This is a genomic window from Paenibacillus sp. FSL E2-0201 (assembly GCF_037963325.1).
GTDB lineage: Bacteria > Bacillota > Bacilli > Paenibacillales > Paenibacillaceae > Paenibacillus_AQ.
Window position 1 is genome coordinate 346,028 of sequence record NZ_CP150154.1, and the last position, 115,343, is coordinate 461,370.

Annotated in this window: 107 protein-coding genes and 2 riboswitches (2 of these 109 running past the window's edge); of the genes, 67 read left to right on the forward strand and 40 right to left on the reverse strand. The window is 44.1% G+C overall.

Annotated elements, in window-relative coordinates; genetic code table 11:
* Both NSU15_RS01565 and yfcE read left to right on the forward strand, forming a co-directional pair.
* Positions 1-191, forward strand: partial view of a glutamate synthase subunit beta gene (locus tag NSU15_RS01565; RefSeq protein ID WP_339291206.1) — the end only. 1,294 nt of this gene lie to the left of the window's left edge; only the last 191 of its 1,485 coding nucleotides appear in the window; the start codon falls outside the window, past its left edge; its stop codon occupies positions 189-191.
* Between the two features lie 131 nt (positions 192-322).
* Positions 323-871, forward strand: coding sequence for a phosphodiesterase (yfcE, locus tag NSU15_RS01570; protein ID WP_042123522.1), 549 nt, complete (start codon positions 323-325; stop codon positions 869-871).
* Between the two features lie 13 nt (positions 872-884).
* Here yfcE and NSU15_RS01575 read toward each other — a convergent pair whose 3' ends face one another.
* Positions 885-1,523: a LysE family translocator gene (locus NSU15_RS01575; protein WP_042123523.1), complete on the reverse strand. Its 639-nt coding sequence runs from the start codon at positions 1,521-1,523 to the stop codon at positions 885-887.
* A gap of 19 nt (positions 1,524-1,542) precedes the next feature.
* Positions 1,543-1,974 (reverse strand): Lrp/AsnC family transcriptional regulator, encoded by a 432-nt coding sequence (locus NSU15_RS01580; RefSeq protein WP_076116494.1) that lies wholly within the window; start codon positions 1,972-1,974, stop codon positions 1,543-1,545.
* Between the two features lie 298 nt (positions 1,975-2,272).
* On the opposite strand from NSU15_RS01580, the gene NSU15_RS01585 reads away from it, so the two are divergent.
* The 21 genes from NSU15_RS01585 to NSU15_RS01685 all read left to right on the forward strand — a co-directional run bounded on the left by NSU15_RS01585 (position 2,273) and on the right by NSU15_RS01685 (position 24,998).
* On the forward strand, positions 2,273-3,301 hold the full coding sequence (locus NSU15_RS01585; protein ID WP_339288880.1) for an agmatine deiminase family protein: 1,029 nt from the start codon (positions 2,273-2,275) through the stop codon (positions 3,299-3,301).
* A 53-nt stretch (positions 3,302-3,354) separates the two neighbouring features.
* Complete coding sequence (aguB, locus tag NSU15_RS01590; RefSeq protein ID WP_076116496.1) at positions 3,355-4,230, forward strand: N-carbamoylputrescine amidase; 876 nt, start codon at positions 3,355-3,357, stop codon at positions 4,228-4,230.
* Between the two features lie 247 nt (positions 4,231-4,477).
* Entirely contained in the window at positions 4,478-5,287 is an 810-nt protein-coding gene (locus NSU15_RS01595) for a basic amino acid ABC transporter substrate-binding protein (protein WP_042123530.1), read from the forward strand.
* Positions 5,288-5,389: 102 nt separating this feature from the next.
* On the forward strand, positions 5,390-6,037 hold the full coding sequence (locus NSU15_RS01600) for an amino acid ABC transporter permease (RefSeq protein WP_042131777.1): 648 nt from the start codon (positions 5,390-5,392) through the stop codon (positions 6,035-6,037).
* 13 nt (positions 6,038-6,050) lie between these two features.
* Positions 6,051-6,773, forward strand: coding sequence for an amino acid ABC transporter ATP-binding protein (locus NSU15_RS01605; protein WP_042131778.1), 723 nt, complete (start codon positions 6,051-6,053; stop codon positions 6,771-6,773).
* Between the two features lie 157 nt (positions 6,774-6,930).
* Positions 6,931-7,377, forward strand: a complete 447-nt coding sequence (locus NSU15_RS01610; protein WP_042123532.1) for a tellurite resistance TerB family protein — start codon at positions 6,931-6,933, stop codon at positions 7,375-7,377.
* Between the two features lie 126 nt (positions 7,378-7,503).
* Positions 7,504-8,100: a TerD family protein gene (locus tag NSU15_RS01615; protein WP_042123533.1), complete on the forward strand. Its 597-nt coding sequence runs from the start codon at positions 7,504-7,506 to the stop codon at positions 8,098-8,100.
* Between the two features lie 29 nt (positions 8,101-8,129).
* On the forward strand, positions 8,130-8,705 hold the full coding sequence (locus tag NSU15_RS01620) for a TerD family protein (RefSeq protein ID WP_042123535.1): 576 nt from the start codon (positions 8,130-8,132) through the stop codon (positions 8,703-8,705).
* 80 nt (positions 8,706-8,785) lie between these two features.
* Entirely contained in the window at positions 8,786-9,367 is a 582-nt protein-coding gene (locus NSU15_RS01625) for a TerD family protein (RefSeq protein ID WP_042123537.1), read from the forward strand.
* A 252-nt stretch (positions 9,368-9,619) separates the two neighbouring features.
* Entirely contained in the window at positions 9,620-10,930 is a 1,311-nt protein-coding gene (locus NSU15_RS01630; protein WP_042123538.1) for a TerD family protein, read from the forward strand.
* Positions 10,931-10,956: 26 nt separating this feature from the next.
* Positions 10,957-11,697 carry a DUF475 domain-containing protein gene (locus NSU15_RS01635; protein ID WP_042123539.1) on the forward strand — a complete coding sequence of 247 codons (741 nt, stop codon included), beginning with the start codon at positions 10,957-10,959 and terminating at the stop codon, positions 11,695-11,697.
* 171 nt (positions 11,698-11,868) lie between these two features.
* On the forward strand, positions 11,869-13,080 hold the full coding sequence (locus NSU15_RS01640; RefSeq protein WP_231574007.1) for an HpcH/HpaI aldolase/citrate lyase family protein: 1,212 nt from the start codon (positions 11,869-11,871) through the stop codon (positions 13,078-13,080).
* Between the two features lie 76 nt (positions 13,081-13,156).
* Positions 13,157-14,467 (forward strand): phosphoribosyltransferase family protein, encoded by a 1,311-nt coding sequence (locus NSU15_RS01645; RefSeq protein ID WP_042131780.1) that lies wholly within the window; start codon positions 13,157-13,159, stop codon positions 14,465-14,467.
* On the forward strand, positions 14,451-15,602 hold the full coding sequence (locus NSU15_RS01650; protein WP_042123541.1) for a cysteine protease StiP family protein: 1,152 nt from the start codon (positions 14,451-14,453) through the stop codon (positions 15,600-15,602). The genes NSU15_RS01645 and NSU15_RS01650 overlap by 17 nt, the downstream gene beginning before the upstream one ends.
* Positions 15,599-16,432, forward strand: a complete 834-nt coding sequence (locus NSU15_RS01655) for an HAD family hydrolase (RefSeq protein ID WP_042123542.1) — start codon at positions 15,599-15,601, stop codon at positions 16,430-16,432. Before NSU15_RS01650 ends, NSU15_RS01655 begins: the two co-directional genes overlap by 4 nt.
* Positions 16,429-17,484, forward strand: coding sequence for an ATP-grasp domain-containing protein (locus tag NSU15_RS01660; protein ID WP_339288881.1), 1,056 nt, complete (start codon positions 16,429-16,431; stop codon positions 17,482-17,484). Before NSU15_RS01655 ends, NSU15_RS01660 begins: the two co-directional genes overlap by 4 nt.
* A 34-nt stretch (positions 17,485-17,518) precedes the next feature.
* Positions 17,519-18,223 (forward strand): hypothetical protein, encoded by a 705-nt coding sequence (locus tag NSU15_RS01665; RefSeq protein WP_042131781.1) that lies wholly within the window; start codon positions 17,519-17,521, stop codon positions 18,221-18,223.
* 11 nt (positions 18,224-18,234) lie between these two features.
* Positions 18,235-19,335, forward strand: coding sequence for a toxic anion resistance protein (locus NSU15_RS01670; protein WP_042123546.1), 1,101 nt, complete (start codon positions 18,235-18,237; stop codon positions 19,333-19,335).
* Between the two features lie 251 nt (positions 19,336-19,586).
* Positions 19,587-22,091 carry an S-layer homology domain-containing protein gene (locus NSU15_RS01675; protein ID WP_339288882.1) on the forward strand — a complete coding sequence of 835 codons (2,505 nt, stop codon included), beginning with the start codon at positions 19,587-19,589 and terminating at the stop codon, positions 22,089-22,091.
* A 338-nt stretch (positions 22,092-22,429) separates the two neighbouring features.
* Positions 22,430-23,218, forward strand: a complete 789-nt coding sequence (locus tag NSU15_RS01680; protein ID WP_042123548.1) for a formate/nitrite transporter family protein — start codon at positions 22,430-22,432, stop codon at positions 23,216-23,218.
* 148 nt (positions 23,219-23,366) lie between these two features.
* On the forward strand, positions 23,367-24,998 hold the full coding sequence (locus NSU15_RS01685) for an ATP-binding protein (RefSeq protein WP_339288883.1): 1,632 nt from the start codon (positions 23,367-23,369) through the stop codon (positions 24,996-24,998).
* 101 nt (positions 24,999-25,099) lie between these two features.
* On the opposite strand, the gene NSU15_RS01690 is transcribed toward NSU15_RS01685, so the two are convergent.
* Together NSU15_RS01690 and NSU15_RS01695 are read right to left on the reverse strand one after the other, a co-directional pair.
* Positions 25,100-27,430 (reverse strand): septation ring formation regulator EzrA, encoded by a 2,331-nt coding sequence (locus NSU15_RS01690; RefSeq protein ID WP_339288884.1) that lies wholly within the window; start codon positions 27,428-27,430, stop codon positions 25,100-25,102.
* Between the two features lie 171 nt (positions 27,431-27,601).
* Positions 27,602-27,745: a hypothetical protein gene (locus NSU15_RS01695; RefSeq protein WP_167348483.1), complete on the reverse strand. Its 144-nt coding sequence runs from the start codon at positions 27,743-27,745 to the stop codon at positions 27,602-27,604.
* Positions 27,746-28,035: 290 nt separating this feature from the next.
* Here NSU15_RS01695 and NSU15_RS01700 point away from each other — a divergent pair, with 290 nt between their 5' ends.
* Positions 28,036-31,164: an EAL domain-containing protein gene (locus NSU15_RS01700; RefSeq protein ID WP_339288886.1), complete on the forward strand. Its 3,129-nt coding sequence runs from the start codon at positions 28,036-28,038 to the stop codon at positions 31,162-31,164.
* 142 nt (positions 31,165-31,306) lie between these two features.
* Here the strand turns inward: NSU15_RS01700 and NSU15_RS01705 are convergent, their stop codons facing one another.
* On the reverse strand, positions 31,307-32,404 hold the full coding sequence (locus tag NSU15_RS01705; RefSeq protein ID WP_339288887.1) for a GGDEF domain-containing protein: 1,098 nt from the start codon (positions 32,402-32,404) through the stop codon (positions 31,307-31,309).
* Positions 32,405-32,594: 190 nt separating this feature from the next.
* On the opposite strand from NSU15_RS01705, the gene NSU15_RS01710 reads away from it, so the two are divergent.
* Positions 32,595-34,112 (forward strand): methyl-accepting chemotaxis protein, encoded by a 1,518-nt coding sequence (locus tag NSU15_RS01710; RefSeq protein WP_339288889.1) that lies wholly within the window; start codon positions 32,595-32,597, stop codon positions 34,110-34,112.
* Between the two features lie 129 nt (positions 34,113-34,241).
* Here the strand turns inward: NSU15_RS01710 and NSU15_RS01715 are convergent, their stop codons facing one another.
* The 3 genes from NSU15_RS01715 to NSU15_RS01725 all read right to left on the reverse strand — a co-directional run bounded on the left by NSU15_RS01715 (position 34,242) and on the right by NSU15_RS01725 (position 36,442).
* Positions 34,242-35,096 (reverse strand): IS3 family transposase, encoded by an 855-nt coding sequence (locus tag NSU15_RS01715; RefSeq protein WP_081390105.1) that lies wholly within the window; start codon positions 35,094-35,096, stop codon positions 34,242-34,244.
* Between the two features lie 20 nt (positions 35,097-35,116).
* Positions 35,117-35,803, reverse strand: coding sequence for a helix-turn-helix domain-containing protein (locus NSU15_RS01720; RefSeq protein ID WP_076121956.1), 687 nt, complete (start codon positions 35,801-35,803; stop codon positions 35,117-35,119).
* Between the two features lie 123 nt (positions 35,804-35,926).
* Positions 35,927-36,442 (reverse strand): nucleotidyltransferase family protein, encoded by a 516-nt coding sequence (locus NSU15_RS01725; RefSeq protein WP_042131787.1) that lies wholly within the window; start codon positions 36,440-36,442, stop codon positions 35,927-35,929.
* Between the two features lie 262 nt (positions 36,443-36,704).
* On the opposite strand from NSU15_RS01725, the gene NSU15_RS01730 reads away from it, so the two are divergent.
* From NSU15_RS01730 to NSU15_RS01750, 5 genes are all read left to right on the forward strand, one after another.
* A complete protein-coding gene (locus NSU15_RS01730; protein ID WP_269321988.1) occupies positions 36,705-38,309 on the forward strand; it encodes a sensor histidine kinase in 1,605 nt (534 codons plus the stop codon).
* Positions 38,306-39,034 carry a LytTR family DNA-binding domain-containing protein gene (locus tag NSU15_RS01735; RefSeq protein WP_042123554.1) on the forward strand — a complete coding sequence of 243 codons (729 nt, stop codon included), beginning with the start codon at positions 38,306-38,308 and terminating at the stop codon, positions 39,032-39,034. Before NSU15_RS01730 ends, NSU15_RS01735 begins: the two co-directional genes overlap by 4 nt.
* Before the next feature lie 138 nt (positions 39,035-39,172).
* Positions 39,173-40,417 carry an OFA family MFS transporter gene (locus NSU15_RS01740; RefSeq protein ID WP_339288891.1) on the forward strand — a complete coding sequence of 415 codons (1,245 nt, stop codon included), beginning with the start codon at positions 39,173-39,175 and terminating at the stop codon, positions 40,415-40,417.
* A 296-nt stretch (positions 40,418-40,713) separates the two neighbouring features.
* Positions 40,714-41,364 (forward strand): RNA polymerase sigma factor, encoded by a 651-nt coding sequence (locus tag NSU15_RS01745; protein ID WP_339288893.1) that lies wholly within the window; start codon positions 40,714-40,716, stop codon positions 41,362-41,364.
* Entirely contained in the window at positions 41,325-42,293 is a 969-nt protein-coding gene (locus NSU15_RS01750; protein WP_339288894.1) for a hypothetical protein, read from the forward strand. The genes NSU15_RS01745 and NSU15_RS01750 overlap by 40 nt, the downstream gene beginning before the upstream one ends.
* 351 nt (positions 42,294-42,644) lie before the next feature.
* Here the strand turns inward: NSU15_RS01750 and NSU15_RS01755 are convergent.
* The 3 genes from NSU15_RS01755 to NSU15_RS01765 all read right to left on the reverse strand — a co-directional run bounded on the left by NSU15_RS01755 (position 42,645) and on the right by NSU15_RS01765 (position 48,526).
* Positions 42,645-44,203 (reverse strand): IS3 family transposase gene (locus NSU15_RS01755; RefSeq protein WP_139328618.1). Its coding sequence is split into 2 segments (ribosomal slippage): positions 42,645-43,570 and positions 43,570-44,203, totalling 1,560 coding nucleotides; the frame shifts between segments, so codons are not numbered across the junction.
* 119 nt (positions 44,204-44,322) lie between these two features.
* A complete protein-coding gene (gene odhB, locus NSU15_RS01760; RefSeq protein ID WP_339288895.1) occupies positions 44,323-45,606 on the reverse strand; it encodes a 2-oxoglutarate dehydrogenase complex dihydrolipoyllysine-residue succinyltransferase in 1,284 nt (427 codons plus the stop codon).
* A gap of 52 nt (positions 45,607-45,658) precedes the next feature.
* Positions 45,659-48,526 (reverse strand): 2-oxoglutarate dehydrogenase E1 component, encoded by a 2,868-nt coding sequence (locus NSU15_RS01765; RefSeq protein ID WP_076116529.1) that lies wholly within the window; start codon positions 48,524-48,526, stop codon positions 45,659-45,661.
* A 472-nt stretch (positions 48,527-48,998) separates the two neighbouring features.
* Positions 48,999-49,083, forward strand: a riboswitch (cyclic di-GMP riboswitch).
* Positions 49,084-49,110: 27 nt separating this feature from the next.
* Between NSU15_RS01765 and NSU15_RS01770 the strand changes: the two genes are divergently transcribed.
* Positions 49,111-49,266, forward strand: a complete 156-nt coding sequence (locus NSU15_RS01770; RefSeq protein ID WP_231573373.1) for an anti-repressor SinI family protein — start codon at positions 49,111-49,113, stop codon at positions 49,264-49,266.
* A 208-nt stretch (positions 49,267-49,474) separates the two neighbouring features.
* On the opposite strand, the gene NSU15_RS01775 is transcribed toward NSU15_RS01770, so the two are convergent.
* The 7 genes from NSU15_RS01775 to NSU15_RS01805 all read right to left on the reverse strand — a co-directional run bounded on the left by NSU15_RS01775 (position 49,475) and on the right by NSU15_RS01805 (position 56,011).
* Positions 49,475-49,804 (reverse strand): helix-turn-helix domain-containing protein, encoded by a 330-nt coding sequence (locus NSU15_RS01775; protein ID WP_042131791.1) that lies wholly within the window; start codon positions 49,802-49,804, stop codon positions 49,475-49,477.
* 159 nt (positions 49,805-49,963) lie between these two features.
* Positions 49,964-50,584, reverse strand: coding sequence for a TasA family protein (locus tag NSU15_RS01780; protein ID WP_042123563.1), 621 nt, complete (start codon positions 50,582-50,584; stop codon positions 49,964-49,966).
* A gap of 91 nt (positions 50,585-50,675) precedes the next feature.
* Entirely contained in the window at positions 50,676-51,263 is a 588-nt protein-coding gene (locus tag NSU15_RS01785; RefSeq protein WP_042123565.1) for a signal peptidase I, read from the reverse strand.
* 1 nt (position 51,264) lies between these two features.
* Positions 51,265-52,446: a hypothetical protein gene (locus tag NSU15_RS01790; RefSeq protein WP_339288897.1), complete on the reverse strand. Its 1,182-nt coding sequence runs from the start codon at positions 52,444-52,446 to the stop codon at positions 51,265-51,267.
* A 380-nt stretch (positions 52,447-52,826) separates the two neighbouring features.
* Positions 52,827-53,804 carry an aldo/keto reductase gene (locus tag NSU15_RS01795; RefSeq protein ID WP_339288898.1) on the reverse strand — a complete coding sequence of 326 codons (978 nt, stop codon included), beginning with the start codon at positions 53,802-53,804 and terminating at the stop codon, positions 52,827-52,829.
* A gap of 117 nt (positions 53,805-53,921) precedes the next feature.
* The gene (locus NSU15_RS01800) at positions 53,922-54,485 is read right to left on the reverse strand and encodes a PadR family transcriptional regulator (protein ID WP_339288899.1); all 564 of its coding nucleotides are present in this window, start codon (positions 54,483-54,485) and stop codon (positions 53,922-53,924) included.
* Between the two features lie 5 nt (positions 54,486-54,490).
* The gene (locus NSU15_RS01805; RefSeq protein ID WP_339288900.1) at positions 54,491-56,011 is read right to left on the reverse strand and encodes an MDR family MFS transporter; all 1,521 of its coding nucleotides are present in this window, start codon (positions 56,009-56,011) and stop codon (positions 54,491-54,493) included.
* Positions 56,012-56,392: 381 nt separating this feature from the next.
* Here NSU15_RS01805 and NSU15_RS01810 point away from each other — a divergent pair, with 381 nt between their 5' ends.
* The 10 genes from NSU15_RS01810 to NSU15_RS01855 all read left to right on the forward strand — a co-directional run bounded on the left by NSU15_RS01810 (position 56,393) and on the right by NSU15_RS01855 (position 64,597).
* The gene (locus NSU15_RS01810) at positions 56,393-56,665 is read left to right on the forward strand and encodes a metal-sensitive transcriptional regulator (protein WP_339291211.1); all 273 of its coding nucleotides are present in this window, start codon (positions 56,393-56,395) and stop codon (positions 56,663-56,665) included.
* A gap of 53 nt (positions 56,666-56,718) precedes the next feature.
* Positions 56,719-56,919: a copper chaperone CopZ gene (gene copZ / locus NSU15_RS01815; RefSeq protein WP_036682768.1), complete on the forward strand. Its 201-nt coding sequence runs from the start codon at positions 56,719-56,721 to the stop codon at positions 56,917-56,919.
* Positions 56,920-57,032: 113 nt separating this feature from the next.
* Entirely contained in the window at positions 57,033-59,495 is a 2,463-nt protein-coding gene (locus tag NSU15_RS01820) for a heavy metal translocating P-type ATPase (RefSeq protein WP_339288902.1), read from the forward strand.
* Between the two features lie 31 nt (positions 59,496-59,526).
* The gene (gene nfsA / locus NSU15_RS01825; protein ID WP_076116543.1) at positions 59,527-60,279 is read left to right on the forward strand and encodes an oxygen-insensitive NADPH nitroreductase; all 753 of its coding nucleotides are present in this window, start codon (positions 59,527-59,529) and stop codon (positions 60,277-60,279) included.
* A gap of 195 nt (positions 60,280-60,474) precedes the next feature.
* Positions 60,475-61,383: an ABC transporter ATP-binding protein gene (locus NSU15_RS01830; RefSeq protein ID WP_339288903.1), complete on the forward strand. Its 909-nt coding sequence runs from the start codon at positions 60,475-60,477 to the stop codon at positions 61,381-61,383.
* Positions 61,384-61,385: 2 nt separating this feature from the next.
* Positions 61,386-62,120, forward strand: coding sequence for an ABC transporter permease (locus tag NSU15_RS01835; protein WP_339288904.1), 735 nt, complete (start codon positions 61,386-61,388; stop codon positions 62,118-62,120).
* A 4-nt stretch (positions 62,121-62,124) separates the two neighbouring features.
* Entirely contained in the window at positions 62,125-63,279 is a 1,155-nt protein-coding gene (locus NSU15_RS01840; protein WP_339288905.1) for a sensor histidine kinase, read from the forward strand.
* Entirely contained in the window at positions 63,276-63,878 is a 603-nt protein-coding gene (locus tag NSU15_RS01845) for a response regulator transcription factor (RefSeq protein WP_060625209.1), read from the forward strand. The genes NSU15_RS01840 and NSU15_RS01845 overlap by 4 nt, the downstream gene beginning before the upstream one ends.
* Positions 63,879-63,896: 18 nt before the next feature.
* Complete coding sequence (locus NSU15_RS01850; RefSeq protein WP_249923448.1) at positions 63,897-64,085, forward strand: hypothetical protein; 189 nt, start codon at positions 63,897-63,899, stop codon at positions 64,083-64,085.
* Positions 64,061-64,597: a histidine phosphatase family protein gene (locus tag NSU15_RS01855; RefSeq protein ID WP_249923449.1), complete on the forward strand. Its 537-nt coding sequence runs from the start codon at positions 64,061-64,063 to the stop codon at positions 64,595-64,597. Before NSU15_RS01850 ends, NSU15_RS01855 begins: the two co-directional genes overlap by 25 nt.
* A 108-nt stretch (positions 64,598-64,705) precedes the next feature.
* On the opposite strand, the gene infC is transcribed toward NSU15_RS01855, so the two are convergent.
* Both infC and NSU15_RS01865 read right to left on the reverse strand, forming a co-directional pair.
* Positions 64,706-65,224: a translation initiation factor IF-3 gene (gene infC / locus NSU15_RS01860; RefSeq protein ID WP_076101229.1), complete on the reverse strand. Its 519-nt coding sequence runs from the start codon at positions 65,222-65,224 to the stop codon at positions 64,706-64,708.
* Between the two features lie 60 nt (positions 65,225-65,284).
* The gene (locus NSU15_RS01865; protein WP_339288907.1) at positions 65,285-66,190 is read right to left on the reverse strand and encodes a LysR family transcriptional regulator; all 906 of its coding nucleotides are present in this window, start codon (positions 66,188-66,190) and stop codon (positions 65,285-65,287) included.
* Positions 66,191-66,375: 185 nt separating this feature from the next.
* Here NSU15_RS01865 and NSU15_RS01870 point away from each other — a divergent pair, with 185 nt between their 5' ends.
* From NSU15_RS01870 to NSU15_RS01885, 4 genes are all read left to right on the forward strand, one after another.
* Positions 66,376-66,705: a tautomerase family protein gene (locus NSU15_RS01870; RefSeq protein WP_339288908.1), complete on the forward strand. Its 330-nt coding sequence runs from the start codon at positions 66,376-66,378 to the stop codon at positions 66,703-66,705.
* 1 nt (position 66,706) lies between these two features.
* Positions 66,707-67,036, forward strand: coding sequence for a carboxymuconolactone decarboxylase family protein (locus tag NSU15_RS01875; RefSeq protein WP_339288909.1), 330 nt, complete (start codon positions 66,707-66,709; stop codon positions 67,034-67,036).
* 85 nt (positions 67,037-67,121) lie between these two features.
* Positions 67,122-68,678: a sigma-70 family RNA polymerase sigma factor gene (locus NSU15_RS01880; protein WP_339288910.1), complete on the forward strand. Its 1,557-nt coding sequence runs from the start codon at positions 67,122-67,124 to the stop codon at positions 68,676-68,678.
* A gap of 143 nt (positions 68,679-68,821) precedes the next feature.
* Positions 68,822-69,805 (forward strand): phosphotransferase, encoded by a 984-nt coding sequence (locus NSU15_RS01885; RefSeq protein WP_339288911.1) that lies wholly within the window; start codon positions 68,822-68,824, stop codon positions 69,803-69,805.
* A 48-nt stretch (positions 69,806-69,853) separates the two neighbouring features.
* Here the strand turns inward: NSU15_RS01885 and NSU15_RS01890 are convergent, their stop codons facing one another.
* Positions 69,854-70,747 (reverse strand): helix-turn-helix transcriptional regulator, encoded by an 894-nt coding sequence (locus tag NSU15_RS01890; RefSeq protein ID WP_339288913.1) that lies wholly within the window; start codon positions 70,745-70,747, stop codon positions 69,854-69,856.
* Positions 70,748-70,892: 145 nt separating this feature from the next.
* Here NSU15_RS01890 and NSU15_RS01895 point away from each other — a divergent pair, with 145 nt between their 5' ends.
* The 3 genes from NSU15_RS01895 (at position 70,893) to NSU15_RS01905 (ending at position 75,689) form a co-directional block, all read left to right on the forward strand.
* On the forward strand, positions 70,893-73,145 hold the full coding sequence (locus tag NSU15_RS01895) for a beta-L-arabinofuranosidase domain-containing protein (RefSeq protein ID WP_339288915.1): 2,253 nt from the start codon (positions 70,893-70,895) through the stop codon (positions 73,143-73,145).
* 312 nt (positions 73,146-73,457) lie between these two features.
* Positions 73,458-75,173, forward strand: a complete 1,716-nt coding sequence (locus NSU15_RS01900) for an ABC transporter ATP-binding protein (RefSeq protein ID WP_339288916.1) — start codon at positions 73,458-73,460, stop codon at positions 75,171-75,173.
* A gap of 33 nt (positions 75,174-75,206) precedes the next feature.
* Positions 75,207-75,689 (forward strand): NUDIX hydrolase, encoded by a 483-nt coding sequence (locus tag NSU15_RS01905; RefSeq protein WP_339288917.1) that lies wholly within the window; start codon positions 75,207-75,209, stop codon positions 75,687-75,689.
* 86 nt (positions 75,690-75,775) lie between these two features.
* Here NSU15_RS01905 and NSU15_RS01910 read toward each other — a convergent pair whose 3' ends face one another.
* The gene (locus NSU15_RS01910) at positions 75,776-76,351 is read right to left on the reverse strand and encodes a TetR/AcrR family transcriptional regulator (protein WP_339288919.1); all 576 of its coding nucleotides are present in this window, start codon (positions 76,349-76,351) and stop codon (positions 75,776-75,778) included.
* Between the two features lie 186 nt (positions 76,352-76,537).
* On the opposite strand from NSU15_RS01910, the gene NSU15_RS01915 reads away from it, so the two are divergent.
* The gene (locus tag NSU15_RS01915) at positions 76,538-77,770 is read left to right on the forward strand and encodes an MFS transporter (protein ID WP_339288920.1); all 1,233 of its coding nucleotides are present in this window, start codon (positions 76,538-76,540) and stop codon (positions 77,768-77,770) included.
* 434 nt (positions 77,771-78,204) lie between these two features.
* Here the strand turns inward: NSU15_RS01915 and NSU15_RS01920 are convergent, their stop codons facing one another.
* Complete coding sequence (locus NSU15_RS01920) at positions 78,205-79,101, reverse strand: LysR family transcriptional regulator (protein ID WP_339288922.1); 897 nt, start codon at positions 79,099-79,101, stop codon at positions 78,205-78,207.
* Positions 79,102-79,455: 354 nt separating this feature from the next.
* Here NSU15_RS01920 and NSU15_RS01925 point away from each other — a divergent pair, with 354 nt between their 5' ends.
* Positions 79,456-80,127 (forward strand): O-methyltransferase, encoded by a 672-nt coding sequence (locus NSU15_RS01925; RefSeq protein ID WP_076116566.1) that lies wholly within the window; start codon positions 79,456-79,458, stop codon positions 80,125-80,127.
* A 69-nt stretch (positions 80,128-80,196) separates the two neighbouring features.
* Positions 80,197-80,745, forward strand: coding sequence for a GNAT family N-acetyltransferase (locus NSU15_RS01930; RefSeq protein ID WP_076116568.1), 549 nt, complete (start codon positions 80,197-80,199; stop codon positions 80,743-80,745).
* Positions 80,746-80,777: 32 nt separating this feature from the next.
* Here the strand turns inward: NSU15_RS01930 and NSU15_RS01935 are convergent, their stop codons facing one another.
* From NSU15_RS01935 to NSU15_RS01955, 5 genes are all read right to left on the reverse strand, one after another.
* The gene (locus tag NSU15_RS01935) at positions 80,778-82,724 is read right to left on the reverse strand and encodes an ABC transporter permease (protein ID WP_339288924.1); all 1,947 of its coding nucleotides are present in this window, start codon (positions 82,722-82,724) and stop codon (positions 80,778-80,780) included.
* The gene (locus NSU15_RS01940; RefSeq protein WP_042123619.1) at positions 82,714-83,475 is read right to left on the reverse strand and encodes an ABC transporter ATP-binding protein; all 762 of its coding nucleotides are present in this window, start codon (positions 83,473-83,475) and stop codon (positions 82,714-82,716) included. Before NSU15_RS01940 ends, NSU15_RS01935 begins: the two co-directional genes overlap by 11 nt.
* A 100-nt stretch (positions 83,476-83,575) precedes the next feature.
* Positions 83,576-84,580 carry a sensor histidine kinase gene (locus NSU15_RS01945; RefSeq protein ID WP_042123621.1) on the reverse strand — a complete coding sequence of 335 codons (1,005 nt, stop codon included), beginning with the start codon at positions 84,578-84,580 and terminating at the stop codon, positions 83,576-83,578.
* A complete protein-coding gene (locus tag NSU15_RS01950; RefSeq protein WP_042123624.1) occupies positions 84,577-85,266 on the reverse strand; it encodes a response regulator transcription factor in 690 nt (229 codons plus the stop codon). The genes NSU15_RS01945 and NSU15_RS01950 overlap by 4 nt, the downstream gene beginning before the upstream one ends.
* A 31-nt stretch (positions 85,267-85,297) precedes the next feature.
* Positions 85,298-86,188, reverse strand: a complete 891-nt coding sequence (locus tag NSU15_RS01955; protein WP_339288925.1) for a TetR/AcrR family transcriptional regulator — start codon at positions 86,186-86,188, stop codon at positions 85,298-85,300.
* Positions 86,189-86,380: 192 nt separating this feature from the next.
* On the opposite strand from NSU15_RS01955, the gene NSU15_RS01960 reads away from it, so the two are divergent.
* Positions 86,381-87,904 carry a DHA2 family efflux MFS transporter permease subunit gene (locus NSU15_RS01960; RefSeq protein ID WP_042123626.1) on the forward strand — a complete coding sequence of 508 codons (1,524 nt, stop codon included), beginning with the start codon at positions 86,381-86,383 and terminating at the stop codon, positions 87,902-87,904.
* A gap of 68 nt (positions 87,905-87,972) precedes the next feature.
* Here NSU15_RS01960 and NSU15_RS01965 read toward each other — a convergent pair whose 3' ends face one another.
* Positions 87,973-89,016 carry a YncE family protein gene (locus tag NSU15_RS01965; protein ID WP_052414431.1) on the reverse strand — a complete coding sequence of 348 codons (1,044 nt, stop codon included), beginning with the start codon at positions 89,014-89,016 and terminating at the stop codon, positions 87,973-87,975.
* Between the two features lie 151 nt (positions 89,017-89,167).
* Here NSU15_RS01965 and NSU15_RS01970 point away from each other — a divergent pair, with 151 nt between their 5' ends.
* The 6 genes from NSU15_RS01970 (at position 89,168) to NSU15_RS01995 (ending at position 95,899) form a co-directional block, all read left to right on the forward strand.
* On the forward strand, positions 89,168-89,917 hold the full coding sequence (locus NSU15_RS01970) for a WecB/TagA/CpsF family glycosyltransferase (protein WP_042123628.1): 750 nt from the start codon (positions 89,168-89,170) through the stop codon (positions 89,915-89,917).
* Between the two features lie 238 nt (positions 89,918-90,155).
* A complete protein-coding gene (locus NSU15_RS01975) occupies positions 90,156-90,836 on the forward strand; it encodes a PAS domain-containing protein (protein WP_076116579.1) in 681 nt (226 codons plus the stop codon).
* Between the two features lie 36 nt (positions 90,837-90,872).
* Positions 90,873-92,048 (forward strand): MalY/PatB family protein, encoded by a 1,176-nt coding sequence (locus NSU15_RS01980; RefSeq protein ID WP_076116581.1) that lies wholly within the window; start codon positions 90,873-90,875, stop codon positions 92,046-92,048.
* A 78-nt stretch (positions 92,049-92,126) separates the two neighbouring features.
* The gene (nhaC, locus tag NSU15_RS01985; protein ID WP_076116582.1) at positions 92,127-93,614 is read left to right on the forward strand and encodes a Na+/H+ antiporter NhaC; all 1,488 of its coding nucleotides are present in this window, start codon (positions 92,127-92,129) and stop codon (positions 93,612-93,614) included.
* 23 nt (positions 93,615-93,637) lie between these two features.
* The gene (locus NSU15_RS01990; protein ID WP_042131796.1) at positions 93,638-94,018 is read left to right on the forward strand and encodes a RidA family protein; all 381 of its coding nucleotides are present in this window, start codon (positions 93,638-93,640) and stop codon (positions 94,016-94,018) included.
* 330 nt (positions 94,019-94,348) lie between these two features.
* Positions 94,349-95,899, forward strand: coding sequence for a flavocytochrome c (locus tag NSU15_RS01995; protein WP_339288927.1), 1,551 nt, complete (start codon positions 94,349-94,351; stop codon positions 95,897-95,899).
* A 101-nt stretch (positions 95,900-96,000) separates the two neighbouring features.
* Here NSU15_RS01995 and NSU15_RS02000 read toward each other — a convergent pair whose 3' ends face one another.
* From NSU15_RS02000 to NSU15_RS02025, 6 genes are all read right to left on the reverse strand, one after another.
* Positions 96,001-96,855 (reverse strand): ABC transporter ATP-binding protein, encoded by an 855-nt coding sequence (locus NSU15_RS02000; RefSeq protein ID WP_081953973.1) that lies wholly within the window; start codon positions 96,853-96,855, stop codon positions 96,001-96,003.
* Positions 96,856-96,871: 16 nt separating this feature from the next.
* On the reverse strand, positions 96,872-97,633 hold the full coding sequence (locus NSU15_RS02005; protein ID WP_042123637.1) for an ABC transporter permease: 762 nt from the start codon (positions 97,631-97,633) through the stop codon (positions 96,872-96,874).
* On the reverse strand, positions 97,630-97,923 hold the full coding sequence (locus tag NSU15_RS02010) for an MTH1187 family thiamine-binding protein (protein WP_036682688.1): 294 nt from the start codon (positions 97,921-97,923) through the stop codon (positions 97,630-97,632). Before NSU15_RS02010 ends, NSU15_RS02005 begins: the two co-directional genes overlap by 4 nt.
* 262 nt (positions 97,924-98,185) lie before the next feature.
* On the reverse strand, positions 98,186-99,235 hold the full coding sequence (locus NSU15_RS02015) for an ABC transporter substrate-binding protein (RefSeq protein WP_042123640.1): 1,050 nt from the start codon (positions 99,233-99,235) through the stop codon (positions 98,186-98,188).
* Positions 99,236-99,395: 160 nt separating this feature from the next.
* Positions 99,396-99,506, reverse strand: a riboswitch (TPP riboswitch).
* Between the two features lie 149 nt (positions 99,507-99,655).
* Positions 99,656-101,107 (reverse strand): hypothetical protein, encoded by a 1,452-nt coding sequence (locus NSU15_RS02020; protein ID WP_339288929.1) that lies wholly within the window; start codon positions 101,105-101,107, stop codon positions 99,656-99,658.
* Positions 101,108-101,187: 80 nt separating this feature from the next.
* Positions 101,188-102,402 carry an MFS transporter gene (locus NSU15_RS02025; RefSeq protein ID WP_339288931.1) on the reverse strand — a complete coding sequence of 405 codons (1,215 nt, stop codon included), beginning with the start codon at positions 102,400-102,402 and terminating at the stop codon, positions 101,188-101,190.
* A 161-nt stretch (positions 102,403-102,563) separates the two neighbouring features.
* On the opposite strand from NSU15_RS02025, the gene NSU15_RS02030 reads away from it, so the two are divergent.
* The 7 genes from NSU15_RS02030 to NSU15_RS02060 all read left to right on the forward strand — a co-directional run bounded on the left by NSU15_RS02030 (position 102,564) and on the right by NSU15_RS02060 (position 108,137).
* Complete coding sequence (locus tag NSU15_RS02030; RefSeq protein ID WP_042123646.1) at positions 102,564-102,983, forward strand: pyridoxamine 5'-phosphate oxidase family protein; 420 nt, start codon at positions 102,564-102,566, stop codon at positions 102,981-102,983.
* Between the two features lie 148 nt (positions 102,984-103,131).
* Positions 103,132-103,806 carry a response regulator transcription factor gene (locus NSU15_RS02035; RefSeq protein ID WP_339288932.1) on the forward strand — a complete coding sequence of 225 codons (675 nt, stop codon included), beginning with the start codon at positions 103,132-103,134 and terminating at the stop codon, positions 103,804-103,806.
* Positions 103,803-105,227 carry a HAMP domain-containing sensor histidine kinase gene (locus NSU15_RS02040; RefSeq protein ID WP_339288934.1) on the forward strand — a complete coding sequence of 475 codons (1,425 nt, stop codon included), beginning with the start codon at positions 103,803-103,805 and terminating at the stop codon, positions 105,225-105,227. Before NSU15_RS02035 ends, NSU15_RS02040 begins: the two co-directional genes overlap by 4 nt.
* 70 nt (positions 105,228-105,297) lie before the next feature.
* Entirely contained in the window at positions 105,298-106,209 is a 912-nt protein-coding gene (locus tag NSU15_RS02045) for an ABC transporter ATP-binding protein (RefSeq protein ID WP_076116595.1), read from the forward strand.
* Complete coding sequence (locus NSU15_RS02050; RefSeq protein ID WP_042123654.1) at positions 106,206-106,922, forward strand: ABC transporter permease; 717 nt, start codon at positions 106,206-106,208, stop codon at positions 106,920-106,922. Before NSU15_RS02045 ends, NSU15_RS02050 begins: the two co-directional genes overlap by 4 nt.
* 2 nt (positions 106,923-106,924) lie before the next feature.
* On the forward strand, positions 106,925-107,659 hold the full coding sequence (locus NSU15_RS02055) for an ABC transporter permease (protein WP_042123656.1): 735 nt from the start codon (positions 106,925-106,927) through the stop codon (positions 107,657-107,659).
* 112 nt (positions 107,660-107,771) lie between these two features.
* On the forward strand, positions 107,772-108,137 hold the full coding sequence (locus NSU15_RS02060; RefSeq protein ID WP_042123658.1) for a metalloregulator ArsR/SmtB family transcription factor: 366 nt from the start codon (positions 107,772-107,774) through the stop codon (positions 108,135-108,137).
* Positions 108,138-108,256: 119 nt separating this feature from the next.
* Here NSU15_RS02060 and NSU15_RS02065 read toward each other — a convergent pair whose 3' ends face one another.
* The gene (locus NSU15_RS02065) at positions 108,257-109,018 is read right to left on the reverse strand and encodes a CPBP family intramembrane glutamic endopeptidase (RefSeq protein WP_339288936.1); all 762 of its coding nucleotides are present in this window, start codon (positions 109,016-109,018) and stop codon (positions 108,257-108,259) included.
* A gap of 229 nt (positions 109,019-109,247) precedes the next feature.
* Here NSU15_RS02065 and NSU15_RS02070 point away from each other — a divergent pair, with 229 nt between their 5' ends.
* Positions 109,248-111,488: a heavy metal translocating P-type ATPase gene (locus NSU15_RS02070; protein WP_042123662.1), complete on the forward strand. Its 2,241-nt coding sequence runs from the start codon at positions 109,248-109,250 to the stop codon at positions 111,486-111,488.
* 60 nt (positions 111,489-111,548) lie between these two features.
* Here NSU15_RS02070 and NSU15_RS02075 read toward each other — a convergent pair whose 3' ends face one another.
* The 3 genes from NSU15_RS02075 to NSU15_RS02085 all read right to left on the reverse strand — a co-directional run bounded on the left by NSU15_RS02075 (position 111,549) and on the right by NSU15_RS02085 (position 113,696).
* Entirely contained in the window at positions 111,549-112,514 is a 966-nt protein-coding gene (locus NSU15_RS02075) for an L-lactate dehydrogenase (protein WP_042123664.1), read from the reverse strand.
* A 174-nt stretch (positions 112,515-112,688) separates the two neighbouring features.
* Positions 112,689-113,189 (reverse strand): cytochrome c biogenesis protein CcdC, encoded by a 501-nt coding sequence (locus tag NSU15_RS02080; RefSeq protein WP_339288938.1) that lies wholly within the window; start codon positions 113,187-113,189, stop codon positions 112,689-112,691.
* Positions 113,190-113,435: 246 nt separating this feature from the next.
* Positions 113,436-113,696 carry a GlsB/YeaQ/YmgE family stress response membrane protein gene (locus NSU15_RS02085; RefSeq protein ID WP_042123669.1) on the reverse strand — a complete coding sequence of 87 codons (261 nt, stop codon included), beginning with the start codon at positions 113,694-113,696 and terminating at the stop codon, positions 113,436-113,438.
* A 249-nt stretch (positions 113,697-113,945) separates the two neighbouring features.
* Here NSU15_RS02085 and NSU15_RS02090 point away from each other — a divergent pair, with 249 nt between their 5' ends.
* Positions 113,946-114,995, forward strand: coding sequence for a lactonase family protein (locus NSU15_RS02090; RefSeq protein ID WP_339288940.1), 1,050 nt, complete (start codon positions 113,946-113,948; stop codon positions 114,993-114,995).
* A gap of 128 nt (positions 114,996-115,123) precedes the next feature.
* On the opposite strand, the gene NSU15_RS02095 is transcribed toward NSU15_RS02090, so the two are convergent.
* A protein-coding gene (locus NSU15_RS02095; RefSeq protein WP_339288942.1) for an alpha/beta hydrolase crosses the window boundary here: on the reverse strand, positions 115,124-115,343 show its 3' portion. It continues 2,048 nt past the right edge of the window; only the last 220 of its 2,268 coding nucleotides appear in the window; its start codon lies off the right edge, out of view — the gene reads right to left on this strand; its stop codon occupies positions 115,124-115,126.

Below are 115,343 nucleotides of genomic sequence, written 5' to 3' on the forward strand. Positions count from 1 at the left end.
TTGGGGTAGAACGCGATGAGCGCGGAAATGCCAAGGCGGAGTTCGGTGCACAAACGACCAATGTAGAAGGTGTATTCACAGCAGGCGATATGCGCCGCGGACAAAGCCTTGTTGTCTGGGCCATTGATGAGGGTCGTCAAACGGCCCGCGAAGTGGATCGATTCTTGATGGGATCATCGAATTTACCGTAAGGGTAGAAGCATATAGAGCAGGGCGTTCCTTTTAGGGAACGTCCGCTTTTGCGTTGTGGGTATATTCAAGGTTAAAATTATGATCTGAGCACAAGATTTATTTAAGTTAAGTCGAAAAGGAGAATACATTGATGAAGCTAATGTTTATTTCCGATATTCACGGATCTTTATTCTGGTTAGAACGGGCATTGGAAAAGGTAGAGGAAGAACAGCCGGACAGTCTTGTTATCGTAGGAGACTTTTTATATCACGGTCCCAGAAATCCACTGCCGAAGGGTTACGACCCACAGGGAGTTGCTAATAAATTGAATGAATATAACCAAAAGAAGCCCATAACGGCAGTACGCGGTAACTGTGATGCTGAGGTGGACCAGATGCTGTTGCAATTCCCGATGATGGGCGATTATGTCATGCTCCTGCATGAAGGCAGACGAATCTATGTTACACATGGTCATGGCTTTAGTATTGAGAATTTACCGGCACTATCCGAGAAGGATATCTTTATTCAGGGGCATACCCATATTCCGGTTGCGGACGTAAAAGAGGGCGTATTCGTGCTGAATCCCGGCTCCATTTCACTGCCTAAAGAGAATAATCCGAATTCTTATGGTGTCCTTGAGGCTGGAGAATTCATCGTTAAGGATTTTGAAGGCAATGTGGTAAAAAGAATTACCGTTTAGTTTGATATTCTGTCTAAAAGAATCTCCGGAGATCGAGAGATTGAATAAGGGCGATAACGCCGAAAGATAACATTACTAGTCCAGACAGTTTGTTGAAGAAGTGCTGTTTCGAGCTTCCGAATGTCATGTTGTTCCTGAACAAGGCGGTACTCCCTGTCAAAAAAATCCACCATAACGTGGAACCTAGAAATACACCGCCAACTAAAAACGGCATATTGGAGCTGCTATGAGACAGAAGAACACCTGAGGCACTGAAGACACCAAGGAAAAAAATAATCGTCATGGGATTGGATAACGTCAGCAGCAGCGTTACTGCGTATGATTTCACTGAGTTTGTTTTTGTATCGGATTCAATGTTTCTCTTCCTCGGAGGAACTAATAGCGAATTTATACCCAGATAACAAATAAATAGTCCGCCTAAGGCTTGTAGCACCGTTTTGTGATCAACCAGATGAGCGGTTAGGGAGGATAAGCCGAATCCGGCGATACTGCCATAAACTGCGTCAGCTGTGGCTGCTCCCAAGCCGCAGCATAGACCGGTTTTGAATCCTGAGTTTAACGTTTTCTTGATGCATAATATGCTGATAGGACCTAACGGAGCCGCAATAGAAAGCCCCAACAGAATTCCTTTGGCGATCCACTCCCATGCCATAAGGAATCACTCCTTTTATTTATTCTTCTTTTAGCGTGGACAAAGTAAATACAGTATTGGATCTTACAATGTCATGATTGGCTTTGAGCGTATGCGTTATAAATTCCTCCAATTGGGATAAATCCATCAGCCCCACCTTTAAGAGATAGTCGTATTCCCCCGAGATATGATGACATTCAAGTACTAGTGGGGATTGAATAATAGTTTTGCGGAAGTGCTCTGTTTCAACCGAGCCGTGCAGCTGTACAAAAATATAAACTACTAGATTTTGCCCTATTGCTTTGCGGTTCACCTTGACCGTGAATTGATCAATCACTCCGCTATTCTCCAGCTTACGGATTCTTTCAGTGATGGAAGGCACGGACAAATGAACGATTTTACTGATTTCGGAACTAGTCATGCGTCCGTTGCTCTTCAACAGCTCCAAGATTTGCAGATCGATGTCGTCCATTACATTTCACTCCTTTAAGTTAATTATACAAAAGGCAATAAAAATGAAAATAGAATCACTATAATAAGTAAAAATATTAAATGATATTCTCTTTTGAACTAAAATAATTAAATAAAGACTCGTTGAAACGGATTAAACCTAAAAAGTTTAACTGTAAAAGGTTGTGGCGAACAAAAAGATTTCTTCCAACATTATTAGTGTCTCAGGGAATTGAGCGCTAGAACATATTATTGTATGATGGGGAAGGAGTTTTAAGGGTAGGGCTAGCTCCAAATATAATAGTAGAGGTAGTTAACACATGAATCCTAAAGAATTGAACTATACAATGCCACCGGAATGGGGCAAACATGAACGTACTTTTATCTCCTGGCCGGTGCAGGAATCCATGTGTTTCCCGGATAACCATGAGTCTGTATGTCAAGGTTATACGGAGATTATCACAGCCATTGCTGAGTTTGAACCGATCACGGTCATCGTTAACCCGGAGGACGTGGAAAGAGTAGAACGTCTGGTTAGTGGACCGAATGTAACGCTGCTGCCTATAGCGCATAGCGATGCTTGGCTGCGTGATAACGGACCTACCTTTGTTGTTAATAAAGACGGTGTTCTAGCAGGTGTGAACTGGAAGTTCAATGCCTGGGGCGGTAAATATTCACCTTGGGATCTGGATGATGAAGTGGCGCCACAGATTCTCGAACACTCACAAGTTACACGCTTTGATGCACCGCTGGTGATGGAAGGCGGCTCGATCCATACGGATGGAGAAGGCACTTTGATTACTACAGAAGAATGTCTGCTCAATACGAACCGTAACCCGGATTTGAAGCGCGAGGATATTGAAGAGTACGTGCGGAATTATACGGGTACAGATACTATTATCTGGCTTAAACGTGGTTTAAGTGGTGATGAAACCGATGGCCATGTGGATAATATCGCCTGCTTTGCTGCTCCGGGAAAAGTCATTATTCAGGTCTGTGAGGATCCGCAGGATGAGAATTTTGAGATTACACAGGAGAATCTTCGTATTCTGGAGAATGCGACAGACGCGAAAGGGCGTAAGCTGGAGATTATCAAGATTCAGCAGCCACCACGGGTGGATCATGACGGCAGCCGTCTGACGCTCAGTTATTTAAACTTCTATTTCGTAAACGGTGGAATTATATTGCCTGTGTTTGGCGGTACAGCGGTGGAGACAGATAAACTTGCCGAGGAAGTGCTGGCTGGTTTATTCCCCGAACGTAAGATTCGTACAGTTAACGGTATGGCAGTCATCACTGAAGGCGGGAATGTTCACTGCACTACGCAGCAAATGCCTGCTCAGCAATAATTGAAGGAAACTAAACGTCCAAAGGGACATTTATATACAAGGAGGACAGATTCTTGAGAAATGTAAAAGTAGCTGCGACACAAATGAGCTGTTCCAGTAATATTGATGAGAATATCCGCAAAGCCGAAACCCTGGTTAGAGAAGCAGCGGCACAGGGAGCGCAAATTATTTTGCTGCAGGAGCTGTTTGAGACTCCATATTTCTGCCAGAAAGAGAAAGCTGATTATTACGCATATGCAACAGAGCTAGAGCATAACAAAGCGATTAATCATTTCACAGCAGTAGCCAAGGAGCTGCAAGTGGTGCTGCCGATCAGTTTTTATGAGAAAAAGAATTACGCACGTTACAACTCACTGGCTGTAATAGATGCCGATGGAACGATATTAGGTAAATACCGCAAGAGCCATATTCCAGATGGTCCAGGGTATGAAGAGAAATTCTATTTCAATCCGGGAGATACCGGCTTTAAAGTATGGAACACTCGCTATGCCAAAATTGGCGTAGGGATTTGCTGGGATCAATGGTACCCAGAAGCGGCTAGAGTAATGAGTTTGATGGGAGCAGAGATTCTGTTCTATCCAACCGCTATCGGATCGGAACCGCAGGATGGATCGATCGATTCTAAAGATCATTGGCAGACCTGTATGCTTGGGCATGCAGCAGCTAACCTTATTCCAGTCGTTGCCTCTAACCGTATCGGTGAAGAAATTGATGAAGATTCTAGCATTAATTTCTACGGCTCTTCCTTCATTGCCGGACCGCAAGGTAATAAAATTGTTGAAGCAGGCCGAGATGAGCAAACCGTGCTGGTGAGCGAATTTGATCTGGATGCTTTGGAAGTCGGACGGATCGAGTGGGGAGTTTTCCGTGATCGCCGGCCAGATCTTTACAAAATGATTGGTTCTTATGATGGGGATATCATACTTTAATAGAATGCACAGTTAAATGTGCTAAAGGCATTGCTAGAGAGGATAGAATCTCTGGCAGTGCCTTTTTTGATATTTCAGAGAGAAATACGAAGGTTCTTCAAGTAGCACTACGCATAAAAGTCACAATAAAACATATTTATGTTATTTAACATTACATTTAATAGAAAAGTTAATTGTCACCAATTCTTAATTCTGTTAAAATCTCTTTAAGTTATTTACAAAAAATAGGTTAAATGGAGATGGTGCTATGGGAAAAGGTTGGATTATGTCAGCTTTTGTTGCATTGATGATCGTGGGATTAGTGGGATGTGGGTCGAATAATGCAAATAGCAATAAAAGTGCGGGAGTAGAGAAGATCAAATTTGCCAGTGATGCTAGTTATGCGCCAATGGAATATATGGACACGGATACGATCAAAGGATTTGATATTGATTTCATTAAGGCAGTTATGGAAGAAGCCGGACTTAGCTATGAGGTCACCAATACAGGCTGGGACACGATGCTTACGAGTGTAAAGCAAGGGACGGAGTATCAAGCGGGACTATCTTCAGTATCCATCACGGACGAACGTAAAGAAACGTATGACTATTCCATTCCTTATTTTGAATCTACCAACATGATTATGGTCAAAGAAGGCAGTGATATCAAAAATGCCCTCGATCTTAAAGATAAAAAGGTTGCTGTGCAGGCTGCTACTACCGCCGATGAGCTAATGAGTGGAATTATGGGGATTGATAACGCAAATCTGAAGCGTTTTGACAGCAATGCGGTAGCGTTGATGGAACTGAATGGTGGTGGAGCCGACGCGGTTGTGGCAGACATTGCCATAGTGCGTGAGTACATGAAGAACAATCCGAAGCAGAATTTGGTGGGAATCGTGGACACAGAGAATTTCGGAGCTGAATATTACGGTATTCTATACCCGAAAGGCAGTGATTTAAGAGCGAAACTGGATCCTGCCATCCAAAAGGTATTGGAGAATGGAAAGTATGCGGAGATCTACAAAACATGGTTCGGCGAAGAGCCTAACTTAGATAATCTGTTGAAGGCAAAATAAGAGGAGAAGCTAATAGGCGTGCGTAATGATTGCTATTGCGCATGCTTCTTTTTTAATCATTTGTGACCTAAAGAAGAGAAGAGAAGGGAAGAGAAGAGTCCTATGGATTTTAGATTGGACATCATCATTCAGTATTTGCCTGTCTTATTAAAAGGGACCCTGCTGACGATCGGTATTTCTGTGGTCTCTATTTTATTTGGCTCTATTTTGGGTCTGGGGATTGGATTCGGAAAAATGGCACCAAAATGGTATTTGCGCTGGCCTTTTCATTCTTATATCAATTTCTTTCGAGGGACACCGCTGTATGTGCAGATCCTGATTGTTCACTTTGGAGTGATTCCCCCAATTTACGGTAAAACCAATGCGCTGATCACTGCGTTTGTTGCATTGTCGCTTAATTCGGCAGCTTATTCCGCTGAGATTTTTCGGGCAGGTATTCAATCTATCGACCGCGGACAGCGGGAGGCAGCTATTTCACTTGGGATGACAAATTGGCAGGCGATGCGATTTATTATTTTACCGCAGGCGATCAAACGGATGGTTCCGGCTTTTGGCAACGAATTTATTGTATTAGTAAAGGACTCTTCACTTCTTGCGCTCGTAGCCGCACCGGAAATTATGTATTGGAGCAATACAATGAAAGGGCAATATTTGCGGATCTGGGAGCCTTATTTGACGGCGGCACTTATTTATTTCATTCTCACCTATACTCTTAGCAAGCTGCTAAACTACGTCGAACGGAGGCTGTAATATGAGTGAGCTTATGATTTCAGTGCGAAATTTACATAAATCATTCGGAACAAATGCAGTGTTGACCGACATATGCATTGATATTTTCAGTCAGGAGGTTGTGGTGGTGATCGGCCCGTCTGGATCAGGTAAATCTACCTTTTTGCGATGCCTGAATTTACTGGAGCAGCCGCAGAGTGGTGAAATTGTGATCGAGGGCACCTCATTGATGGACGCGAGTACTAATATTAATGCTATCCGCACAGAGCTAGGAATGGTATTTCAGCAGTTTAATCTATTTCCACATATGAAGGTGATTGAGAACATTATGCTTGCGCCGATTCGGGTGCGGAAATGGTCTCCAGATAAAGCTCGGCAAAAAGCGTTGGAACTGCTGCAAAAGGTAGGATTAAGTGAAAAAGCAGAGATGTATCCAGCTTCATTGTCCGGAGGTCAGGCTCAGCGGGTTGCGATTGCTAGGGCGCTGGCGATGGAGCCCAAAATAATGCTTTTTGACGAACCCACCTCTGCGCTGGATCCGGAAATGGTCGGTGAAGTGCTGGCAGTGATGAAGGATTTGGCCCGTGAGGGGATGACGATGATTGTGGTAACCCATGAAATGGGCTTTGCACGTGAGGTTGGGGATCGTGTGCTGTTCATGGAACAGGGCGAAATCGTAGAAGAAGGCAGTCCGGAGCAATTGTTCGGAAATCCTATGCAAGAACGGACACAATCTTTTCTATCAAAAGTACTGTAAGAGTTTGGAAAAGTAGAATATTGCTATTTTATCAGGTATATTAGAAGAGTAAACCGTGATTCAGAGATCTACTATGAAAATTCTGTCGGATACGTGGAGAGGAGGCTCTGGGATATCTTTTGTTATCATAATCTTGCGGTGATAGAAGGAGAATACGATGAGCACATTTAAAAGCTGGTTGAATACCACCAAAAACGGACTAACAGATCAAGTGAAGAAATTTAAAAATAAAGATTTCATGAATGCGGTAGTTGCGGGCTGCGCCTTAGTTGCTGCTGCCGACGGTAAAATAGAAGAAGCTGAAAAGAATAAAATGGCCGGCTATATGAATATGAGCAATGAGCTAAAGGTATTTGACATGAGAGACGTCATTACCCAGTTCAACTTTTATGTAAGTAACTTTGAATTTTCCCCGGAAATCGGTAAGCAGGAAGCACTCAAAGCCATCGGTAAGTTTACCGGCAAACCGGATGTGGGGCGCGTAATTGTGGGTGTATGCTCAGCTATCGGCTCTGCTGATGGTGATTTTGATGACCATGAAAAAGCGGTTGTACGGCATATCTGCGGTGTCTTGGGATTAAACCCTAGTGAATTTAGTTTATAAACGATGTAATACCATATACATGAGTTCGGATGAAACGTATTTAGTTCTTTAGCGTATCACTGATAGAACATACAAAAGCTAGACTAACAAATGGTGATTCTTTTTAGGGAATGGAGGTACGTAAAGTTGGCTGGAATTAATCTGGTAAAAGGTCAGAAGATTGACCTCACAAAAGGTAATGCAGGCTTATCTAACGTAATTGTAGGTTTGGGCTGGGATCCAGCTGAGCCGTCTCGCGGATTCTTCGGGATGAAGAAACAGGCCAACGTGGACTGTGATGCTTCAGCACTGATGCTTAATGAGAACGGTAAGCTAGTTAAGAAGGGGAACCTGATTTGCTTCCACAATAAGCAAAGCCCTTGTAACTCTGTCATTCATTCCGGAGACAATCTCACGGGTGATGGAGACGGAGACGATGAGCAAATCATGGTCAACTTGAATGCCATTCCTTCCGATGTACACAAGGTTCTTGTAGTCGTGAATATTTATGATGCTACGAACCGTAAACAGGATTTCGGACTGATCAAATCAGCTTATATCCGTGTGATAAATGCTGTAGGCAACAATGAGCTGATCCGCTTCAACCTATCTGATAATTACAATGGTTATACAGCGCTTATTTGTGGGGAGCTTTACCGGCAAGGTGGCGAATGGAAGTTCGCCGCAATTGGTGAGGGCAGTCACGCGGCGCATATTAATCAACTGGCGGAACGTTACGTATAATCCAAATAAAAGAAAAGAGGAATGTTATCATGGCAATTAATCTATCCAAGGGTCAAAAGATCGATTTAACAAAAACAAATCCAGGTCTGTCCAAAATCACAGTAGGTCTTGGTTGGGACACTAATAAATATGACGGCGGTAAAGATTTCGATTTGGACGTTTCCGTATTCTTGACTAATGCGAACAGCAAAGTTGAAAAAGAAACGAACTTTATTTACTTCAATAATAAGCAAAACGAAAATGGTTCTGTTATTCATACAGGCGATAACCGTACTGGAGACGGCGATGGCGATGATGAGCAGGTTCAAGTAGACCTTCTGAGTATCCCAGCGGATGTAGAAAAGATAGCATTCACTATTACTATTTATGAAGCTGAAGCTAGAAGCCAAAACTTCGGACAAGTTTCTCGTTCTTATGTACGTATCGTAAATGATTTGAACAATGAAGAACTAATTCGTTTCGATTTGGGTGAAGACTTTTCTATTGAAACTGGCGTTGTTGTCGGTGAGCTATACCGTCACGGTGCAGAGTGGAAGTTCAATGCAATCGGTAGCGGCTACAAAGACGGCTTGAGCGGTTTGACTCGCGATTACGGCTTGCAATAAATCTTGTGGTATAAATCTTGTAGTATTGATCTTGTGGTTACACAATGAACTGAATCTACTCATGAAAGAAGGTTATGTCAGTGACGATCAGTCTTTCCAAAGGACAGCGGATTGATCTTACCAAGACTAATCCAGGTCTAACAAAGGTAGTTGTTGGATTGGGCTGGGACACTAATAAGTATAGTGGAGGTCAAGATTTTGACCTCGATGCTTCAGCGTTTCTGCTTCATGAAGACGGCAAAGCTAAAGGTACAGATGATTTTGTATTCTATAACAACCCTAATGGTGGTGCAGGTTCCGTAGTCTATACGGGGGATAACCGTACAGGTGAAGGCGACGGAGATGACGAGCAAATTATCGTTGATTTCAGCAAAGTGCCTGCACATATTCAGCGGATTGGTATAACTGTAACGATTTATGATTACGAAGCTCGTGCACAGAACTTTGGACAAGTCTCCAATGCTTTCGTACGTGTGGTGGATGCTTCGACGGATCGTGAAGTGCTCCGTTACGACCTGGGTGAGGATTTCTCAACAGAGACGGCAGTTGTATTCTGTGAATTCTACCGCAATGGTGCGGATTGGAAGTTCCAGGCAGTAGGTAGTGGTTTTGGCGGCGGCCTTAGCGCATTGTGTAAAAATTATGGGCTGGACGCGCAATAGCATCTTCCGGGCGGGGTCATCACCGATCCTGCCCTTTTTTTGGAATTTAAGAAAGTATAAGTTTCACCCTCACAAAGGACCTGGATTAGGTCGCGGAGTATAAACTCCATTTTGTGGGGTTATTTAAAAATGTAAGAAAGTATAAGGTTCACACGATACTTTGAGTCTTATATTTCTCGCTTAAACGCTTGCCCTCTTTATGAGGACGCCGAAGGCGTTTATGCTTGCTCCATTTATAAAGGTGGTGTAAGAATGGGTATTACAGTTGTCAAAGGACAAAAGGTTGACCTAACGAAAGGAAATCCTGGACTTGATTCTCTTATTGTAGAGATTGGATGGCAATCGCCATCTGCATTAGAGATCGATACTTCTGCTTTTCTGCTTGGTGCACAAGGTAAAGTAAGCAAAGATGAGGATTTGATATTTTATAATAATCCGTCTACGCCTTATATCAGATATAAGGAAATGCCTACATCCAACAGTCTCAAGCAATTTGACGTGGAACTAAATAAAGTTCCTTCTGATGTGATGAAACTCGCGTTTACACTCACCATTTATGATGGCGAGAAGCGAGGTCAAAGTTTTAGGCAGGTAAATCAGGCCTATTTTCGGATTCTGAATCAAGTAACAGGTGCGGAGCTTCTCCGATGTGATCTTGAAAATCATTTCTCCGTGGAAACGGCTGTTGTGGTAGGAGAATTATATAGATATAACGGTGAATGGAAATTCAGCGCCATTGCTGCAGGATTTGCTGGCGGTTTAAAGGAGCTGTGTCTGAACTTTGGGATAGAGGCGAACGATGAACCTACACCAACACCGACACCGACACCGACACCAGTACCTAAGCCTGCAGCTCCGCAACCAGAGCTTAAACGTCAATCAGCGCCGATCGCGGAGCCTAAGATTCAAATTCCGCCACCTCCTGCAGCTGCACCTTCACCTGTAGGACCTCCACCGATCAATCTCAACCTGAAGAAGATCGAACTGAAGAAAAAAGGTGATTCGATCAACCTGAAGAAATCAGCTGGTGGTTTAGGTGAATTGCTGATTAACCTCAACTGGAATCAGAAGCAGGGCGGAGGGCTTTTTAATCGTAAAAACGGTGTGGATTTAGATCTTGCTTGTCTATATGAGCTGAAGAATGGCAGTAAGGGAGTTGTTCAGGCGCTGGGCAATGCGTTTGGTTCGTTAAACCAGCCTCCATATGTCATGCTTGACGGAGATGATCGGACAGGCTCTGTGACAACTGGTGAGAATCTGCGGATTAATGGTAGCAAAATTTCCGAGATTGAACGAATTCTAATTTTTTCTTTTATTTATAAAGGTGTTACCAATTGGTCAGAAGCTGACGGTGTTGTCACGATTACTCAGAGCGGTGGACCCGATATTGTTGTCAATTTGGACGAGCACAACAACCGTAAAGGTATGTGTGCAATCGCGTTATTTCGGAATGTGAATAACGAGACATTCAGTGTTGAACGGCTGGTCCAATATTACAGTGGTCATCGGGAGATTGATGAGGCTTATGGTTGGGGACTGCGCTGGGTTGCTGGCAGTAAATAGACGATTTTTTCGGAGGCGCAAGTGTAATGGATTGGTTCGCTGATTTTTTCAGGAATATTAGTGAGAACTACGGGCATTTTTTCTCATGGAGCGATGTCGTAGGTACGCTCTCTGACCCGGTTAGCTGGGGGATTATAGGGAGCTTAGTGCTATTGGAAGGGCTGCTCTCTGCAGATAATGCGCTCGTGCTTGCTGTTATGGTGAAGCATTTACCTAAAGAACAACAGAAAAAGGCGCTCTTCTACGGAATCATAGGTGCTTATGTATTCAGATTTTTGGCTATCGGTCTCGGGACCTTTCTTATCAAATTCATGTTGGTTAAGGTTCTCGGTGCAGCCTATCTCTTTTATATCGCTTATGGCGGATTGTTTAAGGGCGGCGGCGACGAGAAGATCGAGAATAAGGGGTTCTCTTTTTGGAAGACGGTTCTCCTTGTTGAATTAATGGATATTGCTTTTAGTATTGATAGTGTCATTGCTGCATTTGGTGTTAGTAACCAGGTTTGGGTGCTCTTTATGGGCGGAATCATAGGTGTTCTGATGATGCGGGGAGTAGCGCAATTATTCTTGAAGCTTATTGATAAAATCCCGGAACTTGAGCGTGCTGCTTTTGCGCTTATTGCCATTATTGCCGGTAAAATGCTCGCGGGCGCTTTTGGATACGAAATGCCACATGTATTATTCTTTTCAATCATTATTCTTGTATTCGGTGGTACGATTCTTTACAGCGTACTGCGTAAGAAAAAAGAAGCCCATAGAAATGCTTGATTTCAAAGGTAGTTGAACACTGCTGCTTTCAGGTAATCGTATATGTTTATAGCGTAGGCCTTCACTTATATATGAGAGAACCGGATAAGGTATAGCTGGTTCTGCCACTCTCTATAGGAGAGGCCTACGCTTGTTTTGCTTGGCTTCGCAAAACTATAAGGGGGAACCATCTTGAGATACTTCGATTACCTGACGATTGAACAAGAAACAGCCTTATTTTATAATCGGCCGATTTCATTTAACCATAATACTACGAGCAAGGATTTGTTGGCATATGCTGTTGGTGCTGCTCTTTATATGCCAGCAACTCGTGCTAGTGTTCCAGAAGATATTTTGAAGCTTAAAAGTGCAGGACTTGTAACCGTTATTATTGATCTGGAGGATGCGATCGGAGATAACGAGGTTGACCATGCAGAGGAGTCTCTCATTCAGCATCTTATTTTTCTCGCCGCATATGAGGAGAATGAGCCAAGCGGGAGTGATAGTCTTCCGCTTCTTTTCATCCGAGTTCGTAATCCAGAGCAGCTGCGGCAGCTGATTTTTCGATTAGGATCTTTGGTTACGATGTTAACGGGTTTTGTTTTTCCTAAGTTTTCGGTCGACAATGGAATCCAATATTTTGAGGCGATTGCCGATTACAATAGAACGCGCAGCTATTCAGATCCAGTGCTATACGGCATGCCAATCCTGGAAAGTGCGCCTATTATTTACCGCGAGAGCCGGGTAGACAGTCTTTTATCTATTCGTAATTTGCTAGGGAACTATCGTGAGTATGTGTTGAACGTTAGAATTGGAGCAACAGATTTTTCTAGTTTATTCGGACTGCGTCGAAGTCCTGATATTAGTATCTATGATCTTACCCCTATTCGAGACTGCATATCAGATATTATTAATATCTTTGGTAGAGTGGAAGAGGGATATGTAATTTCCGGACCGGTCTGGGAGTATTTTGCGAATAAAGGACATCGGGTGCTTCGGCCACAGCTAAGACAGACTCCGTTTGAAGACACCTATGGTAAAAACGGCCGCGACATGCGAAACAGTTACATTTCTAGCAGCGTGGATGGGCTTATTCGTGAAGTGATTTTAGATAAAGAAAATGGGATCTTGGGCAAGACAATTATACATCCCTCACACCTCAGACCTGTTCAGGCCATGTACACGGTAATGCACGAGGAATATGTTGATGCCTGCAGTATCGTAGAGAGTAACGATGGTAGCCTAGGAGTCTTCAAGAGTCAATATTCTAATAAGATGAACGAGATTAAGCCGCATTTGAACTGGGCAAAACGGATTTTACTACGATCACAAATATACGGGGTGTTACATGAACAACAGCATTTTGTCAGATTATTACCCGAGAACGAATTTACACACGTATAACATAGTCGAGAACCTACAGGTCACGGTTACTGAAACATCTAATCCCTTTCATTTGCCTGCGGATACTTTATTCTCCATGGCAGCCCGGATTAATAAGAAGCGCTCCTTTTTGTTCGTCAGCAAGGTGCTTGGCAAACATATCCCTGTTAATCCATACACTCCTCTACTAAGTGGTGCTGCATTAGCGCTGCTGTTATATCAGGAGATGAACGATGATTCTACAGATAAGGGTAGGATGGATGACTTATTGAATAAAGCTGTGCATGGACTGATTCACCCTGAGTCTGCCAAGGAAGCCTATCAACATTTGCTAGGAGCACGGTTAGTTCTTCCTAAGCCTGTTGTTTTTATTGGCTTTGCTGAGACTGCAACTGCACTCGGTCACAGTGTGTACAACATGTTTGCCGATGCAGCATCATATATTCATACTACGCGTGAACATATCCTCGATTTGGAGTCGATTGTTAGCTTTGAAGAGGAGCATTCACATGCGGTCGACCATTCATGTTACGCCTTGAATGCTGAACTATTATCAGGGACTGAGCCGATTATACTGGTGGATGATGAGATTACAACGGGGAATACAGCAATTAATACGATCCGTGATATTCAGTCCAAATTCCCTCGGGAGGAATACGTAGTCGTTTCTATTTTGGATTGGAGGAGCGGTAATAATCTTCACACCTATAGCGAATTAGAACAGGAACTAGGGATTCGGATTAAGTCCTTATGTTTACTGCAAGGTAGTATTGAAGTGAAAGGCACGCCTTTGCTTCATGCTGGGAATGACAAAGATTTATGTCCGTCTTCAGAAGAAGCCGAAGTGGTGACTACTTATGTGGTGGACGGTTTAGAACGTCTGCAGGTGACATCTATAGATTCATATGGCGACACTAACGCATCTCCTTATGTGAAATACAGCGGCCGATTCGGTCTGGATTCGCTGAATAATGATGGGATGGATGAAGGCGTCACCCGGATTGCGGCACAGCTTAGAGAACTACGAGAGGTGGATTCTAGGACTCTTGTGATGGGTGTAGGGGAATTTATGTACCTTCCTATGCGGATAGCGGCTGAGATGGGGGAAGGTGTTTCCTATCAGTCTTCCACACGCAGTCCAATACATCCTGAGCATCGGGCAGATTACGGGGTACATAGTGCTTTCGCATACCCTTCAGCTGGTGATCCGGAAATTACAAACTTTATTTATAATGTAGCCCCTGGTCAGTATGATGAAATATTCGTGCTGATTGAGCGTGATGTACCGCATGAACGAATGAAACCGATGCTTGATATACTGAAGGCACTGGCCCGCCATAAAGTGCATCTTATTGTACTGACTCCTGAAGGAAGAAGTGGAGGTCCCCAGGATGAAGGGAACAAGTAAACATAAAGTCATGGATAAACAAATAGCAGAACCGGTTCCGCTAGGGAGCTATCCACCGTCAGATGTTACGTTTTTGCTCAAGGATCTTAGTGATGTATCGCTGGAGCTGGCGACGGAAGTAAGGGAGGAAGCTATTCAATCGGGTGTCCATTATTCTGAGATGCTGCCTGTTGAATATCAGCCTACCGAGCAGTATATTGACTTGTTTCATGAGACGCTGCAGCAATCGGCTAAGAGGGTAGCTTTGGCTGTTGCCATTGTCTCTGAGATGATTGTCGCAAGAAGAGGGCTAGGTTGTGTGCTGGTCTCTTTGGCTAGAGCAGGAACACCCATTGGTATATTGATTAAGCGTTATATCGCAGAGAGATACGAAGTAGATCTACCGCATTATAGTATTTCTATTATTCGGGGCAAAGGGATAGATGAGAATGCGATTCTCTATATTCTGCAGAAGCATGGACTTGATTCTGATTTGCAGTTTGTCGATGGATGGACAGGAAAAGGGGCTATCCGTGGGGTGCTGATTGATTCTTGCAACAGCCTCTATGAGAAGTATGGTATTCGCTTAAATGATGATCTTGCCGTATTGGCTGACCCTGGAAACTGCGCAGGCATGTTTGGGACTAGAGAGGACTATCTCATTCCTAGCGCCTGCTTAAACTCTACTGTTTCAGGATTGATGAGCCGAACGGTGTTACACGCTGATCTCATTGGTCCTGAGGATTTTCACGGCTCAAAGTTTTATAAGGAGTGGCTGAATGCGGACGAGTCCAATGTATTTATTGATACAATCTGTCCGTATTTCTCTTCCGTAGTAGCAGAAGCGAAGAGCGCCTGCGAACAGATGCTGGAGCATCCGCCCGAAATCACTTGGCAGGGTCTTCGTGATATTCAGAGTATTCAGGAAACTTTCGGCATAGATAACATCAATCTGATAAAGCCGGGAGTCGGAGAAACAACACGCGTATTACTGCGCAGAGTACCTTGGAAAATTCTTGTCGATACTATGGATAATCCGAATCTAAAGCATATTCTTCTCTTAGCGAAGGACCGGGGCGTTCCTGTTGAGATCTTTCCTGGAATGACGTACTCCTGTTGCGGAATAATTAAACCGCTGAAAGGGGAGACGGAATGATATATGCCAGTGATCTAGATCGTACTTTGATCTATTCTTTAGGTGCAATTGGTGTTCCTGAGAATACTCCGGGTCTAATTCCGGCGGAAATTATCGAGGGGAAGACGAGATCTTACATTTCGCAGCAAGCATTAAATCAGCTACTCGATCTTACCACACGGGTTATTTTTGTCCCGGTTACTACGCGTACGGTACAACAATACAAGCGTATTAATCTGTTTCAAGAAACGGTCATACCTGACTATGCCGTTACAAGCAATGGGGGGAATATTCTAATCGGTGGAGTTGTCGATAAGGAATGGAGAGAATCAATCGGTAGGTTGGTAGCTCGTCACTCTGCTGGGGCTGAAGAGGTTAGATCATATATCAAGGCAGTTGTACGTGAGGATTGGATCATTAGTGAGAATTATTGTGATGATCTATTCTACTCCTTCATGGTTTATCGGGATCAGTTACCTTTAGATGAAATCACTAATCTATCAGATCGGCTCTATAATCTCGGCTGGAGAGTTTCTTTACAAGGCCGCAAGCTGTACGCTGTGCCGGCAGCCGTGAACAAAAGCGACGCTATACTTCATCTGCGGCGCACCGTTCGCTCTGAGCCTATGGTAGCTTCTGGAGATTCCTTGCTAGATAAGAGTCTCCTTGAGAGTGCTGACTATGCTATTGCCCCCTGCCATGGTGAAATATTTGCAGAGCAACAGAGTGGTCTTGTAAAATCAAGATATCCATTCACGAAAGAATCAGGTGTATTTGCTGGAGATGAGATTTTGCAGTATGTAAATATGATCTATAATAATCTAACTGCATTGGGAGTGGGGCCACTATGAAAAAGGTAAATATTTATTTCAATCGTTGGTTTTCCGTGGCTTACCATTATATGAATCTCCTCCGCAATAACGAGGATGGTATACCGGTTCAAATCTTTGCGACACACCCGGATATCCGCCATATGTCGCTACAAGGTGCTGACTTTGCTGAAACCGAGCCGGCGCTGAAGGGAATAGAATATGTTCAGTTTTGCGTTGATTTCTGTCGGCGTAATGAGATCGATGTTTTTATTCCACGCTTGCATATGCTTGATATTGCTCTCCATGCGGCAATGTTTGATGCGATTGGTACAAAGGTTCTGGTATGTAGAGATCTTGACCTGCTGGAGTCCATTATGGACAAAGGTAAATTTTACGAGAATGTTAGTGAGCAGGGCATCATGAGTATCCCGGATTATCATGTAGTTAGTACAGCGGAGCAGTTTAAAAATGCTTACGAGGACCTTGTTGCCAAGGGACATCGTGTTTGTTTTAAGCCAACTGAAACAGAAGGTGGGTTAGGCTTCCGTATGATCGACAATACCCGCGATCCTCTTCAAGAGCTTTTTGGGTATGTAACTCCATTGATTACGTTTGATGATGCCTATCGTATTCTTGCAAGCAAAGAGACCTTCCCTGATCTGATGGTGATGGAATTACTGGAGGGATACGAGTATAGTATAGATTGTCTGGCAGATGAGAATGGTAAGCTGTTAGTAGCTGTGCCACGTCGAAAAGTGGGCGGTCGTCTGCGATTGATGGAACATATTCCTGAACTAGAGGAGATTGCAGCTAGAGTTGCAGAAGTTTACAAGATCCCCTTCAATTTCAATATTCAAATGAAATACAATGGAGATACTCCAAAGCTGTTGGAAATTAACCCGCGAATGTCCGGTGGACTGCATATGTCATGTTTGTCAGGGATTAACTTTCCTTATTTAGCCGTCAAAAGTGCCCTCGGTGGCGAGGTTCAGCCTATGAATTTTGAAGGAGATGTACTGGCCAGCCATCTGGAGCAACCGATGATTATGAAAATAAACGGCCAATCCGTCATTTCGGACGCCGTGAATTGAGCGTTCATAAAGTCGCTCACAAGAGGTGAGAACAATTCAGTTTAAATCAAAAGTATTACTTTACGCCGGTATCGGTTATGTTGTCGCTGTATTAACGAGCTCTCTTCTGCCTGAGTTCATCTCTTTGCTGTTGCCTTTAGCGGGTGCAGGGATAGGTGCTCTAGTCACGAGAAGTCCAAGAACTAATCTACCGGCGGAGGTGTTGCCAGCAGGTCCCGTGACGGCACCAATTGCTCCGCCGCCCGCTGCGAGCGCTCCACAATTAAGCAACGCAGCAAATGATACTACATCAGGTATTCACGGCTATGACGGTAAAACGGAGGACGCTGTGAAGATTGGACCGGAGTTCGCTCCGGTTGTGGAGTATCTTAGCATTCTGGAAGATATGATTATCTCAGAAGGGCAGAAGGATACGCTGGACAATGAAATTGTCGAGAAATCATTGGCGCTCTTCGCGAGGCTTCAACGTGTAATTCCACTGCTGCAGGAGCTGAATAACGGCGAGATTAATCATACGGTCCGCAGATTGATTCTGAAGGATTTAAATGGTGTAATCAATCCGTTCTTACGCCTAGGCGGTGAAGCAAAGACGAAGAATCGGAGAATGCTGCTGAACGGTCTAAGAGATGTCGATTCCAAAATATCGGATATTGCGTCCACGATCGAACATAAAGACCTGATGGAACTTCAGACGAAGGCGGAACTGATTCATCAGCGGTACAGCAGTTCCGAACTATAGGAGGGAATCCCATGTCCACGCAGTTGATCCAATTAAAAAAAGAAGATGAACAAAAGGTAGTCGAGGAAGCGGCACAATTAATTGAAAAGGTATCCCAAACGGATACTGTTACACTAGATTCCTTGATGGATGATATCGGTAAGCTTGGAGTTAAGACGCAGGAAAAAGCAGGACAAACCTTGAAGCTGCTGGATCGTCCAGTGAATGACCTGATGTCAGGCAAACGTGTTGAAGTGCCTAACATGATTATGAAACTGCGGAACGAATGTGAGAATCTGCAGCAGAGTAAGAATGTGAGCTTCTTCGGCAAGATGCTGCGTAAGAGTCCGATGAAGAACTATGTGTACAAATATCAGTCGGTCCGCACGAACATTGATGCCATTGTTACAGGGCTTCGCGACGGTAGAGATACCCTCGAAGAGAGCATTGTGAATATGCGTCAGCTAAAACGTACCTCCATGGAAGAAATATATAACCTACAGACCAAAATTGCCTTCGGCAATAAGCTGAAAGAGCTGTTCGAGGTGGAGATCGCGAAGCCAGAGAATGAGTTCCGTAAAGCGTATCTTGAGCGTGGTCTGCGTAAAGTGATGGTTCGTATTCAGTCGATGACAGAGATGATTCTGCTGTACAATCAAGCGATTGCTGCTACAGATATCATCAACGACAATAATGATAAGTTGATTGATTCTGTGAATAACGCCATTGATAAGACCTCTAATTTAATTACAGTATCGGCAATGATTGCGATGTCGTTAGCGGATCAGGAGAACGTCATCAACGCTGTTGAAGCGACGAATAAGACGATTGAAGATCAATTTAAAGAAAATGCACGTCTACTGCGTACCACTACGGAGAAAACAACCGAGTTGCTATCTAAGCCTTCTATGTCCATGGAAGCTGTGAACCAAGCGATCGGCGATTTGCTTAGCGCTTTAGACACTTCAGAACAGTCTAACCGTCGTATTATTGAAAGCTGCCAGGATTATACGTCTAAAATGACGGCAATCAATACTCAACTAGGCAATCGTTTAGGATTGAATGAGGCGGACAAGCCGCAGGCGCTGAAGCAAGGAGAGGCTGAGAGTCAACTTAGCAGCTTCTTGAACTAATTGTTTCTGAAATTCGCATGAATACACAGTATAGGATGTAAAGCCTGTTGAATTTTTCAGCAGGCTTTTTTCTTTGTTCTTTTTTCAACATTAGTTATAATATATTCCAATTTACTAAAATTTTCTCATGAGATATTATGGTAAAGATCTGATGGATTTATTGATGCTCAGGTGCACCTAAGATGAAAGGATCGGCTTTATCATGCGCTGTTTCAAGAGAAACGGGCATACCTATTGGGAGGGGTAAATGGATGGGCAGAAAGTTTAGGGGAATATTAGCTGGTGCACTGGGCGTAAGTATGCTTTTTAGTTCTTTAGGGGTAGTAACAGCACAAAATAGCAAGGATTACGAAGGCCATTGGGCTCAAAAAGCTATTGATAGCTGGTTAGACAGCGGCAAGTTGAAGGGTTTTGAAGATGGCTCTGTAAAGCCAAATCAAACCATAACAAGAGCTGAGTTTATGACATTGGTCAACCGTGCGTTTAATTATACGAAGCTAGCTAAGATTAGTTACGATGATGTGCCTTCTACTAACTGGGCATATAATGAGATAGCGAGAGCAGTTGAAGCCGGATATATCCAAGGATTTAACAACGAGATGCGTCCGAATGCTCCAATTAACCGCCAGGAAGCAGCAGTCATTATTAGCAGACTGTTGAAACTGGAAGGGGGGAGTGTTGATGAGCTGAAGGTGTTTAGCGATGCTGGACAAATTGCTGCATGGAGCAAAGAAAGCGTTGCTTCAGCAGTTAAAGCCGGTGTTCTGAAAGGATACCCTAATGGGACTTTTGCGCCTGGACAGGCATTAACCCGTGCAGAGTCCTTGACACTGATTGATTCCGCTGAGGCTCTTACACATATAGTGTTGCCGACAGCTTCTCCAGTTACAACTTCTTTGCCTAGTGTTGCGCCAACGGCAACGGCAACTGCAGCATCCGCTGGCGGAGGCAGTGGTGGCGGAGGAGGTGGTGGTGCTGGTGGTGCTGGTGGTGCTGGTGGTGGTCAATCTGAGGCAACTTCTACTCCAACCGCTACACCCACACCCACTGCTTCACCAACGTCAACCCCTGAACCTACAATGCCTATAAAAGAATTGCCCGCCTTAGATATTCATATTACATCTACTCCAAATGAGTCAGTCACAAATTCCGTTTATCTGAAAGTTGACTTTAGTAAAGTTTTTGACACAATAGTGAATCAAAATGATCAGATCACTTACTATATTACATCCGAGCCGATTAATGACAGGGATCTCCGCTGGGGCCTTACTAATCTTAACTCATATATAACTATGTCCGGTTATACAGCTCGACTTATGCCCGAAATCACGGTGTCTTCTAGTTATATAGATGGAGGTGGAGATGGAGAAAAGTATGTATCGGTTGTTGTTAGAAACCATAAAGAAGAAATTACAGGATACTACACCCAAAAGATGAACTTGAAGTTCTCGCAAACGGAGCAAGCCAGTGACATGGTGAAGTTAGAAAGTGGAGTAACCATTACACAAGAAAAATTTATCTATGACGGTTGGATAAATCCAGGGGAATACTATTCTGATATTATTGATGTTACAAATGCTTTTGCACAGTTAAATGGTAATGCGGTTTCTTATACGATCTCCCCTAGGTATTATCGGGATATGGACATGAATCCTCAAGCTAGCGAGATCATTACTACTCCACATTTGCTTTATAAGGATACAAGGATTAGAGTGGTCGAAACTACTTATTCTTCCGGCGGGGCAACATCACCAGGGTATATTCCTATTGTTTACGAGTCCTATTATAACTATAAAACCTACAACGAAGCAGAATATATGATTGTGTTCTATGACACCAATTTGAAGGCTATCGCTTATTACAAAGGAAAAGTTCAATTAAGTGACGAATTGGCAGTTGAAGCTGCCGAGAAGAGGATTGACGATATTCCAATCAGTCTAGGGTTGAATGAAGAGGATACTATAAATAGGGCCACTAGAGCCTATGAGGCACTTAATGAATCACTCCGTGGGAGGATTAGTGAGCAGCGTAAAGTCAAACTTATGAATGCTCAAGAAACTCTTGAAAAACTTAAGAAATCAGGGCCGTTACAGAACCTCGCGCTTGTCTCTTCCTATATTGGTATTAGAGAATTTCAACTCAACGGTACGTTAGTTAATGCGTATACTATTGACTTCCCGGATACTTTAAGAAGAGAGATTGGAAGCTTTTCTTACTATATTACTAAAAATCCGATCACTGCGAACGATTTAGAGACTCCTAGTATTTACGGTAAATATGCTTTTTCGGAGATTAATACAATACTACTGCCTATTCGGGATAAGATAGGTGATTATAACGTAACGATAGTTTATTACGATAAGGCAGATAAGCCACTGCGCTATACGACAAAGCAGATGAACTTTTCAGTCCTTTCTCCAGCATGGGACAATTCAGTGGTTCAAGTGTTGGAGGGAGTGACTATGGAACGTCATTATGGCAACGGCGGACGTGTAGACTTTATTGATGTCCAAAACTACGTACGCGCACACCGGGAGGCTGTATATTTCACAGTCACATCAAGATCGATGCTGGAAAAAGAACAAGCTTTTACGGTCGAAAATGTGGTCAAGAATTTGAATCAGGTCTATCAAGGAATGGCCGTTTTCAATTCTTCTGATCCGGCTTTAAATGGACAGACAGAAGAATATATCGTTATTTTTTATGATAAAGATTATAAGGCAATAAGCTATTACACAGGGGTCCTGAAAGACTAATAAGGGAACAAGAACTCACAGCAATCATAAAGCCCTATCCTCATACATAAGTTGTCACAAGACTACATGTGTAGAAAGTGGGGATAGGCATATGATCTTAGGGTGTTTGATACTCGTGCTTATCATCGTAGCCAGCAGCGAAAAAGCAGAAGCGATAGCCAAATTGAATGACGACAGTTAGCGGGAATTAACATCAATTCCTCTAAGAAATTCGGGGATTTTCAACCACAACTTGGTTCAAGTAATTTCCAGCGGGTTATTGGGTATAATAACTCAAGGCTGTACGATTAGCCCTTACCTTAACTAGCTGGAAATACCAAAATCCCTAAGGAGGTCACATGGAGAACGAGGCGCTGCTTCAGGTTGAACAATTGGCACTCAAGAAACAGAAAATCTTTCGGCAAAGTATAATGCGTTATATTGCCAGAGCCATGCTGGCCAGTATGTTTATCGGGTTTGGTGTAATTGTAGCCTTCAAGACAGGTAACTATTTCTATATGGAGCATTCACCATTTGCGTATCCGATGGCTGCAATTACTTTTGGAGCAGCGATTATCCTTATCTCATACGGTGGAGGGGACTTATTTACCGGAGATACCTTTTATTACACGTATACAGCTTTGAGACGTAAAATGAAATGGTCCGAGGTTGTACGCATGTGGGTTATGAGTTATATCGGTAATATCCTTGGTGCTGCTGTATTTGCATTATTGATTTTTTTAACAGGACTGTTTTACAGTTCTGATGTAAATGGATTTTTGCTATATGTGGTTGAGCATAAAATGGGGGCTCCGGCAGGTCAGCTTTTTTTCCGTGCTATCCTCTGTAACTGGCTCGTGTGTATGGCTTTTTTCATACCGATGAATATTAAAGGCGATGGGGCTAGGATGTTCGCAATGGTCTTATTCGTATTCTGTTTTTTTATCTCCGGTTATGAGCATAGTATTGCTAATATGTGTACCTTTGCGATTGCATTGGTCCTTGACCATCCTGGAACGGTTTCGTGGGCCGGTGTGGTACATAATCTTGTGCCTGTTACAATCGGCAATCTAATTGGTGGTGGAGTTCTGATGGGGGTTATGTATTATTATGTGAACAAACCTTTTCTGGACGATACAAAGCACTAAGAAGCTCGGTTAACGCGTAACTTCGCTCTCTAAAAGGGCGGAGTTTTTTTGTGCTGCAAGAAATTTATTCGCCATTGGGATTTTTTGATTTTTTAGGGTTCAAAAGGATTAGAGGGAAAGAAGTAGAATACATATTAGTATTACAAAATTGAAGATTCATACAGAATGGGGTAAGGCTTTGGAAAAGACAACAGGGATACTGACGGATGAGACTATTATTAAGGCTTCCAATCAGCATTGCATTGATCAAGGAATAGACCCTGAGCAGCCTCCTATTTTTCCAAAATGTTATGCTGCAGATGAATTGGGGTCACAACTCCATGTATATAGTGAAGTGATTGAAGTTATCGATTTTTTTGTGAATAAGTTTCTTTCTTCAGTAAAAGGCAATCCGATCCTTGTTACGATATCGGATGATGCAGGTTATCTATTGGCGTTCAAAGGGGATCCGACGATTATTGATCTCGTAGGGCAGATTGGTATCAAAGAAGGTGTGCAGCTAAACAAAGAAGTGGGTACGAATTCGATTGCTTTGTGTCTCGAATATCAGCGGCCTTTTCAGTTGAAGGGGCAAGACCATTATCATCATATTCTTCATCGTTTAGTGTGCTGTACGGCTCCTTTTTATAAAGAGGATGGGCGTGAGATTTTGGGGACGATATCATTTATGGCGGATATAGATGTGGCTCATCCCCACCTATTACCTTTGCTCTGTACCATGGCTGACTCCATCGAACGCGAAATTTTGCTGCGTAGAGGAAATGCTGAGCTTCAGCTTTTAAACCGAATCCTATTGGATACTAATTACTTAGGCGTTATTATAACGGATGAACTCGGAACGATCGTCAATATAAATGAGAACTGCTTAAATATGCTTCATTTGGATGGTGAACATCAAGAATCTGTTATCGGTGCCAGTGTTTTTGAAATTCGGAATGTGGGCTCTTATTTTCAGCATGTCATTCTTCAGCAAGAGGCATGTGCTGGGCTGGAAGTGATTCAAGAAAGTAACGGTTTGTTTGAGCATTATATGCTGGATGTGCTTCCGGTTTACGACTCGAATGCATGCTTGGCTCGTGTGATTGGGAGTCTTCGTAATATTACAGAGATGAAAAAAACGGAAGAAGTGCTGCGCAATACAGAGAAGCTAGTGGTCGCTGGACAACTGGCCATGAGTATTGCGCATGAGATTCGAAATCCGCTGACCACAGTTAAAGGGATGCTTCAACTGGCCAATAAAGATTCGAAACTGCTCCATTATGATCTTATTATGTCAGAAGTGGAAAGAATGAACCTCATTGTGAGTGAGTTCCTTATACTGGGTAGACCGCAGGCTGCGCATTATAGGATAGAACAATGTAGTGCGATTCTGGAGGAAGTGCTTAGCATCTTTGCAATTCAAGTGGAGATGAATAATATATCGTTAAACACGCAATTCCATAATGATGCCACAATCTTGTGTGACCGCAATCAGATCAAACAAATCTTCCTAAACATCCTAAGAAACTCAATGGAAGCCTTGCCTTTTGGTGGAAGCATTACAGTAGCTCTAGATGTGGAGAATGGATACCAGACGATTACCTTCACAGACAACGGAGAGGGTATGAACCAGGAAGTGTTGGATAAATTAGGTCAGCCTTTCCACACGACCAGAGGTGACGGTAATGGACTTGGAATCATGATTGTAAAAAAAATAGTTTCTGCACATAGAGGCCGCGTGGTCATAGCTAGTGAAAAGGGTGTAGGTACAACTGTTACGATTTATCTGCCAATAAAATAAAGGGCTTATCTTGGCTATAACTCCGTCGTACAAGCCTTAATTCATAATAAAAGACTCTTCCGCCCAAGCAGGCTGGAAGAGTCTTTTATTATGGAGATGGACTACCACTTGGATCCGCCTGATGAATTTCGGCCGGACTTACCTCCGCCGCCACCCCAGGAAGAGCCGCCGGAGGATTTGCCACCACCGCCGCCTCCGCCCCAGGAAGAACCACCGGAGGAACGCCCTCCACCAAATCCGCCCGAGGAAGGAGGCCCAGAGGACATCCGTTTGCGGGCTTGTGCACGACGTTGCTGTTCTCTCATCATAGCTAATTGGGCTAACCGTTCTTCCTCTTCCTTCTGGCGAACGAGTCGGTTCGCTTCATTTACAAAGGAAGTGATCTGCGAATCATAAGAACGGCTTAGGGACTCCAGCTCCTCAAGATTGTAAGGCCGGGACGTCAGGCGATGCTCCAGTGCACTGAATTCTGGCAATAAGGATAGCTCGAAGCGAATTCTAGATGATAACCCTCTGCTATGCAGCATTCGCTGGGTGGTTTCCACCCGGCTTTGCCCTTCAGAGAACAGGCGAGTGACCTTATCCAGTCTTTCATGGAGTGCATTTAGACTCTCCGAGACGCCATCGAACTGTCTTGCAGCCTCATCCAGTAAGGATAGCAACTGCTCAAGCGCATTGTGGGCCTTGTCATATTCCCCGCGTTCATCACTGGTCCAATTCTCAATCTGCGCCACTTCACTTGCACCTTCCCGAAGGCGAGTGCTCCACTCTGTCAGAATGTTCTCCACAGTTGCTACATGTTGTTCTTCAAAATATATTCGTGCTTCTGTAATCCGGCTCTGCAGTCCGTCTCGCCGCTGCTTTAATTGGCTCCATTCGGTGCGGAATGTCTCTAAATCTCTGCGGTTATTCTGCCGAAGAAGTGCTTGTTGTTCTGTCATAGCAACAGCCTCATCCAGGAGAAGATCAAGATTGGCGCCAATCCTGCGCACCTCATCCATATCTCCTGCGCGTAGCGGTGCTTCAAGAGTCAGCGACTCTACTCGGGCCTGCTCCAGACGGTCATAAGGTTTTATCTTCATGTTATGGAGTGAATTCTGTTCGATGATGCTTGTGATTTTCGCACGGGATGCAGCTAATACCGTAGGGAAATGGTTTAGCTTATCATCATAGAGATCGACATCCTTCAGGTCTTGTTCGATTTTTTCTTGGCGCTCTTGCGCATCCTCGGTAATTTCTTGTGCAGCAATAGGGTCAAAGAGCTCTAATTGATCTGCTTTTGAGGTCTCCTCGGCAAGCTCCTTAAGCTCTTCAACAATTTCTTGAAGTGCATAACCAGTTTCTTTAACCGCATCATGCAGCTGCTCTTCAAGCTCTGGCGTATCCTCTTTAAGCTCTGTGATGCGTTGTTTAACATTGCGATCTGCTTCACTGATAACTGCAATGTTCTTCTCTTCCTCCTCAAGCGCTGTGCGGAAGGATGCCTCTGTCTGCTGCAATTGTTCCACGGCAGCTTTAAGGGCATTCAGACGATAGAAGGGTGGCTGTGTACCTTGCCCATCACTTTGCAGGGAAGAGATTTCAACGAGTTTTGCAGACAGTCGTTTTGAAATGCCTTCTACCAGCACCTCGGTTTTGCCCTGAACGATCCCCTGAAATGGCTTTAATGATTCCAATGCTCGATTCGCTTGTACAAGCAAATTGGATAACTGTTCCTGTTGCTCGCTTAGCTGTTTACGTCGACGCAGACCTGTGATCACTATAAAGAGCACAAGTAGGATTAGTACGGTTCCGATTACAATGGCAGCAATCTTGAACATGGAGCTACTGGAGCGGCTTTCGGAACTGACTGAGGTTCCTGGATTGCTGGAGGTGCCGTTCTCTAAACCGCCGTCCGTACTGCCAATCGCACTGCCACTTCCTGCGTTTTCTCCAGCATTTCCGGTGCTATCCCCGATGGAATGGACCGCTTTAATTAAGGCCTTTGTCCCTCCAGCGAAGTCGCCTTCTCTGGCATAAGGTATGAAATAAGTATCAAGTAACGCTGTAATGGCAGCACTTCCTGAGCTCCCCCCCTGATTCTGGGACCAGGCATTTATCGAGTTTTGGAAGCCTGGGTTGTTAAAATTCAGTTCAATCGACTGATCGCCAGCGGAGATTAGCAAGAGAATATCGCGTGTGGACAGTCCCCATGAGGCATAAGTTTCATCAGCGTACTTATCGGCTGGAGTGCCGTTTAAGGAATCTACGGTGAGTACATGCATAGTAACGAGATCCCCAGTGGCGGCAGCAGAAATGGATTTCGCTTCTGCGGAGCTAAACATTCCAGCGCTATCAGTAACTAATCCCTGCTGAGTAGGAATTACGGCGGCATATGCACCGGGTACCCATAACACGCTGATTAATAAGAATAAAGCTATATACTTTTTCAAGCTGACACGCTCCAATCTGAAGGACTTTGTATTCAATATATTATGCTAATAATTATACTATATCATTAACCATCAGGGACCCGGGGATCTTCCTATTCTTACATGTCCGCCAGTTATACCAGCAAAAAAAGCCGCATTCCCTAAAAGGAATGCGGCGAATATTTAGAAGGGCTATCTTGTCGGCAGACAGAGGATGTATTGCAATCTGGATTTAATTTCTTTTTGCCATTTTAAATCTCCAACTTTAACGGCAAGATTGAGCAGATCCAGATAATCGTCAACCTGTAGTGTTGTTCGGGTAGAGGTAACGTTCATGGGTGATCAGTCTCCTTTTTAACTTAAATATAGTAAAGTGAAATCAATAACTTCTTTAATAATGATAATCATTATCAACTTGTTTCATTATTGCTATTATCCACATTTTCCATCTAAAAAGCAATATAAAAATGTAGCATCCGTAATTTTATATAATTTACAAAGGGAAGGGTCATCGATAGGATTTGCGTATATTGTGTGACATGGACGTGAATAGCAGGGATATTGCCATATTTTGTCGAATATTATTTAGGTTATTACTGTAAAATCAGTAAAAAGGGGGATGAGCGATGAAGCAGGGTAAACTGTTGCTTCTGATTAGCATTCTATTTATGCTCTTACCTCCTACTGCCATTCACGCCGAAAGAAGGGAGATAGAATATCAAGTAGAGTTGGGATATCCACCTTATAAATATGAGAAAGATGGGTACATGACCGGTTTTGATATTGAATTGAGTAGTTTGATCTTTGAGAAGCAGGATTACGACGTCCACTATAGTACAGGGAAGTTGGAGAATGTGTATAGTCGGCTGGTTCAGGGAGATATCGAGACTGCGGGTCTAATGGCAATTACAGAAAAACGAAAGCAAGAGGTGCTATTTTCAGACACTGTATTCAAAAGCTATATTTCCATCTACGCAAGGCGAGGGCTTGAGGGTGAGATTAATTTAAAAACACTAGAACGATATAAGATAGGTCTAGGAAACGGGCAGTATTCGGAGACGGTACTAAACGGGAAATTAGGGATTAATGATTACGTAGAATATGCAACGGTCCCTGAGGCTTTAAAGGCTCTTGAAAAAGGAGAGATCGACCTTCTATTTGAGAATCAAGGGGTTGTCGATTATCTGCTCGATGAACAGGGGGAGACGAAGGATATTATAAAGGAATTGAGCGATCTCTACCCCAGGGATGTAGCATTTGCAGTCAGTAAATCCACACCGGAGTTGGTTTCTTATATTAACGAGAGATTGAACGAATTGCAGCATTCGGGTGCTTATGAAGAATTGTACCAGAACTATTTCTACGTTCATTCTGATTATTATAAAGGTATGATCCACAAGAGAATAGCTAACGGAATAATCGTTCTATTCTGTCTGCTTATTCTTAGTTTAATCCTGCTTAAATTGTATATAAATCGTTTACGGCGTGCTGTTTATTCGGAGCATCAATTTTTTGAGGATGTTATAGAGCATAGCGGCATGGTGGTCTGGGCGATACAGGCAGATAAAACAGTAGTCCGGTTTAACAAGTTCGCTGAGCGGATGACAGGTTTAAGAGAGAAAGAGGTACTGGGCGTAAATCTTGATGATATTGATGGTCTGAAGGGGAGTGCTGCTATTTTCCGGAAGCTGCTGGAACGGGCAATACGGCTCGAATATGTTAGCAACGTAGAAATTAAACTTCCAGATCAATCACCTGAAGCGCGCTATTTCTCATTCCGGACAACTTTATTAAAAGGGCTAGATAAGCAGGCGGGCGATATCTTTGTACTTGTTGGTGTGGATATCGATGAACGTAAACAGAATGAGCTAAATCTGCAGCTAAGTTATGAGGAACTAGAAGCTACTTATGAAGAGTTGTCAGCGACAGAGGTCGATCTGCAGGAACAGTTTAATAAGCTCCAAATCAGTGAACGACGTTTCCGGCTTACCTCAGAAGGTTCTGGTGCATATATGTGGGAGTTTGATTTGGAGGCGAGACGTTTTAATTTATCAGATCGATGGTATGAACTCATGGGCTACACGAAGGATGAAATCAACTCGTTTGAAGATGGAGCGTTAAGTATTGTTCATCCCGATGACCTTGCTTCAACCCTTAAGATTAAACGAGATCACTTGAAAGGTATTACATCTATTTTCGAAACGGAATTTCGGATGCTTACCAAAGATAATCAAATTGTGTGGTTTGAAGTCAGAGGCAAGGCTACCCTTAATCCAAGGGATAAAGTTCTGTTATTCATGGGCTCCTTGATTGATATCAGCGAGCGGAAGCAGGCTGAGCTTAAACTAAGCAACAGCTACCAAGAACTTGAGGCGACCTATGAGCAGCTTGCGACCACTCAACAGGAGCTTCAAGTGCAATATAATATGCTTCTAGACAATCAGAAATATATACATCGTCTGGCTTATGTGGATGAGCTTAGCAATTTGCCTAACCGTTTATGCCTTCTGGAGTCGATGGAGAAATACCTGCAGCGTCCGGGCGGAAAATTTGCACTATTATTTCTAGATTCAGATAATTTTAAATACATCAACGATACATTGGGTCATAAATCCGGGGATGTACTCATTCAGAAGGCTAGCAAGAGATTGCAGTCATTGATGCAGGAAGGAGATATGCTCTCACGGCTAGGTGGAGATGAATTTGTTGTTTTTATTAAGGATACAGAAGACCGTGAGGATGTATTGAACCTAGCAGAGCGTATTATGAGATCGTTCAGACAGTCCTTTGTGATAGGGGAGAGTAATCTATACGTTTCGCTAAGCGTCGGAATTTCTTTTTATCCAGAGGATGGGGAGACGGCCGAACAAATTCTGAGCAATGCAGATGTGGCGATGTATCGTGCCAAAGAGGATGGTAAGGGAACTTATGTAGTCTATGACAAATCGATGCATACAGCGTTTAATGAACGAATGAATATAGAGAAGCATTTGCGCAGTGCTATGTACAATAATGAGTTTGAAGTGTACTATCAGCCACAGCTGGATATTCAGTCCGGATTCATTTCAGGCTTTGAAGCCCTAATTCGTTGGAATAGTCCAACGCTTGGCTCTGTATCTCCACTTTCATTTATAAAAATTGCTGAGGATTCCAGACTGATCATCGATATTGGTGAATGGGTGCTTCGAGAATCTTGCGTCTTTATGAAAGGCATTCAAGATCGTACAGGTGTTCCTTATAAAATATCGGTTAACATTTCGATTATTCAGCTATTCCAGAACGATTTTATCGAGATGGTACAGGATAGTCTGGCTGTAAGTGGTTTAAAGCCAAGCTGTCTTGAGTTGGAAATTACGGAGTCTATTTTCATGAAATCATTTAATGAGAGTATCTTGGGTAATCTGCGGTTTCTAAAATCTAAGGGCATCAGTATCGCCTTGGATGATTTCGGAACGGGGTATTCGTCCCTTAGTTATTTGCAGCAATTGCCGATTTCAACACTCAAGATGGATAAAACTTTTATTGATTCGCTCTCAGAAGAAGAAGCTAACAGCAAGTCTTTTGTGCAGTTGATTATACAGCTGGGGCATAATATGGGACTACAGGTCGTAGCGGAGGGGGTAGAAGAGGTTAGCCAGATGGATTTCCTCAAGTTGATAGGCTGCGACAAAGTTCAAGGCTACCTGATTAGCAGACCTGTACCAAAGCAGGCAGTAGTAGAGCTTTTGGAAACACAGAGGCACTATGGAATATAGCTGTTAGATTCACACTTATAGATGAACACAAACAAGCCCATGAAAATATCAGTGGGCTTATTTGTTCAAATATATATATTTCTCGCATAAACGCTTACCGTCCATTAGGGACGTCGAAGGCGTTTTTGCTTATGTTCAGTCTTTAGCTGATTACGATTTTATTCTTCCCTGTGTTCTTAGCCTCGTAAAGTGCATCATCTGCCTTCTGAAACGTAGAATTCTTGGAATCAGTACCTGTAAAATCATGCATACCGATACTGACGGTTACGCTTTTTCCGTCCATTTCCGCAAAAGGGGTATCAGAGATGGTTGTTAGAATATGCTTCATAATCTCATGAGAATGATCAATGGTTTTAGCAGTCAGAATGACGACAAATTCTTCTCCACCGTAACGGGCGGCGAAATCATCGGGACCGACATGCTCGAGTAGGATCGCGGCGACCTTTTGCAATACGATATCTCCAACAGAGTGTCCATAGGTGTCATTTACTTTTTTGAAATTGTCGATATCCATAACAGCTAGCTGCATGGGAAATGGATTACTCTGCTGATGATCGATCAGCCATCCCAAGTATTCGTGAAACGTTTTATGATTATAAAGATCAGTTAGAGGATCAATCTTAGATAGTCGGTCCATGATTATATTCTGAATGCGTAAATCCTGTTCTGACTTTACCGAGTTCTCCAGGGATCGCATCAAATCACGCCCGCGACCGATGACTGCGAAGCCTGCTAGAGCAGTACCTGCAAAAATAAGTGCAATAATGATAGTTTGTGTGATCGGTATGTACCCTTGACTCGAGGTCTTGATAAATAAAACGATCGTGTACAGTAGACATATGGCAGAAGTGGCTATCATATAGCTTTTCTTCATATAGATCATGGATATATGCAGTGGCATTAGCATAATTAATGAAATCATATATAGTTCATTGCTGAGATTGATGATAATCAGAAGTGCAAATATATGGCTCGCCACTGTAATCGTTAGCTCAGACCATAGGGGTCTCCATCTATAGACACATTCCAGAATAATGATCAAAGTCACTATGATGGAGTTAGGAATCACCGACTGTATTATAAAATTGCCCATGGTTAGGGTGGTGTCCGGGTGTTTGCCCCATAAGCATAGAGAAACCAAAAAATGAATACATAGATCCACAATCAGGATGATCCAGAATGCATTGAGAAGCACGCGATTCCAATGGGTCTGACGAGGAGTTTGAGATGTGGCATGCATAATATGTTCCTCTTTTCCAGTGGCAATATGCTTATATATTCGACAATAATAACGGATTCCCTCTCGGCGAATGAATGAAGTGCTCTTGGGATAATTGTTCGAAAAGGAATACTATAGAAAGTATTTCCTTTAATTAACTCTGCTGATATAATGTTAGAATACATAACATCAATCGAGTGGAGTGGGAATAATGATGCAGATTCGTCGAAGCCAGATTTTTGTAGTCGTCCTGTTGCTCCTTGTCAGTGTTTACAGTTTGTTGATAGACATGTTCTGGATTCATAAGCTGGTAATCATTCTGCTTATGGCTTCTCTAGGCTGGGTCGTACTGAATTTGTCCCGCTATGGTTATCGTAAAGAATTGCTGCTGAAGGAATCTAAGAGTAAAGTGGAGCTCCTTGGTAATGAGATTGTAGTTACTTCGGACCGACTGCATGGTGCACTCGAAGAAATTAGCCGTCATACAGAAGAGTTGCAGCGGACAGCTGATTATTCACACGAATATGAGATGGATTTGCGAATTCGCAGTAACGAGGCTAAAGCTAATATTGAAGGCGCTTATCAGACAATGGACGGAGTAGCATCAGTTACTTCACATATCGAAGAGTTAACGGAGAGACTGGGATCAAATATGAAATACGCCCGTCAGGGCATGACAACCATGGTTGATTCCTTGAGCATTGCAGATGCTGTGATGAAGGACCTGCAGATACAGAGCGGGGACATGTTGGCTAAGTTTACTACCTTGAGTAACCATATCGCGATGGTGGAAGAGATCAATACGCTTATTAACAGTATTGTGGATGAAACCTCTTTACTTGCGCTGAATGCTTCCATTGAAGCGGCACGCGCAGGTGAACAAGGCCGCGGATTTGCAGTGGTGGCTAGCCGGATCCGGCAGCTAGCAGATCAAAGCAAGAGCTCGGTAGACCGTTCCTCTGGCATCTTGCTCGACATTAATAACGGAGTACAGCAAGTGCTGGAATCCGTTACGAAAGAGCAAGCTTCAGTGGAACGCGGGGTGAACGAGGTCGGCACTGTGAAGCTACGACTCGATGATATCGCGTCGAGAGTAGATGAAGTTGGCAGCGCCGTAACGGAAACCATCGATGCTGCCGCGAGGCAGGGCAAGCTGATTGTAGAAGTGACAACGGAGCTGAGTGGGGCGGTGGCTATCGTGAACGAGACGATTGCTAATGTGGATCTTACGCTGGAACAGGTGACACGGCAGCGGAACCAGATCGGTCAGCTGAACGAAGTCAGCGCTAATCTGTTAGCGGAGTCGCAATCGTTGCAGCAATCGGTTACTAGCATAGCAGGCCGAGAAGAAATCGAGATGAGCCAATATGCAGCCCGGCTTCAGGAAATGCAGAGTCTCTTGGAGAATATTTCAGTGAAGGAAGAGCTGTTCTCGCCGGATACTGAAGTTCATCAAGGTGTTCTAACCTCTTATATTAAGAAAATTCCGGATGTGCAAGCCATTTGGTCCAATCGGACGGATGGGACCTTTATCTACTCCGAGCCGGCGGCAGGCCTCCTGAATGCCAAGCGGCGGGATTGGTGGAATGGGGCCATAAATGAAGGTGAATATGTTTCGAAGCCTTATGTATCAGCGATAACGAAGCGTTCTTGTGTTACATTATCCAGAGCGATTAAGAATCGTCAGGGAGATGTCGTTGGTGTAGTAGGTATCGATTTAGCGGTGTAATAAAACGACAAAAGCAAGCCCTCTTTGAAGTGCTCCCTGTCAAGTAGACAGTCTAAAAAACAAAAAAATGATTAAATTATCCCCCAGGTTCAGTTTATGAGAGATTGGGGGATTTTTTTTTGTTCATCGTTAAGCAGCTTGTCTATATTCGTTTGGAGATAAGCCGTTTAACCGTTCCGTGTATCGGTAATTATTGTAATAACGGATATAATTGCTCACAACTTCAAAGAGTTCCTCATAAGTGTCGTGTTTTTTCAGATAATAACTTTCTGCCTTTAAAGTGCCCCAAAATCGTTCTATGGGTTGGTTATCTAAACAACGACTTACTCGAGACATACTTTTAGTAAATCCATACTTCACTTGAAGGCGATTATACTCTTGTGATGTGTATTGAAAGCCTCTGTCGCTGTGAAGAAGCGGATTCACTTTGGGGTTGCTTCTGTAAGCTTTCTTCACCGTATCCATGACGAGCATATTGTTGTTGGAATGGCTCATTACCCATGAAACAATGGAGTTGTCATACACATCAATAATAGCGCTCAGATAGGCTTTACGACCGTTTCCATACTTTAATTCTGTGACGTCTGTGCACCACTTCTTATTAGGAGCTTCTGCATTGAATTTACGATTCATTACATTTTCAGCGATATGAATTTCAGTGGCCTTTACGTAATTTGGTCGTTTTCTTCGGATTACAGCCTTTAATCCAAGAGCACGCATAATTCGATAATATTTTTTCTTGTTATAATTCCCCTTAAGTTTACGGTTTAGTTGAATGCGCATTTGACGATATCCAAGAATTCCACCGCGTTTTTCATAGCGAAGCTTCACTTCCTGAGCGAGCGAAAAAATCTCGAGTTCTTGGGTCGATGGCTTCCACTTTAACCATTTATAATAGGCAGATCGGGCGACTCTAGCTAGCTTACATAACGCCGTGATGGGGTAGCCTTTTTCTACGTGCAGTTCCTTGATGGCTGGATACAAATCTGCATGTCGAACTAAAGTTAGCGTGTATTTCTTCGCCGGATCTCTGCCAACTTTTTTGCGAAGGCATTCTCCATTTCTAGGAATTCATTTCGAGCTTCTAGCTCCTTAATTCGAAGTTTAAGGCGTTCATGATCGTCGAGTTCTTCTACTGACTTGATACGGCCACGGTTGTCTCTAAGGGCTTCCTCGCCGCCAGTATTATATTTACGTACCCATGCGTATACCTGTTGATATGAAACTTTATATTTCACGATAGATTTTTGATAGTCTAAGTGATTAGCGATTGTGTATTGTACGATTTCAATGCGTTCTTGAAAAGTTGTTTTCCGTCCGTTATTCATACGAGAGTGTCCATTTCCTTTACGAGTAGGTTTAGTTTCTTTCCTACAAGTATACTTGGAAATCCATCTTCTCAAAACACTACTACTCGAAATATTATACTTCTTGGTAGTTCCCCATAAAGATTCTCCAGATAGAACATCTCTGATAGCAGCAAACTTCAATTCATCAGCGTATTCTTTCCAACCCTTAGATTCTCTTAATCCCTCATAGCCTTCCGCCTTATATTTCCTTATCCAATCTGTAACTGTAGTTTTGGCAACCCCTAATTGCTTTGCTTCATGATTAGGATTTGATACATGCTGAATACATCGCTGTACTACGTGTAATTTTACGTCTAAAGAGATTGAACTCCTTTTGGACATCGCAAAAACTCCCATCATTGTTGAAGTAGAAGTTTTTGTTTTTTCTACTGTCTACTATGATGGGAGCATATCACTTATACGGGGGCTTGCTTTTATTATTCTGAATAAAATGTAGACTAGCTTTTAATTAGAGCCAATATGCAGCTGATTCCAAGTTGCTTGCCAATTCTTTTTAATAACCCGTTGTTCATAAATAGGAAGCAAGCTAGGGTTCTCTGTAAAATGCGGGGTAGGTCGTAATACTACATTAATTACGTCCGAAATTCCGTGTGGAGCGACTAGGATAACCTTACCGTTCTCATCTAAGGATAACCCGAGTGCTGTAGCAGTTTCCGGAAACTTGGAGATGGCATCTACAGCTGATGTATAAGGCGGGAGTTGATTGACGGTATGCATCCTTGCTTCATTTTTAACAGACCAGGGAACAGCAGGATTCAGGCTTCGTAGTCTCGCCTCCCATTGCTTTTCCACATCCTCTTGATGATTGCTGTCGTCATAATATATAACATCAACATCTGGCAAAGGTGTTCGTTCTTCGAAGCCATGAAGGGTGTCCCAAATTTTTGCACGCACAAAGCCAGCGCAAACCCACCAGTCAGGTAACTGCAACGATCTAGCATTTTCTAATATATCCATCATCCAGGGATCATTTTGTACAAGCTGTATGATATCTGCCTCGTGTTCTAATTTTTGCAAACCGCCCACCTCCGTATATGTATGCTTTTATTCTGTTCATATCATACAACAAGAGTTTCGATAGAGGTATTAAAGGATAGGCTGAATGGACAGAGGCATGAACTATCTTTATAATAAGTCGACATCTAGTCCTTTGGAGGCGGAGACCGTGCAATATACGTTTACGATATTACTGCAATTATTTGAAAGAGCTGCACTACTGCTGATGTGTCTGTTCGTGCTGACTCGTCTGCCGCGGTTTAAAGAGATTTTTCAAAAAGGAACCTACGCCCCGCAGGAGCTTGCCATAGCGACGACGATCTTCAGTTTATTCGCTATCTTTGGTACCTACAGTGGGATTAATGTGGAAGGCTCGCTTGTGAATGTGCGAATTATCGCCATCGTGTCTGGTGGGATTTTGTTCGGGCCATGGGTAGGACTCATAACAGGCATCATCTCAGGGGTTCACCGTTTTCTAATTGATATCGGAGGGGTAACCTCTCTTCCTTGTCTGATTACGAGTATTACCGCAGGGATTGTGTCAGGGGTAATATACCGCCGCACTTCTGGTGAACGTCGCTGGATGGCCGGCATTTTGGCCGGGATGGCCTGTGAAGCCCTGACGATGCTGCTCATTCTAGTGATGGCCGAACCGTCGTCGCTGGGTGTGGATATCGTGTCCAAAATTGCTTTTCCGATGATTATGAGCCAGATTAGTGTCGGTCTGATTGTCATGCTAGTGCAGAGTGTGGAAGGTGAAAAGGAACGGATTGCGGCGAAGCAGTCCAAGCTGGCACTGGATATTGCCAATAAGACCTTGCCCTATTTTCGCAATATTAATCCCGAGTCGCTTCGTACCATCTGCCAAATTATCAAAGAAGATATCGGTGCAGACGCTGTAGCTATTTCGGATACAAGACTCATTCTCGCTTACGTTGGTGTTGGGGAAGAGGACTATACTACGACCAATGAAATTATAAGTGAAGAAACTAAAGTGACGTTGTCCAGTGGTGAAATTACGATCCGTAACGACGATAGTGATTATGTGAATCCGGAGATTAAATCGCTGATTATTATTCCGTTGAAGGAAAAAGGCGAAGTTACGGGAGCGCTCAAAATCTATTACACCAGAGCCCACAAGATCACTTATTCTCTACAAGCTATGGCTGTAGGTTTGTCGCAAATGATCTCTACGCTAATGGAAGTATCGCGGGTTGAGGGCATTAAAGAAATGGCGAACAAAGCAGAGCTAAAGGCGCTGCAGACAAGCATTAACCCACACTTTCTGTTCAATGCGCTGAACGCGATTGCGTCCTCGATTCGGATTAACCCGGATAAGGCGCGGGAGTTAATTGTGAACCTGTCCGGTTACATGAGATACAATCTGGAGCTGACCGATGAATTCATTGATATCAAGCGCGAGTTGCAGCAGGTTCAGCAGTATGTGGAGATTGAAAAAGCGCGTTTCGGAAGCCGGCTTAATGTTGTGTATGATATTGATGAGGTTCAAGTTCGGATTCCGAGTCTGATCATCCAACCGCTTGTAGAGAATGCGATCATACATGGCATACTGAAGGTAAGAGGAACGGGAACCGTAACGATTTCTGTAAAAGATCAAGGTGATAATGTACGAGTAGGCATTCGGGATACTGGAGCTGGCATCAGCGAAGAAACGATAGAGAAGGTTTATACCGGTGATATGCCGGAGAATAAAATCGGATTGTTTAATGTACATCAACGAGTCAAGCTAATCTATGGAACTGGACTTACAATTCAGAGGCTCGAAAAAGGGACGAACATTTATTTTGATGTCAAAAAGGAGGGCCTATGAGAGCAATCATCGTGGAGGATGAAGAGCTGGCAAGACAGGAGCTAGCTTATTTAATAGAAACTCACAGCGGGATCGATATTGCGGCACAGTTTGAAGATGGACTGGACGCATTAAAATATTTGCAGAGTGATACGGTAGATGTGATTTTTCTGGATATAAATATTCCCTCAATTGATGGGGTGCTGCTGGCTCAGAATATTAGCAGGTTCTCGGTGAAACCATATATAGTGTTTATTACGGCTTATAAGGAGCATGCCGCTGAGGCCTTTGAGATTGAGGCATTTGACTATATTCTTAAACCCTACAGTGAGGTTCGAATTAAGGCTATGCTGCACAAGCTAGAGGGAGCATTTGCTGCTCGCGGAAGACATGGGGAAGAGGAACGAAATCCTGTCAGTGATAAGGTGAATCTGTGGAAAAATGAAAAGATTATCGTAGTGAATGCCGACGATATTTATTATGCTTCCGCACAGGAGAAGAGTACGAGCGTAATGACTAAAGGTGAGGAGTATAGTATGGCGCTTAGTATCAGCGATTTCTATAATCGACTGCCCGAGGATCGGTTTTTTCGCTGCCATCGTTCCTATATCGTTAACCTGTCCAAGATCAAGGAAATCATCCCTTGGTTCAACAATACATACTTGCTGCGCCTGCATGATTTGGACTTTGAGGTGCCGGTAAGTCGTAGCAAGGTCAAAGAATTCAGGCAGATCATGCGCCTATAAATGCAGTTCATTCTTCATTTTCGTCATCTCATGCCAGATTTCTCTCAGCATCAGCTGATTTAGCTACAATAAAGAGGCAATAGAAGCTCTTGTAGCAGACAACGAGAGAGAAAGAAGGAATAGACCATGACTTCGACGATGGACAACAAAAACGCCAAACGGTGGCTTATCGTATTAGGAACAGTAATTATGCAGATGGGTCTAGGTACCATTTATACATGGAGTTTGTTCAATGCACATCTGGTAACGAAATTCGGATGGGAGCTTAACTCTGTTTCTATTACGTTTTCGATCACGAGCTTTGCACTCGCTTTTGCGACTTTGTTCGCAGGGAAATTGCAGGATCGTTTCGGGCTTCGCCGGTTGACTGCCACCGCAGGGATTGTGCTTGGTCTAGGATTGATTCTTAGCTCTCAGGCGAATTCGCTTCTAATGTTCTATGTATTGGCTGGCGTGATCGTTGGTTTTGCGGACGGAACAGCTTATATCACTTCATTATCTAACTTAATTAAATGGTTTCCGAATAATAAAGGCTTAATTTCCGGTGTGTCCGTGGGTGCTTACGGAACGGGGAGCTTGATTTTTAAATATATTAATGGCAGCTTGATCGACTCAGTGGGTGTATCTAATACATTTATGTATTGGGGCATGATTGTTATGGTCATGATTGTAATCGGTTCCTTGCTCGTCAGAGAAGCTCCAGTACAAGCAGCATCATTGGGTGCAGCATCAACTTCGACTATCGCTAAACCAAAAGACTACACGGTAAAAGAAATGCTACGTACAAAAGAAGCTTATCTGTTGTTCATTATTTTCTTTACCGCTTGTATGTGTGGCCTGTATTTGATCGGTATTGTAAAAGACATCGGCGTGCAGCTGGCTGGACTTGATGTGCAGACGGCAGCTAATGCGGTAGCGATGATTGCAATCTTTAATACAGCAGGACGTTTGATCCTGGGTGCCTTGTCTGACAAAATGAGCCGGTTGAAGCTGGTAGGTGCTTCACTTGCTGTAACGGCAGCCGCTATGTTGACCCTTAGCTATGCAACGCTGAATTTCGGACTGTTCTTCACTTGTGTAGCAGCCATTGCGTTCTGCTTCGGTGGTAACATTACAGTATTTCCGGCGATTGTCAGTGACTTCTTTGGACTTAAGAACCACAGTAAGAACTATGGAATCGTGTATCAAGGTTTCGGTATCGGTGCCCTTTCCGGTTCGTTCATCGCCGTCTTCCTAGGCGGGTTTAAACCTACTTTCGTGATCTTTGGTCTCTTGTGTCTGCTGGCCTGCATCATCGCAATTTCACTGAAACCGCCGGTGGAGAAAGTGAAAGAGAATGAGAAGAAAGCCTTGCGCCTCAAAGCTACAGAGCGGACGGCTTAAAGGGAACAAAGACAACTAGATAATTCGAATAATGGCGTGCAACTGACAACAGTTGTACGTCATTTTTTTGTTGGCGGTTAGCGTTAGCGTTCGGCTAAGAAAATGAAAGTGTTAAACCAAAAGTACCTTTGGACGAGTTAACGGACTGCATAGCTCTTAGTAGCCCCTAAATGTGTATAATTGGACGTGAAAACTATCTATATTTCGAAAATAGGTTCTCCTCGGTCCAATACATATTCTATGTAGCGCGAACCACAGTCAAATTTTGTTCCTATTTTGATTTGCATAGGCACTTTTTGCCGCGCTCAAGTGTTATAGAAGTTATAAAGGTTAAGGAGGTGCTTCTCTCGCCACAGGATTCGCTAGACCCCAAGGAGCTGGAAGAGTTAATTGATAGTATCCAAAAAGGAAATACCGATCGGTATGCTCTTATCGTCAGAGCTTTTCAAACACCGATCTACCGCTATTGCTATCGTTTGTTAGAAAACAAGCAGGATGCGGAGGACGCGGTTCAGGATATTTTGGTAAAAGGCTATCAATCTATCCTTCAATACAAGTCGCAGATGCATTTCTCGGCATGGTTCTATCGTATCGCGTATCATCATTGCTTAAACCTGCTGCGCAGACGGCGTCTGCAAAAGCGGGTCATGAGTATCTTCAAGCCTGAATTTATGTCTGCAAGTCCTGAACAAGAGCTGGATGATCGGTTGTTTAATCCCTCATTGTCAGCCGCATTAGCGCAGTTGTCGCTGGAAGAGCGGAATATGCTTATTCTGCGAGTGTTTGAGGAAAAAACTTATGCGGAGATCAGCGAAATTCTTGGGGTCAGTCCGAATGCACTGACGAAGAGAATGAACCGGATCAAGCAGAAGGTACAGGAAGGTATGAATTTAGAGGAGGAAATCACATGGAACGAACCCCAATCAGCAATGAATACCAAGATATAATTTATGCTTCAGCTGGGAATGAACTTCTGGGTGAAATCGATGTAGAAGAGAAGGTTATGGGACATATCCGTGGCATATCAGATCGAAAGCGATCGTTCTCGCTCTCGCTGAAGACGATGAATAAAACAACGGCAATTGCAAGTATGTTAGCCCTGTTCCTGATGATCTCAGTGACAGCTTATGCTGCATCGGAATATATCCAGATTCGTAATAGTGAAGGCGTAGTAAAGGTTCAGCATGTTGCGCCGAATGATTCTGCAGGAGTAGCCTCCTATGATAAATATGCTGCGCAGATTGACACATTAGCTAAACCGGGTGAGCTGATCGCTTATTTGGTGAACAATAAGGCGGGTACAGAAGGCTTGGGACCCGATTTGCAATTTAAGTATAAAGAGCAGCGGATAGGTGCATATTCTGATTTTCTGAAGGAAATCAAACGGACAGATGCGCCGATGCTCCCTACATTGGTATCAGGGTATGCTTTTAAATATGGGGTTATTAATCCTAATCATCCTACAACGGATGCAGATAAGAAAAGCTCTCTTTATAAAGAGACGTTGCGCGATCTTACTGCTCAGGCAAACCAAGAGAAGGGTAGCAGTAATTTATTCATGAAAGCTATACCATGGTCGGAACCAGGCTGGATCAGTGCCATTTATTCGAAGGACAATGCCTTTATAGGTATCTCTGCCACGATCATGCATGGCGGCAAAGTGTTTGTGGAGCAAGAACCTGAGAATCAAGCAGATAAGATTGTAGTGGCAGGTACAGAGGTTATTTATAACAAAGTAGTAAAGAAAGAGGTCAGCTACGATTATTTGAATTGGTATAACGAGAAGCAGGATGCTTATTATACACTCACCAGCTACGGAGATAAGATTCTGACCAAGGAGCAATTTTTACAGTTGGCTGGTGAGCTGTTGAAGTAGATTCTTAACGTTTTTGTAGTTTTGTAGTCTTGTAGTCTTGTATTTGCATGGGCTAAGTTAGTTGTACTTTGTGCAATTAAAGATAACTAATACCTTTATATAAGCTCTGAAGCTGTATTAGATACAACTATTACTGGTTAGATTAGTGGAAATGAACGTTTTTACGGATTTTAGTTGTAGAGAATGCAATTAGGGAAGAGGGTGTGAGCAGATCAGAAATAAATAAGTGTATAAAATACAGTTGAATCGTATGCAAATAAGGTAGCAGGCTGAGTAAGATATAAAAGAAGGTATCCCTAATGCGAATGAACTGCACCCCGTCAAGTAGACAGTACAAAAAATAAAAGTAGTTTAAGCGGCCTTAGTCCTAAATTCAATGGGACTGAGGCCGTTTAATTTTGCCTGTAACCGTTCGTTATTGTAAAAGTGAATGTAGGTATCAATATCTGTTTGGAGTTCTTCAAAGGTCTGGTAGGTATGTAAGTGGTACTTCTCACATTTCATTGTTCCCCAGAAGGATTCCATCGGCCCATTGTCAATGCAACAGCCTACTCGGGACATGCTTTGCTTCAGTTGTGAATCGTCCAGCATCTTCTTAAAATGCAGAGAGGTATACTGGAAACCGCGGTCGCTATGGAGTAAGGTTCGGCTCTCCGGCGCTGCCTGTAATGCTAATTCCAGCGTGTTAAAAACTAGCGAATTATTATTGGAATGGCCCAGAACGTAAGCAACAATGGAATTGTCATACAGATCTTTTATTGCACTTAAATACGCCTTCTTACCCTTGCCGTATTTGAATTCAGTTACATCCGTTACCCATTTTTGGTTTGGAGCTTCCGCCTCAAAATTACGGTTTAGCACATTCTCCGCGACCTGCTGAGGCGTGGAGCCTACATACTTCTTTCTCTTTCTGCGGATGACAGACTGGATACCTTGGCGTCTCATGAGTCGGTATACTCGTTTTGCGTTAATAGATTTGTTCATTTGTCTGCGCAAATGCAGGGTCAATTGACGATACCCAAAGGTTCGTTCCACCTTCTCATACAAGAGAAGCATAGCCTCTGTCAGTTTCTCGTTTTCGGTCTCTCGGGAACTAGGTTTGCGATTCAACCATTTATAGTAACTTGACCGTGAAATCCCTACGATGTCACACATAAGTCGAATGGAGCAAGACTGTTCCTGTTGAACGGCTTGAATGGCCAGGTAGATGTTCTCCTGGCGAATGGTTCTTAACGTCTCCTCCTTTCGAGTTCCTCTAACTTTTTTAGAAAAGCATTCTCCGCACGCAGGCGTGCATTCTCGTACTCCAGCTTTTGCATCGCGAGTTTGTGGCGAGCTGCTTCCGTAAGTTCTTCGGGCGCTTTAGTACGTCCTCTGCCGTCACGTAACGCCTCTTCACCGCCTGCTTCGTACTTCTTTACCCAGCTATATATTTGTTGGTAAGACACGTGGAAATGGCTTGCCGCCTTCGTGTAGTCTTCTCCGTTCGAAAGGCAGTACAGCACGATATCTATCCGTTCCTGCCAAGTGGTTACGCGTCCTTTGGTCATAGCTTTAGATCCTCCTGAATGAGCTGTTAAGCTGTTGCTATGACCATTATACTTCCTAATCCAGTTGGCGAGTTGGGTTGAACTTGCAATCTTATACTTGCAGATGATTTGGTTTTGTGACAATCCTCCCTCGAGATAATCCTTAACGGCATGGAGTTTAAGTTCTGCGGAATACGTACGGTTGTGGCTTCGAACTTCCAGCCCTTCGTACCCATACAATTGATAACGTTGCCGCCACTTCACTATAGAGTTTTTGGATAATCCATACTTTCGGGCCGCAGCTTTCAAACCAATGTCGCCCCGTTCAATTTCTTGGAGAACCGTTAATTTTTCGAGTGCCGTATACTTCTTTTGTTCCATAAAAATACTCCCCATACAGCAGCAGGTTTTTATTATTTCGCCTGTCTACTATATGGGGAGCATATCAGAAGCTCTAGGGATACCTTTTTTATATTCTTAAGTTGAAAGATCGATCAGGATCAGCCTTCCAGCAGCAGTGCTTCTGGATCTTCCAGCAATTCCTTCACTTTGACGAGGAAGCTTACCGCCTCAGAGCCGTCAACGATCCGGTGATCGTAGGAGAGGGCGATATACATCATTGGACGGTTAACGGTTCTTTCTTCGTCCAGCGCGATTGGACGCAATTGAATCTTATGCATCCCTAGAATACCTACTTGAGGGGTATTCAGAATCGGAGTGGACAACAGGGAACCGAATACACCGCCGTTTGTGATGGTGAACGTTCCGCCTTGAAGCTCGGAGAGGCTTAGCGTATTCGCACGTGCCTTGGAAGCGAGTTCGCCAATCTGGCGTTCGATTTCCGGGAAGCTGAGGCGATCCGCGTCACGGACAACTGGAACCACCAGACCTTCCTTAGCTGCAACGGCAATACCGATGTCGTAGAATTTCTTAACGACCAGATCTTCACCATCGATTTCAGCATTCAGCAGTGGATACGTCTTCAGCGCACCGATCACGGCTTTGGTGAAGAAGGACATGAAGCCTAGTCCAACTTCATGCTTCTCTTTAAAGGCATCCTTGCGGCGTTTACGGATGTCGAGGATCGCTGTCATATCCACCTCGTTGAAGGTAGTCAGCATAGCTGCGGTTTGCTGCGCTTCTACCAAGCGGCTGGCAATCGTGAGCCGTCTGCGCGACATGCGCTTGCGCTCCACGTTCTTGCCATCCTCCGGCGCGGCTTTGCTCGCTGCCGGCTTCGCTGGCTCCGGCTTGCCTTGCGGCGCCGGAGCTACCGGTGCAGCGGCCTGTGGCGCTGCTGCACCATGACCCGACACATCGGCCTGACCAATCCGGCCGATAGGATCACGGGCGCTAACATCGCCGAGGTCGATGCCGCGCTCCCGTGCCAGCTTGCGTGCGCCCGGCGATGCCAGTGCAGCGGGGCTTTCGCCACCGGCTGCAGGCACTTCGGGCGCAGCTACAGCTACGGGTGCAGCGGCTGCTGGGCTACCGCTTGCCAGTGCCGCCTCAGGCGCTTTGCTCTCAGCGGCCTGCGGCTTACTGCCGCTAGCGGCTCCAATGATGCCGATGGCTTCGCCAACGGCTACGTTCTCGCCCGCCTGACGCAGGATGGAGGAGATGACCCCCTCCACCTCCGCACTAATTTCCAAATTGACTTTATCCGTCTCTAACTCAGCAAGCACATCACCTTGACCTACCGTGTCGCCTTCTTTAACCAGCCATTTGTAGATGGTTCCTTCGGATATAGATTCTCCCAGATCGGGTACTAAGATTTCTGACACAGGCCGTTACCTCCCCAAACATAATGGTTTACGCTATTGTGATACCGTCCTCTTAAGAGGACGGTACAGCTGTTTGTACTTGTGAATTTGCTTTTAGGGCCTCTGAAACAATTCTACGCTGTTCAAAGCTATGAACATCTGCATAACCACTTGCAGGACTGGAACGTTCAGGACGTCCAATATATCTCACGCTAGTGTTTTGCGGTGCGATGGCGCGTAACCGAGGTTCAGTGTAACTCCAGCCACCCATATTCTTCGGCTCTTCTTGCACCCAGACAATTTCCTGAAGGGATGGGAAGGAGCTTAGGTGGGCACTCAGTTCACGTTCTGGGAACGGATAGAGTTGCTCTAGGCGAAGTACATGTAGCCAAGACCAATCTTTGTCTGAAGCAGCTTCCAGTTCTGTTTGTATATCAATGGCTACTTTACCGCTGCAGACTACGAGACGCTTAACCTCACCTGGTTTTTGGCCTAGAAGAGGCTCTGATAACACAGGCTGGAATTGTCCTGAGGCGAGCTCAGTTCCGGCAGAAGCGCTGCGCGGATTACGAATGAGACTCTTCGGTGTCATAATGACTAGCGGTCTTGCATCTTCCTGTCCGCATAACGCCGCTTGGCGCCGCAAGAGATGGAAATACTGAGAGGCGCTCGTCAAGTTGGCAACGGTCCAGTTTTCTTCTGCAGATAATTGCAGGAAGCGTTCCAATCTACCACTGGAATGCTCAGGTCCCTGTCCTTCGTAGCCATGAGGCAGCATAATGACAAGATTGCTGCGCTGCGTCCATTTGGCACGTCCAGCGGCAATGAATTGGTCAAATATAACTTGGCCTGCATTCGCGAAATCGCCATATTGTGCCTCCCAGATCACGAAGGTTTCTGGTGCGAACACATTATAACCATACTCAAAGCCTAGTACCGATGCCTCTGACAGTGGACTGTTGTACACGCCAAAGGAAGCGCGGGAATCACTCAGCTGATGAAGCGGAGAGAACAATTCTCCGGTCTTACTGTCGTGCAGCACTAGATGGCGATGAGCGAAGGTTCCGCGCTGAGCATCCTGACCGCTCAGGCGAATTGGCGTACCATCCTTAAGAATGGTAGCGAAAGCGAGAGACTCAGCGAGTGCCCAGTCGACCTTTTCGCCCTCATTCAGTGCATCCTTGCGACGCTGCAGAATTCGTTCCAGCTTCGGATAGACTTGGAATCCTTTTGGAACAGTCAGCAGTTCACGATTGATCTCCTGCAGACTGGAGACGGATAATGCTGTAGAGCCTGGCGCAGCGTGTTCCGCATCTAGCGGAATGAAGGCTTTCGGTTCTTTTTTCTTGTGATTGCCTTCCTTCATGCTATCGTACGCACGTTGCAATACGCTCTCTGCTGCAGCATTCATCTCCTTAACATCATCGGCTGTCAGAATCTTTTCACGCTGAAGTCGCTCAGCATAGACCTTGTAGACGGTTGGATGTTTGCGCACCTTACTGTAGACAATAGGCTGTGTAGTGTCAGGATCATCCATCTCGTTGTGACCATGACGGCGGTAGCCGATGAGATCAATTACGAAATCCTTTTTAAATTGGTGGCGATATGCGCTAGCTAAGCGAACAGCTGCTACACAGGCTTCCGGATCATCGGCATTGACATGGACAATCGGGATTTCGTACCCTTTGGCGATGTCACTGGCATAATGCGTAGAACGGGAGTCTTCACTTTCTGTCGTAAAGCCGATCCGGTTATTTACAATAATATGGATCGTCCCACCATTTTGATAACCTTGAAGTTTGCCGATATTAAGTGTTTCTGCAACAATCCCTTCACCTGGAAAAGCAGCATCACCATGCATCAGCACCGCCATAGCTTTACTGGTATCAATCTTCGGCAATCCTGCAGTGCTGCGATCTTCTTGAGCGGCACGAGTAAAGCCTTCCACGACAGGATTAACGAATTCCAAGTGACTTGGGTTATTTGCTAGTGTTATTCTTGTGCGTACGGTTTCTCCTTCACGGACAGCACGGTCTGCTCCGAGATGGTATTTTACATCACCCGTCCAACCATAGTTAATGCCTGTAGAGCCTTCGGAAGGGAAGAGCTCCTTGTTCGGAGAATGATGAAACTCTGAAAATATAATATCATAAGGTTTACCCAAAATATGTGCAAGAACGTTGAGACGGCCGCGATGCGCCATGCCCATGAGAATATGCTCTGCACCGTCATGCGCAGCAGCACGTACGATTTCATCGAGCATCGGCACAAGAGCGTCATTGCCTTCCAGGCTGAAACGCTTCTGACCTACAAAGGTCTTGTGAAGGAAGGTTTCGAATTGCTCTACTTGAATTAGGCGATTCAGTAGCTCTTTGCGTTCTGTATTATTCAAGGGTGCTGGTGAGCTTGTGGATTCGGCCTGTCTATTCAGCCATTGTAATTCTTTTTCCTCGTGCACATGCCCGAATTCATAGGCGATAGTCTTGGTATATGCTTGACGCATACGCTGAACAGCATCCCATCCGGTGTGCACATCATTTGGCGCATTCTCCCAAATGAGTGTGGCAGGTAATGCAATCAGATCCTCACGAGTCAGCCCATAGGTTTCGAGTTCGAGATATTTAGCCATGGGGTTGTGGTCCCGCTCAAGCGGATCAATGTCAGCGGCCATATGGCCATATATACGAATATTAGCGATTAACTTGGAAGCTCTTACTGCCTTTCTAAGCCATTCGGTGTCTCCCGAAATGCGAGGCTGTGGAGCCGGTTCGCTATCCGGTGTTAATGGTGGGGGACCCGAATTTGTAAAAAGCTCGCGATAATTATTCTCTACGGTGGATGGGTCTTTCACAAACTGCTCATATCTTTCTTGAATGTAGCCTAAATTGGGTCCATAATACTTACTCCAAATGGATTCGTTATAGGGCTCTTTGGCTGCCATGAATACATCCTCCTCAACGGATGAACTCCATACGTGACATTTTGTGTCAATGCTTGTAGGAGCTGTGATGATTGCGGTTTCATTCCTCATCTTATTGTGCTACTTTCCACACATGTAATCAATTCATTCTTTCGTCTAATACGTTCGCAAAATGGTATGGGTTAGCTTGTTCTACTAAATAAAGAGTTGTTCTTTTTTATTACCCATTCTAAAGGCCTACTAAAATGATTCTATTATCCTTAATTTTAACTAAATAGGGATTGGGACATTATTATATTGGCTTATATAATTTTATGAATAAGACGAGTATCGCGATAATAGGACAGGAAATTCTATAAAAGAACTTCTATTTTTTGTTTTTTAATGGAAAAACTAATCAGAAATCGACACACTTTTTCACTTTAGTATAGTATAATGTTATTGCAGTTAGCGTTTTTCATATATTTCAAAGTAGATCCTTTCACGTAAAGGGTCCAGTAAAAGGTAAACTTGCCGAAAGGCAGGGGCACAAAGTCGCGGGTCTAAGGTAGAAATACTATGACAGCCGGATTGCCTGGGGACGTAAAATCTTAGGAGGAGATTTTTTGGACAAGTCCAACCAGGGAAGCAACAGAGAACAGCAGGTCATTGATCTAGACGTAGAGTGGGTCCATTTATTATTAGCAGCTAAGAAGGCTGGCATAAAGGCAGATGAAATTCGTCGCTTCTTTCATGAGAAGACTGTGCAAGCCGTGCAGTAATACATTCAGAGCATTACATATCAAATGAGCACAGCGATAACTCGCTGTGCTTTTTTTCTTTATATTAAGAAGCTATAAGTTTCAGATGACACACTGTCCTTATATTCTAGTAGAATATAAAACGCCTTCGCAGTCCATATAGGAGAACGAAGGCGCTTATGCTTGATAGTATGAGTAGAAGAGGATCTTATCAGATCAGATGGAAGGATTAATCCTTCTGATCCAGGCGCCATTTCTGGTAGTCCAGAAACTCCTTGAATTCGCGTTTGCTTATGCCTGAGGCCATAGCTTCCTGCACCAATCGGAACCATTCCGAATCTAAAGGTGATTCCTCAGCATCATTAGGTTCTCCATAGAGCAAAGCGTGGATGGATACCTGAAGCGCGTCGGCGATCTTTTCGATAAATTGGATTGAAGGATTGGATTGGATGTTTCTCTCCACATTGCTAAGATACGACTTAGCAACATCCGCTCTGTCCGCAAGCTCAGATAGGGACAATCCCTTTTCTAGGCGGAGATGCTGGATACGTTGGCCCATATTTTGTGGCACTATGCTGACGCCCCTCCGTAATTTTTGTTATTAGTATAGCAAATATCAATAAATTCGACAAAGATTATTGTAAAGAAAAAAGCAGCATCTACTTATCCGCTTTCCGGAATAAGAATCTGCTGCTCTTCAAATGGAAGACTTATTAGATTATTTAGCGGATCCAGCAGTTTGCTTACCTACGAAATCCCAAGTCAGAGTTAATGAATCTTTTTGGAAGTAGTTTTGCTCTTGGCCGTTATCAACAAATTCGAATTGAACGGTGAAGCTATCATTTGTGCCGGCCTTAATTCCAGATGCTTCGCTAGTACCCCAGATTGCATCAAGTCCAGTGTTTTTTACGAGATCCGGTGTCTGAGTCTTCAAATCGGCCAGGGTAGTTTCCCAAACTACTTTCTCTTCACTACCAGGTAAGATGCCGCTTTTATCTTTATTCACCAGGAATTTAACTTTGATGAATTTTGCCAAATCGTTAGCGCCGTTGTTACCACCTACATCATTAATAGAGGTAGCTGTTTTGAGGAGGATCGAACCGATATCAAGTGTACCGTCATTTTTTAGTTTGAAGTCTCTTTTGATCGTATCGCCTGGCTTCAGATCCTTCAAATCAACGATAACAGAAGGATCAGAGTTCAAATCCAGTGTACCTGCTGCGAATGTAGCGGTGCTTTGTGCAGTGTCGCTAAAGTAAGCGAAAGTTCCTCCACCAATCAATGATAAACCCAGTGCTGCAGATGCTACGCCAAGACCCAATGTTTTTTTGATACCCATAATTAAAATTCCTCCTCGGTTTTTGTGGTTTTTTTATAAAAGTTATATATTGTAACTTCCGGTTCGTAAGCGGAAGCGGACAATCAACGAATTACTGTATTTCAGTTGGAGGTGGAGAGGTGGGCAGTATAGCCGCATTTTTCTTTTCGAGTGCAGCTACAGCCTTCCATGATGAATACAGGGCATAGAGCAGGAGCATCAAGCCTGGTACGATCATGAGCACAACACTTCCAGCTTTGGAAACTGCGAAATTCATAGCGTAACCTACATAAGGTACGGTGACCCCTGCATACTCAGCTACAACATTCGTGGAACTGGTAGGGTTCATATCAGGCGCATCATTGTTATCGCCTTTCGTGCGATACATGGCTTCACCAGTAGCATTGTTCATTGTTGCTTCTACAACACGGTGAGTAATGAGCAGGTTTTCTTCATTTCTAAAGGTGATAACATCGCCTTTTTTGAAGCGATTCATATCTCCTCCGGGTTTTAAAGCGACAATCGATCCGGTTTGAATCCCTGGCTCCATCGAACCTGAGAGTACCGATTTGATCTGGTATCCGAAGAAGGCAGGTTCACCGCCGGAGGCCTTGGATAACACTACGGCTATCACCAGCAGAATAAAGATCACAAGCATGATGCTCGATAATGTATTGTTGATCATTTTTTTAATCCGCATATTATTCTCCACCTTTGTCTTGTTGAGGGGCCGAAGGAGCTGGTGTTGCTGCCGGCGGGGAAGAGGTTGTAGCTTCCGCCTTTGGCGTCTCCTGAGGAACCTTTTGCTGTGGTATATCTTGTGGAATCGTTGGCTCTTCACCAACTTCCGGATCGACCGGGTTAGTAGCTGGGGCTTCAGGTTGCTCTTTATTTATGTTCTCTGGAGCAGCTTCACCTGTCGGTGGAGTCGCTTCCGTTTTTGCTTTCTCTTCAGCTTCAGCTTTCGCTTTGTCCTCTGCTTCTTGCTTTTCTTTTTTCTCCAGGGCCAAACGTTCTTCTTTCTTCGCTTGTTCCAGCGCCTCTAATCGGGCTTTCTCAAGGGCTTCCAATTGTTGTTCGCGGGTTTGACTGATCAATTGGAGCTGACTCTGAAGAGTGCTGATGCCTGAAGTAGCTGATTCTTTAAGATCATTCATTTCAGTATTGAGATTTTCATAAGTGGACGTAAGTTCGCTAGAGATATTGCCGGCCGGCTGACCAAAAGCAATCAGGAAGGGTAACGGCTGCTGAAACGCCTCGTTGCGTAACTCGGGTTGTCCATATACATCACTGGTCACTACCGAAGTAAAAGGAAGACCGATGTCGTGAATGGAATTTAGGTATTGAATGACTCCATTTAAGGAAGCATTCAGGGATTCAGAGATTACACCATTTTGATTCAGACTGCTTTGCAGCTCACTGAAGAATTGCTCATCCTTGATTTCTAGACAGTTTGAATCTAGAGAGGTCATATATCCTCCAATCTGGAATAAGACGGCTGCTGCTGCATTTAGCTCACTATTGATGTCATTCCAAATCTGACTGTTGCTAGCCAACTGCTCATTAACGCCATCGATTTGGGATTGAAGTGCGGAGATTTGCGTGGAAATCTCTTGCGCTGCGACATCAAGCTCATCCAGTGACATGCCTTCTATTCCCGAAACGTCTGAGAGACTGCCTGAAGGGGTATAGCTTTGCAGTGATCCTTTTAGAGCAGTAGCTCTTTCGATATGATCTTTGAGTTCTGTTAGAAGCCCTTTGATCGAGTTTGGAAATACTTCGCAAAAGCTAATTGTGCTAGTGGTTTGCGTAGTAGCTCCAAAACCACCATAGGTACTACCCACTTGCTGCGAGGTAGTCAGAAACAAGACGGAGACAGCCATTCCTGATTGCAGAACACGTAATCCGATTTGCCTCTTTCTTTTAGGTCTTCTTTTTGCTGATCTGGGTCTCAGAGGAATACCTCCCCTCAATGTCTTGAATTTCTTTGGTTCGTTATTGTTGTTCTTTATTAAGAACGACTTCTGTAATGAATAATACATGGAATAAATTGAAAAGAAAACTGTCAATAAGTCTCGTTTGTGCTCTATAAAGAACAAAAATGTTAATTTATCTCTATTTATCTCTATTTATCGCTTGATATCTATTTTTATTCGCAATAGAGAACGATGTGTAAAGAAGTGACTGCATTAAAAATAGCCTAATCATGCGAGAGGCACGATTAGGCTATTAAGAATCCTTTGGAGTTTAAATGTGGTTTGGGTTAGGGAAGACGAGTACCACGTGAACTAACATATAGGTCATACCATTCTTTACGAGTAAGCTCCAGCTTGTCCGCATCGGCGCAGGCAGCGATACGCAGGGGATTCACAGTCCCAATCACAGGCTGAATAGCTGCCGGATGGGACATTAACCAGGATAGCACTATGGCTTCAGGTGTTGTTCCTTTTTCATCTGCAAGTTGTTGGACCATGGCAGCTGTCTGGACGATATTCTCTGGTTGATCGACAAGCGGACGTCCACTGAATAGGCCTTGTGCAAGTGGGCCCCAAGCTTGAAGCTGAATGTTCTCCATTCGACAATGCTCTAGGGTTCCCTCAGGAAAGGTAATATCCTTCCAGGGTTCACGGTTTACACTGATTCCAGCATCGACCCAGCTCAGCTTGGCTAGGCTCATATGCAGCTGGTTTACGATAAAGGGTTCCTCGCAACAGGCTTGCAGCATTTTGATTTGCGCTGTGCTCATATTGGAGACGCCGAAATGGCGAACCTTACCTGCTGTCTTCAATTGATGCAGAGCAGAAGCTACTTCCTCCGGATCCATTAGGGGATCGGGCCGATGGAGCAGCAGAATATCAATATATTCCGTTCCTAGTCGCGACAATATTCCATCTACACTGCTTAGAATATGCTGGCTTGAGAAATCGAACACATTAGAGCTGTCTCCAGGCTCCATTAGCTTAATACCGCACTTCGATTGAATAATGATTTCTTCGCGGAGCCCTGGGCGTTCTTTAAAAATCTGACCGAATACCTTCTCGGCCTTACCACGGGTATAAATATCTGCATGATCAAACATATTGATGCCAATAGAAAGTGCAGCTTCGACGGCATCATGTCCCTGCTTAACATTCTCGGCGGTAATCGGTTCATGATCCCACTCTCCGCCAAGTCCCATACAACCTAGAGCAATACGGCTGGCTGGTATACCGCGCTTGTTTAAAGGCAGCGTTCTCAACAATGTGATTCCTCCTAGGAAATTATGATTGTATATATTTACACATTGTACACGCTTAGATTCTAGTATGGTATTTATTGTATCTAGAAAAGCAAAAAAAGAGTAGGGACCTTAAGGTCTCTACTCTGTATTGAGCGGTGTTCCAATGTCATTCAACTTGCGTGCTACAACGTCATCATAGAGACGTTGCAGCCATTTTAACTCAGTAAGGGTGTGTTCATAGGTGCCGTACATAAGATGCAGGGCGGAACGAGGAACAATAGGGATATGCTCTTCATACACCTGATATGCCAGATTCACTTGATGCTCCGTTTCACGGATACGTTCCTCTAGTAATTTCTCCACCTTGCTTTGATCAACATGACGCGACATGGCTAGAGCCATATACATCGGATGATAGAAGGGCTCGTTCTTTTTAATTTGCTGTAGAATTAGCTGCTCGAATAAATTTTTACCTTGCTCAGTAATACCGTAAATGGTTTTGTCTGGGCGATCACTGCTGCTAATCACCTCTAAAGCTTCAATATAGCCATCTTGTGCAAGTTTATCGACAGCGTAATAAAGAGACCCGAGCTGCAGCTTTGTAATCCGGTCCATGGAGCGCTCTTTCATGACTAGTGTAATTTCATAGGGGTGCATATTTCGTTCAAGCAATAGTCCGAGAATAGCCAATTTCATCGACATAATCGTTACCTTTTATCCTCGGACGCCTGAGCAGTTTTACTCGGAATGGTGAGGCGGTCTTTTGGCATAAGCAGCACAAAGACTAAACCTAGGATGGCAGGAATCATAGCCCACATAAAGGTATGTGCGATAGAAGAAGACAGTGCACTAGAGATTTTCTCTAATATTTCCGGTGGAATCTTGGCTCTTGCTTCAGGTGTCAGGGCTGCTCGTGGATCACCGAAGGCCGCTGATTGCTCACTTCCGCCAAAAGCATCGCTAATACTGCTAGTGAAGTTATTACGCTGAATAATACCGAAGATCGTAATCCCAAGCGTCATCCCAAGAGAGCGCATAAAGGTACTTGTTGAAGTTGCCGAACCGCGTTGGCGCATGTCGAAATTATGGATCGCCGCCATGCTTAGTACGGAGAAGGAGAAGCCCACGCCGAACCCAGTTAAGGCCATAAATACATTCAGCATGAGACGGGAGGTATCTGGTGACAAAGTGCTTAGACTGTAGACACCTGCGACAAAGCAGACTGCGGACAGGATCATAATATTGCGGAAGCTGGTTTTGGTTGTAAGTAGACCACCGGTCTGACTGCCCACGACCGTACCGATCATCATCGGCATAAGGATCAGTCCAGAGTTCGTAGCGGATCCGCCAAATACACCCTGTACAAAGATAGGAATGTAGATGGTGGCTACGATAAAGGCAGAGCCATAGAACAAGGCTGTCACACTGCTTGTTGCAAACAACCGTTTACTGAACATCGCGAACGAGATAACAGGTTCAGCCGCCACTCTCTCAATGAGGATGAATGCCAGTAAGAGTACAGCGAAGCCGACGAATAAGCCGAGAATGACACTAGAATCCCAAGCGTATTGATTGCCTCCCAGCTCTAGCGCAAACATTAGGCAGATAATGGCGCCGACGAGAGTGAAGGCTCCCCCCCAGTCGATGCGCTGTTTAGCGTGAGAGATCGATTCTTTGTAAGAAGTTGTGATCAGAAAAAGTGCAATAATTCCGAGCGGCAGGTTAATGTAGAATACCCATTGCCAGCCTACATAGTCGGTAATATATGCACCCAATAATGGTCCGAGTACACTGGAGATTCCGAAGACGGCACCGAAAAGGCCGGTCAGCTTTCCTCTTTTTTCTGGAGGGTAAATGTCGAAAACGATGGTGAAGGCGATAGGCATTAGTGCACCGCCGCCGATCCCTTGAATAGCCCGGTAAATACTGAGTTGTGTAATACTGGTTGCAGTACCGCACAGTGCTGAGCCAACAAGAAAGACAATCAGACCGAATATGAAGAAACGTTTACGTCCATACATATCCGAGAGCTTGCCGAAGATAGGGGTCCCAGCCATTACCATGACCATATAGGCCGAAGTGACCCATACGATTTTGTCCAGACCGCCAAGGTCGGAGACTATGGTTCCCATAGCTGAAGCTACAATGGTATTGTCCATCGCGGACATCAGAATACCGAGCAGCAGGCCGATAACTACGAGTTTAAGATTACTTTCTTTAGTATGCATGCTTCGCAGGCTCCTTTTTCTAATAGTGATAAATCCGTTCAAAAAATGTTCATAGGTTAGAAGCAAAATTTATTATATTCAAATTTGAATAGGGTAGCAATAGTTTTTTCAAATATAAGAAGCATAAGTTTCACACAATACTATACTATATGTCTTATATTTCTCGCTTAAACGCTTACCGTCCTTATAAGGACACCGCAGGCGTTTATGCTTGAAAAAATGGGATTTAGGGGATAGGGAATAAAGAACGCCTCTTGACATACCCTACGGGGGTATATTATATTATTGGCAAGGAGGCTGATTCTTATGTCTACTAGTAAGCAAGAACAAACTGAGAAATCCTGTGAAGCTGACTGTCATTCTTCAGCATCTGGAGAACGAATGAGTCATCATTCGACAGATTTCAAAAATGGTTTGAATACTCGCCTCAACCGGATTGAGGGCCAGATCCGCGGGATAAAGGGTATGATAGAGCGGGATACTTATTGTGACGATGTGCTCAATCAGCTCGCAGCGGTTCAAGCGGCACTAAACGGTGTTGGTAAGATGCTGCTGGAAGGGCACATGAAGAGTTGTATTGTTGAACGAATCGAAGCCGGTGAACATGAGGTTATCGATGACCTGCTAATTACGGTTAACAAATTAATGAAATAATAAGCTAATGCTCTTTGAGCATGGCTTCATAAAATTTACTGGAGGTAATAATAATGTCGAACGCTACATTAAACGTTGAAGGAATGTCTTGTGGCCACTGTGTCAACTCTGTAGAGAAGGCTGTAGGTAATCTTGGAGCTACTGCAAAAGTTGATCTTGCTGCTAAAAAAGTTTCCGTTGAGTATGATGAGAACAAGGTGAGCCTTGGAGCTATTAAAGAAGCTATTGAAGACCAAGGGTATGATGTAGTTTAATTTGAAGCACAGTAATAAGGCTTGGAGCTGTTTGGGAATTGCCCAAGCTCCAAAGCCTTTTCTTTTTTTAGAAATTATCATACCCTATAAGGGTATGAGGAGGCTTGGAAATCATGGATAAGTTAAAAACAGCAGCTTCACTCAATGAACAGCAAGCAACTGTGCAGATTACAGGCATGACCTGTTCTGCTTGTGCAGCTCGAATTGAGAAAGGTTTGTCCCGGATGGAGGGTGTTTCTCGCGTAAATGTAAATTTAGCCTTGGAACAAGCCACTGTCGGATTCGATCCTTCTGTATCAGGGTTACCACAAATTGAAGATAAAATCCGCGCTCTTGGTTATGATACCGTCAAAGAGACCGCGGATTTTGATATATCAGGCATGACCTGCGCTGCATGCTCGGCACGGATCGAAAAAGTGTTGAGCCGTACGCCGGGTATCGCAGCAGTGAACGTGAATTTAGCGCTGGAAACAGCACATGTAGAATATACTCCCGGTAATATTAGTCCAAGAGAGATCATGGAGAAGGTAAGCAATATCGGATACAAAGCTACCCTTAAAGAAGAACGCAAGGATCATGTGGATCGTCGTGTACAGGAAATTCAGCATAAGAAGTGGAAGTGGATCATTTCTGCTATTCTTTCTTTCCCATTGTTATGGGCGATGGCAGGTCATTTCTCATTCACAAGCTGGATTCCAACACCGGAGATATTCATGAATCCTTGGTTACAGCTTGTTCTGGCGACTCCCGTACAGTTTATCATCGGCTGGCAGTTCTACGTAGGCGCGTATAAAGCACTTCGTAACGGGAGTGCCAATATGGATGTGTTAGTCGTACTGGGGACATCAGCAGCGTATTTCTACAGTCTTTATTTGACGATTGATTCATTAAGTATGAAGGGAATGAATCATACCGTAGAAATGTATTATGAGACGAGTGCTGTACTCATCACTCTCATCCTCGTAGGTAAATGGTTCGAGGCGCTAGCGAAAGGACGTTCCTCTGACGCCATTAAGAGCTTAATGGGGCTTCAGGCAAAGACGGCCCTCGTGATCCGCGATGGCAAAGAAATGAATATCTCGACCGATGAAGTGATTCCCGGCGATATTGTTTTGGTGAAGCCCGGAACAAAGGTGCCAGTGGATGGCGAGGTAGTAGAGGGTTCCTCTTCTGTGGACGAGTCTATGTTGACCGGAGAAAGTATTCCTGTAGAGAAAAAACCTGGAGATACCGTTATCGGTGCTACATTAAATAAGAATGGGATCTTAAGAATCAAAGCTAACAAAGTAGGAAGAGACACTGCACTCGCTCAAATTATTAGAGTAGTGGAGGAGGCCCAAGGTTCCAAAGCGCCGATCCAGCGGATCGCGGATGTCATCTCAGGGATTTTTGTACCCATTGTTGTAGGAATTGCGATGATCACTTTCTTGGTCTGGTACTTCTGGGCAGCATCTGGTCAGTTCGCCGATGCCCTTGAAAAGGCTATTGCGGTGCTCGTAATCGCTTGTCCATGTGCGTTAGGTCTAGCTACACCGACTTCCATTATGGCGGGATCGGGCCGCGCTGCGGAGCTTGGTATCCTATTCAAGGGCGGTGAGCATTTAGAAGGCGCACAAGGGATTAAGATCGTTGTCCTAGATAAGACAGGTACGGTTACAAATGGTAAACCCGTGCTGACTGATGTCGTGACTACAACTGGAATTGCCGCTTATGGTAAAGAAAATGCTGAGAATCGTCTATTAGCATTAACTGCGGCAGCCGAGAAATTATCAGAGCATCCGCTTGCGGAAGCTATCGTAGCAGGAGCTGCTGACAGAGGATTGATCTTACCCACCGCTGAACAGTTTGATAATGTACCTGGACGGGGGATTATGGCTGTTGTCTCCGATCAACAAGTTAGGGTGGGTACACGGCGGATGATGGAAGATCATCAATTGGATATTACAGAGTGGGCTCCAATCATGAAGAGACTGGAAGAGGCAGGAAAGACAGCTATGCTTGTATCAGTGGACGATGAAATTGCCGGGATTGTCGCTGTAGCGGATACGATTAAGCCAACCTCAAAAGCAGCTGTAGCGGCGCTTCATGAGATGGGCATAGAGGTCGTTATGATTACAGGTGACAATAAAATCACCGCAGAAGCTATTGCGAAGCAGGCAGGTATTCGAAAAGTGTTAGCAGAGGTTCTACCGGAAGGTAAAGCGGAGGAAGTTCGCAAGCTGCAGCGGAATGGGACAAAGGTAGCTATGGTTGGAGATGGCATCAATGATGCTCCTGCACTGGCTACTGCAGATACAGGCATGGCGATCGGTACAGGTACGGATGTAGCTATGGAGGCAGCAGATATTACGCTGATGCGGGGAGATTTGAAGAGCATACCCGATGCCATTATGATGAGCCGTAAAACGATGAGTAATATTAAGCAGAATTTGTTCTGGGCACTTGCATACAATACAATAGGTATACCGATTGCTGCACTCGGATTTCTAGCTCCATGGCTAGCTGGAGCTGCGATGGCATTCAGTTCTGTGTCCGTCGTCTTGAATGCACTTCGGCTACAGCGGGTAAAGCTGTAGGAGAAACATAACAATGTAAGGAGTGGCCGCTATGCAAGAAAACAACGAAACAATTTCTCTATTAATGAATCATGCATCCGTCCGCAAGTATCAGGATAAGCCAGTAAGTGAAGAGCAGCTTGCAGCTATTATTGAAGCAGGTCAAATGGCTTCGACTTCCAGCAGTGTACAAGCCTATAGTGTTATTGCAGTGACGGACTCGGCTCTAAAAGCAGAGCTTGCCGGATTAGCGGGTAATCAGGCTTATATAGAACAATGCCCAGTCTTCTTGGTCTGGTGCGCGGATCTGTATCGGCTGCGTGAGGTCACAAAACCTCATTTGCAAGGAGAGACATCGTATGAAGATTCTGCAGAGAACCTGATAGTGACAACCGTGGATGTTGCGCTTGCTGCACAGAATGCTGTTGTAGCTGCAGAATCGCTCGGACTTGGGATTGTTTATATCGGCGGAATCCGTAACCGGATCGCGGAGGTTTCTGAGCTGCTAGGACTGCCCGAACTGGTTTACCCGATATTTGGAATGTGTGTGGGCTACCCTGATGGAGCTTCAAGCCTGCGTCCGCGTCTGCCATTAGAGGCTGTTCTGCATCGCAATCGCTACAATGCCGAAACCACAGTGGAGCAGGTCAAGACTTACGATAAAGTCTCTTCAGACTATATGCGTGAGCGGACTCAGGGTGCCAAGGATACACCTTGGTCTGTAATTATGGCAGAACGGTTGGCACAGCCAGCGCGATTGCATATGAAGGAATTCCTTCTCGGAAAAGGATTCTTCAAGAGGTAATCTAGTATTTTCGCTTAAAGAGGTTGCCCTATTCGTAGTTAAAACTACGGATAGGGCAACCTCTTTTTTTGTACCCTGAGGCATGAAGGTGACAGTTGTCATCTTAAAGAAATGACAGTCCATACTAATGTCAGGCCTCCTTTTTCCATATGATTGAAATAGATCACAAGCATTTGGAATCGGAGGGGTTACGAAATGGACAGTGTTATTGAGATGAATGGAGTCAGCAAATTATATAAGGATAAGAAAGCAGTAGATAATATCAGCTTCAACATTGCCAAGGGTTCGATTACAGCTATTCTTGGACCGAACGGAGCAGGCAAAACAACGGCATTGGGTATGTTATTGGGGCTATTAGAGCCCACTGAAGGTACAGTGAAAATATTTGGACAACATCCAAAAGATAAAATCGTACGTGAAAAGACCGGTGCGATGCTGCAAGAGGTAAGTGTGATGGATCGGCTGAAGGTTCGGGAGATCATTGCTCTGATCCGTAGCTATTATCCACAGCCGATGGATATGGAGTTTCTAATTAAAGCTACAGGGCTTGCGCCAGCGGATCTGAATAGATACGCCGAGAAGCTCTCGGGCGGTCAAAAACGTAGTCTAGGCTTCGCGCTGGCCCTGGCTGGTGATCCAGAGTTGATCTTTTTTGATGAACCTACGGTTGGACTTGATATTACTTCCCGGCGGCGGTTCTGGGATACGGTTCGTGGACTTGCGGAGCAGGGCAAGACGATTGTGTTCACGACGCACTACTTGCAGGAAGCTGAAGATATTGCGGATCGTATTCTGTTGTTCAGCAAAGGTCATTTAGTTGCAGACGGAAGTCCAGATGAGATTAAATCGCGGATTGTGAAGCGTTCGCTGTCCTTTTTGCCAATAGGTGATCGATCTAAATTACGCAGGAGCCTGCTGGAGCTAACCGCTATTGAGGATTGTTATGAAAAAGAAGGCCGAATTCATGTGACGACAGACGATACGGATGAAGCGCTGCGAGCGATTTTTGTTACTGGACTTCCCGTGAAGGATGTTCGTATAGATCAGGGACGTTTGGATGACGCTTTTGAACAATTGACCATGAACCAAGAGGAGGCTATCTAAAGATGAGACTAATTACTGTACAGTGTAAAGCCGAGATGCTGCGGATCATCCGTAATCCTTATTACGTATTCTGGTCATTGCTCATGCCCATTATGTTCTACTTTATCTTCACCCGCGTGGTTAATACAGGTAACGATGACCCGACTTGGCGCGCTCACTACTTAATGTCGATGGCAACCTTTAGTGTAATGGGCTCAGCGATTATGACGCTTGGCATCCGTTTGGTGCAAGAACGAACACAGGGCTGGACCACCTTTATACGGATTACCCCGCTACCGGGTTCTGTTTATTTCTTCGGAAAAATGTTCGGGCAAACGATGATGCATCTGTTTTCGGTCATTTGTATTTTTATCGCAGGATATTTAATCAACGGTGTCTCCTTATCTGCGGGTCAATGGATGCTTAGTGGGCTATGGATTCTGATCGGTTCCCTTCCATTTTTGGCGATTGGTACGCTTGTGGGTGCTATGAAACGGGTGGATACAGCTAGTGGAGTCAGTAACGTGATTTATATGGCGCTTGCTGTAGCGGGGGGCATGTGGATGCCAATTGAGATTTTACCACGTTTAATGCAGAAGATTGGTCATTGGTTACCTTCTTATAACTATGGAAATGGGGCGTGGGAGATTGTACGTGGCTCAGCCCCGCATTGGAGTAATGTCTTGATTTTGCTCGGATATTTGGTAGTTTTTATGTTACTATCGGTTTATATTCGAAAAAAACAGGAAGCGGTGTAAAGTAATGACCGAGCGTGAAAAGTTCCAGTTATTTCCGAGAAGTCAGGGGTTTTTCCCTTATGTATGGGCTGTATATCTGATTTTGCCCATCCTGAATTTGCGCGGGGAGACTGGAGTGAAGCTCATTCTAGGTGGGATTATGATAGCGGTGTTTGCCATCAGCTATCGCCAGCTGTATTGGGTTCGGGGTGGCGTGTTTAATGTTTGGTTAACGACTCAAATGGTGATCATCGTGGTGCTTAGCTTGTTCTATACGCCCTTTAATCTGTATATGGGCTTTTTCACCGCGAATTTTATAGCTTACTATACGGAGAATAAAGGATTTAAAATTGCATTTACTTCTTTTGTAGTCATGGTGCTTTCGGTGCTGGTCTTAGTGGGTCGTGAGATGGAGTGGGGAAGCATGATATTTTTAGCTCCATTTATCATTATTATGTTGATTAGTCCATTCGGAGTGAGATCCATGAATCGGAATCAGAAGCTGGAAAAAGAGCTGGATCAAGCCAATGAGGTGATTAAAGAGCTGGTGAAACGTGAGGAACGAATGCGAATCGCTCGTGATTTACATGATACGCTCGGGCATACGTTGTCCTTGATTACATTAAAAAGTCAACTCGTAGAGAAGCTGGTGACCAAAAATACGGAGCGAGCCCAAGAGGAGGCGCGGGAAATTCAGCGTACTTCGCGGGCTGCGCTCCGTCAGGTGCGCGAGCTGGTGTCGGAAATGCGTGCGATCTCAGTAGCAGAAGAACTGGCAGAAACCGGGGAAATGCTGCGCACGGCGGAGATTGCCTTGGAAGTGGAAGGGGACATCTCGCTAGAGGGAGTATCCGATCTGACGCAAAATATTCTCAGCCTCTGTATCAAAGAAGCGGTAACTAACATTGTGAAGCATAGTAGAGCGGATAAATGCTTCATCGGGGTGGCAAAGACCGCCGGAGAAGTTCGAGTTACCGTTAAAGATAACGGAATTGGCCTCCAGAACGGTGAGAGATGTAATGGTGAGCTTAGTGATGGAAATGGTATGAAGGGGATGGCGGAACGTCTATCCCTGATTGATGGCTCTCTGTCGCTAAGCTCAGAAGAAGGTCAGGGAACTACGCTGATCGTTATGATCCCTCTAATCGTTAAGGAAGCAACAGGAGGTGAGAGTGCATGATAACCATCGTTATAGCGGAGGACCAACGTTTGCTTCGGGGAGCGATGGCTTCCCTGCTAGATCTTGAGGATGATATCGAAGTCGTCGGAGAGGCTTGTGATGGAGCTGAGGCGTTAGCTTTAATCGACAAGCTTCAACCGGATGTGTGTCTCATGGATATTGAAATGCCGTTCAAAAGCGGGCTGGAGGTTGCAGAAATATTGCGGAGTAAAGGTTGTCCGACTCGAATTATCATCTTGACTACCTTTGCCCGTCCGGGCTATTTCGAGCGTGGAGTGAAGGCTGGTATACAAGGGTATTTGTTGAAGGACGAGCCTGTAGATAAGCTGGCTGAATCTATTCGCCGTGTCATGGCTGGACATCGGGAGGTATCCCCCGAGTTAGTTTTTGGTAGCTTGCGGGAAGAAAATCCACTAACAGCACGGGAACGAGAGATTTTAAAGCTGGCTGGTGAAGGGCAAACGGCGGCGGAGATCGCTTTTTCGCTACATCTTTCTTATGGCACAGTTCGCAATTATATTTCTGAAATACTCAATAAGCTGGAAGTGAAAAGCCGAATTGAGGCGGTACGACTGGCAGAGGAAAAGGGCTGGATTTGAGGGGAGAAGGGCATTGTTATGCAAATATTTCTGATTCGTCATGGTGATCCGGACTATTCCATAGATGGTCTAACGGAATTCGGGCATCAGGAGGCAGCAGCACTGGGAAAACGCATGGCATCTATTGGTCTGGATAATTATTCACATCACCACTGGGTAGAGCACAGACAACAGCCAGTTATGTGGCCAAAGAGACGGGACTTGTAATTCAGACAGAACCTTGGACTTGTGAACTGGATTGGACAGAGATTATTTTGGATGGACAAATGGCGTCTATATGGGATAGCCCCGGAGAACATATTAGCGAACTATCTAGTGGAAAGAGAGTATGGTCTGATGAAACAGATCATTGGTTGAAGCAAGAGGAATACAGATTGCGGTTTAGCGAATTACAAGCGGCTTCAGATCAATTCTTGCTTCGACACCATTATAAAAGAGAAGATGGCCTGTATCGGATCCTTGAGCCTTCTACCAAGAAGATTGGAGTAGTATGCCATGGTGGCTTTGGTCTCGCATGGCTAGCTCATTTATTACAGATTCCTTTAGCCTTGCCTTGGTCCGTATTTTGGCTGGCACCAAGCTCGGTAACGACGATCTTGTTTGAAGAGCGCAGCGAGCACTTTGCCGTTCCCAGATGTATTGGATTAGGAGATGTCTCCCACCTTTATGCAGGTGGTATGAACTATCGGCCTCGCGGATTGATGGGCAATCATGTTTAAAGTGAATATGTATAAGGGCGAGTAAGGACATTGCCTATGAAATGAAAGGCCATCCCGTAGAGGATGGCCTTGTTCGTATGCTTATAAAAAATTGGAATAGGTCACTCTTCAACGTGGATTTAATTTCACCTGTGACCCTTTACCGCCTGTCTGGATGCCAGTTTCCTTCGTTCCGACTTCCTTCAGGTCAGTCACTAGTCGCTCCAACACGGCCTTGGAAGCCGCAGCTTCCTTTGCGCCGGATGCCTTTACAACTAATTGCACTGGCTTGCCGGAGCGAAGATGCTTGTCTGCCTGACGGAGCTTCGTGTCGTAATCATGCTCCTCAATATGAGCGGTGAAGCGCAGCTCTTTGACCTTCTCCTTGCTGCCACCTTTTGCAGCTGAGCCACCACTAGCCTTGCGTGCTGAGGCTGCCTCCTTCTGCGCGGCCGCTTTTGCTTTGCCCTTTGCAGTTAGGCTGCAGGGCGGCGGGCTGCTCATTAGCGAGGTGCATACCAGATCAGCACCTGCTGATCTGGCCATGGCCAGCGCCTCTTCTCGGGAGACGATGCCCAGCTTCTCGCCTCTAAGTCCTGTAAGGACTACTTCGGATGCTCTTATTTGTTCGTTGATTAATACTGCCACTTCTATGAATCCTCCCTGAGAACAATGATATAGCTATCATATATGGAACTAGCTTGAGGTTCAAATGTGGAAAGGAGGATTAGCGTTACTAATCTTCTCAATTTCCTCTTTTATGATTTGCATGAATAGTTTTTTTGATGATGTTGCTAGATATTCTCGGTTGCGCCGCTGCAATATACCCACTTGAATGAACGGTTCGCTTAGTTCAACATCTATTTTTACGATATCTGTCATTAAAGCTGTCGAATCAAGCACTACCCCTACCCCAGGGTTCTTTCTTACAAAATGAGGAATAGCAGAAATTTGGCTTATGGTGGATAAAGCGGGCTTTGATTCGAATCTCGAAAATTGTTTAGCTAACCGAAGGTGATATAAGCAAGTGCGTCCTCCAGCTATAATTGGATATTCAAGAATTTCTCGAAATGAAATATCGTCTCGTCCGCTTAAAGGATGATTTTCATCTACTATAAAAGCGATTTTCTCGTGATAGAGCGGTTCGAAATAAAAGAAAGACAGGTCGGACGGCTCACCGCAGATGGCGAAATCCAGTTCACTTTGTAGAACAAGTTGTGAGAGGGAATCAGTGTTACCCTGAATGAAGTTACATGCCATCTTTGGTTTTTGCTCATGAAATTTTCGCAAGGCGTTCGGTAGGACGGATTCCATCATGAATTCAATGCCTCCGATATGAAGTGTGCCAATTTCGTCATGCTGTAAAGCCTTGGTGAGTTCTGATACATAGTTCCAATGTTGAATAAGGTTATCGATTTCCGCTGCAAAAACTTGCCCAGCACTTGTCAGTTCTACTTCCCATCCTCTGTGAAAGAGTTGTATGCCCAGTTCTTTTTCAAGTCGTTGAATTTGGTTGGTAATGGTAGACTGCGCATAATTCAACTTCTCGGCAGCGCGTGAGAAAGTGCCTTCTTGAAGGATGGTCTTAAAAGCCATCAGTTCTTTTAAATCCATCGATTGTCACCTCTATCGGTATAATTGATTAAGAATATTATCTTATTCAATTATATAAATTAAAAGAGTGAGGGTACAATAAAAGAATTCCAAAGAAGGAGTGAATTATAATGCCATTTATTAGAGTCAGTTATTTAGAGCAACAATAAGACATTCATCAGCTAGAAGGAATATGCAGAGCGATAATGAGTGCATTAATTCAGCATCTCCATGTACCGGAGAATGATATGTTTCAGGTTTTCCATGCACATAAAGCGGGGGAGTTTTTTTATAGTAAAGATTATTTAAATATTGAACGAAGCGACGGACTAATATATATCCAAGTTACGCTAAAATCCGGAAGATCAACGGAGCAGAAAACAAGCTTTTACGCGATGCTAGCCGAGGAATTATCGATGACGCTAAACATCAGAAAAGAAGATATATTCATTGTACTCGTCGATACGGAATTCGAAGATTGGTCGTTTGGTAACGGTGTTGCTCAAATGCTACAACCTCCGGTTAGGAAGGTGTAATATGGCGCATCGGAAAATCGTCACAAATGTACGGGATTCGTTAGGGGAATTCGCTCCAGCATTCGTTGACTACTCAGAAAATGTGTTATTTGGAGACTTATGGAGACGGGAGCAATTATCACTTCGGGATCGTAGCATGATTACGATTTCTGCTTTGGTTATGGGGGGCATGACGGAACAACTCCCCTATCATCTGCGATTGGCTTTAGAGAACGGATTACAACTTGAAGAAATCGTGGAGGCCATTACCCACCTTGCTTATTATGTAGGTTGGCCGCGAGCCTCTTCAGCTCTAGAGGTTACAAAGGATGTAATAGGAAAAAATAAATAACGTCTGACTTTTCAATCCCATCCGTAACCTTTGGGAACTTCAGTGGCACTTGTATATAATACGGAAGAAGGGAGCGAGCAAAAGTATGCTTCAGTATATTGAAGAGGCGGGGCGAGGAGATCGTCAAGCTTTTGAACAGATTGTTCGGCATTTTACACCAATGGCGAATGCAGTTGCGTATGAAAAGCTTCACGATTATCAATTAGCGGAGGATGCTGTGCAGGAAGCCTTCACAGAAGCCTTCCTGCATTTGAATAAATTAAGAGAAGTAGAGGCCTTTCCAGGCTGGTTTAAAGCGATAGTGGCAAGGCAATGTTATCGAATTTTGCGAAGAAAGCAGCATCCTGCATTACCCTACGATGAAGCTGTGGAATCGACAGAATCTTCATGTAGTGTAGCGGACATTATTGAGAAAAAAGAAGCACGGCGAATGCTTCATGAGTCTATAGCTGCATTAACGTCCAATATGCGGATCGCCGTTCAATTATATTATTTTCAGGGATATTCCCTTCAAGAGATTGCTGACTTTCTGGGGACTTCAGTCCCGGTATTGAAGAAACGACTCTTTGATGCTCGCCGCAAGCTTAAGGGGGCGCTACCTGTAGCGGATGTCCTCTCCGTATTTAACCATTTGTACGAAGGAGGAAAAGGTGTGCTTCATATTGTAAACGGAGATGTAGTGGGAGATAAGCTGCGTCAAGGAATTGTGCAAGGTGATGTATTGGTGTGGAGAGAGGTCTATTCTCATGGACCGGTATTTTTAGAGCCTGCGGAACAGAATAACCGCTTAATACGAGCGCAATATTTGGAGCAAACGATGGGGATTCCGCAGATGGAATTCATACAGGGCAGTGAGAGTCAGGAAAGAATATTGGCTGATTTTCATAAATATGATGAAGTGGTGTTATGGTTCGAGCATGATCTATTTGACCAGACGATGCTGTGCTATTTGCTCCATTGGTTCTCGAAGCAGAAGAAAGGACCAACGAAGCTGAGTTTATTGTGTATCGGGGAGTATCCTGGAATTGAGTTGTTTCGTGGACTTGGACAACTATCTGTAGAGCAAATGGAGACTTTATCAGGAACGTGGAAGTTAATCGGTGACAAGGAGATAGCGGTAGGCCAATCTCTCTGGGAAGCCTATGTATCATCGAATCCAGAATCGCTGCAACAATGTTTAACTACGGATACTTCCGCACTGCCATTTGCACATGACGCCTTCGTGGCACATTTATCGCGTTTTCCCTCTACTAAAAATGGACTTGGTATCGTAGAACAGATCACGCTAGAGATGATCCATGAGGGAATAAAATCACCCATTGAGCTGTTCAAAAATGTGGGAGATAAGCTTCATATCTTAGGCATGGGCGATCTGCAATATTGGCATATTCTAAGAAGGATGGCTCAAGGCCCATACCCGTTGCTACAAACGCGTGGCTTGAAGGAATTTCCCGGTTATAACGAACCGTCGATGCCTTTTCAAGATTGTGAAGTTGTATTAACAGCGTTCGGAAAGAACGTAATGTCTGGTAAAGAGGACTGGGCCGAGAAGAAAGGAATCGATGAGTGGTATGGAGGGGTACATCTGCAAGGCGTGACTCCGCGCTGGAGATGGAATTCGTTGGTCGGAGCGCTTCAATAAATACTCTGCTTTAGTCAGCTTACACAATCATTATGGTTCAACGATGCGGAAAGTTTAGCTATATTTAATAAATCCCTCGCCTTTATACGGGCCAAACGTGAAAATAAATAGTGAGTAGCAATTAACGTTGAAGGGTGATTTATATGCTGAAACTACCGGTGTATCATTCCGTTATTTCTTCCAATGCCTTAGTACCCGTAATTAATGATCTTTATGAAATCGGGGATGTTTTGGAGTGTAGTTTTTATGAGAACGGACTTAATGATACCTATTTACTAAAGACCTCTATTGATAAATACATTCTTAGAATCTATAAAGCTCATTGGCGAAATAAACATGAGATTGATTTTGAAGTGGAGTTGTTGAATCACTTAAATAAGAAGAATATACCTGTATCGGCCCCAGTAATCAGCAAGGATGGTGGTTATCTGATTGAGCTGGAGGCTCCTGAAGGAACACGTTACGCAGTTCTGTTTACTTTTGCAAAAGGCAATTATTCCGATGAAAAAGTTAGCTGTGAATTATACGGTGAACAAGTGGCTAAGATGCATCTGGCTATGGATGATTTCGAATGTGGGCAGCAAAGATTTACGCTTAATCTGGATCATCTGCTTAAAGAACCGCTTCAATCGATTCGCAAGCCTTTATCCCACAGGCACAGGCAGGAGGATATCGTCTATCTAGAATCTTTGTCGGAAGTATTGGCAAATAGCATAACTGAAATCTCAACAGAGCTGGATTGGGGGGCATGTCATGGTGATCTTCATGGAGCGAACGTACATTTCTACGAGGATACCCTGACTCATTTCGACTTTGATTGCGGAGGTTTTGGATGGAGGGCCTATGATGTTTCCGTGTTTTTGTGGTCAAGGGTTAGAGGGAAAGAACGAGAGCATTTTGACAATGAACAATGGACTGTTTTCCTGGATTCATACCAAAAGCATAAAGTATTATCTGAGAACGATTTAAAGGCAATCCCTATATTTGTTGCTATCCGGGAGATATGGTTGATGGGTCTGCACACAGGGAACTCACAGGTTTGGAGTTGTGGGTGGCAAAACGATCATTACTTCAATACTAATCTGCAATTCCTACGTAATTGGTGTGAAGTTCATTCTATCCAATAGACAAATACCCAAACAAGAAGCCACTCCATATTTAGGGGTGGCTTTACTTCAGTCATTATTCATAAACGTCTTATGGTAAGCGTTACGATATTGGGTGGGCGTCATGTTTTCGTATTTTCGGAAGAGGCGCATGAAATATTTATCGTCGGTGAACCCCGTTTCTGTCGCGATTTCCCTCACGCTGAGGGCGGTTCTGGTTAGCAGCTCCTTCGCTTTAGTCACACGTACTGAATGGATATATTCCAATGGCCCCATGGAGGTATGCTGTTTAAATAGCCGAGCTAAATAATCCTTGTTGTAATTGAATTTTTCCGCGATGATTGTCACCGTAAGAGGTTCGCTTGCATGTATTCTTGTCCACTCCGCTATTTTGACGAAGGTGACATCTTGCTGCGCACGGATTAGCTTACTGGCGAACGGCTGAAGCGCATGCTCAGACAGCTCAATTAAGAGTGAGGTCAGCAAATAATTAACACTGGAATAGGTCAAATACCCTGAGTTAGCCACATGGAGGATTTGATTCGCCAAGATATGAATCCGGTCACTGTGTTCGATCTTTATGAACTGTGGCAGATATAAATCATGAACGGACCATAAGCGCTGTGTACGCGAAAAGATTTCTTCCGCCTCCGGTTTGATTTCCTCCTCACTCAGCAATACCCCCTCGCTTTTCAGCTCGAAATGAAACCAATAAAACTTAACCCCGGGCCGTGATTCTCTATAGCCGACATGCGTGCGATTAGGCATAAGCAAAAGAGCTTCGTCAGGGCCTACTTCGAAGCTTTTGTTCTCCTCACTTAAATAAACCGTTTCATTCACGCCTATGATTAGCTCATAATTGCCCATTGCACGTTCTACATGTTTCCATGGCGTTTCGGAGATGAATTCACCTGCTGCCGTAAAATGAACAGGCACATCTGCATTTATTTTCAAATAGGTCATGCGTTCCTCCTAGCAATCAATAAGTCGGATTTGTCCACTATTTGTATGGCTGATCTACCGACAAATCAACGTTCCGATGTTATCTTATGGATACAAATATACACTTGTCATATCACCCTGACAAGATTGCGAGGGAGCGATTTCATTGAAGACGCAAGCTTTTGATTTGCAGAATGTACGCATTGAGTCAGGTCCGCTTCTCCATGCGATGGAGTTAAATACGGATTATTTACTCAAGCTGGAGGCTGATCGGCTACTGTCGCGTTTTCGCGAATATGCTGGCTTAGAGCCTAAGGCTGCTCACTATGAAGGCTGGGAATCGCAAGGCATTAGCGGCCATACGCTAGGCCATTATATCTCTGGATGTGCGTTAATGTATGCCTCTACAGGGAATGAAGAGCTGCTCACCCGCGTGAATTATGTAGTAGACGAATTAGAGTATTGTCAGGATGCGCATGGTAATGGCTTCATTACCGGTATTCCTCGTGGCAAAGAGCTGTTTGAGGAAGTGAAGGTAGGCGACATTCGCTCACAGGGCTTTGACCTCAATGGTGGCTGGGTGCCGCTGTACACGATGCATAAGCTGTTTGCGGGTCTTCGTGATGCTTATCGATTGGCCGGAAATCAGAAGGCGCTCGTTATTGAAATGAAGCTTGGACTGTGGCTTGAAGATATTTTTTCAGGACTGAATAAAGATCAGATCCAAGAGGTGCTGCGTTGTGAATTCGGCGGTATGAATGAAGTCCTCACAGATTTGGCAGAGGATTCTGGCGATGACCGCTTCCTCACCTTAGCTGAAAGCTTTTACCATGGAGAAGTCCTTAATGATCTTGCCGAAGAAAAGGACACCTTAGCAGGAAGACACGCCAATACTCAGATTCCGAAGATTATTGGAGCGGCAAGACAGTATGAGGTAACGGGACAGGAGCATTACGCAGGCATCTCTCGCTTCTTCTGGGATCGGGTCGTGAATCATCATTCATACGTGATTGGCGGCAACAGTTATAATGAGCATTTTGGCGAACCGGATAAGCTGAACGATCGATTGGGAGAGGGTTCATGTGAGACGTGTAACACCTACAATATGCTGAAGCTGACCAAGCATATGTTCCAGTGGGATGGTTATGCCACATATGCGGATTACTATGAACGTGCGATGTATAACCACATCCTTGCTTCACAGGAGCCGGTAGATGGACGTGTATGTTATTTCGTATCTCTCGAAATGGGTGGGCATAAGTCGTTCAACTCCCAGTTTGAGATCTTTACGTGCTGCGTAGGATCAGGTATGGAAAGCCATTCTATGTACGGATCGGCGATCTACTTCCATAGTGAAGATGAGCTATATGTCAATCAGTATGTACCTTCTACGTTGACTTGGAAAGAGCAGGGCATCTGTGTAAAGCAGGAGACCAAGTTTCCTGAAGAGGGACAAGGCACCCTGCGTATCAGCACGGAGAATCCAAATAAATTCACATTGAAGCTAAGATACCCTTTCTGGGCTGAGCAAGGCATGAGCGTTAAAGTAAATGGTGAAGATATTCCAGTGAATGTGGGCAAATCCAGCTACCTAGCTGTGGATAGAGTATGGCAGGATGGAGACGTTGTCGAATATGATATTCCGATGTCGGTAAGAATCGAGTCCATGCCGGATAATCCGAGCCGAATTGCATTTCTCTATGGACCGCTTGTGCTTGCAGGTGATTTTGGACCTATAAATGCAGAGCTAGGTAGTGATCGCGCCCTTGCCTCCGTATTAATCGGAGATCGCGAGACGCTAACGGACAGCCTCATTCAGTCTAACGTTAGCAAAAATGTGTTCCGGATGAAAGATTTAGGATATGCAGGAGACCATGAACTTCGTCCATTCTATCCTATGCATGATCATCGTTATTCCGTGTATTGGGATTTGTTCACGTCAGAGGAGTGGAAGCTGGTAGAGGCTGAATATCGCGAGGCTGTCGAGAATAATCTGCTACTTGAACAGCTAACTGTAGATTCGGTGCAACCTGCTGAAATGCAGCCTGAACGAGACCATAATTTTGAAGGAGAGTATGTAGGCTTAGGCAAAATCTACAACCGCAAGTATCGCGATAGCTGGATCAATGGTTGGTTCTCCTTCACGATGGAAGTCTTGCCAGAGGAGCAAGTGGATCTGGTGGTAACGTATTTGAAGTCCAACGATACTTCGGTGGCTTTCGATATTACGGCAGATGGTGAACAACTTGGGCTAGGCGTCCTTGAGTCTGAAGAGATGAACAAGCTGGAGACCATTCGTTACGAGCTTCCGCAGACGATCACGAGCAGCAACTCAGCGGTTACGATCAAGTTCGCTTCGCATGAAGGACATAAGGTGGGCCAAGTGGCCGGACTACGTATCGTCAAACGTAATTCTTGAAATATATGGATTAGAGAATTATAATAGGAACAATTCTTTTAATTGGGGGAAATGGATGTCTTTCCGTATCGTTCGAAGTAACTAGTTATCGGGCTGGGTCAAACGCGTGCCAGCTATCAAGGGGGGGAGTCTACCCTTTTGATTACATTAACTAGAGCTTTGAACGGTGCCATAGGCAGCTATTTCTATAGAGCCAGGCACTTAACCTATTTAACTTAGAGAACCGTGTATTTGTGGATGGTTTTTTACAGTTGGATGGGGGAGGGTTGCCTGGCTTTTTTGCATTCAATTAAAAGATAGGGGATTAACGATATGTTGAAAAAGAGTCTAGCTCACCTGAAATGGTGGATATGCGGTTATATTTTATTGGGTTTTACTATTCAGCTGCTGAGTAGTTTAGGCATTGTAGTGTTTCAAAAAATATTAGACAAGGCCACGATGATCAACAGCTTTGGTGAAATATCCAATTTGATTATGGTGTACGGGATTTTGCTGGCTGGGGTGGTGATCCTAAATTATGTGGACGAATACCCTAGCGTGTATTTATCGAACAGTATAACGGAGAGATTGAAGATACTTGCACTATCTAAAATATCCAAAATCGACTATCAAGCCTATCAGGATATCGGCACAGGGCAGATGATCAAAGTGATCGAGAACGGGGCAGCGGCTGGAAACAGCATGATCTATTCCTTTTTCCTCAAAACATTACATGAGTTATTGCCCACTCTTCTGTTCAGTCTAATCTTTATTAGCTTCTATGATTTAAGGATCATGTTAGTCATAGCAGCTGGCTACGTGGTCGTCTTTCTAATAACGAATCTGCTGTTGAAATTTCTGTATGCAATGAAGGCTACCATTCTCCAGGAACAAGAAAAGATGTCCAGATTCTCTATCCGTGGCTTTATGGAATTGGTCGTCTTCCGAACTAATAAACGATATGAGAAAGAGATCGATAAGTTAAGCCAGACCGCACGCACTATCATTCATAAAAATGCCCAGCTGCAAATGATCCACGAAGCTTTTTTTGCGATATTCGAGCTGTTTGTCACGGTAATTAAAGTCGTCGTCTTGATTTATGGTGTGAAGAGCATTGTCGCAGGTGATAGCACTCTTGGTGTTGTGGTCGCATTGTTTATGTTCATTGATAAGATTTACTCGCCGATCGCCATCTTTAATGTTCTATTTGTAGATTACAGACTGAATAAAGTGACCTACAAGAGATTTGAGGAGTTTATTGAGGCACCAGAAGATAGAAACTTGGAGTCCGGAGAAGTCGTCACTGAGATTCACGGTAATATTGAATTTAGGAATGTATCTTTTGATTATGGACAAGTGAAGATCTTGAATAATCTGTCTTTTTCGATTGCGCGGGGGATGTCCGTTGCTATTGTCGGATTAAGTGGGGGAGGGAAATCTACTCTGATTAAACTGATCGTAGGCTTATTAAAGAAGGACAAAGGTGAACTCTTATTGGACGGTAAGGATATCGATGAGATCCATCTGGATAGCTACTATGATCATATCTCTTACTTATCACAGGACACGCCGATTTTCGATGCCACGATTAGGGACAATATTGTATTTGATGAGCATACCTTGTCCGATGAAGAGCTGTATGAGATTTTAGAGAAAGTTCATCTAATTGAAAAAGTAAGCCAATTACCGGATCGTTTAGAGACTTTAGTGGGTGAAAAAGGGGTCAAATTATCAGGCGGGGAGAGACAGCGATTAGCCTTTGCCAGAATCATTGCCCAAAAAAGAAATGTTCTTATTCTGGATGAGCCGGTGTCGGCACTTGATAATATTACGGAGCAAAGTCTCCTGGAGACGATTTTGCAGGAATTTAAGGACAAAACTATCATCATTGTTGCCCACCGACTGAATTTTATAAAAGACGTTGATAAGATACTGGTAGTGGATCAAGGCTCGGTTGTGGGTGAAGGGAAGTTTGAGGATTTAATAGAGCATTGCGAAGCCTTTAAAGCGTTATGGAATAGAAAAATATCGTTTACAAATGCTGATTAAATTGTTAACCTCTTCTAAAAAGAGGTGCAATCTATGGCTTGGCCAACACATATTGTAGCGGTAGGTGGATTCGCAGAAAATGAACAAGGAGACATCCTTTTAGTAAAGACTCATCATGGTGGATGGGTATTTCCTGGTGGACAAGTAGAGGTCGGAGAGAACCTAATGGATGCATTAATTCGAGAAATTAAAGAGGAAAGTGGAATAGATGTCACGGTTTCTCAATTGATTGGTGTGTATTCAAATACAGGCATTCATAAATGGTATGACGGCGTGACGGATGTTCCTACCAAGGTCATGTTTGATTTTATATGCAAGCCCGTGGGTGGGGAATTATGTACCTCGGAGGAAACCTCTGAAGTGATGTGGGTGGCAAAAGAGAAAGTGCTTGATTGGATTACACAACCGGCTATTCGTACCCGCTATCAAGCATACTTGGATTACGATGGGAATACGAGGTATATGGATTATGTAACTGGAGGCAAGTTTGAAGTTAATTTGGATCGAACGGTGTAAAAAAAAAGCGATAGGCCATCCTGCAAAGGATGGCTTTTTAAATATAAGAAAGTATAAGTTTCACGCGCTAAAGGCGTTTACGCTTGTTATGCTTTGATGCCCTCAAAGGCAGAGGTGATCAAATATTTCACAAAGGCTTCGTCTAGCTCATCCCCTGTGATCAGAAGCCTGTAAAATAACGGGCCATAGAGCAGATCAATTGTGATCCCAATATCCAGGTCCGCCTTTAATTCGCCCCGGGTCACCCCACGCTCTAACAGATGCCTTGCCTCTTGGCGGCGGGGAGCAAAAAACCTTGCACGATATGCCTCAGCAAGGCCAGCATCGAATTGTCCTTCGCCGATCAACTCGGTAATGATTTTTCCTTCTCGGCTGCGAAGAAAGCTGGCCAGATTTGTGGCATGGATTATAATATCGTCCATGACCGAACCTGTGTCTGGCACCGGCAGTCTTGCGGAAGCTGCAGAGAGGTAGCCGTCCATTACCACGGCTGCTTTGTTAGGCCACCATTTATAAATAGTTGCTTTGCTTACCTTAGCTCGCTCGGCAATTTTTTCTACGGTCACCGCACCAAATCCAGTCTCCAGCAGTAGATCATACGATGCTGCCAGAATAGAAGCCTCCGCTTCGTTATTGCGCGGCCGTCCTCTTTTTTTATCCATCAGAGATCCCTCCCGAATAATCTATCCTTTATTTAACTTGCGGCCTAAAAAGAAACTATACGTTCATTATACAAAAGGTTATATGAAGTAGCCAATCACCTATTTACAAAACTGAACGTTCAGTATATATTTAAAATAATTATTGAACGGTGCGTTTAGTAATTAAAATGGAAGGGTGGAGATCTTATGAATCAAGGAAGACGAATGAATCCGGTAAGTTCAGTGAATCCAGTGAAGGAACATTCGGAAGGAAAGACGATCCCTGGATGGATTACATTTCTACTAGCGGCCTCCTGCGGGCTAATTGTAGCCAATCTGTATTATGCCCAAACCCTGATTGGACAGATCGCTCAAGCTACGCATCTTTCTTCCGGTGCAGCGGGTCTGATTGTGACTTTGACCCAGGTAGGATACGTCCTTGGACTTTTGTTCGTAGTACCGCTTAGCGATATTATTGAAAATCGCCGCCTGACAGTGGCGTCGCTGGTTGTAGTGGTGGTGTCGTTGGTAGCGGCGACAATGGCTCCGAATGCAGCGATCTTTTTGGGAGCGTCCCTGTTCATTGGACTTGGTTCTGTAGCCGCCCAGATTCTTGTGCCTTATGCGTCTTTTCTGGCTGCTGAAGAGCAGCGCGGCCGGGTAGTCGGTAATGTAATGAGTGGGCTGTTGCTCGGCATTATGTTCGCCAGACCTGTAGCCAGCTTTGTCTCTGGATTGTGGGGCTGGCACGCGATTTATGCCATTTCAGCCGTAGTGATTGCCTTATTGACACTCCTATTGTCCCGTGTGCTGCCGCAGCGCCAGCCTGTGCCCACAATGAATTATGGTGGATTGATACGTTCTCTGGGAACTTTGCTGAAGAGTACGCCAGTGCTACGCCGCCGGGCGATTTACCAGGCTAGCCTGTTCGGAGCCTTCAGCCTGTTCTGGACGACGGTCTCTCTGCATCTGGCTGATACGTATCATTTAAGTCAGCAAGGCATTGCCTTGTTTGCATTGGCCGGAGTGGCTGGGGCTATCGCTTCTCCCATCGCTGGGAGACTGGCTGACCGGGGCTGGACCCGTCCGTTGACCGGACTTGCGTTTGTGCTGGCAGCTGTGGCTTTTCTTCTTGCTTACTTGTTTCAGAATGATTCAAGAGTGACGCTCGGATTGCTGGTTGCAGCAGCTATTATGCTGGATATGGGGGTATCGGGTAATCTGGTGCTTGGACAAAGGGCAATTTATTCCCTTGGCAACGAGGCGAGAGGACGTTTGAACGGATTGTTTATGGCGATATTTTTCGTAGGCGGAGCCATCGGCTCTTCACTGGGCGGCTGGGCATATGCGTACGGCGGCTGGAGTCTGACCAGCTTGATCGGTCTGGCGCTGCCGATCTTGGCCTTCTTGTACTATTTAACGGAGAAGAAGCAAGCGTAAGAGGTTCAAATAAAGCTGGTACATTATAAGGACTGCTCTCCGGGCTGGATATAGTCAGCCTAGAGAGCAGCTTTTTTACGTAAATATAGGATGGCTCAAGGACATAATCAGCACAGTGTTGCTCAAGATGTGATGATTGACTAATTAGTAACATATAACCGGTGGATAAACCTGCAAAAGTACATCTTTTTATAATACGTGGAGAGCTGAAGCACTTATTCCTGCGAATCTGCAGTTATTTTTGCTCTAGAAGAAGCTTTCAAGCCATTTGTGAGGAAATTTCCTGCACATTTGCAGTTTTTGGTCGGCATGATGAGGATAGCTGTACAAAAAGCTGCACTATTGCAGGTTTTCACTATTCCAGCGAGAGGTATGCAGAGAAAGGTATGCAGAGAAAAGTATGGATGAATAAGAGGGCTAACGAGACATTAATACTACATCGTATAAGGATTTTGGCGAATCATCTGAATAAGGTTTGACGCAGAGGCGGATAACGGTTCATTCTGTCGAGTGCAGATCGCAATGCTGTTCTTCAGATGTATGCCTTCCACATAAACACGGCATAATTCTCCACGTTCTACATATTCACGTACAACGAGTGAAGAGACGAAGTTGGCGCCATATCCGGCGATAACGGCTTGGATCGCTTCATGAAGTCCGTTGAATTGCAAGGAGATCGTGGGAGCAGGCGTATTGTATGTGCGGCATAAAGATAACAATCTCTCTCTCGTCGAGCTCCCTTCCTCACGCATGACAAAAGGCTCCTTCATCATTTCGGATAAAGAAATCTGCTGATTCGCATAGGGGTGATGGGGTGCGACCACAAACCATAACTCATCCTGAAATAACTCTTCTGTCCGGATCGTATCTGGATAGGCCTCGGCAATCCCTCCGTAAATCGCCATATCCACGTCTACATTTAACAGCTGCTTCAGAGCATCGCTTGAATTGGTGGTGGTAATCACCATTTCCACTTGCTCATATTGTTGCTTGAACTTTGCGATCCAGGTAGGGATAAGGAAGTGAGCAGGCAAATATGTCGCGGCTAGACGAATACTTCCATTCGTGCCGTTAACGTAATCCTGGGCGAATTGTTCGATCTGCTGTTCGACGGCGAACAGTCTTTTGGCGAGTAAGGCAAGCGCTTCACCCGCATCTGTTAAAGCAATTCCTCTGCCTTGAGGCTTAAATAGGGCGAAGGATAGTTCCTTTTCGAATTTCTTGATCTGAGCAGTAATCGCAGGCTGACTGATATTTAAAGTTTCTGAGGCGCGTGTCACACTTCCTGTTGATGCGATTACATGGAATAAGCGCAAGGCGTGAAGATTCATGGTTAAACTCCCTTTATTCAATTCATATATTAACTATATAGTTTAGATTTAAAGATATATTATATTTATGATTATAACTGATTTACAATACAGGTATAAAGTAAAAGTTGAAGTTGAAGTTGAACTTGTATTTTGGACTTAAATCTTTAGTTAGGGAAAGGGAGTAACGAAGAGGAGGTTTGGAACTGTAGGAGCGTTAGCGACCGCCTTTGTCCACGGATTTCAACCGCGAATAGTGGTTTAATTAATGAAATCTGGGGACAACAGCGGCCGGAAGTCCAAACACTCCTCGTAGTTATGACCGATCCCTAATTGTGGCCATTAAATTTTTATTTCAAAGGAGAAGTGATAAATATGAATCAAACGACTACATGGGATAAAGTTGATCAGTACATTACAGAACGTCTAATTCCACAGGACTCCGTGCTGGAGGAAGTGTTGTTCGCCAATCAACAGGCAGGGCTGCCGCCTTTTGATGTTTCACCTAGTCAGGGTAAGTTCCTTAGCCTATTGGTTCAAATGAAAGGTGCACGCCGAATTCTGGAGATTGGCACATTGGGTGGGTACAGTACGATTTGGATGGCAAGAGCGCTCCCGTCTGACGGACATATCGTTACCTTGGAGCTTGATCCATCGCATGCTCAGGTGGCTGGGGCTAATTTCTCGCTTGCTCAAGTAGATGATCTGATAGAACTTCGTATAGGCGATGCTTTGGGGCAGTTGTCTCAGATGGAACAAGAGGGTGTGGAACCCTTTGACTTTATATTCATTGACGCGGATAAACCGAATAACAATAACTATTTACAATGGGCACTTAAATTCTCCCGGCCTGGTACAGTGATTATAGGCGATAATGTGATTCGTGAAGGTGAGGTCATTAACAAGAATAGCAAAGATCCTCGTGTAGTAGGCGTACGGGAATTTTATGATCTGTTGGCTGAAGAGCCTAGGATTTCGGCTACGGCCATTCAGACGGTGGGAAGTAAAGGGTATGATGGATTCGTATTGGGGATTGTGAATAGCTGATTTATGTATTGCAATATCCAACAATTGTAATATAATCTATTGAAAATCCAATAGTGAGAGGTACTTTCAATGCAACCTACATTTGAAACCCAAAGGTTAATTCTAAGACCGTTTCAATCCACAGATGCAAGTAACGTTCAAGCGCTTGCTGGGGATATAGAAGTAGCTAGAACAACGCTGTCTATACCTCATCCCTATCCTGATGGAGCGGCTGAATCTTGGATTGGTTCTTGTAAGAAGAGAGCAGACGATGGTGAAGGATTCCCTTTTGCTTTAATTAGTAAAGAGAGCAATACCTTAATAGGTTGTATGAGTCTAAATATAGACAAATCGCATGTAAGAGGTGAACTTGCATATTGGGTAGGCAAGCCTTTTTGGGGAAATGGTTATGCGACGGAAGCGGCAAAGCAATTGATCGATTTCGGATTCGAAGACTTGCTATTAAATAAAATATGGGCAGCGGCAATGACTAGAAATCCTGCTTCCTCCAATGTTATGAAAAAAGCTGGAATGAGATTTGAAGGGGAATTTAAACGGCATATTTTGAAATGGGATAAGTTCGAGGATCTAGTCTTTTACGGGTTAACTAGAATAGAATATGAAGATAGGTGCTCCTAAGCCATAATGGCTTTTGGAACACCCTCTTTGTTTTAGAGCGACTCTTTGATTACCTTTTTATAATAGAAGACGGACAGCACTGCAAAGACAGAATACAAAGCCGTGTATAAGAGCATTACCAGAATCATTGGTGTCATAAGCTCTGTACCGAAGAAGAACCAGCCCGATTTAACGGCAAAGTAGCTATGAAGCAGACCTATGACTAATGGAATCCCGAAATTGAACAATTGCTTCATCTGAATCCCTCTTAGCAGATCACCTTGCGTGAAACCAAGCTTTCTTAGGATCGTGTAGTTGGGTTTTTCGTTCTCGCTCTCATCCATTTGTTTAAAGTAAAGGATACATCCAGAGGTAATCAGGAACGTTAACCCCAGAAAGGCAACGATAAACATGATGAGGCCCATATTTTGCTTTTGATTATTTTTCGTTTCCAGTTGAGAGTCGGTTATGCTGCCCTTTTTAAAATTCATATTCTGAAAAAGATCATTAGCCTGTTCAACGCTTGCCCGTTCCTTCATATCGATTCCGATATTAAGAGAGGATTTTTTTTGAAGGGCTGGATCTAGATTGTTCTGTAAGCGTTCGAAGACCGTTTCGTCTACAATAGCTACGGGTAAGCCGCCACCAGTGAAATACCCTAAAATAGGTGCGTCCTTATTTATAGTTGTATATGTCTGCGGAATAACCTCATGCGCTCCCTTAAACTCAATGGGGCCTTCGTCTTTCATCGAAATCAGATTATCGAGTGCACTGCTTGTCTTTGTAAAATAGGTCTCATCCGGTGATACATCGATGCCTTCAAGTTCATTTTCGCTAATGACTGGAAGGGTCATAATCTTAGAGACTATACCGGAGCTCTTTGGAGTCTCACCGAGGACCTTTTCCATATTCGCATCTACCTGAATGACTTCGGTTATTTTTTCTGTAAACATCAAATTTTCAGCCGTTAATGCCTCTTTAAATTGATCAGCCTCCTGGATATCCGTAAGAATAAAATCTGACGGAACATAGAGCTTCGCACTTTTCTCAGCAGAGTAGAACGAAATGTAGCTCAAGGATAATAAACCTAGCGCCAGCGCTGATACCGTTGTAATGACGGTCAGTAATACGGCATTTGATTTCATTCGGAACATAATGGAGGAGAGTGACAACACCTCTTTAATATTTAGATACCCGTTTTTCTTTTTGCGAATGAGATGAAAGATAAAGCTTACAGAGCCTTTATAAAAAAGATAAGTCCCAATGATAACTGAAGCCAGAATAGTGATCATGGCTATAGATAGCTCAGTCATTGATGTTAAGTCTCCGCTAAACAATCGAGATGAAATCGAATAGCCAAGCAGAATCAATCCAATCCCAGCGATCCCTATAATCATTTCAAAGATAGACAGCTTTTTCACATTGCCTTCTGTGGTTGAGGTCACCCGGAATAAGGATAAAATGCTCTGTCTTTTAATAAAGCTATAATTCATCAGCATGATTAAGAGATAGATTACAAAGAATACAATCAGCGTTTGAATCAGGGCTGGAGCAGAAAAACGAAGGGAGGCTATCGCATCGACCCCTATCGTTTTAAAAAGAATCATGAGAATTAACTTTGAAACAGAAAAGCCTACGGCGATCCCTAGAACTAAAGATCCGAAATATAGAATGAAGTTCTCTGCCGAAAGAATTCGAAATATTTTACCCTTGGTCATCCCGATTAATTGGAACAGGCCAATTTCTTTCCCCCGGCGTTTGATGAAGATGGTGTTAGCATATAACAGGAAAATGGATACAATTGCGACCAGTAAGACCGAGGCAGCCTTAATTGCTGCGCCACCCTTGACCGAGCCTTCTACCGCATCCATTGAAGGATCGTATTGCAACGTAACAAAGGCGAAATATAAGGCCACGCTAAAAACGAGAGCAAACACATACAGGTAGTAATTTCTGATGTTTTTTCGCAGATTTCGAAGCATCAGTACATTAATGCTCATTCTGCACACCGCCTAATACACCTTGTGTTTTTATGATATCGTTGAAGAACACTTGTCTTGATTGTTCCCCTTTATTCAACTGCGTATAGATCGTACCGTCCTTTATAAAAATAACTCTGCTGCAATAACTCGCTGCCACCGGATCATGTGTAACCATAACGATTGTTGCTTTCCGTCTTTGATTGAGTTCACTCAGCTTGTTTAACAAATCAGAAGCAGATTTAGAATCCAAAGCTCCCGTAGGCTCGTCAGCAAAAATAATGCTTGGATCATGAATGAAGGCCCGAGCCGCAGAGGTACGTTGTTTTTGCCCACCGGAAATTTCATTCGGGTACTTATTCTTTAACTCTAAAATCCCCAGTTCCCGCGCGACGTTTTCAAATTTCTCATTGGCGATTTTCTTGGGTGTTTTGGTAATGGATAGCGGTAAGAGGATGTTTTCCTTCACCGTCAGCGTGTCCAAGAGATTGTACTCTTGAAAAATAAAGCCTAAATGATTCTTCCGAAATTCAGCTAATTGCTTTTCTTTCATATTAGAAATTTCATTACCCTCGATGGTAATCGATCCGTTGCTGATCTGGTCAATTGACGAAAGAACGTTAAGCAGTGTGGTCTTTCCTGAACCGGAAGAGCCCATAATACCGACAAACTCGCCTTCCTCTATTGAAATATCTAAGCCGCTCAGCACGGATTGTTTGTTTAATTTGTTACCGTAGCTTTTATGAATTTTAGTGGCTTCTAGAATTGCCATAATGATTCACTCCCCTTTTCTATAAGCTTTATTATAAAAGGCTTTACCGTTCTTATCCTTCGATTGCCCGAACAAAATAAAAAAGCATGTGACATTGTTGTCACACGCTTGAGAGCTTCACGAATTCATTTTTGAGCGGGAAGGTTAAAGTGAATGTCGTTCCTAATCCGAGCCTCGACTCAACTCCGATAACGATCAACAAGGATTGGGCTGCTTTTTTAGCTAAATATAATCCCATGCCTGTGGCGGCATTGTCACGATGTACCGTTGTGGAAGTAAATCCTCTATCAAATATGCGAGGCAGATCTTTGGGATCTATTCCGCGCCCACCATCCTTCACCTCAAGAACGATATGCTCATCTTGCTGATAGCTGTTCACTGTAATATCTGATGCTTCGCTATATTTTACAGCGTTGGTTAGGAGTTGTCGGAGGATAAAAGCTAGCCATTTGGCATCACTAAGCACTTCAGCTACCTCCAAGTTCAGTTCAAAGCCAATGCCCTTCTGAATACACCAGGATTGCAGCGTCTTGATCTCCCCGAAAATTAGCGTTTCTAAATCGATATGTTCTATATATAAATCATTCTCGATAAAAGGAATTCGCCTTTGATGAAGCTGTTGGTCCAGCAGAAGGTGAATACGCAGCCATTCATAGGTCAGATTTTTCTTCATTCCTTCATCTTCCATACGCTCAATCATTAGATGCATCGCTGTCAGAGGGGTTTTCACCTCGTGAATCCAAGACAACAGTTCATCCTTTTCCTGCTCTAACGTTATCTGATTATTCGAAGCTGCTTGTTTTAAACATTTAGCTTGATTGGTGATGCTCTCTTCAATAATTTTCTCAAACGGGCTTTCGGGGGTAGCGATACTTGTTACATCCAGATCATCATCCCGCTCAGCTAAGCTTTTATAAAACCTGGTTTCTCTGGGATAGCGAAGGATTAAGAACATCAGGAAAAAAAACATCGATAAAGAGATCACATAGAGAACCGAAGAGAGTGGGATGGATGGATCCATATAGGTAACAAAGAGTATAAATAGATTGGTAAAGAGAACTAGTATAATCCAGCTGATTCTTTCCAAGAGATACTTTTTAATCATAGTGCTTCCTCTTCGATGGCCATATACCCTTGTCCCACCTTCGTCTCAATGAAAACACCTAATCCAAGCTCATCCAGCTTCTTTCGAAGCCGATTTACGTTGACGGTAAGGGTGTTGTCACTAATAAAACGTTTATCATCCCAAAGGCTATTGATTAATTCCTCGCGGGTGACGATTTTATTCTTTTTCTCAATCAGCAATTTTAATATAAAAATCTCATTTTTCGTAAGCTCAATCGATCCCAGGTTATGGGTCAATAGATTTCTCTCATAATCCACGGTTGCTCCACACCATGTCTTGAGTTCGATGTTATCTGTGTTGTAATTGTAGACACGCCGAAGAATCGCTTGTACTTTGGCAATGAGTACATCGAAATGGAAGGGCTTTTGTATATAGTCATCGGCTCCAAGCTGCATCGACATCACCATATCCGTAGGATGATCACGGGAAGATAAGAAGATAATCGGAAGGTTGGAGTGGGAGCGAATCATTCGGCACCAATGAAATCCATCGAATTTAGGTAATTGGATGTCGATGATAACTAAATCAGGTTTGATCTCTATAAATTCCTGCGTGACATTGCTGAAATCTTGAATGCCGTACACATCATAAGACCACTGCGTAAGTCGCTCTTTAATCTCATTAAACAGTGTCGTGTCGTCTTCGATTAATAATAGCTTGAACAAATGCTTCACCACACTTTTTGTTAGTTAGTGTTTACAGCATTTTAGATAATACATCCTGATAATGCTTAAACTCTTTGGTTTCATTTAGATTAGGGCATGTCCTTAAGGATAGCAGAGCGCTTTCGATTAAGAACTGTCTTGGTTCCTTATTGTTCATGATTTCTTCCTGGATAAAGTATAACAGCTTTAGATAATTAGTGAGGTTCGCATCACCGGGCGCAAAGGATCTCTCTATAATTTTCTTCAAGCTTATGGTGGCAAAGGATAAATCATTATTGAAAAAGTCAGAGTATTCCGAAGCGGGCAATAACTTGTCCACGTGATCCGGGGAGATGAGCTGAATGCCTCTTTGACTTACTTCTTCAACAATAGTTTGGATAAGAGTAGTGCAATAATTAATGATTTGCTCAGAAGTGATGACTTCATTCATAGCACTGTTGATTTGCAGCATATTTTGCAGAATCCCGTTAAAAATGATGGCTCCATCCAGTAAATAGGGTTTCTTATCTTCAGGGAAGATATGAAGGAAACGTTCATATACCCAGGTTAGCAGGCTGAACTTCGTTTTTTTGATAAACGTTATTAATTCTGGATCATTGGAGACCAGAGCATCCTCAACAAGCTGTAACAACTTATTTTTTTTATTAATTTTCATGACCAACTGAATCTGCTCGGCAAATATCTTAATGTCAGAGGGATCTTGACCAATGAGCAGTGAATTTCGCCCTTCTTCCAGCTGAATGTGAATAGAAGTGAATACAGCCTTAAAAAGATCCCCCTTGGAAGGAAAATAGTTATAAAAAGATCCTTTGGAGATACGACTATGATTCAAAATATCCTGAATGGATGTGGCGTGGTAGCCTTTTTCAATAAATAGTTCATGTGCTTTATGAATCACTTGCTCTTTGCGTTTATTTATCATCTGAGGTGCCCCTTTAAGCTGGACTCTTTGTTCCAATATAGACTAGCTTATATTTCCACTTAATACAATTTCAATTTTAAATGAATTTTGTCTTGCCAAGCAGGAAATAAGAGAGTATTATATTGTACACTGGTTTGTAACTAGAGTTCAAATTTGAACCGTTAGTATGATTATAGAATGGAGGATTCCAAAATGAAAGCAAAAGAAAGCAAAGCGTCTTACGGGATATTGGCAATCCTCATGATTGGTGCTTTTGTTGCTTTACTGAGTAATACTCTACTCAATATAGCTTTACCATCGATTATGAAGGATTTTGATGTCAGTGCCTCAACGGTACAGTGGCTATCAACAGGTTATATGCTAGTGAACGGGATCATGATTCCTTCAACAGCCTTTTTGATTCAAAAGTATACTGCGAGACGGTTATTCTTAATCGCCATTGGATTATTTGCGATAGGAACCTTTATCGGAGGCTTTGCTTCAAGTTTCCCTGTGTTGTTGATCGCCAGAATGGTTCAGGCTTCAGGGGCAGCGATCATGATGCCATTATTAATGAACGTATTGTTCACAACCTTTCCTCCTGAGAAACGTGGTTCAGCTATGGGGATGTTCGGGTTGGTTATGATTTTTGCACCAGCGATCGGACCTACATTATCCGGCTGGATTATTCAGCACTATGAATGGCCTGTTCTATTCTTTATGATTGCTCCAATCGCCGTATTGGTGTTTATTCTGGCCTTTTTTAAATTGCATGATCCTAAAAAAGATGTGGCGATTAAGATCGATTTCTTATCCGTAGTTCTATCAGCGATTGGGTTCGGGGGTCTTCTATACGGCTTCAGTTCCGCTGGGAACAAAGGATGGGATGATCCAATGGTCTACTCTGCACTTATTATCGGAGCGATTGGATTAGTGATCTTCATTATGCGCCAAATGAAGATGAAGGAGCCTATGCTTAACTTCAGAGTGTACAAATATCCGATGTTCGCTTTATCTTCAGCGATTTCGATTACACTGAATATGGCAATGTTCTCTGCGATGATGCTAATGCCGATCTACCTGCAAAATATTAGAGGAATTTCACCGCTGGATTCGGGACTTCTAATGTTGCCTGGTGCGCTAATTATGGGTGTAATGTCACCAATTACAGGTAAATTGTTCGATAAATTCGGCGGTAAGGTGTTAGCGCTAATCGGCTTAGCGATTGTAGTGATCAGTACGTATTTCTTTAGTGATTTGACTGAAACGACTAAGTATTCGACACTCATGATTCTGTATTCTGTGAGAATGTTCGGGATCTCTATGGTGATGATGCCAGTTATGACCAATGGTCTGAACTCGATCCCAGCCAAATATACTCCGCATGGTACTGCCATGAACAGTACGATTCAGCAAGTATCAGGGGCGATTGGCGGAGCACTGCTCGTAACCATTATGTCTAACAGTACCACTTCACATGTGAAGGATATGGTCGCTGATGCTGTAAGTAAATTAACGACTAAACCTTCGGCAGACCAATTGCTTGGTATACAAAATCAAGTCATTGCGAAAGCCACTATTGAAGGAATTAACGATGCATTCTTAGTATCCGTAGGTGTAGCGATTATTGCATTTATTCTAGCCTTCTTTATTAAAAGAGGCGTACAGCCTAAGGAAACGGCAGAAGAGAAAGTGACTGCAAAGAAAGTAGCTGCTAAGCAAGTTACAACGCATTAGTCTATATTCAAAAAGGCGCTCACCTTATAGGTGATGCGCCTTTTTTTGCTAATGTTAATTTATGAAGATTACTTAAAACGATGTGTTAATCTCGGACCATCCTGAATAACTGTGATAGATTTGTCGTTCGCGACATATAACCTGTTCGATAGTGGATTAAGTGCAATATTTACGCCTGTTACGGAGGGGAATACCGCAATTCTTTTAAACGTACTGGCGTTATATACGGACATTCTGTTCTTATTGAAATTACTGACAAATAAATGATTTGTAATCGGGTTGATGAATGTGCTGGAGGAGGAAGATAACACTCTAGTTGCGATCACCTTATTGGTATTTCCATTAAGCACAAAAAGCTTCCCTTGTTTAACCTGTTGAGCGCTGGAGACGTAAACACGGTTCGTAAGCGGATTAAGGATGACCTCGCTTTGTAGCCGTCCAAGCTGTACATTCTTGAGGAGCTTGTTGGTGCGGCCATTGATCACGGAAAGAAAGCGGCTTAAGTTGTTCGCTACATAAATACGGTTTGTTACCGGATTTAGCGCTGGTGTGATCACTGGATTGTTGCCGACTTTTATAGTTGCGATCACAGTTTGAGTACAGCCGTTGATGACAGATACGGAGTTGTTTATCGTATTTGTTACATAAATGCGATTGGTACGTTTATTAATGACGATCGCGGAAGGGCGACCGCCGATCTGGATAGTAGTCCGAATGCTGTTCGATCTGCCATCGATGACGGTTACGATGCCAGAGGCACTCGACACATAAATCAGGTTCGTTCGAACATTAACGTTAACACTATCAGGGTTGCTGCCTACTTGGAGGGTCTTAATTACACGGTTTGTCCGTCCGTTAATTACAGATATTGTCCCATCGCGGAAGTTGGTGACATACACACGGTTTGTTCTTGGGTTTATTGCAAGCTTAAGTGGAAATCTACCTACCGGGATGGTTGCAATGATCCGATTGGTTAGGGTGCTCAAAACACCGACAGTTCCGGCTGTAGTATTAGGATTTACGAAGTATACCCGATTGGTTATGGGATTTACCTCAATATCTCCGACGGGTACGGATGTGGGAACTGTGGTTATGATGGTGGGTAACGCCATGATATAACCCCCTCTTCAAATGACTAGATGCTTCATTATATTTGGGCAAGGGCAAAAGGGTACTACATATATCGTTGCAAGATGACACTGACTATCCTTATAGAATAAGGTAAGGTATACTGGAATGAACTTTTCAGTAAGAGGTGATTAAATGGCTGGGACAGTCTCCATATTAGGCGTTCCATTTTCAAAGCTAACACTTGATGAGACAACGCTTCATCTAACAGAACATATTCAATCCGGAGAACCGAAGCTATTTCATTTGATTACGGCGAACCCGGAAATTACGATAACAAGCCAATCGGACGAGCTGCTTCGAACCATACTCCATGAGGCAGATTTGATTACTCCTGATGGGATTGGCATTGTGCTGGCATCGAGAAGAAAAGGTGACCCTATAGCTGAACGAGTTACGGGGTATGAACTACTTCTTGAGCTGCTCGCACAAGGGAATAAGCTGGGTTGGAGCTTTTATTTCTTAGGCACGGATGAGCATACCAGCTGTAAAGCGGTTGAAAAGATTACAGAGCTTTATCCGAATGTTAAAATTGCCGGAAGACATAATGGTTTTCTTGCTAAAGAAGAGGAACCGGCCATTGTGGCAGAGATTCAGCACGCACAGCCAGATTTCCTGATTGTCGCGATGGGGGCTCCATACTCTGACAAGTGGGTTTATAAGCATAAACAGGCGCTTTCTCAGGTTAAGGTTGTGTTTGGCGTGGGGGGAAGCTTGGATGTTATAGCGGGAAAAGTGACTCCAGCCCCTGCGATATGGAAGAAACTCAATTTGGAGTGGCTGCATCGACTCTTATTCGCACCTGTGGCCAAAGGACAAAAGTCGCGCTGGCGCAGGCAAGCAGTTCTTCCTAAATTCGTGTATCGAGCTATGATTAGGAAATAAGGTACAGCAGTAAATATAGTCTTTCACTATTTCTGCAATTTGTAGAAATAGTGAAAGACTTTTTTTTGTTATCGCTTTACAGGAAACATGCCCTAAGTATTTAAGAGAGAATATTGGCTGGAACAATTCCAATATATTACTGATTGCTTTTTTAAGAATGTTGTAATAAAATCTTATCAAGATAATAAATTATTATCAAAATAGAAAAGACGTAAAACGAAAGGAGTGAGATGCTCACATGTTAGAAGATCGCAGCTGCCTGGAGTCCTATTTTCCAATTGCTTCTTTTATTGCTTCAATTATAGGTTCAAAATGTGAGGTTGTTATTCATGATATAAGCAATCCAGAGCGTTCAATTATTTTTATTGAGAACGGATACATTAGTGGGCGTAAAGTAGGCGATAGTTCAACAGATCTCGTGCTTAAGCTGTTGAAAGATGAGTCCTACCGTGAGCAACCGTTTATTGCTAACTATAAAGCGCGTGGTTCGCAAGGTCAGGTATTTCGCTCCGCTACTTATTATATTAAAAACAGCAGCAGCGAATTGGTTGGTATGATGTGTATTAACATTGATGTCACGCATATGGAGGTTGCAGCTGAGTGGATACAAAACATTTTGCAAGGAGGATCAACACTTCCACCAGTACCGTTAATACCACAACAACAAGAGGTTGTAGAGAAGCAGACGGAAGAGTATTTACAAGGAAACGTAGATGACCTACTCCAGCACATGATTGATTCGGTGCTTGGTAAAATTAATGTCCCGGCAGAGCGATTGTCCTCGAAAGAGAAGATTGAACTTGTGAAAGTACTTAACGAGCAGGGCGTGTTTCTACTTAAAGGTGGAGTTTCTCAAGTCGCTAAGACCTTGATGATATCTGAGCCAACAGTTTATCGTTATTTGCAAAAAATTAAGTGAGAATAAACAGAACTCTCGAGAGAGGAAGTGGGCTAGATGACAATAGACTTTGATAAGGTTGTTAGCCGATATGGGACCAATTGCGCTAAGTGGGATGGTATGGCGCAAGTTTTGGGCAGAGAAATGATAGCGCTTTCCGTCGCGGATATGGATCTTCAAGCCCCTCCACAGGTGATAGAGCGAGTAACGGAGATGGCGAAGCATGGCATATATGGATATACCGATCCTTTTCCACCTTATTATGAGGCAGTTCAGGGATGGATTAAAAAAGCTTACGATTGGGAGGTTCCGCAAGAATGGATCGTGTTTTGCCCTCGTATTGTGCAAGCGGTTTCTCTGATCATTCAGAACTTCACTCAACCAGGTGATCAAGTGTTAATCCATACGCCAGCCTATCAGCCGGTTGCTAAATCGGTAGAACTAAATAACCGCGTATTAGTGGAAAGTCCACTTCGTGAAGTGAACGGGCGTTATGAGATAGATTTTGCTGATATGGAGTTGCGAATGCAAGAAGGGGTTAAAATTGTACTGCTCATCTCACCGCATAATCCGGTTGGACGAGTATGGACACGAGCCGAACTAGAACGAATCGTTAGCTTGTGTACAAAATATGATGCTTATATTGTATCGGATGATATTCATGCCGACTTTATCCATGCTGGCCATGAGCATACGATAATCGGGAGGATATCGACTGAGGCAGAGCAGCGATCCTTTATCTGTACTTCCCCAGGGAAGACCTTCAATCTTGCAAGCCTTGAAATTGCTAACATCGTGATTCCGAATGATCAGCTGCGTGAGAGATTTAGACATTGCTTACAGCAAGCAGGCTGTCATAACCCAACCTTTTTTGCAGTACCTGCATTAGAAGTGGCTTATACGGAATGCGATGAATGGCTGGAAGAATTACGAGGTTATATCACGGCCAATATCGATTGGGTGAAAGTTTATATAGCTGAATATATGCCTGAGCTTCGCGTGATCGAATCAGAAGGAACCTATCTATTATGGGTGGATTGTAGGGCAATTAGCACCAACGAAGCAGAGCTAAAGCAGTGGATTGAGTCCGATGCGAAGGTTAGTGTGAGCTTTGGAACAGGTTTTGGGGCATCAGGAGAAGGCTTTATTCGCTTAAATATTGCAACGCCACTGCCCATGTTACAAGAAGCTTTTCATCGGCTGTACCGGGCCTATCCATTAAAAAATTCATAATAAAAAAATCTTTATCAATGACCTTGAAAGACCTCGTTAGTAGCCTTTTTCAGATCCGTATCAAGGGGGATAATAATCATGTCCAAATCAGAAACACCAAGAGTCAAGAAACAGCCGACGATGTTCTTAGCGCTATTGCCGATTATTATGATGATTGTGCTACTTAGTTTAGGGTATGTGTTGTTTGAATTACCACCAGAACCACTTATTATTACCTCAGCGGTTGTTGCTGGTATTATCGCGATTATTCTTGGTTATAGCTATAACGACATACTAGAATCTATCGCTGGTAAGATCGCGAAAACGATGCCCGCCATTCTTATTCTGATCATGGTTGGTTTTATGATTGGGGCATGGATGGTTGGTGGAACGATTCCAATGATGATTTACTATGGATTGAAAATTATAAGTCCACAATTTCTGCTTATTACCGCATTTATTGCGACAGCTGCCGTTTCGCTTTGTACGGGCACATCTTGGGGGTCAGCGGGAACGATCGGGGTTGCTTTTATGGGCGTTGGCGCGGGTATGGATGCAAACCTAGCAGCAGTGGCTGGTGCAGTAGTTGCAGGTGCTTATTTTGGTGATAAATTGTCACCGCTTTCAGACACGACTAATATTGCGGCGTTAGCAACAGGTGTCAATCTATATGAGCATATTGGACATTTATTGTATACCACAATTCCTTCCTTTATTGTCGCAAGCGTTGTTTTTATTATTACAGGCCTAAACACAGATGCCGCAGGCGCTATTGTTCCGGAGAAGGTTGGAACAATCATGGGATCGTTGAATACAATTTATGACTTTAATCTGCTGCTTATAGTACCCGTATTAATCATCTTGTATGGTTCAATTACGAAGAAACCGACAATACCGGTCATGCTGATCTCTTCTATGTTCGCTATGGCTAACGCACTTGTATTCCAGGGATTTACTTTGAATGATGTCGTATCTTCTGTTGTTAATGGATTTAATATTTCTATGGTTCAAGTTGCTGGGTTTGATTCTGCCAACGTTATTGAAGATGTACCCCGTCTTCTAAATCGTGGCGGAATGAACTCCATGATGGGGACACTTCTCATTTGCTTCTGTGCAATCACGTTCGCTGGAACCATATCTCTGACCAAGTCCTTGGAATTGATTGTTAATAAGCTTTTGAAGTTCGTCCATTCCACAGGTTCAATGATCGTAGCAACAATTGTTACAGGTCTTACGATGATCGGAGTTACAAGTAATGGTCAGGTGTCCATCTTAATGCCAGGTGAAATGCTACGTGAAGCATATATCCGTCGGGGCTTACATCCGAAGAACTTGGGACGTACCATCGAGGATTCAGCGGCGATTACCGAGCCTATTCTGCCTTGGACAGCTGCAGGTGCTTATATGGCGGGTACGCTGGGTGTTGCAACGCTAGATTATTTACCTTGGGCTGTTCTCTGTTGGACAGGAATAATCTTTGCGACGATATGGGGCTTCACGGGATTCGGTATCGCGAAGTTAACGCCAGAGCAACAGGCAGAAATGCTAAAGGAATATGACGGCAACACTAATGAACAAGCTGGATAAAGGAGTCTTTTAAAATGACAAATATGCATAAAGAAACTGTAATAACAACGGATGCACCAGGCGCAATTGGACCTTACTCTCAAGCTGTAAAGCTTGGGAACGTCCTATATACTTCAGGACAACTCGGTCTAGACCCGGTTAATGGGACTTTTCCTGCTACGGTTGAGGAACAGACGGAACGGTCGTTGCTGAATGTCAAAGCCATACTGGAAGCGGCGGGTACAAGCATGGATCAGGTAATAAAGACGACCGTTTTCCTAAAGGATATGAATGATTTTCTTAAGGTGAATGAGATTTATGGAAGGTTTTTTGCTCAGCCATACCCTGCTCGCAGCGCTGTTGAAGTAGCACGTCTGCCTAAGGATGGGCTCGTAGAAATTGAAGTTATAGCTTATGTACCTTAAGTGATCCAGTAACGCTCAAACTACGGATTCCTTTAGAATTTCAGTTAGTTAAGCCTGCACACCCTGTATGGAAAAAGGATAAGGAAATAAGGCAGATGGCCACCCTGGAAAGGGTGGCTTTTTTGAAATATAAGAGTATATAGGCTGAACAGCTTTAATAACTGAGTAGGGAGCTGAGATGTATTTGAAATGGAGGAATTTTATGAAAAAATAATTGAAAATATACATGAAAATGTGACAGTAATCATAACTAATTACAGAAAACCTTCACAAAATAGTATCTTTGCTTTATTATAAATGTGAAGACATTCACAAAGGGGCGTTATAAAGGTGAAAAAGACAACAAGTGCTGCTCTTATTCTCATTCTTTCGGTTATGCTCGTGATCGCAGGCTGCGGTAACAGTAATAGCAACAGCGCAGGTAATAGTGCTGGCAACGAGAACAAGAGTAAGGTCAATGAGACGGCTAAAAATGATAAAACCGAAGCCGTATCTGGTGCATCAGAGGCTAGCTACACACCACTGGATCAATTAAAAGATAGCTATGATATCGTTATTGTCGGAGCCGGCGGTGCTGGAATGTCCGCTGCACTAGAAGCAAAGGCTAAAGGTTTGAACCCGGTTATTTTAGAAAAAATGCCAGTTGCTGGCGGGAATACAAGTAAATCCTCATCGGGGATGAATGCTTCTGAAACAAAATTCCAAAAAGATCAAGGTATTAAAGATAGCAATGATTTATTTTATGAAGAGACATTAAAAGGTGGTCACGACACCAACGATAAAGAGATGCTTCGTTTCTTCGTAGATAATTCCGCAAGTGCTATTGATTGGTTGGATTCGATCGGAATCAGACTGAACAATATCACGATCACAGGCGGCATGAACGAAAAACGTACTCACCGCCCAGAAGACGGCTCTGCGGTAGGCCAATACCTTGTCAAAGGATTGGTTAAGAATATACAAGAAAAAGAAATTCCATTGTTTGTGAACGCAGATGTGAAGGAAATCACCCAAAAAGATGGTAAGGTTGACGGAGTAAAGGTACTCTTTAACCAAGCCGATGAAAAAACCATTACAGCGAAGGCTGTTGTTGTCACTACCGGTGGTTTCGGTTCTAATATGGACATGATCTCTACAGTTAGACCTGATTTGGAAGGTTACGTTACTACTAACCAAATCGGCAGTACCGGTGACGGCATCAAAATGATCGAGGCACTTGGCGGAACCACCGTTGATATGGATCAAATCCAGGTTCACCCAACAGTTCAACAAGAAAAATCTTATCTGATCGGGGAAGCTGTACGCGGCGAAGGTTCTATCCTCGTAAATAGCGAAGGCACACGGTTCGTAAATGAATTGACTACACGTGATAAAGTTACCGAAGCGATCAATACACTTCCTGAAAAAGCGGCAACGCTTGTCTTTGATTCCGGCGTCAAATCACGCGTGAAAGCAATTGAACAATATGACAAAATGGGCTTCGTGATCCAAGCGGATACCATCGAAGCATTGGCGAAAGAAATCGGTGTTCCAGCCGATAAGCTAAAAGAGACACTTGATACTTGGAACAGCGCAGTAAAGAACAAGAACGATGCTGAATTTGGCAGAACGACAGGAATGGACAACGACTTGTCCACCGCTCCATACTACGCTATTAAGATCGCACCTGGGATTCACTACACTATGGGCGGCGTGAAGATCAACACGAATACAGAAGTATTAAATAAAGAAGGCGCAGCTATTCCTGGCCTGTTTGCAGCAGGTGAAGTAACAGGCGGATTGCACGGTCAAAACCGGATCGGCGGTAACTCTGTAGCTGAGATCATTATCTTCGGCCGTCAAGCCGGAATTAAATCTGCTGAGTTCGTGCAAGCACAATAAGATTTAACTACTATTCTGGTTAAAACAAAAGAACCGCTTGGGCTAATTGAAGCCCGGGCGGTTCTTTGTTTAATCACTCATTCAAAGTGAGTGGAGCGTCGCTATTCAAAAAGCTGCTTCCCGCTTTTAGCCTGTTCTTCTCGCATCCATTGTGACAGTTGTCGTTTGAGTTTAAGGAATTCCGGGGAATCCGTAATCTCATCACGGCGTGGCCGTGGAAATGGCACGTCAACAGTATGTAGGATGGAGCCGGGGCGACCGGAGAATACATAAATACGATTCGAGAGCAGCAACGCTTCTTCGATGTTATGGGTGATGAATAGCACGGAGCGGCGATTCTCCTCCCACAGCTCCAGCAGCCAGCGCTGCATTTCACTGCGAGTTAGTGCATCCAATGCGCTGAAAGGTTCATCGAGCAGCATCAACTCCTGCGGAGCCAGCAGTGCTCTGAGAAAAGCAGCACGCTGCTGCATCCCACCAGACAGCATATGCGGATAAGCCTGTTCGAATCCATTCAAGCCAACCTTAGCGAGCCACTGGCGCGCTTCTTCACGAGCTCCATCCTGCAGAGCACCTTTGATTTCTCCGGCTAGCAGTACATTATCTTCAATCGTTCGCCAAGGAAAAAGAGCAGGCTGCTGCGGCATATAACTAATCTCACCGCGTTGACCTGTAACGACCTTGCCGTTCATGCGGATCGTTCCTGTATCAGGCTTCACTAGTCCGCCGATCATATGGAATAAGGTGCTTTTTCCGCAGCCGGAAGGACCGACGATCGAGACGAACTCTTGCTGCTCTACCTTAAGAGAGACGTTGTTGAGCACGTTCGTCTCGCGGCGACGATGGGTGAAGGACTTGGAGATGCCGCTTACTTCAAGAGCAGGTGGTGCAGTATGAGCTTCAGGAGAGCTTATGATTTCTGTTGTTCTTTGCTCTATTTGCGTCGCTTGAGACATACAGGCATCTTCCTTTCTATGAGTTACGGCGCGGTTTCCAGCGGACTAACCATTTTTCCAATAATGCGATAATCGCAAAAAGCACAAGACTAAGGAGCACAATAATCACAATAGCGACAAACATCCGATCCGTACGGTAAGCCGATTTTTGCAGAAGCATATAATAGCCGATCCCTTTATCCGCGCCAATCCATTCTGCAACCACGGCTCCCATAACCGCATAGGTAGCAGATATTTTCACACCGGAAAATAGTGCCGGGATAGAAGATGGAAGCTCCAGCTTGGTGAAGATTTGCCACTTGCTTGCGCCAGCCATTTTCATATAATTCATCATGACCTGATCACTTTGAGACAAGCCGCCCATTGCAGCGACAGCTACCGGGAAGAAGCATACCAGTGTAATCAGCACGATTTTGGGCAAAAGACCGAATCCAAACCAGATGATTAGCAGTGGTCCGAGTGCGATAGAGGGAACATTTTGACTCAGAATAATGAGTGGATAAAAAGCCCGTTTGGCCCAAGGCAAAAGATGCAAAAGTAGAGCAACGATCAAGCCTACACCTGTACCAATGGGGAAACCGATTAATGTGAGCCGAAGCGTAGCCATCGTATGAGCCCAGAGACCTGAGGCATTACTGGTGGATTCGCGAGCAATGTCAGCAGGACTCGGCAGAATCCAGGATTCAATATGGAATAGAGAAACAGATAATTGCCATACGGTCAAAAAGAAGACGACCGCCACAAGGGGCGGCCATATTAGCTTCCAGGTCGATCTCACGGCCGATATTTCTCCGTCAATTTATCCATGCTGATTCCGTTAGGATTATGAGCGATTTTGATCTGCGAGATTACGCTTGGACTGCCTGCTTCGATCAACGCCTCTTGCATTTGACGCACAACCTCCAGCAGCTCGCTAAGCTCACCTTCCATAGTGGTTTCTAGTGGATTCACCTGATGTTTAACACCGGATTTCTGAATAACTTCAATCGCTTTATCTACGTAGGGGATGGAGTCCTCATTGTTTGGAGTCTTAGGAATTACTTGAATGCTTAATAATGTATTAGCCACAATAATCAATCCTCTCAAATTGTATAGGTAAGTTCAAAAAGCCAACTTTGATAACGATGTAATTCAGGAAGCAGATTCGGCGTCGAATCTTGAACGAACTTGGGAAGTCCGGTACTCACGTAGCACATCACTACGCTCCGTTCCTCCTTCCTCAAGTAACGTTCAACCTTCTCGGTTCTGAAAGCTGACTTTTTGAACTCTCATTGAAATAGGTAAGTTCAAAAAGCCAACTTTGATAACGAAATAATTCATTTAATTGTATTTACTCCGCCGGTAAAAAGTCATTCGTGAATGCACTAGCTGCATCCAGCGGTTTGTCCAGCAGCTTCAAATCATACATCCAGTCGCCGTAATTCTGCCAGACCTCGGTTTTTTGCTCTCCCCAGCGTGGGGCGTCGTCCTTATATTTCGGGCTAAGCCATTTTTGGCTAGCTAGGACAAGCTCTGCATCAAGGTCAGGCACAGCCTTGGATAATGTAGCGGCAGCCTCTTCTGGATGATCAATCGCATATTGATAGCCCTTGGATGTAGCTTTCAGGAAAGCCTTCACCAAATCTGGATTCTCAGAAATCTGCTTCTCACTCGTGGTCAGCACAGGGGTGTAATAATCGAGCTGAGGCGCATAATCCTTCAAGTAGAGCATATCCAGAGGCTCACCACGCAGTTCGGCTTCAATACCTGTCCAAGCGTAGAAGATCCAAGCGAAATCAATGTCACGTTTGACTGCGGTAAAATAGTCAGCTTCACCAATACTGATTAGCTTCACCTTTTTCACATCGCCACCAACAGGGTCCATGATCGCCTTCATGGCTGCTTCTTCAGCAGGAGAGCCCCAACCGCCGTAGGTTTTACCCTCAAAATCTTTTGGTGATTTAATATTGCGGTCTACTGGAGCGGCGAATCCCGAAGTATTATGCTGAATAATGGCTGCAATCGAGACAAGGGGAACGCCTTGTAGACGGGCTAGAGTCAATCCTTCCTGAGCGCTGATCCCAAAAGCGGCTTCGCCAGAGGTAACCATAGTATCAGAACCCGCTGCGCCAGGTTGAACGATTTCTACATCCAGACCTTCTTCCGCGTAATAACCAAGATCCTTGGCTACGTATAGACCGGTGTGGTTCGTATTCGGTGTCCAATCCAGTGCAACCTTAACTTTGGTAAGCTCTTTCGGAGCATTTGATCCGGTCGCAGCATTCGAATCCGCAGCATTTCCTTTGTTTCCGGCTGTATTCCCATTGTTGCTGCCGCATCCGGCAATCGCAAGAATGAGCATACAGGTGAGGCTAAGCATAAGTGCTTTTTTGAGTTGCATGTCTTCTTCTCTCCTTTAAGGTTGCCAGATCCCGTCATCCAACATGAACCATAAAGTGTAGTATGTACATTTCTTCTACATCTTTTGTGATCTACACAAAAAAAGCGCCCCGAGTGATCGGGACGCTGGCTTGGCGCAAGGTTAGTAAAGGTCACAGGGACCAAAACCAATTGGCGATTCCTACGCTGGCATTATCCAGATCAGGTATAAGGGTCAGTATCTTGTGGGATACAATCTCAGCCGGCCAATTCCAGCACCCCTGGTTCTATGAAGTTAACGGGTATTTCTCGCTTAAACGCTAATCGTCTTTATAAGGACGCTGAAGGCGTTTATGCTTGCATACGGTGTATTATAGACGGCTGTTCTCGGAATGTCTAGTAGCACGCGCCTAAATTTTTCGAATCTCTCCGTCCGTTTTCATTAATCCAGATCTTTATGTTTCTTGCGATGACGCCGCTTAAGCTCAGTAACCAGAGCACCTAGCGTAAGGACAACACTGATCATTATCCCGCTCATAATCACGAAAAGAGCAAGAAACTCAAAGGGGGAATAGCTAACCATCTTACTCCATTGAATCTTTCCATCCAGATCGTCAATGACTTGATTCATGCCATAAATCCCACTTACCACCGTAAATACAGTGAGGATCATCAGCAGATTATCCCGGCGCTTCGATTGGAACTTATCTTGATACTGAAACAGGTCAGTCAAGGTTTCTTTTACTTCCTCGAACAGAGCGTCATTCCCGTATACTTTACGCAGCTGAAGAAAAATCTCCCGTCCTTGCGACTGTGAAATCAGCTCCAAGAAATAAAACTTTGCCGAGAATTTATTAATCGAGTAGATTAAATTGTCGATCTCATCATAATCGTGGTTTATGCGTAGTCGGGAATGCATATTTGCCAGCTTTAGCAGAACAATTTTGTGGAAAATATTGAGTAGAAATCCGTAATAATATTGCCCGTACATCTGGTTGGCCAGGCTAACGGCGATCTTTGGTTCAGCTCGGGTCAGACAGCAAAAGGTCTGCTCATTCATCATATAATACGAGTCTGGGCCCCATCGATTATAGGAATGCTCATGACAGTAGTTCGCAATATACGCTGGATCGCTGGCACTGGCATAGGGCTTCCCGTTCAGATCAATTCCATCAAGCTGAGAGGCGCGATAGCGCATATTTATACTAATCTCATCAGAATCTCCTTCACTCTGAAAGCCATAAAAGGCTTGCACCTGCATTCTTTCATCTACGAAAAAGGGAAGGGTCTCGAAATAAGCCCCATTAATATCCGAGTGATCCAGAAAAGGCTCCAGTCCATCCACCAGATTTCGGAAGACAAAATCCTCTACCATCTCATAGGTCTGTTCTCCGCAATGGATATAGGTGTAGTCATCCTGTACGAAGGTATTCTCAAGCGCCCGGAAGCGGTCCGCGAATTCCAGTGCAATACTAAAGGGAATCGAATCCCCCTCAAGCTGGACACGTATCGTCACAAATCCAAGCTGAAAAGGACATATGAATATATCAGTCGAGAGAATTTTAAAAAATATAGACTGCTGAGGAATCTCTAGAATACAGTCCAGATTATTGACTCTGGAAAAGCGGCGGAAAGAGTCTACATCCTTCTTGCGTGGAAAAAGAATATGTGCAGCAAACGGTAAATAGGTGCGCTCCATCCGTTCATGGGAAACACAGTGATCTTCTCCGTAATAGGCATTTTCTAACTCTTTATTATCCAGAAAAAAACGTGTGAAGCCATCATCCTGCAATTGTTGGATAAGCTTCTTAGAATCGCCCTTTTTTATTGAAAAGGGAAAAATAAACTGCATAAGCGCAGTATGTAATAAAGGCTCAGTTGAAAGCTTATCCATTCATCGTCCATCCTTGTGCTCAGAATATGCTTATAGATGACATTACCCTAAAAGGATTAGGTTGATACCATTCTAACATTCTAAATACTGGAACTCTTTCTTTGCACTGCTTGTCTGGATTGGAATCTCCATGTGGCAATGCTCAGCAAGAACAAGAAGGCGGCAAAACCGGCAAGTAACCCAGCAGTTTGTGCCACTTTTAGATGGTCCATAGACCAGCCCATAAATAGGGGCAGCAGAGCTCCACCGACACCTCCAGCAGCGATCATTATGCTGGGTGTTGATTCTTCGGCTCCTGGTAGCATCTTGCTGGAGAAGACTAGAGCTATGGAGAAAATACCGGACATAAATAGCCCAAGTAGCATAATTACGATGAATGCAGCTAATCGATTATCTGTGAACGGAAAAAGAGCCAGCAGTAACAAGGTCAGTAAACAGCTACTTAAAATATATACACGGTAAGAAATTTTCTCTGCAATCACTCCAGCAAACAATCTTCCCGTAGACATAGCTAGCCAAAAGAAAGTGACTGTCAGCGCCGCCGCAGATTCTGTCATCCCTAGCTTGGCGATAAAGATGGCGGGCATAAAGTTGACCAGACTCATCTCCGTACCTACATAAAGAAAGAAGAAAAGGATGAAGATGCCCAGCAGAATCCATTGTTTCCCTTTATACGGAAGCTGTGTGCTGGACTGCGAGGAATGTGCGGATGCTGAGACTTTGCGAGGTGCTCGCTCGTCCAGTATGGGCTGCAGATTCCCAAAATGGCCTCTTCCCCAGAGAATGAGGGAAAGTAATGAGAAGCCAGCGACAATTAGGAATGCCAATCTCCATGCTCCGGTAGCAATGAGCGGACTGGCGATAAGAGGCATTACAAGTGCTCCTATCCCAAATAGGACTTCAAGTCGGCTCATCGCAATCGCGGTTCCTTCTGTCACAGCTCCGATAATGATGGTGCCGATGACGGCTTCGATCATACCGAAACCAAAGCCAGCTGCAACAGCAATGACATACATCCACTCCCAAGGGGGTAGAAAAGCATACGCAATCTCAGCAGTCAGGAGAAGAGCGGTGGCGATAATGATGCCTCCTCGTTTCCCAAAACGGCGATTGAGTAGGGGAGAGACAAGCACACCAGCCAAAAAACCAGCGAATTGACTAAAAATTAATTGCCCGCCCGCACTATAATTTTGGTCATAATGCTGTAGCAGAACGGGAAGAATAGATCCCAGCACTACATGAGCAAGTCCAATGACAAAGTAGGAAAGACAGCCGATCCAGATCAGTTTTTTCACGAAGTAAGCCCCTTATATTGAAAGTAGTTTATGGAGTAAGGTCGGATTCAATGTGAACCGGAAGGGTACATTATAATAAGCACCATTGTTATGATAAATCCAAACGGTGAGCTTGGATATATAAACTTTTGTTTACATGCTTGAAGGGAGAGATTTACGTAATGGATAACAAACAACTGGAACAACTCATTATTAGAGCATTGGATGACAACAAGTTCGGTTCCTTTGGTACGATCGAAGAAGGAAATAAGCCGAAAGTACGTTACATGGCCATTTTCCATGAGGGTTTGAAGATTTATTTAGCTACGAATCGCAAAACTCATAAGGTGGAGGAATTATCGAATAATCCGAATGCTTTTTTGCTGCTTGGATATGAGTCAGGCGGAAGCAAAGATGTGCTGGAGATTGAAGCCACCGTTGCCGTTTCTAAGGATGAAGGGCTGCGCACAAAGGTGTGGAACAAAGAGCTGGAGCCATGGTTTACAGGGCCTGATGACCCTAATTATGTGATTCTTGAACTTACTCCAACGCGTATTGAGTATGTTGGCAGTAATAAAGAGCACGGCGTGTGGACTCCCTAAACCAATTTAAAATCAATTCCGAAAGCCTTCCTATCCCCCACGGGTTTAGGAGGGCTTTTTTAAAAGATAAGTCCCTGAGTGTCCTGTGAAAACATGTTATAATGACTTCAACTTTTTACGTAATTTCTCAGGGGAGGACTTAAAATACATGACCGTTACTCTGTTATATATTGAAGATGATCATGAAATCGGCAGCGTCGTGTCTGCGGATTTAAGTGGGCGTGGCTATAGTGTACGTTGGATGCGGAGCGGGGAGGGAGCGACGGAGGAAGCGGCGCCTTGTCATTTGGCTATTCTGGACGTTATGCTTCCGGGTTTGGATGGATTTACTGTCGGCCAACGCTTGAAGCGGGTGTACCCAAAGCTGCCGATTCTGATGCTCTCAGCCCGAACCTCGATTGATGACAAGTTACAGGGCCTTGAGTTCGCGGACGATTATTTGACCAAGCCTTTTCATCCGGATGAATTGGCAGCCCGTATTGAGGTGCTGCTTAGACGGAATGGAGCAGCAGTACAGGATTCACTCGCGCTTAAGCACTTAGTCGTCTATGAAGGGGATAACCGAGTGATAAATGCTCAGACACAGGAAGAAATCATGCTTACGGGTAAGCAGTTTCAGATTTTTTCTTATTTGCTGCGTCATCTTGGTCAGATTATGACGAAGGAGCAGATCTATGAAACGGTCTGGGGGGAGAGCTATATCGAAGGGGATAAAACGCTAATGGTACATATTCGGTATTTGCGCGAAAAGCTAGAACTTGATCCGGGCAATCCGGAAATTATAGAAACGGTCCGCGGGATCGGATATCGAGTAAGAGCATGAGGGAGTTAGGGCGCATTCGTAAGCAGCGTAACTCCTCTTTGTTATCGGGATATTTGCTTATTATTGTTTCTGCACTGCTTTTTATCCCTGTGGTCCTGCCGTTATCTTTTGTTATCTACAATATGGTTAATGAAGTGACTAAAGGGGCTCCACCTGTAGACACCTCTCTGTATTCGAGTGTTGCAGCGCTGGAGACCATGTGGCATAAAGAGGCGCTTCAATTGGAAGATGCTTCTTCGGAAGGCATAAATGAGCGGCTACATGAACTGAGCCAGAAATACACTGAGGCTACTATGTTTTGGGTAGATGGGCAGGGAATGACCCAGTTGATTCTTACACCTGATGAAGGCAATCCGGATGATGGCAGCGGAGTTCCGGAGCAGTGGACTGCGGCTGAGGCTATTTTTTTTATGAAAGAAAGTACAAAGCGTGATCCTTTAGCCATTGTCGCCTTCATGGGAGACCGAGCGGATGCGGGCAAAGGGTTTATGGTGATGCAAATTCCAAACAAGCTGCTAAACAAAGGGGCTTATGGGGGAGTCGGGGCTTGGGCTTTGTATTATTTTGTGCTCTTTGTACTTTTTGGAGGGTTCGCACTGGTTTCTTTGCTGTTCTTTAAAAAAATACGCAAACGGCTACTACAGCTACAAACGGCGATGACCATTACGGGTCCAGATAGAATGCCTAGACCTATAGCGACAGGCAAACTGGACGAGATTGGCCGATTGGAGGAAGCCTTTAATACGATGGTCGTAAAGCTTGACGAAAGTCGACGCAGGGAATTAGAAGAAGAGGAGCTGCGAAAGCGTTTAGTATCCAACCTATCTCATGATTTGCGTACGCCGCTTACAGTCATCCGCAGCCACATTCATGTAATGACTAAGGAGAGCTTAACTCCAAAAGGTCAACAGTCCCTACAGCTTATGGATGAGCGTATTGCGGATCTTAGCGTCTTGATCGAGAATCTTTTATCCTACAATTTACTGAGCAGCGGAAGGATTACCTTAAAGCCGGAACGTAAAGATGTCCTGCGTTTGTTGCGGGAAAGTGCCGCTGCTTGGTACCCCGTATGGGAAAAAGAGGGCTTCGAGATCGATATTGATCTCGAAGCTGAACCACTAATCTGGATGGTGGATGAGGTGTGGTTCCGCCGTATTCTTGATAATCTGTTTCAGAATATTGTACGTCATGCCAACAGCGGTCTTTATGTAGGGATTTCTACGGAGTCCCGTAATGGGCAACGCGTTATTTTGATAACGGATCACGGTAGAGGTATCCAGAGTCCATCCGATTACAAAGGGGCAGGATTAGGGCTGTCCATCGTGGATCTGTTAATGAAGCATATGGAGTTAGAGTGGGATATGAAGAGTACAGGAGATGGCACCTCTATTGTAATCTTCAATCCACGGGATGAAATTTAAACAAAACTTAAACTTCGTGCCGCCTTGTTCTTAACCTTGGGACGTTATGCTAATTATCGAGGTGAGGAACATGAAAGAAACAGTGATTGAAACGAAGGATTTATTAAAAAAATACCGTGGCCGGGCTGCGGTGGAAAATTTAAATTTGAACATCCGCAAGGGAGAAATCTATGGCTTTCTTGGCCCAAACGGGGCAGGGAAAACAACAACAATTCGTATGCTGCTTGGACTGATCACTCCAACATCAGGAGGGATTGAAGTATTCGGCCAGGATCTTCGCAAGCATAAAATGCAAATTTTGCGGAAGGTAGGGTCGCTTGTAGAGTCTCCATCCTATTACGGGCACTTAAGCGCTGTGGATAATCTTGAAGCCATCCGGCGTATTCTTGGTGCTCCGAAGTCACGGATTGCTGAGGTGCTTGATATTGTTTCCTTAACAGGGGAAGAGAAGCGCCCGGTTAAAGGCTTCTCCCTCGGGATGAAGCAGAGACTAGGTATCGCTGCTGCCTTGCTCGGGGAACCGGAGCTGCTTATTCTGGATGAGCCGACGAATGGACTTGACCCGTCTGGGATTCAGGAAATTCGCGGACTGATTAAACGATTGCCGCAGGAGCAAGGGATTACTGTCGTAGTATCCAGTCACTTGCTTAGTGAAATTGAGCAAATGGCGGATACCGTAGGGATCATTCGTCAAGGGCAAATGGTGTACCAAGATAGTATAACGAATCTGCAGCGGCAAGCCGGGGGAGAAATGCGTTTAGCAGTCTCGGACCCGGAGGCCGCGCTTCGTCTTGCTGAAGAACGGGGGTACGCAGGGCTACTTCAAGACCAAAAGCTAGTCTTCTCCCGGATGATCGATGCAAGAGTTGCCTTGCTAGTCAAAGCCTTGGTAGAGAATGGGCATGCTATTTATCGTGTAGAGGAGCGGAGACAATCACTTGAGGACTTCTTCCTGCAGGTTGTAGGAGGAGAGGAATCATGATGTGGCGGGCACTGTCGGCGGATTGGCTCAAAATCCGTGGCAAGGGACTCTGGTTTCTAGTGTTTCTTGGACCGCTTGGACTTGTAGCCATGCAAGGCTTGAACTTCGGCCTTCGTTATGATTATCTTCGCGAGCAGTATAGCGCGGATTTATGGGGTGGACTTCTGAACAATGTGGCTGCATTTGTGCCCATTGCTCTTTTTCTCGGAGGGACCTTAGTATGCTCGTTGATTGCAAATGTAGAACATCAGATGAGCTCGTGGAAGCAGCTCTTGGCGCTACCTATCTCACGTACTTCAGTATTTATGGCTAAGCTGGTGTTATGTTTGGTGCTAGTGGCGGTTTCTTGTTTGCTGCTTTCGGTGGGTACAGTTGGTTTAGGGCTTGTTTTGGGCTTCAAGGTAGAACTGATTCCTTATTTGGATGTGTTACGAATTGGTTTTATGTCCTATATCGCGGCGTTGCCGGTAATTGCCTTGCAGCTGTGGCTTTCTCTGGCTAACCGAAATCAGACATTGCCGGTCGCTCTGGGGATTACCTTATCTCTGGTATCTATCTTTTCTATGTTACTTTCAGAATGGGTTCCCTTAACATGGCCCTATATGGCTTGGGACTCTTCTCATCGTCTCTTATTTAGCGGCGCAGGGTTGCTGCTGGGGCTGCTGATTCTTTTGCCGGGTGCACTGCACTTCGCACGAAAGGATGTGGATTAACGATGAATTCATTTTGGAGAGTATTATCCTCAGAACGATTAAAAATGTCTAAATCATATGTCTGGCTTTTAGTTATAGGCAGTCCGATTTTAGCATTACTTCCCGGGGCATTGGCAGATAACGAAGGGGAGAAGATGAGTTGGGAACTGCTGTTAAATGTGATGTCCATGATGCATGCCTTGCTGTTTCTACCTGTACTCTCGGGTATTTTCGCCGCGCTGATCTGTCGTTATGAACATCATGACGGGGGCTGGAAGATGTTGCTGTCTCTGCCTGTGACTCGGTTATCAGTATACCTTTCAAAATATGTGATGATTATCGGATTGCTGGCTGCGGTCCAACTAACGTTCCTGGTGATGGTGCTGGGAATGGGTTTATTCCGAGATATTCCGGGTTCAATCCCTTGGTCGCTGCTACTTAGCTCGGTATTTGGCGGCTTTGTTGCCTGTCTGCCACTCGCTGCACTGCAGCTGGCTATCTCTCAAGGCTGGAGCAGTTTCGGCGCACCGCTGGCGCTTAATGTGAGTCTGACCATTCCCAATATGCTGATCGCCAATTCTTCAACCTATGGTCCTTATTATCCTTGGGTACAACCGATGTTGGCAATGATGCCGTATGGTGATGACACGTTTGGGGCTTTTAATTTACCGTTCGAAACGCTGATGATGGTAGTGGGCGGAAGCTTCATTGTCTTTTTTATGGCAGGACTGATCTCCTTTTATCGTAAAGCGGTCTGATATGCAACTCGGAGTGTATACACGCCTTCTCAATGGACATCCAGAGCTGGTTTTCATATAATTGAAGAAAACAATCAGCAAAGCTAACTAGCTGGTGGAGGAGGGCGATAGCATGGAGCCAACGGCATTAGAGGATTGCGATAATACATGCAAGGGTTCGGAGCTTGAACCGGAATCCATTGCATTGATCCTGCCTGACCGAGGAATAACGGATAAAATGGCAGAGATGTTCAAGGCGTTGGGTGATCCAACACGAGTGCGGCTCATTTACGCTTTGTCCCAGAAAGAATTATGTGTACACGATTTGTCTGTGATCCTTGATATGGGCCAATCTGCGATATCCCATCAGCTCCGTTATTTACGGAATTTACGAATTGTGAAGCGTCGTAAAGAAGGGAAGACGGTATTCTATTCGCTCAATGATGCGCATGTAGAGCAGATCTTTCTGCAGACACATGAACATGTCCGTCACGAATAGCTAGGGAAGCAAAAAAAGAGGGAATTCCAACAGCCGTTTCAGGCGCTTGGGATTCCCTTTTCTTATTATGTCGCAGTGGGTTTGCGATGAATATGCTCTTCTTAAAGGAATGGCGTCGATTAACCAGCTTGATTTAGGTTCTTCGTCATGTTTGGTTTTCTAAAGGATAATACTAGCCAGACACATTGAGCAGCGAGCACCAGGAGAATGAGCAGATCAATTCCTATATAATCGCTTGTATTATCGTTACCAACAAACTGAATCAGATTATGTACAAAATGAAACAATATCAGCGGAACAATATTATTATTTTTCAACATCAATAAAGAAAGCACAAAGCCGATCAGAAGAGCATATACGAGCTGTAGAAGGACTTGAGTGATGTCTGTACCAGATAAGGCATTAAGTAAGTGGGTAATAGAGAATAGAATACTTGAAGTAATTACTGCCGTTGTAGCACCCTTACTGAGCAAAGTCTTGAAAATCAATCCGCGGTAGATACTCTCTTCCACAAAAGCTACAAGCAGGGTGAAAAAGATAAAGAACAATACCTCAGACGTACTGATTTCACGAAAACCTTTAAAGGATATGGTGATCAGGATGACCAATAGAGGTGCATAATAGATCCAATTCCCAGAAGATATGGTGTTCAGAGGACGGAAGCCAAGATCACTCCATTTGTTCTTAACCGTGAAGTAGATGAGTAGTACAAGAGCAATTGGAATAAAGGAGATCAGTACTGGAGCGGTATACGATAGCCCTTTAAGTGTGGCGTAAGTCCCGGCGGCTGATACCGCTAAAAGTAACAACACCTCAATAATAACAACGGTCCAAACAGGGTATTTCTGTGAAAAAGAAGACGTTTTGGCTAGCTTTGACATGGTCTACATTCATCCTTTCTTTATCTTTCAGTTGCCAATCCATCTAGAAAGTGATCATGCATAATTTTACATATTTTCGTGAAAAGGTCAATTTATTTAATTTTTATGGAAACGGAGAAAAATGGTGCATATCACGTATTGACCTTCAAAAATAAAGGGAATATAATAGCAATAAGATAACATATGAACAAGTGCTCATATATGGTTTTTATCTGAGGAGATGTGCCGTATGGATACGATGCAAGGAAAAGTAAAACGTCAGTGGGAATTAGAAGGCTTAGATTGCGCCAATTGCGCAATGAAAATTGAAGATAAAGTGAAGAAGATTGAAGGCGTATCGTCTTGCTCTGTTAATTTTGTTACGAAGACAATGACGATGGAAACCGCCGCAGGTTATGAGGAGTCAGCGATTGTTGAAGCAAAGAAAACGGTGAAAGCACTTGAGCCCCATGTAAATGTGAAAGAGAAGGTTTCGGGTAGTCGCAAGCCGCATAATAACAGTAGTCATCAACATGATCATAAACATGGACATGACCACGATCATCAGGCTGCAGACGGACATAAGCATGATGATGCGGATGGCCATAGCCATGGTCACAGTCACGAGCATGGGGAAGGCGATACCCGTAAGATTCTACTGCGGTTAGGTGGCGGTGGCATACTCGCTCTTGCCGGAATATTCTTACCGGTCGAGGGTGTAGTAGAACTACTGATTTTCTTAGCAGCCTATCTCATCGTGGGTAGTGAGGTCGTCTGGCAAGCAGTGAAGAACATTATCCGGGGTCAGGTGTTCGATGAGAATTTCTTGATGGCTCTCGCAACCATCGGTGCCTTTGCGATTGGTGAGTATCCAGAGGGTGTAGCGGTTATGCTTTTTTACCAAATCGGAGAACTGTTCCAAGGTCTGGCAGTAAACCGTTCACGCCGATCTATCACGGCACTTATGGATATCCGTCCTGAATTTGCTTACCTTAAGCTTGGAAATGATCTTAAACGAGTCTCCCCTGAGGAAGTGGCGATCGGTGATTTGATTGTTGTGAAACCGGGTGAAAAGGTACCTCTGGACGGAACGATCCTTGAGGGGAGCGCCATGATGGATACATCAGCACTTACCGGGGAATCTGTACCGCGTTCGGCTGGACCGGGAAGTACGGTATTAAGTGGGTTTATTAATCGGAACGGTGTTATTACTATGCAAGTCACGCAGACCTTTGGAGAATCAGCTGTATCTAAAATTCTGGAACTGGTGCAGAATGCTTCGAGCAACAAGGCGAAAACGGAGAACTTCATTACTAAATTTGCACGGGCTTACACACCTATAGTAGTGATCACAGCTGTACTGCTGGCTGTCGTTCCTCCGCTAGTGATTAGCGGGGCAACCTTTTCAGATTGGATTTACCGGGCGCTTGTATTTCTCGTAATCTCCTGTCCGTGTGCGCTTGTGGTCTCAATTCCACTCGGTTTCTTCGGAGGAATTGGTGCAGCTTCACGCAGTGGAATTCTAATCAAAGGAAGTAACTACCTTGAAGCATTAAATGATGTGAAAGTAGTTGTCTTTGATAAGACAGGAACGTTGACCAAGGGGCAGTTTAAGGTCACTGGAATTTATCCATCGGGTGGTAACTCTAAGGATGAATTGCTGCGAATAGCCGCTTATGCGGAGAGCCATTCGAATCACCCGATTGCCGAATCGATTCGGACGGCTTATGGAGAACAGATTTCTAAGGAAGCGATCTCCAATTACAATGAAATCTCTGGTCACGGAATTGAGGTTTCGATTGAAGGTAAGACGGTCCTTGCAGGTAACGCGCGTCTGATGGAGCGAGAGGGTATAGCTTATGAGGTGCCAGAGCAGAGTGGTACAGTAGTTCACATCGCAGTGGATCATCAGTATGGAGGATATCTGGTGATTGCTGATGAAGTGAAGGAGGACTCACTGCAGGCCATTCAGACGCTCAAAAAACTTGGCATCCGCAAGACGGTGATGCTTACTGGCGATGCTTCTTCCGTAGCTGAAGCTGTTGGGAAGCAGTTAGGTGTAGATGAGGTACACGCGGAGCTTTTACCGCAGCATAAGGTAGAGGCCATCGAGAAGCTGGATCGTGAAAAGTCACATCGTGAGAAAATTATTTTTGTCGGTGATGGAATTAATGATACCCCGGTACTGGCTAGAGCAGATGTGGGGATCGCAATGGGTGGACTGGGCTCGGATGCAGCGATTGAAGCGGCAGATATCGTTATTATGACTGATGAACCATCTAAGATTGCTGTAGCTATCGGAATTTCTAAGCGCACACGGATGATTGTATGGCAGAATATTATCTTTGCTTTAGGCGTTAAAGCTATATTTCTTGTCCTCGGTGCATTTGGGATCGCCACGATGTGGGAAGCCGTATTCTCAGACGTTGGGGTAACTGTGTTAGCTGTACTGAACAGTATTCGAGCATTAAAGGTTAAAGATCAAGGATAAAAAAATCGCTCTTTAGGGTATTGGTGTTACTTACTGATCCCAAAGAGCGATTTCTTTTGTTTAAAGGGGGTTGTCTTCCAAGTGCAGACTCTCAATACCTGCGCGTACAATGCTGCAGGAGGCGTCGAATTTCGCTGCTTCTTCAGTGTTTAGGTTAAGCTCGAGCAGTTCTTGAATGCCAGTACTGCCAATAATGGCAGGCACACCGGTACATACACCACTTTGCCCGTACTCTCCGTCCAGAATTGCAGATACGGCAATGATCTTGTGCTCATCATTCAGGATGGAGCGAGTAATGTAGGCCAGTGCGCTGCCAATACCGAAATGTGTAGAGCCTTTTTTGGTGAATATCTCCCAGCCCGCGTCTTTGGTCTTGCGGGAGATATCCTCCAGATCCAGATGCTGGAACCGCTCGCGATGCTGCTCCATAATTTGCAGGATAGGCTTGCCGCCAATCGTCACATGTGACCAAGCTACAAACTGGGATTCACCATGTTCTCCGAGCGCGTAGCCGTTAACGCTGCGCGGATCAATAGAGAATACATCGGACAGTAGTGTCTTTAGGCGTGAGGAGTCAATGGAGGTTCCCGTACCAATAATTCTGTGGCGGGGCAGCCCTGATATTTTCCATACCATATAAGTGACAATATCGACTGGATTAGCGGCGACTACGAATATTCCATCGAATCCCCCAGCCATGATGTTGGTGATAATTTCTCTAGTAATTACCGCAGAGGCTTCCAGAACATCCAATCTTGTCTGTCCCGCCGTTGGATTGGCGCCGGCAGTCAGGATAACTACATCCATTCCTGCACAGTCGCTATGGGTTCCGGCATACACCTTTGTGCGTGTGTTGGTGAAATCCATGCAGTGCGAGAGATCAAGTGCTTGTGCCATAGCACGGTCATAGGTGCGGTCGATCATCATGATCTCATCACAAATCGCCTGATTGACCATGGAGTAGGCGCAGCTGGAACCGACCATTCCGGCACCGACGATGGCGACTTTTCTCGATTTACTTTTCAATTGCCTTGACCTCACTCTCTATCGTTAGATATGCATATATTTTAACGTATCCCTCCGCAAGTTACCTAACATCGGACACAGAAAAAATGATTTTTTTTACTCCAAGGCGTTCAATAGTAAAAAGCCATCTCAATCATATGGATTGAAATGGCTTCTTGGAATAACAATATATACTTATGACTTTAGGGATTGTGTCTCCGAGGAAGTCATTACCTTATAACGTTTGTACATAAAGAATCTCCAGTGAACAATCATCCCGAAGGCCAAGATGAAGAACAATCCGCCGGACTGTGGGATAGAAACATAACTATTAATAAATTCATGAAGTAAGGTGCGGACTAGAAGAAGTCCGAGCAGGATGAAAGCAAAGCTCTTAGAACGCTGAGCATAGATTTGTCCATCCCGTTGTTCGAAGTTTGTACTGCGTATTAGAGGATACGCGAAGATGAACCAGCCGATCAGAAAGGCGAGCGCTGCCCACCATAAAGGAAACCTAACTTCAGGTACAACGAACATGGCAAAGCCGGTCGACATACCTAGAGGAGGAATCCATATTTTTCGAATGGTAACCGGACGTGCGCTAGCTTTAAGACGAATAAAAATAACCATTAGCGCCATGAGCAAGGTCCCTATAGTGGAGCCGATATGTAGGAGTGAGGGGTTAATGCTACCCATGATTCACGACCTCTCTATGATTTGAGTCACTTGTATCTTCATTATAACAGAAAAACGATGGCAGAACATTGAAGTGTAGCCGCTGTACGGAGGTAGTAACTTCATGAAAAGCACTGCAAACTACTTTAAGTAGAAAGGAGCCGAAAACACCAAATAGCAGATCAAGGCTAAACCGCCTAGACCTGCTATTTTTTAGCATAAATATTCATTTAGGGAAGTAGCCCGATAATATTAGTTCGGTCTAGCTTATGAACGGCTGCGTCCGCTTGTTGAGCGAAGAATAAGGCTGACGATAAAGATCAGAACAACGGCCCCGATCAATGAAGGGAAGAAGTAGAAATCACTTACTTTAGGTCCCCAGCTTCCCAGAAGCACGCCGCCGAGCCATGAACCGATAATACCTGCGATAATGTTACCAATAACCCCGCCTGGAATATCTCTGCCCATAATCAGACCCGCTAACCAACCAATAATCCCACCAACAATTAACATCCATAAAAAACTCATGTTACTTCAACTCCTTCGTTTTGTTGTTTTCGATGTCTACTATTAACCTTGCCAATCATGTTTAAACCACTTGTAAAAACTTACTTCTACCGGAATTGTTAGGAAGTGGGCTCAAAATTCAACTCGATAATGTATTACAACTATAAACATGCTATAGTGAAAAAATATTATGAAATACTGAGTAAGATGCTATCAGTAAAGGGTAATTAAGAAGTAAATACACTTTATACAAACAAAGGAGTCGCTACTATGGAACGGCCTAATGAGGTATTGTTTTATGTGGGAACGTATAACCCTGAAGGTGAGGAAGCTATTCTATTATGCTCGCTTAGTCCTTCATCAGGGGAAATGAAGATTCTTGAGGGTACAAAGGGCATTGAGAATCCATCGTTTTTAGCAGTAAACAGCACAGGAAGCGTGCTCTATGCGGTTAGTGAGAAGGATGAGGGCGAGGTCTATGCTTTTGCTATTGATCCTGTTACTAAAGCGCTGAGTCCACTTGGAAGTCGTCCTACGGAAGGCGGCGCTCCTTGTTATGTCTCCATCAGTCCTAAGCAAGATTACATATTTGTCTCTAATTATTCCGGTGGCAACGCTAACGTATTTCCTGTAAATGAGGATGGCTCGCTTCAGGTTATGTCTGACCAAGTGAAGCATGTAGGTTCAGGAATTCGTGAAGACCGTCAGGAGGCTCCGCATCCACACTCCGTCATTCCGGATGGAAGCGGAAAGCATATACTGGTTTGCGATTTGGGACTGGATCAAATCCTGATTTATCGCCTTGAAGAAGGTAAGCTGTCTAAGCATCGGGAGATTAATCTCCCACCTGGTTCAGGCCCCCGCCATCTGGCGGTACACCCTTCAGGACAATGGATTTACCTGGCGAATGAACTAAACTGTACAGTAACGGTATTTGCTAATGATGAGCAGAATGGGAACCTCAGCATTTTAGAGCATGTTAGCACGCTTCCAGAGCAATACATTGCGGGTAGTGATGATACAGCTTCCGATATTCATGTATCGCCATGCGGTAAATTCTTGTATGTCTCGAACCGGGGACAAGACAGTATCGCCTTGTTCCATATTGAGGGTTCAACAGGTCATCTTGAAGCGGTAGATTGGCAGGTTACAGGCGGACGTACTCCGCGTAATTTCGCCATCATTGGCGGCAAGCTGCTCGCTGCGAATCAAAATAGCGACATTATTACTTCGTTCTCCATCGATAGTGACAGTGGCAGATTAATTCCTACAGGGAATGAGCTGAAGATAAAGACACCAGTCTGTATTCAAGCCTTGTAGGCTGGGAATAGGTTATTGTATGTTTCAATATTAGGGGCTATTCCCCGTAATCCATCAAAATAAAAGGCCTTCCAATCAGCTCTACATGTGCTGAGGGGAAGGCCTTATTGGTATAATGGCAAGATACCTTAAAACGTGTTTCGAATTCCTAAATCGTAGAAGCCAATGTCATCTAGCATGATTTTATCTCCCTCAGCTTCAAGGTAGAAGGTGATTTCCGTCAGGTTCTCAGGCTCTAGCTCGGGTTCTTCCTCTTGAAACTGTTCGAAAGGCATCTCATAGGTTTGAAAAACAGCTTCGGATAGATCACCGTATTTCCCATCATTAATCCGTTCTTCAAGCCATGGG

Bases quoted from the DNA above. Each gene is read 5' to 3' on its own strand.
- yfcE (WP_042123522.1), top strand. From the start codon at position 323: ATGAAGCTAATGTTTATTTCCGATATTCACGGATCTTTATTCTGGTTA.
- NSU15_RS01575 (WP_042123523.1), bottom strand. From the start codon at position 1,523: ATGGCATGGGAGTGGATCGCCAAAGGAATTCTGTTGGGGCTTTCTATT.
- NSU15_RS01580 (WP_076116494.1), bottom strand. From the start codon at position 1,974: ATGGACGACATCGATCTGCAAATCTTGGAGCTGTTGAAGAGCAACGGA.
- NSU15_RS01585 (WP_339288880.1), top strand. From the start codon at position 2,273: ATGAATCCTAAAGAATTGAACTATACAATGCCACCGGAATGGGGCAAA.
- NSU15_RS01595 (WP_042123530.1), top strand. From the start codon at position 4,478: ATGGGAAAAGGTTGGATTATGTCAGCTTTTGTTGCATTGATGATCGTG.
- NSU15_RS01600 (WP_042131777.1), top strand. From the start codon at position 5,390: ATGGATTTTAGATTGGACATCATCATTCAGTATTTGCCTGTCTTATTA.
- NSU15_RS01605 (WP_042131778.1), top strand. From the start codon at position 6,051: ATGATTTCAGTGCGAAATTTACATAAATCATTCGGAACAAATGCAGTG.
- NSU15_RS01610 (WP_042123532.1), top strand. From the start codon at position 6,931: ATGAGCACATTTAAAAGCTGGTTGAATACCACCAAAAACGGACTAACA.
- NSU15_RS01620 (WP_042123535.1), top strand. From the start codon at position 8,130: ATGGCAATTAATCTATCCAAGGGTCAAAAGATCGATTTAACAAAAACA.
- NSU15_RS01630 (WP_042123538.1), top strand. From the start codon at position 9,620: ATGGGTATTACAGTTGTCAAAGGACAAAAGGTTGACCTAACGAAAGGA.
- NSU15_RS01635 (WP_042123539.1), top strand. From the start codon at position 10,957: ATGGATTGGTTCGCTGATTTTTTCAGGAATATTAGTGAGAACTACGGG.
- NSU15_RS01645 (WP_042131780.1), top strand. From the start codon at position 13,157: ATGGCAGCCCGGATTAATAAGAAGCGCTCCTTTTTGTTCGTCAGCAAG.
- NSU15_RS01650 (WP_042123541.1), top strand. From the start codon at position 14,451: ATGAAGGGAACAAGTAAACATAAAGTCATGGATAAACAAATAGCAGAA.
- NSU15_RS01655 (WP_042123542.1), top strand. From the start codon at position 15,599: ATGATATATGCCAGTGATCTAGATCGTACTTTGATCTATTCTTTAGGT.
- NSU15_RS01660 (WP_339288881.1), top strand. From the start codon at position 16,429: ATGAAAAAGGTAAATATTTATTTCAATCGTTGGTTTTCCGTGGCTTAC.
- NSU15_RS01670 (WP_042123546.1), top strand. From the start codon at position 18,235: ATGTCCACGCAGTTGATCCAATTAAAAAAAGAAGATGAACAAAAGGTA.
- NSU15_RS01675 (WP_339288882.1), top strand. From the start codon at position 19,587: ATGGGCAGAAAGTTTAGGGGAATATTAGCTGGTGCACTGGGCGTAAGT.
- NSU15_RS01680 (WP_042123548.1), top strand. From the start codon at position 22,430: ATGGAGAACGAGGCGCTGCTTCAGGTTGAACAATTGGCACTCAAGAAA.
- NSU15_RS01695 (WP_167348483.1), bottom strand. From the start codon at position 27,745: ATGAACGTTACCTCTACCCGAACAACACTACAGGTTGACGATTATCTG.
- NSU15_RS01700 (WP_339288886.1), top strand. From the start codon at position 28,036: ATGAAGCAGGGTAAACTGTTGCTTCTGATTAGCATTCTATTTATGCTC.
- NSU15_RS01705 (WP_339288887.1), bottom strand. From the start codon at position 32,404: ATGCATGCCACATCTCAAACTCCTCGTCAGACCCATTGGAATCGCGTG.
- NSU15_RS01710 (WP_339288889.1), top strand. From the start codon at position 32,595: ATGATGCAGATTCGTCGAAGCCAGATTTTTGTAGTCGTCCTGTTGCTC.
- NSU15_RS01720 (WP_076121956.1), bottom strand. From the start codon at position 35,803: ATGTCCAAAAGGAGTTCAATCTCTTTAGACGTAAAATTACACGTAGTA.
- NSU15_RS01725 (WP_042131787.1), bottom strand. From the start codon at position 36,442: ATGATGGATATATTAGAAAATGCTAGATCGTTGCAGTTACCTGACTGG.
- NSU15_RS01730 (WP_269321988.1), top strand. From the start codon at position 36,705: ATGTGTCTGTTCGTGCTGACTCGTCTGCCGCGGTTTAAAGAGATTTTT.
- NSU15_RS01735 (WP_042123554.1), top strand. From the start codon at position 38,306: ATGAGAGCAATCATCGTGGAGGATGAAGAGCTGGCAAGACAGGAGCTA.
- NSU15_RS01740 (WP_339288891.1), top strand. From the start codon at position 39,173: ATGGACAACAAAAACGCCAAACGGTGGCTTATCGTATTAGGAACAGTA.
- NSU15_RS01750 (WP_339288894.1), top strand. From the start codon at position 41,325: ATGGAACGAACCCCAATCAGCAATGAATACCAAGATATAATTTATGCT.
- NSU15_RS01765 (WP_076116529.1), bottom strand. From the start codon at position 48,526: ATGGCAGCCAAAGAGCCCTATAACGAATCCATTTGGAGTAAGTATTAT.
- NSU15_RS01775 (WP_042131791.1), bottom strand. From the start codon at position 49,804: ATGGGCCAACGTATCCAGCATCTCCGCCTAGAAAAGGGATTGTCCCTA.
- NSU15_RS01780 (WP_042123563.1), bottom strand. From the start codon at position 50,584: ATGGGTATCAAAAAAACATTGGGTCTTGGCGTAGCATCTGCAGCACTG.
- NSU15_RS01785 (WP_042123565.1), bottom strand. From the start codon at position 51,263: ATGCGGATTAAAAAAATGATCAACAATACATTATCGAGCATCATGCTT.
- NSU15_RS01790 (WP_339288897.1), bottom strand. From the start codon at position 52,446: ATGGCTGTCTCCGTCTTGTTTCTGACTACCTCGCAGCAAGTGGGTAGT.
- NSU15_RS01800 (WP_339288899.1), bottom strand. From the start codon at position 54,485: ATGTCGATGAAATTGGCTATTCTCGGACTATTGCTTGAACGAAATATG.
- NSU15_RS01805 (WP_339288900.1), bottom strand. From the start codon at position 56,011: ATGCATACTAAAGAAAGTAATCTTAAACTCGTAGTTATCGGCCTGCTG.
- NSU15_RS01810 (WP_339291211.1), top strand. From the start codon at position 56,393: ATGAGTCATCATTCGACAGATTTCAAAAATGGTTTGAATACTCGCCTC.
- copZ (WP_036682768.1), top strand. From the start codon at position 56,719: ATGTCGAACGCTACATTAAACGTTGAAGGAATGTCTTGTGGCCACTGT.
- NSU15_RS01820 (WP_339288902.1), top strand. From the start codon at position 57,033: ATGGATAAGTTAAAAACAGCAGCTTCACTCAATGAACAGCAAGCAACT.
- nfsA (WP_076116543.1), top strand. From the start codon at position 59,527: ATGCAAGAAAACAACGAAACAATTTCTCTATTAATGAATCATGCATCC.
- NSU15_RS01830 (WP_339288903.1), top strand. From the start codon at position 60,475: ATGGACAGTGTTATTGAGATGAATGGAGTCAGCAAATTATATAAGGAT.
- NSU15_RS01835 (WP_339288904.1), top strand. From the start codon at position 61,386: ATGAGACTAATTACTGTACAGTGTAAAGCCGAGATGCTGCGGATCATC.
- NSU15_RS01840 (WP_339288905.1), top strand. From the start codon at position 62,125: ATGACCGAGCGTGAAAAGTTCCAGTTATTTCCGAGAAGTCAGGGGTTT.
- NSU15_RS01845 (WP_060625209.1), top strand. From the start codon at position 63,276: ATGATAACCATCGTTATAGCGGAGGACCAACGTTTGCTTCGGGGAGCG.
- NSU15_RS01850 (WP_249923448.1), top strand. From the start codon at position 63,897: ATGCAAATATTTCTGATTCGTCATGGTGATCCGGACTATTCCATAGAT.
- NSU15_RS01865 (WP_339288907.1), bottom strand. From the start codon at position 66,190: ATGGATTTAAAAGAACTGATGGCTTTTAAGACCATCCTTCAAGAAGGC.
- NSU15_RS01870 (WP_339288908.1), top strand. From the start codon at position 66,376: ATGAGTGCATTAATTCAGCATCTCCATGTACCGGAGAATGATATGTTT.
- NSU15_RS01875 (WP_339288909.1), top strand. From the start codon at position 66,707: ATGGCGCATCGGAAAATCGTCACAAATGTACGGGATTCGTTAGGGGAA.
- NSU15_RS01880 (WP_339288910.1), top strand. From the start codon at position 67,122: ATGCTTCAGTATATTGAAGAGGCGGGGCGAGGAGATCGTCAAGCTTTT.
- NSU15_RS01885 (WP_339288911.1), top strand. From the start codon at position 68,822: ATGCTGAAACTACCGGTGTATCATTCCGTTATTTCTTCCAATGCCTTA.
- NSU15_RS01890 (WP_339288913.1), bottom strand. From the start codon at position 70,747: ATGACCTATTTGAAAATAAATGCAGATGTGCCTGTTCATTTTACGGCA.
- NSU15_RS01900 (WP_339288916.1), top strand. From the start codon at position 73,458: ATGTTGAAAAAGAGTCTAGCTCACCTGAAATGGTGGATATGCGGTTAT.
- NSU15_RS01905 (WP_339288917.1), top strand. From the start codon at position 75,207: ATGGCTTGGCCAACACATATTGTAGCGGTAGGTGGATTCGCAGAAAAT.
- NSU15_RS01910 (WP_339288919.1), bottom strand. From the start codon at position 76,351: ATGGATAAAAAAAGAGGACGGCCGCGCAATAACGAAGCGGAGGCTTCT.
- NSU15_RS01915 (WP_339288920.1), top strand. From the start codon at position 76,538: ATGAATCAAGGAAGACGAATGAATCCGGTAAGTTCAGTGAATCCAGTG.
- NSU15_RS01920 (WP_339288922.1), bottom strand. From the start codon at position 79,101: ATGAATCTTCACGCCTTGCGCTTATTCCATGTAATCGCATCAACAGGA.
- NSU15_RS01925 (WP_076116566.1), top strand. From the start codon at position 79,456: ATGAATCAAACGACTACATGGGATAAAGTTGATCAGTACATTACAGAA.
- NSU15_RS01930 (WP_076116568.1), top strand. From the start codon at position 80,197: ATGCAACCTACATTTGAAACCCAAAGGTTAATTCTAAGACCGTTTCAA.
- NSU15_RS01935 (WP_339288924.1), bottom strand. From the start codon at position 82,724: ATGAGCATTAATGTACTGATGCTTCGAAATCTGCGAAAAAACATCAGA.
- NSU15_RS01940 (WP_042123619.1), bottom strand. From the start codon at position 83,475: ATGGCAATTCTAGAAGCCACTAAAATTCATAAAAGCTACGGTAACAAA.
- NSU15_RS01945 (WP_042123621.1), bottom strand. From the start codon at position 84,580: ATGATTAAAAAGTATCTCTTGGAAAGAATCAGCTGGATTATACTAGTT.
- NSU15_RS01955 (WP_339288925.1), bottom strand. From the start codon at position 86,188: ATGATAAATAAACGCAAAGAGCAAGTGATTCATAAAGCACATGAACTA.
- NSU15_RS01960 (WP_042123626.1), top strand. From the start codon at position 86,381: ATGAAAGCAAAAGAAAGCAAAGCGTCTTACGGGATATTGGCAATCCTC.
- NSU15_RS01965 (WP_052414431.1), bottom strand. From the start codon at position 89,016: ATGGCGTTACCCACCATCATAACCACAGTTCCCACATCCGTACCCGTC.
- NSU15_RS01970 (WP_042123628.1), top strand. From the start codon at position 89,168: ATGGCTGGGACAGTCTCCATATTAGGCGTTCCATTTTCAAAGCTAACA.
- NSU15_RS01975 (WP_076116579.1), top strand. From the start codon at position 90,156: ATGTTAGAAGATCGCAGCTGCCTGGAGTCCTATTTTCCAATTGCTTCT.
- NSU15_RS01980 (WP_076116581.1), top strand. From the start codon at position 90,873: ATGACAATAGACTTTGATAAGGTTGTTAGCCGATATGGGACCAATTGC.
- nhaC (WP_076116582.1), top strand. From the start codon at position 92,127: ATGTCCAAATCAGAAACACCAAGAGTCAAGAAACAGCCGACGATGTTC.
- NSU15_RS01990 (WP_042131796.1), top strand. From the start codon at position 93,638: ATGCATAAAGAAACTGTAATAACAACGGATGCACCAGGCGCAATTGGA.
- NSU15_RS02000 (WP_081953973.1), bottom strand. From the start codon at position 96,855: ATGTCTCAAGCGACGCAAATAGAGCAAAGAACAACAGAAATCATAAGC.
- NSU15_RS02015 (WP_042123640.1), bottom strand. From the start codon at position 99,235: ATGCAACTCAAAAAAGCACTTATGCTTAGCCTCACCTGTATGCTCATT.
- NSU15_RS02020 (WP_339288929.1), bottom strand. From the start codon at position 101,107: ATGGATAAGCTTTCAACTGAGCCTTTATTACATACTGCGCTTATGCAG.
- NSU15_RS02030 (WP_042123646.1), top strand. From the start codon at position 102,564: ATGGATAACAAACAACTGGAACAACTCATTATTAGAGCATTGGATGAC.
- NSU15_RS02035 (WP_339288932.1), top strand. From the start codon at position 103,132: ATGACCGTTACTCTGTTATATATTGAAGATGATCATGAAATCGGCAGC.
- NSU15_RS02040 (WP_339288934.1), top strand. From the start codon at position 103,803: ATGAGGGAGTTAGGGCGCATTCGTAAGCAGCGTAACTCCTCTTTGTTA.
- NSU15_RS02045 (WP_076116595.1), top strand. From the start codon at position 105,298: ATGAAAGAAACAGTGATTGAAACGAAGGATTTATTAAAAAAATACCGT.
- NSU15_RS02050 (WP_042123654.1), top strand. From the start codon at position 106,206: ATGATGTGGCGGGCACTGTCGGCGGATTGGCTCAAAATCCGTGGCAAG.
- NSU15_RS02055 (WP_042123656.1), top strand. From the start codon at position 106,925: ATGAATTCATTTTGGAGAGTATTATCCTCAGAACGATTAAAAATGTCT.
- NSU15_RS02060 (WP_042123658.1), top strand. From the start codon at position 107,772: ATGGAGCCAACGGCATTAGAGGATTGCGATAATACATGCAAGGGTTCG.
- NSU15_RS02065 (WP_339288936.1), bottom strand. From the start codon at position 109,018: ATGTCAAAGCTAGCCAAAACGTCTTCTTTTTCACAGAAATACCCTGTT.
- NSU15_RS02070 (WP_042123662.1), top strand. From the start codon at position 109,248: ATGGATACGATGCAAGGAAAAGTAAAACGTCAGTGGGAATTAGAAGGC.
- NSU15_RS02080 (WP_339288938.1), bottom strand. From the start codon at position 113,189: ATGGGTAGCATTAACCCCTCACTCCTACATATCGGCTCCACTATAGGG.
- NSU15_RS02085 (WP_042123669.1), bottom strand. From the start codon at position 113,696: ATGAGTTTTTTATGGATGTTAATTGTTGGTGGGATTATTGGTTGGTTA.
- NSU15_RS02090 (WP_339288940.1), top strand. From the start codon at position 113,946: ATGGAACGGCCTAATGAGGTATTGTTTTATGTGGGAACGTATAACCCT.